Source organism: Halobacillus sp. ACCC02827 (assembly GCF_030291935.1).
Taxonomy (GTDB): Bacteria; Bacillota; Bacilli; order Bacillales; family Halobacillaceae; genus Halobacillus.
The window spans coordinates 3,500,333-3,615,675 of sequence record NZ_CP128168.1 but is presented as its reverse complement, the minus strand read 5'-3'; the positions used below and the strand labels follow the sequence as shown (position 1 = coordinate 3,615,675).

Genomic DNA, 115,343 nt, shown 5'->3' with positions numbered 1-115,343 from the left:
GGCAGGCGAAGACTATGTTTCCAAGAACAGCGTCCAGCCGATCGCGAAGATCCTCTCCTGGTCCGTCGCCGGCGTCGATCCCGAATACATGGGCATCGGACCCGCGCCCGCCATCCGTGATGCCGTCGAAAAAGCCGGTCTGAGCCTTGCCGATATGGACCTGATCGAAGTGAACGAAGCGTTCGCCTCGCAGTATCTCGCGGTCGAAAAAGAACTCGGCCTCGATCGAGACAAAACCAACGTCAACGGCGGCGCCATCGCCCTCGGCCATCCGGTCGGCGCGAGCGGAACCCGCGTCCTGTACACGATGATCAAAGAACTGAAGCGGAGCGGCAAGCGCTACGGCGTCGCTTCCTTGTGCATCGGAGGCGGCCAGGGAATCGCCATGGTCGTCGAAGCCCAATAACAGAAAGAGGAGGAACCCTCGATGCTAGGAATATTTCTCGGACTCGCTGTCCTGATGGCCCTCGCCTATATCGGCTGGTCGATCATCTGGGTAGCCCCGATCGCAGCAGGAGTCGTCGCCATCACCGGCGGCCTCGACCTGCTCGATGCCTATAAAGATACGTACATGGGAGGCTTCGTCGCCTTCGCCAAAGACTGGTTCCCCGTCTTCATGCTCGGAGCCATCTTCGGAAAACTGATGGAAGACACCGGCATGGCCCGTTCCGTCGCCGTCGCCCTTACGAAGCTGATCGGAACGAAACGCGCCATCCTCGGCGTCCTCGTCTCGGCAGCCGTCCTGACCTACGGAGGCGTCAGCCTGTTCGTCGTCGTCTTCGCCGTCTACCCGCTCGCTCTGTCCCTGTTCCGCGAAGCCAACATCAGCAGGAAGCTGATCCCGGCGACCGTCGCCCTCGGTGCCTTCACCTTCACGATGACGGCCCTGCCAGGTTCGCCGCAGATCCAGAACCTGATCCCGATGGAATACTTCCAGACGAGCGCTACCGCCGCACCAGCCATGGGAATCATCGCAGCCATCATCATGGCTGTCGGAGGCTACTTCTACTTAAGATGGCGGGAGAAGAAGCTCACCCAAAAAGGGGAAGTCTTCACAGAACCACAAGAGAAGAAAGAAACCGAGAAACAGCCGAGAATGCCGAACTTCTTCCTGTCGCTCCTGCCGTTACTGACCGTCTTACTTACTTTGAATCTGTTGGACTGGGATATCGTTATCGCCCTTATATCAGGAATCGTACTGATCATGCTCTTGAACATCACGATGTTTAAGAAATTCATCCCGTCCATCAACGGCGGCGCATCTGGCTCCGTCATCGCCATCATCAACACGAGTGCCGCCGTCGGCTTCGGTACCGTCGTCCGTGAAGTACCCGGCTTCCAGAGCCTCACCCAGGCCCTGATGAGCATCAAAGGCAATCCGCTCATCTCCGAAGCCATCGCCGTCAACGTCCTCGCAGGCGCCACCGGCTCTGCATCCGGCGGCATGGGCATCGCCCTCGAAGCCCTAGGCTCGAAATATTACGAAATCGCCATGAACACAGGCATCAGCCCGGAAGCGTTCCACCGCGTCGCTTCCCTCTCATCCGGCGGACTCGACGCCCTGCCCCACAACGGCGCGGTGCTCACCCTGTTCGCCATCACCGGCATGACCCACAAAGACAGCTACAAAGACATCTTCGTCGTCGCTGTCCTCATTCCGGTCATCTCCGTCGCCGCCGTCATCCTTTTGAACACGATCGGCATTTTATAAAAACAATTCCCGCAGGCATACTGCGGGGGTTATCAGCTTGTTGAAGAAGTACTTTTCATAAGAAGCGAGCGGGCTCCGGGGAATCGAGCGCTTTCCGTGGGGTGGCCGGTGAGCCTCCTCATCGCTGCGCTCTTCCGGGGTCTCACCTGTGCCACTATTCCCACAGGAGTCTGCTCCATTCCCCTCCGCCCTAAGCCATACATGTCTTTCTTTTGTTTTTTCTATCATCTATAGTTATCGCTGGTTGATCGGAATGTTTACCCTTTTCGTCCATAGCACAGGGTTTCTCGACATCCATGACAATCCCCGCAGATATGAGCTGCGGGGATTGTTTGTGTGATGGCCCGGACTCTGCCCATACACCTCTCCCCGCAGAATGACGAGGATTCGTGATACACTAAAGGCAGAAATACGAGGAGACGGAGGAACACCAATGAAACTAACGATCGTAACAGTCGGAAAACTGAAAGAAAAATACTTGAAGCAGGGCATCGCCGAATACACGAAACGCCTCGGCCCCTACGCCAAAGTCGACGTCATCGAAGTCCCCGACGAAAAGGCACCCGAAAACCTGAGCGAAGCCCAAATGCTCGAAGTGAAGCAGAAGGAAGGCGAACGCATCCTTGCGAAGATCTCCCCGGACACCTACGTCATCACCCTGGAGATCGAAGGTAAACAGCTCACCTCCGAGAAGCTGGCGAAGAAAATGGACGAGCTTGCGACTTACGGGAAAAGCAAAGTGGCCTTCGTGATCGGCGGATCGCTCGGATTGAGTGATGAGGTGCTGGAGCGGAGTGATTTCGGGCTGTCGTTCTCGAATATGACGTTCCCGCACCAGTTGATGCGGTTGATGCTGGTGGAGCAGGTGTATCGGGCGTTTAAGATTAATCGGAATGAACCGTACCATAAGTGAAAACAGGTATTTCTATTGAATGGATGAGCTTGTATTAAACGATGAGCTCATCTTTTTTGTGCATTAAAAAAGCCATCGACTGCATCTGCAATCCATGGATGATTACCTGCTGTATTCATTTAACTTCTGACCTCTTTCAATGCCAGTAAATCCTGGATGAAGTCAGAGGCCTGACTCTTGGTTAAGTCTTTGCTTCGATCGACGTTAAAACTCATCTTCATGATTTCTTTAGCAACTTCCGTCTGCAGATTCATCTCATCGATGATGTTGAAGATCATCTGCAGCTGAGTTTTCGTCACCTTATCTGCATGTTGGTTTGACGTCTGTCTTTTTGGAAAATCTTCAATGTCCTGAGTGAAGATGCCGCTGGAACGTGTTGCGGATAAGACAGCGTCGATCAACGCCCGTTTCTTCGCCATCTTCAAAATGGTGTTGACGATAGAATAGGCATCCTGTTGTCGGAATGATGCTTCCTTGCTGTTGCAGGAACCCAGCCCCTCTGCTTCGATGATTTTGTTATCTTTGCGGATAAGAGTCATCTTCACTTCATAAGCAAAGATACCTTTCTCCCAATCTTCAATACGATTGACGACGTCTGCAGTCTTAGAGAATCCGAATACATCACATAGCTTCTCTGCACCTGGCTTCAGTAACGTAGGCTTAGAGAAACCATCAATTAAACCGTAGTCAACTCCCTTTACCATCACGTCATCCACAAACGTTTGTAGTTGCTGGATACGCTGTTGTGATTCTGAAGATGAAACGACGATATTGGGTAACGACTGTTTATCGACATTCTCTTTATCGTAAAATTTAATGATATTATCCTGATGATTCTTCATATTGATTTCACCTCCTGTCAATGGCTTAAGATTTTCTATGAACCATGTGTGCAAGAATGTTTAGACTTCTTGCGGTTTGTCGAACCATCGATCTGCCGAGTTGATGCTGAAGTTGATTACCTTTAGAAAACATGGAATGTGACCATTCAACGGTCTTTGATAACGACTGTTGTGACCCATCATTGAATTTATCCAACGCTTCACACCATTTATCGATCATCTCTTCACCTTTTGCCGATGTGAAAATAGCACTGTCTTTCAAGTACTCATGCAATCCTTTATCGTTCGACTGCGATTGATCCTCACCTTCATGCGAAGCTTCTACAGCAGTTATCAGGTTGTATAGCTTTTTACGTCTTTTGAGCAACTGAACAAGCTGAACGTAATCGTTCCTTTCAACAATGAAGAGGATTTCTTCGTCTACTTCTTCAAGCTGTTGCTTTAATGAAAGTAGAAGCTCATCCACCTCTTTTCTTGATAAATCTTTTCCGTTTGCTAAGGCATCTTCAGTTTGGTGTCTTCTGAATTTTATCTTCATAATCTCCTCCTGTCTTATTTACTTAAAGTGGTGATAACCTTTCAATGTCAGCTTCAGTACTTTTCCTTCACCTCTCCGATCACTGACTAATAGCAACCCGTCGTCTTCAAGCTGCATCAGATCAAATTCACAGATCCCATACTCCACTAGATATTTAGCAGCAACCCACTTATCTAACTTCTTGGCTTCTACTAAGACTGTTAATAGTGCCTGATTCATTTACATCACCTCCTTTCAAATGCGCTCCTCTCACCGCGCTAGTCGTCTCTGTAAAACAAAAAACCGCCATCTACCCAAGTGGATAAATAACGGTTTATATAAAAGGGGTGGGGCATGAAACGGCCATACCCCCTTGTTCATATATGGACTGTGGTGCCTAGGGGATTTTTGTATATTTTTATTTTGTCTATTGTGAAACGATAGAACTATCGATAAAATAAGAGTTGAGTATAAAAAAAGTAAAAGAGTGAGGTGGACTGGTTGGGTATAAAGCTCTTTCATAGGACACAAAGAGACTTAGCTTCATCCATCAACCAAGTTATTGACCAATATTGGAATAATGATTTAGAAGAAGCTCAAATGATAGATATGGTTCAAAATCTCTATAATAATAACGAATCTAAGTTTGTAAAGAATGGGGAATACACCTCTATCATTAACCAGCAGTGTGGAAAGCGAAGGCTAGAGGTGATAAGCAAGGTGTTAGACCTTAATAGGGTTAAATAAATTCTTGTAGGGATGGTTCATATGGAGGACACATTACTTTATAAAATTGAAAGTGAATTGAAAAGCATTCATATGAGAAGGCATCAATTACTTTTTGTTGTAAGTGAATCATTTAACAGAGACATTAGTTTTATAGCTAAGCAAATCGGCATTCCTAATATCAACCTAAACTATGAACTTAGTAAAGTATTGAAAAATCTCCCAGCCAAGAAACGACATAGAAACGTTAGTAATTCGTTAAAACAGATAGTAAGAGAGAGAAATTCTACAATTCTGGTAATCGATCATATTGAAATACTTTATGATCCTCAACTCCAACAAGATCCTGTAGCTTTACTTGAAGACATATCAAGGAATTATACACTTATCGTTAGTTGGAGGGGAAAAACGAATGGGGAAAATTTAGTTTATGCTGATCAAGACCACGTTGAATATTACAAACGTGATAAAACTGATGGAGTAATTCTTTCGCAGTGATAAATTTAGAGGAGGAACTAAAATGAGGTATGGGGACTTATTACACTTTGAACCAATAGAATCTGTTGTTCAATTAACAGATGCTAATGAGAAAGAGAGCGCTTATAAACTACTTGATACATATGTAATATCTGAGCGAATGGCAGAGGTTTTAGACGAATTGGTTATTGAACAACTTCAATTCAATCGTCCTACTGATAACAAAGGAATGCTTATCGTAGGTAACTACGGTACAGGTAAATCACATTTAATGAGTGTTATATCTACAATTGCAGAAGTAAGTGGATCTAGCGCGCGTATGCAGAATGAAAGAGTTGCTAATAAAGCAAAGGAAATTGAAGGGAAATTCAAGGTGATTCGAACTGAAATAGGTAGCGTACAAACTTCATTCAGGGATATCATCTGTGGAGCTCTTGAAGATGGTTTGGAAGATATAGGTGTATCTTACACTTTCCCGGAATCCAATGAAATTCGTAATAATAAAGAGTCCCTTATGGAAATGATGTCGGCTTTTCACGAAGTGTATCCAGATCAGGGCTTACTATTAGTTGTGGATGAGTTGCTTGATTACTTGAGAGGAAGAAAAGAGCAAGAGCTATATTTGGACCTTGGTTTTCTTCGTGAATTAGGAGAAATATGTAGTAAAACGAAGTTTAGGTTTATTGCTGGTGTACAGGAGATGCTATTCGATAATCCTAAATTCCAGTTTGTCGCCGAACAGCTTCGTCGTGTAAGGGAACGTTTTGAACAGGTTCGGATCATTAGAGAAGATATCGCTTACGTAGTATCTCAACGTCTATTGAAAAAGGACGATAGGCAAAAAGCTCTAATTAGAGAACACTTGCAGCAATTTACAAATCTATATGATCGTTTAGGCGAAGATCTAGACCAGTACGTGAATCTATTTCCTATTCACCCTGCTTACCTTTCAACTTTCGAAAGTGTAACAGTAGCAGAAAAGCGTGTTATTCTAAAAACACTAAGTAATGAAATGAAGAAAGTCATGGATAATGAGGTGCCGACAGAGGAACCTGGACTAATCTCATTTGATAGTTATTGGCCTTATATTGAAAATGATCCGTCATTAAAAAGTAACCCTGATATCAAAGAGGTCATGGCAAAAACAAAAATTCTTCAGGATAAGGTAGAAAATGCTTTTACAAAGCCTGTTTATAAACCAATGGCAAAAAGAATTGTTAAAGCATTGGCGGTGTTTAGGTTAACCACAGATGATATATACGCCCAACTTGGGTTAACTCCAGAAGAACTTAAAGATCGTCTATTTCTTCATGTTTCACTTTTAGATGACGATGATGCTGCTGATTTTCTAAAAACTACTATAGAATCTGTGTTAAGAGAAATACAAAAAACAGTTAGTTATCAATATATATCTGCAAATGAAACGAACGGCCAGTATTATCTAGATATAAAAAAAGACGTAGCTGTTGATGATTTAATAGAGCAAAAAGCAGAAGGATTGGTGGATGACCAATTAGATCGATATTACTTTGAAGTTTTAAAGTTGGCTACTCAAGTGGCCGATACCACGTATGTCACTAATTATAGAATTTGGCTCCACGAGCTACCTTGGCCAGAGAGAAAAGTAACACGGCAGGGGTATATATTCTTTGGAGCTCCAAATGAAAGATCCACTGCACAACCTCCAAGAGATTTTTATATTTATTTGCTACAACCTTTTGCACCACCTAAGTTTAAGGATGAACATAAATCAGATGAAGTCTTTTTCACTCTAGTAGATAAAGATGAGAAATTCATGAGAGCTTTAAGTCTATACGCTGGTGCAAAAGAAATGGCAGCTACGTCTTCTAGCAGTACACGTAACTTATATGAATCAAAAGCAGACAATTTCTTAAAAGAGTTAAGTCAATGGTTAAGGGAAAACCTGACTACAGCTTTTGAACTTACTTATAAAGGGAAATCAGATCGTGTGGCTGAGTACGGTATGTTTATTCCTGCGGGCGCTAGTGTAAGGGAAGTCGTGGATTCGGTATCATCTGAATGTTTGGCTCAATCATTTAATGAAGAATATCCTGATTACCCGTCATTTAGAAGCCTTCAAACTCCGATGTCAAAAGAAAGCTTACCTACTTATGTGCAGGATGCTTTCAAAAATATAAATGGAGCAAGTACTAGACAAGGACAAGCGATTTTAAACGGCTTAGTACTAATAGATGAAAAAGGGAAAGTTAATACAAGGAATTCTGGTTATGCCAAATGGGTGATTGATAAACTAGATCAAAAAGCTCAAGGACAAGTGGTAAATCGTAGTGAGTTTATTGATGAACTATACACTTCTCAAGGTACGGAGGATATTGAGCTTACAAAAGAATTCAACATGGAACCAGAACTATTTACTGTAGTTTTAGCGGCACTAGTCAAAAATGGAGATATTGTCATTACAGTTAATGGTAAATCTTTTGATGCTATGAGTTTTGAACAGTTAATAAAACTCCCTCAAAATGACTTTATTAATTTTAGCCATATCAAAAAGCCTAGTGGTTTACCTATGCCAGCGATTCGAGCAATCTTTGACCTATTAGATATAGAGCATGCTTTACTAAGAGAGCAAGCTCTTGAGCTAGGTATTGGTGAAATGAATAAGAAAGCTCGATTAATCCTTGAGGATACGGTACGTATGATGAACGATGTAAAAGAAGGCTTTCCTATATGGGAAGACAAAATACTAACACCATCTGAGGTAGAGTACGCAAGAGAAAAACTTAATGATTTCAAGGCATTCCTTGAAGGGCTCCAAATTTACAATACGAAAGCTAAAATGCAAAACTTGAAGTACAGTGTGGATGAAATAGAGAGGCAAAAAGACACATATGATCGATTACAACATTTAAAAGAGTTAAAAGAAAAGTCTATTGATTACACGAATAAACTTAATTATCTTATGACAGCACAGAGTCAGCTTCCCCGTGAACATAAATGGCATGAGGACTTAGAAGCAGTATTGAGTGATTTAATCTATGCTCTAAAAGAAGGGCACACAACAATCAGTCATGAAAAATCCCTCGACAAATTGAAAAAAGAGTATATTGATCTCTATCTGAAGCTTCATAATGAAAATCGATTGAATGCAAATGAGGATAATCGAAAAAGTGCGTTAATTAATGACCATAGACACAAGGCTTTAAAAGATTTATCGGAAATAGATATACTACCAAACCAAGCTTTAAGTGAATGGCAACAGCAAATTAACTCATTAGTAACTTGTTGGAATTTAACCAAAGCGGACTTAGAACAAAATCCTTTATGCACTAATTGTCGTTTTAGACCAAAAGATGAAGAATATTCAAGGGTTACACTATCTGAATTGGATGATGATCTAGATGTAATTCTCGACAACTGGACAGAAACACTTTTAACTAATTTAAATGATCAAAGAATTAAGGAAAGTATCACATTATTACATGATGATGAACAGCAACTAATTAATGAGTTAATCAAGTCAGGATCTCTATCACTACCTATCGACGTTAGACTAATCCAAGTCATTAAGAAGCTGTTTCAAGGAATTGAAAAAGTTGAGATTTCAATAAATGACTTAAAAGATATGTTGGCAAACGGAAGTCCCCTAACAGTAGGAGAAGTAAGAGATCGATTTGAAATAATGTTGAGGAAGCATGCGGGTGATTCCCAATCCGATCGTGTGCGGATTATGCTTAAACAGTAAATTTGGAGGTCAACAAAATGACTAGAGAAAATGAGCAATTGACAATTCTTGGTGAAGAAGAAGGGAACAAAAATCAACCAGTGACGGTACTAGGTAAAACGTTTTCTAATGACCAAGAGAGAAGAGAGTATTTCACAAAAGAATTAAAGAAGAAATTACCTGAGCTGAAAGCTATAGAGGGGTACCCGATTGGCGAGGATGAAGATATTCTTGCCTTATCTGACCCACCTTATTATACAGCTTGTCCTAACCCATGGTTAAATGATTTTATAGAGGAATGGACTTTTAATAGAAATGATACTAAGTTATTGGACTACCATAGAGAGCCTTTTGCTGCAGATGTAAGTGAAGGCAAGTTTGACCCAATCTATAAAGCTCATAGCTATCATACTAAAGTACCTCATAAGGCAATAATGAGGTTTATTCTTCACTATACTAATCCAGGTGACGTTATTGGGGATTTAGTTGCGGGCACAGGAATGACGGGGGTGGCTGCACAGGAGTGTGGAAATAGAAAGGCAGTCGAAAGTCTAGGTTATGAGGTCAAAGAAAATGGAGATATTATAGATGAAAAAGGTCAAGTGTTTTCTAAATTGGGATCTAGAAAAGTCATTTTGAATGACCTTTCTCCTGCAGCAAGTTTTATATCGCATAACTATAACTCTCCAATAAATAATAAAAAGTTTGAAAAGATAACTAAAGAAATTATTGATGAAATTGATACACAATATGGGTGGATGTACCAAACAATTCATACTATTAATGGAGTAAAGCAACATGACGATAAAGGAAATCCAATTATCGGACAAATAAAACACACTGTGTGGAGTGACATATTTATATGCTCGGAATGTTCTGAAGAAATTATATTCTGGGATGCTGCTGTAGACCTTGAAAATAGAAAAATTAAAGAAGTTTTCGAATGTCCTCATTGTAATGTCGAGTTAAAGAAAAGAAATTTAGTGAAAGCTGCAGAAACTATTTATGACTCTCACCTCGATAAAGTAATAATGAAGCCGAAGGAACTGCCTGTATTGATTCAGTATTTGGTAGGTAAAGAAAAGTTTGAGAAAAAGCCAGATGAGTTTGATTTTAATATCTTAGAAAAAGTAGAAAATATAGAGATAAAAACATGGTATCCAACTGAATTAATTATGAACAAAGGTGAAGAGTGGGGAGATACTTGGAGAAAAGGATATCACTATGGGTTAACTAGCGTACATCATTTTTATACAAAGAGAAATCTCATCGTTTTATCCAAATGGTTAGAGTTAGCTAAAACGTATCCTCAGCCTGAACAATACAGATTAATCATGACGCTTACAGGTGTTATTTTAGGAGAGTCAAAACTAAACCGTTATCTATTGAAAGATACTTCCTTTCCTTTTTATTTGCTTAGTGGAACGATGTATGTAGCAAGTCAAAGGCAAGAAAACTTTCCTTTAAGAGACTTAAGGAATAAAGCTATTCTGAGACTCACAAAAATAGGCGCGCAAGAAAAAGACTATGTGCAATCTACACAAAGTTCTACAGAACTCAATGTTAAAGACGAATCTGTTGACTACCTCTTTATAGATCCACCATTTGGTTCCAATTTAATGTATTCAGAGCTGAATTTCATTACTGAATCTTGGTTAAAAGTGATTACAAATAATGAAAGAGAAGCTATAGAGAATAAAGCACAGAAGAAAGATATATTGAAATATAAAGATTTAATGCAAAAGATCTTCACAGAATCTTTTAGAATCTTGAAAAGTGGTCGTTGGATGACTGTTGAATTTAGTAATTCTAGAGCTGTAGTCTGGAATACAATCAGGGAGGCTATTGAAAAATCAGGTTTTGTAATAGCAAATGTAGCAGCTTTGGATAAAAAAATGGGAAGTTTTAAGGCTATAACATCTACTACAGCTGTAAAGCAAGACTTGGTTATATCGGCATATAAGCCCTCAGAATCTATGAGAAAGAGTATCAAAGATAAAAGAAAGTCTGAAGAAACAGCCTGGTCATTTGTGAAGCAGCACCTGAAACAATTACCAACATTTATGGGGAGTAAGGGAGAAGCAGAATTAATAGTGGAACGAACTCCAAGGGTTTTATTTGATAGGATGATTGCATATCATGTGCAAAATGGATTAGATATACCTATATCATCATCTGACTTCCAATCAACCGTGATGCAAAAATTCCCTATGAGAGACGGAATGGCTTTCTTAGAAAGTCAGGTAGCTGAATATGATAAGCAAAGGACAATCATTAAAGAGTTTTCTCAAGTAAGTTTATTTGTTTCCGATGAGAATAGTGCTATTGAGTGGATACGCCAACAATTAATTAAGAAACCGCAAACTAGACAAGATTTGCACCCTAATTTTATGAAAGAAATTCAACATATTGATAAACACGAATTGTTACCTGAGTTAGATGATTTGTTGGAGCAAAATTTCTTGAAATTTGACGGTGAAGGAAAAATTCCAGATCAAATAGTAAGTTATTTAAGGAGAAATTATAAGGACTTACGTGATGTTAGAACAGATGACTCTTTAATGCTTACTAAAGCACTCAATCGTTGGTATGTACCTAACCCTAATAAGCAAGCTGATTTAGAAAAACTAAGAGAGAAGTCATTATTAAGAGAATTTGAATCATATTTAGAATATATAGATAACAATAGAAAGAAATTAAAACAGTTCCGAACAGAAGCAATCCGTGCTGGGTTTAAGCAAGCATGGGGCGATAAGGACTATCAAAAAATTGTTGATGTTGGAGAAAGGTTGCCGGAGAAAGTAATTCAAGAGGACGATAAATTATTAATGTACTTCGATAATGCTCAAATTCGTTTGGGGATGTAATCTTTTGAAAGTATGGTGTTTGCATGAATGATTGGAGAGAAAAGGTTTTAACACAATTTGCACGTCCTTTGTCATCTATATATATAGTGGCTGACCCTGATCATCTTATCAGCGATGAGAAGATACTCTCTTACTTAAAAGAGGAAAAAATAGGTGTAGTTGATTTGAAAAATACAATTGATTTTAGATATATCTTCGAATCAAAGTTTCGAGATAGACTACAGAATAAAACAGAACATTTAGTAATCCGCACCTCTAGTAGAGATTTCATAGGTATTCCGTATGACTTCTTGCAAATAGGTCACCAAATCAATATAAGTCTAGCGGATGTTTTTCCAAAACTATCATATCCAGTGGTGAAAAGTTTAAATTCTAATGAATTGGATGCCTTGAATGCTGTGTACACACAGTATCAAGGCTCTTCTTCTAACCAAGAAACGATAGAATTTCTCCTAAACAAGGTGTTCAAAATTAACCCTGATATGATTGAAACCAAAGCTGATTTCGTTAGATTTCTTCTTTCTTTTCATTATAAAGACCAACAACTTCCTAGTGAGATACAAACATATTTAAAACAAAAACTTACTAAAAAATCATCACTGTCTTCATTGGCAGTAGAAGAGTTACTCTCTTCTCAATCATCCTTCTATGATTACTTACAAGAAGAATGGCGAAGTTACATTAACGAATTAGTTAATGAGCAAATTACCATAAAAGATCCTCTTGCTAGTGACAGTTATTATCACACAAAGCATCCATTTTCTGATGAAGATGTCCGAAGATTATTAAATGATCTGTTTCTTGAAGGTATACTACAGCCAGTGAACAATGTTAGAAACGATCAACTTCCTTTCTGGGTAATGTCAGGTGTTATCACTGATAAAAGCTCATTTTATGAAGGGAAAATAGTTCACTTATTAGATAAGATCGAAGAAGAAATATCGGGAGAACCTAACTATAAATCATGGTTAGACATTGCTAAATATTACGGGGAACTTATGAGTTTCCAAATTAGTAATGAAATAAAGTTAGATAATAGTTTAAAGAACGACATCATTAATTCAAGTGAAAAAATTGAAGATAAATTTGAACAATGGTTGTTTCAAAATTATGGATCTCTATATAATGTCCCGTATCACCCTTCACCTGTTATGGTGCATCAGATTCCACATTACCTAGAAGAAAAAATGGATGAAAAAATTGCATTGATAGTATTAGATGGCATGAACTTTATTCAGTGGTCTCAAGTAAAAAGTTTTCTCACTGATCAAAATTTCAATGTTGAAGACCATGGAACATTTGCATGGGTGCCGACCCTTACATCAGTATCGAGACAGGCTATTTTTTCAGGGAAATTGCCGATGATGTTTGCTGACAGTATTGATTCAACAAATAAAGAAGAGAAGTTGTGGAAAACTCTATGGGAAGACAAAGGAATAAAAAAGCAAAAAATATCTTACCAACGAGCCTTAGGACAAGGGGCGTTTTATAGGGAACAAATTGAAGCATTAAATAAACCAAATATTAAGATAGCTGGCATGGTAGTGAATACCATTGATGAGTTTACCCATGGAGCCATTCAAGGGTATCAAGGCATGGATGCGGAAATAGATATATGGCTGAAGAATGGATTCCTAAAAGAATTACTCATGGAATTATCTCAAAAAGAATTTTCCATTTATATAACTTCAGATCATGGAAATGTTGAATGTGAAGGAATTGGTAGAATGTCGGATGGTGTTCTCGTCCAATCAAAAGGTGAACGTGTTAGAATATATAACGACAAGTACTTAAGAGATGAACGAGCACAAGAATATTCACTGTTAAGCTGGCCAAACATAGGGCTCCCAGAAAATATGCATGTGTTATTAGCAAATAAGAAAAAGGCTTTTATACCCAAAGGACACCAAGCTGTTAGTCATGGAAGCATTAGTCTACATGAGGTGATTGTTCCTTTTGCAAAGGTAACACCAAAACTAAATACAATAGGTGAGGGATTTTAAATGGCAAAACCAGTAGGATTTGATCAGAAAATATTATTACATCAATTAGATTATACAGCGAATGAAGCAAGGAGATCCGAGAAAAATGAAATGTACGAAAAACTCGATGACTTCTTACTTGCTGATATTAAAGGTCAAAAATCTCGGAAGAATGCCATTACTATGCTTATGAAGATATGGTACTTAGTAAAAGGAGAAGAGCGCAATCTACAGGCAAAGGCATTTAATATTATATTAGACTCTTCAGAAAAAGAACGCGTTCTGTTACATTACACTATGACCATCTTAGCTTACCCATTCGTCAAAGAATTAGTTCAAGAGATGGGAAAGCTGTTTAAACTACAAGATGAAGTTACTTCCCAACAAATAGGGCGAGTAATGAAAAACTCATACGGAGATAGAAGAAGAGTGGAAGTTGCTACGAGTGCTGTTCTTATGAGCTTAAAGTCATGGGGTATTATAACTCCGGGGGACAGTAAACAGACATATATGATGGGAGAAAAAATCAAGATTGCTTCGAGTTCAATGAAACAATGGTTAGCTGAAGCTATCATTCGTTCTTCTGAAGGTACTTCAATAACAATAGAAATGTTGAACTCACAACCTGGATTCTTTTCATTTGACTATCAGATTTCTTCTTCAGATTTATGCAAAGATACTTTTGAAGTGAATAGACAAGGTTTAGATATGATTATGGTAGAAATGGTATAGGCCCTTATTCAATCAAGAATAAGGGTATTTTAATAGTTAAATGAGGTGAATTCATGTTAGAAAGCGGTGCCATAATTCGAGGAACACAATTTCCTGAAACAGTAGAAGTAAAAAAAGCTGAAAAACTTGATGACCAATTTTTCTTATTAGAAGCTATTGGAAGGGATAGTAACCAATATTACGAACTTTTATTAGATGAGAAAGAAATTTACTCATTAGAACAGCTTAACAGTGATAGTGAAAAAGATAGTCTCACAACTGAAGACATACAACATTTTATTCAATACTATGCTCTCAGAAATGAAAAGCAATATAATCAATCTCGATCCTTAGGAAATAAAAACCTTATTCCATTACCTCATCAAATTGAAGCGGTTTATGGGAGAATGTTGCAAACTCCTCAAGTGCGTTTTTTACTTGCCGATGACCCTGGAGCAGGAAAAACAATTATGGCTGGAATGTTGATAAAAGAATTAAAGGCTAGGCTAAGCGTATCACGTATTCTAATCCTAGTTCCACCACTAGTTCTTAGGCAATGGCAAGAGGAATTAGACGAGAAATTTGATGAAAGCTTTCATATTATAAACCGTAGTGTGGTTAGGGAGTACGGAAGTAAAAATCCTTTTGTTACGAATGATAATTGTTTAGCTTCGATGTATTGGGCTTCCAGGGACGATATTAAAAGCTTAATTAATGAAGCTGATTTCGATCTAATCATAGTTGATGAAGCACATAAAATGGCAGCCTATACAAATGGAGTACTGAAGAGAAAAACAAGAAGAACTCGTTTATATCAGCTTGGAGAATCTATCTTACATAAAGCAGAACATTCGGTTTTATTAACAGCAACTCCTCATAAGGGGGATATGGAGAACTTCCGTCATTTGATGCGATTGTTAGATGATGATATTTTTTCCGATATATCTGCCAATGAAAGTTTAAAAGAAAAGAGCAACCCATTTATTATCCGTCGATTAAAAGAGAGCATGAAGAACTTTGATGGCACTCCAATTTTTCCAAAGCGTACAACAAAAACCATTCAATATAAGCTTTCAGATCAAGAGCTTAATTTATATAATCAAGTGACCGATTACGTTAGAGAGCATTTCAATAGAGCAATGAATAATGGAAGCAACAGCACAGCTTTCGCAATGATGTTATTACAACGACGATTAAGCTCTTCTATAGAAGCCATACATGTATCCTTAAAGAGGAGAAAAATGAAGTTAGAAAACTTATTGGATGAAACTATAAAGGATAGAAAAAAGTATCTTAACAAATTAAAAAAATTCAATTTGGAAGATTATGAAGAAGAATCTTTAGAGACGAAAGAACAAATAGAAAACCAGTTATTGGACTCCATTGATGATGTTGATCCAGAGGAACTTAAGATAGAAATAGCGGAAATTAACAATTTAATTGACCAATCTACGTTTATTCGTAACCACGTGGTAGAGAGAAAGTATCGTGAACTTGAAGAAACGTTATTTGGTATGAATGGATTGTTAAAAAACGATGAAAAGATTCTTATATTCACGGAATCTAAGGATACGCTGAAATATTTAGAACGAAGATTACTTGAAAGAGTTCCATCTGTAGCGAAGATAATTGGGGACTATTCGATGGATGAGCGGAGAAAGCAAGTTAGCCAATTTAAAAACGAGTCACAGATTATGCTGGCCACCGATGCCGGTGGGGAGTCTATTAACTTACAATTTTGTAATCAAATGGTTAACTATGATATTCCTTGGAACCCCAATCGTTTAGAACAAAGAATGGGGCGTATTCACAGAATCGGTCAAAATAATGAAGTGTTCTCATTTAATTTAGTTGCCGAAAATACAAGAGAAGGAAATGTAATGGTGCGTTTAATCGAAAAATTGGAGCGGATGAGAACCGACCTAGGTTCAGATCTAGTCTATGATTTTATAGGTGATGTACTAGAAGACCGTTACGATAGTTTATCCAATCTCATGCAGGATGCCATACTGAATAGAGAAAAGTTGAATGAAATTATAAATGACATGGAAAAAGCACTTTCACAAGAGCATGCTAAACTACTAAAACTTGTTCAAGATGAAAAAGTTGACGAAAATACCATCGATTTACCTCACTTAAAGAGAGAACATAATGATGTGTTAGTTCAACGATTGCCCACTAGATCCTACGTGAGTTTTATAGAAAACATATTTAAATCGCAAAACATCAAAGTATATGAGTCTAGTGAAGGATTTGTGAAACGTATTGAACGTTTTCCAAAGTATATTCGAGAGATGGCAATGAAAGAAAACATTCAGTTAGATTTCAGGGAGTCTATGAAGTTTACAGGATTTCAAAGTTATGAATCCAGTGATGTTAAAAAGATAGATATAGATTCACCATTATTACAATTAGGTATGAATCTAACGAAAAAGAAACTAGATCAAATTGCATTGAAAAGGTATAAAGTTTCTTACCCGATTAATGAGCCATTAGTTATCGAGGGCTACCAGTTAGGAATAAAGGATGGAGAAGGAAGTTTAGTTAAGAGTGAACTGATATTTCTTGCTAGAAGGGAAAATGGAGAAGTAACTGAAATTGATCCTTATTGGTTATTCCAACATACGTTCAGTGGTGAAATTAGTGTTCAAGAAGAAGAGAAATATTCAATATTAAGACCAGCAGCACTTAAAAAGTCAATTGAAATAAGAGATGAGTTAAAATATAAGCGCAAAGAACAATTAAGTAAAATGAAGTCATTCTTAGAAAAGACGTACCGCCATCAATATGATACTACCCTGCAAAAGCTAGGAGAATATCAGTTAAACAATACAGAAAACAAGAACAATGCTTTAATTAATCAAATGAATGCTAAGTTAGTAGATATCGAAAATAAAAAGGAAGACAGACTTTCATTAATAAAAAGGCAAGAAAACATTATTATGGCGCCGCCCAAACGATTAATACAGCTAGAAGTAATACCAAATGGAAGAAAAGGGAGGCTAATTTCCACTGATTATAAAGATATTATCGAAAACTTTGAACAACAAAACGGTCGGAGTACTCTGAAAGCCTATAAACCTTTAGGGTTAGTGGACTTTTATAGTGAACGTTTTAATGGAGAAGAAAGGTTTATTATTTTAACTGATACAGCGGACTATGTATTATCTGAAGAACATATTGAGGATTTAAGAGATATTCAGGATAGGACATATATTTATATGGTCAAAGGCACTGAGATTATTGATGTAATCAAATTATCCAAAGCTTTATTTATTGTTTGAAGGAGGCAATTAACTTGTATCAACCTGAACCGCAGTCTATCACATTTTCAACTTTAATTAGTGATATAGATAAGGGAATTATAAAAATTCCTCAATTTCAAAGAGACTTTGTGTGGTCGCTAGAACAGTCTGCTAAACTCATTGATAGTATTGTCAAAGGGTTTCCGATAGGCACATTTATCTTATGGGAATCTGATGAAAACTTAAGGTCTATTAGAAACATTGGTGGTGCAAACCTCCCGGCTACACCTCCAGGTTCAATGTGTCAATACGTATTAGATGGTCAACAAAGAATGACCAGTTTATATGCCAGTCTAAAAGGATTGCAGGTAAAAAGAGATAAAAAAGAAGAAGACTTTTCGGGAATTTATATAGACCTTATGGCAGATTCTGAAGAATCTATAGTGATTACTGATATAGGTGAGAGAGATCAGAGTGAATTTATATCAATACAAAAGCTATTATATGGCGGATTTGCTGAATTAGGAGCATACCCTTCATCTTTGCATGGTTCTTTACAAAAATATAAGGATATACTGACAACCTATCGTTTCTCTACTATTTTATTACGTGGTGCATCTCTGGACGTCGCCACGGAAGTGTTTACTAGATTGAATGTAGGCGGGAAAAGTCTAACTGTATTCGAAATTATGGTAGCAAAAACTTACGATGCAGAAAGAGAATTTGACTTAGCGGAAAAATTTGATGAATTTATTACTGACATAGAGCAAGTAGGCTATGAAACAATTTCTGCAAGTACAGTTTTACAAACGATCTCAGTGTTATTAAAAGGTGAATGTACCAGAAAAGACATATTAAAACTTGATAAGAAAGCGTTTATAGATATTTGGGAAGAGGCTATAGATTCTATCCAAAAAGCAATTGAGTACTTTAGGAATTCCTATAGGATCCCTGTTTCAAAAATATTACCTTACAATGCCTTAGTTGTTCCATTTGCTTATTTCTTTTATAAACACCCTAATAAACCAGTAAATGATATGAAAAAATACTTGGATGATTTCTTCTGGCGAGTATCTTTTTCAGAGAGGTATTCAAGTTCATTAGAAGGTAAGATTTCTCAGGATATAAAAAGGATTGATCGAATACTGAGAGGTGAATTCCCTAAATATGAGCATCAATTGGATATCAGTAAAGAAGCTATTATAGAAAATGGAGGTTTTAATGCAAATAGGAGCTTTATTAAAGCTATTTTATGTATTATGGCTTACCAGGAACCTAAATCTTTTAGTGATAACTCCATTGTAAGAATTAATAACGACTGGTTAAAACGAGCCAATAGCAAGAATTATCATCACTTTTTCCCTAAGGCTTATTTAAAAAAAGAAGGAGAAGAAGAGTTCTATATTAATCATATTCTTAACATCACCATAGTTGATGATTTTCTTAATAAAAACAGAATTAGAGCTAAAGCTCCTTCTAAGTACATGAATGAGTTCAAAAACGAAAATAATGAATTAGATAAAACTATGGAGACGCATTTGATCAATGATTTAGAAGGATTCGGAGTTTGGGATGATGATTATGATCTTTTCTTTGAGAAGCGAGCGGAGATTGTGAAAGAAGAGTTTAAGAAAAGAATTATTAGTACAACAAATGTAAAAAGCAAAAGTTAAAATTAGGTTGGTTTTTAATATAAGAATTGGGATTGGGAGTTTACGTAATAGAGTTAAATCCAGTGGGGTGAGGAAATGGAGGGTTATTTACTAGGGATATTGATTGTAATTTTGATATTTCTGGGTTTGTGGTTTTATAAAAGAAAATATGGAAATCTATCTAAAAGTTCTGACAAGGTAATCGGAGAGGAAAATAACAATACCTCAGTAATTGAACAAGAGCTATTTAGCATTCGGGAAATAAATAATGAGGTAGCTTTACAACCGGAACATTATAATGAATTAAGTACTTCAAAAGAGTTGAATAATAATATTTCCATGTTATTGAAAGAGTTACCGAGATCCGTTGGGGATGTTGTAAAAAAACAAGAAACATCATATTTATTAACCTTTAGTGAAAAAACTGCTAAGGCTATTAATGAAGGTAAATTAGAATTAATGCAAGTTAAAAATAATCTAGGCGGTGTTAGGGCTCAAGCTGTTAATCCAAAAGGTAGGGTTGTGGAACATGGGATACTAAAACCATCAAATATTAATAGGATTAATCCTACTCAGCTAGCTATGGGAGTCCTTACAACATTTACTGCACAAGAGCACTTGCAGCAAATAGGTAATCAATTAAGAAAGATAAATAATGATATAAATATACTGATTTCAGCTATAGATAACAAGCAAATAGGAAATGACAAAGGAAATATTGATTACTTGAAGACAATATTTACTAGTCTGAATAAAAGCGATTATTCTAATGAGAACATTAGAGACTATAGACAACAATTAGAAACTATAATTAGAAATACAATGCAGGATTTGAGTACTATAGAAGAAGGATTGCCCGATTATAATCTTCAACTGGAAAATGAAAAATTAAAAGGTTTATGGGCTGCTACTAAAGAAACTGAAAATATAACAGAAATAATTAATAACTATGAGAAACAGTGTAGTATATATTTAAGTAAGTTAGATGTAATCTTGGTATGTTTGAGTCTAAGCAAGCACCTTAATCCTAATTATTCTGCTGATAATTCGCGTTTGGATTATGTGAACATGAAACTAGATCATTTAGAAAAAAATAAAAGAATATTTTTTAAGAAAGTAGAAGAAATATTACCGGAAATAGGTGCCCGAATAAGATATAGAAGGGAGCAATATAATTCAAACATTCAAAAGCGCATTGAAAAACAGGCAACTAACTTAAGCACCTACTTTGACAATAGTAAAGAAGACTTCGCTTTACGCATAAAGAAAACAAAGAATGGTGAGTTTTTTGATGATACATTTGAGGATGGGGCTGCAAAATATAAGATTACAATAGACGAAAATGAAATAGTAAAGTCTGTAAAAAAAGTAGAACAGAAGAGTGATAAAAAATAATTACCTAATTCTGAACAAATTCACTATTTATTGTCCATACTTTTTATAAGACCTCAAATAATTTGGTACACTCGATTTATTGTTGGCACTTTTAAGTTGATATATTGCAAGTAGCAGGTATTTTAAAATGTGAATTATTTTATTACTACGATTGAGGGAGGTGGGCGAAGTGTTATCAAAAAATGAAATCCATCATTTACTAGATCAATTAGAAACGAATATTGCAGATGATCTTGAATCACAGAGATTAGACTTTAAGCAATGGAATACGCGGAGTTTGGACGACAATATTAGATTAATGCTAAAAATGGCTGTATGTATGGCAAACGGCGGTGGAGGTAGTGTTGTTTTTGGTGTAGCAGATAGAGTAAAGGGAAGGTCGAATGCCATATTAGGTATCCCAAATGAAATTGATACCACTGTGCTACAAAAAAGGATATACGAAAAAACTGATCCACACTTAACACCGGTGTTTGAAGACATTATTGTACCAGAAGGAACAAAGCGCTTGTTATTAATGAGTGTATATCCTGGGATGCCTCCTTACACGACAACAGATGGAACAGCCACAATAAGACAAGGGAAAGATTGCATTCCCTATACAGGAACTTTAAGGCGGAAAATGTTGGATACTTCCTCTCAGATGGATGTTACTGCTGAAATAGTACATGAAGATTGGGAGAATCTCTTTTCTCATTCTGCAATGGAGCGTATTCGCGAAATTATGTCGAGAGAAAGAGTTGATGAAAGGCTGTTGTCTTTATCTGATGAAGATTTATTGAGGTCAATAGGAGCATTGAAAGATGGATACTTGACAAAAGGCTCCTTACTTCTTGTTGGAAAGCCTGAGGCTATCTCTAAGATTATTCCTCAATATAAATGGTCATATAGAAAGATGATTAGTGATACAGACTATTCACAAAGAGATGATGGAACACATGCTATACCTGTTGCATTATATGAATTAGAACGATATATTGCTGTCGATAACCCAATGGTGACAGTGGAATCGGGACTTGTACATCCAGAGTTTAGCACATATCCTACTATTGCATTACGGGAAGCTTTACTCAATGCATTTGGACATCGTGATTACCGAATGAATGGAACAATCATGTTGAAGCAACATAAAGATAAGCTCATACTTACTAACCCAGGGGAATTTGTTGGTGGTATTACACCTCAAAATATTCTTCACCATCCACCAGTAGCGAGGAATAATCACTTGATGGATTTGTTAGATCGTTTAAAGTTGGTAAACCGTTCAAATTTGGGTGTGTCAAGGATTTTTCGCTCATTATTAATTGAAGGGAAAGAACCTCCAATATATAGAGAAGTGGGCAGTAACATTGAACTAACTTTTATATCTTCACCTTTGAATAAAAACTTCAAAAATATTATTGACCATATGACAGAGAAAAACAATCATATTGACGTTGACCATCTTTTAGTTTTGCAATATTTAATAAGGCATGAAGAGATTGATACTTCTATTGCTGCAGAAGTTGCACAGAGAAGTATAGAACAAGCTCGTGAATTACTTAGCAAGATGCAAAATGAATTTAGCTTGTTAGAATCAGTTGGTCGTGGTAAGGGGAGGTATTATACACTTTCCCGAAGCGCGTATGAATTGCTAAAAGGTGACATGCAATATGAAAGGCAACAAAGTTTAGACAAAGAGGCAGTAAAAATTCGTATATTATCCATACTGAAGACAGATCGAAGTTTAACTAATAAAGAAATTAGGCAATTAACTGGAATGAATCGTAAACAAGTACAACGATTAATAAGGGAGCTAGAACCTGATGGGGTAAAAGTCGTTGGAAGAGGAGCGGGCACAAAATATATTTTTTCACCAAAAAATAGGGACAAATAGGGACATTTTAAAATTTCGATTATCTGGTCACTTAAAGGTTAGAGTTATGAATAGGGACAAAATAGGGACAAAAATGGGACATATAGAAAAAACGAGGTCAAACCTTATCAATATAAAGTTTGACCTCGTTTTTAAATGAGAAGGAGTTAATCATTTTACCCTATTTAACGTTACGGTGAACCGTACCACAAATAGAAATTCAACTTTCATAAAAAAGAAGCTGGTTTCCCATACACCAGCTTCTTTTTCATTAAACCCAACCATCTAAGCAGACAATAAAACCTTCTTTTCCCCTTCTACTCTGCGATACATAAGCGCAACCAACATCGCAGGCAGACTGCACGCAAGCATTCCAATGAAAGCGAACCTCGGCTCTATTTCATATAAGAAGCCGCCGAAAACGGTGAATACAGCGGTGCTCCAGCTGAGCGCGAAAGCGGAGTAGATGCCTTGAGCTTTCGGAATATGTGTGTGTGGGATGTTTGCTGTTAAGTACTTCATAAAGGCGTAGTGCCCCATGGCAAAGGAAAAGGCATGCAGAGTCTGTGCGAAACAAAAGACTAGGACGTTCGGAAAGGCGAATACGAGTACCCACCGCAGGGAAGATCCAGCAGCGGCCAATGCCAATAAGGTTCCGGGCGAAAAGCGGTTGAAACGCTTATCTGCAATGGAAAAGAAAATGATTTCGGCCAGGACGGCAATGTTGATGATGACACCGATTAAATAAATGGGGGCATCCATCTCTTGTAAGAAAATATAGCCGTAGTTGTAATAGGTAGCATGGGCGGCCTGAAGCAGGACGACAATGATAAGTACGACTAAGAAATGTTTGGTGCGGAACAGGTCTAGGATGTTCACTCTTTTCGCCTGGTCGGCTTGAGGCTTCCGGGTTAAAATATCCGGAGCACGTGTGAAGCTGAGAGCTGTAAAGCAGCTGATCCCAAGCAAGAGCGCCCAGAAAATTACGTCATCGCCGAACATTCCTGTAAATACAGTTAACAGGATCCCTACAGAGACGAACCCGATCGATCCCCATTGGCGGCTTTTTCCGTAGTGTTTTAATTCCTTGCTTTGGACAAGGACACCGGCTACGCTGTCCAGGGCCGGCATTAACGTCGGATAAAAAATATGCAGAAAGACGGTTACTATGAGTAAGCTTGGGAATGAGTCAGCTGGTATGTAACAAAGAATCCCCAGCAGTGTCCCGATTGCCGCAATGTTCAACAGTGTTTTATTGCTCACTCGTTCTAATATATACGGGAAAGCGAATAATGTGGAAAGCCCCCTCGCCACTAAGCCGATACTCATGATCAAGCTGGCTTCTGAAACGCTGATTCCTTTCGTCTGGATCATCCAGCCTGCCCAATAGGGTAGAAAAATCCCCCATGTCAGAAAGAAGCTGAAAAAGTGTGTGCTCATCCAACGCTGTGTGTTCATACGCATCCTCCTTATTGATAATCGCATGGTATCATGGGAGTAGATACGAATAATAGGAGATATCTCATATTTTGGAGGCGCAAAGTGGAAATTTACAAAGGTGAAAAGAAGCGAATGTATATAGAGGAGCATTCCATTGCCGATCGGTTTTCTTTTCCGATGGAAGAGTTTCTTGAAGTGAGGGAGTATCAGCGGGATGAATGGATTATCAGGGAAGACAGGCGGCCGGACTTTTTATTTTATATGACAGAAGGAAAAGCGAAGATCTATGTAACGCATCAAAACGGGAAAGTTTCGCTGATCAATTTCATTAATGCGCACGATTATATCGGCGAGATGGAGCTGTTGAATGACGTGTACTATACAAAAGGGATCCAGGCCTCCACAAGAACGATTTGTTTTGCCCTGCCGTTTCTGCAGTATCGTACGAAGTTAATGGAAGACGCGAAGTTTCTTCGGGAATTGACGAAGTTCCTGAGTGTCAAAGCGACGTCCATGGCAGCTAAATATTCACAAAGCCTGGCTTTTCCTTTGGAAAACAGGCTGGCGGACTTCATTCTACAGACGGCAGACAAAGGGATATATAAAGAAAAACATGTGATCGTCTGTGATTATTTAGGCGTCTCCTATCGGCATCTCCTGCATGTTTTGGCACAGTTTTGCGAAAAAGGGTACCTTCAAAAAGAAGGGAGAAACTATCAGATTCTGAACAAGCATGCGTTGGATGAGTTGGCAGAAGCAATCAAGAATAGATGAAGGAAGACGGGCGGTAAACCCGCCTATCCCAAACTGGTCAATAACACCATCGTTCCATTCGTAAGGCCGTGAATAAGGACGGCAGGCCAAATGGAGTTGGTACGTTCATAGGCCAAGGCGAAAATGATCCCACTGAAGAAATTCACGGGCATGACATTGTAAGTCGGGATATGGACGATGGTGAAGACGAACGAACTTAGCAGGACGGCACTCCATAACCCATAACGGGTGCGGAACCACCTGTATAAAAACCCGCGGTAAAAGATTTCTTCATAGATCGGCGAGATGATGGCAGCAGAGACGAAGGCAAGGGGGACGGTAAGAAACGTAACGTCCCGCTGGAGCGCCTCGGTCTTATTATTTTCCCACGTATTCCCTATGAAACTGGTGAGTACGACAATGATGACAGCACCGACGAGCAAGGTTATAGAATATATAAAAATCAACTTCCAATCCTTTTTACGGAATGGTTTCACTCCTACTGCGCTCCAAGAGAGATTCTTAGGTCGAAGAGCAATGAAATAGACCCCCGAAATTAACGTGATGGCTAATGTAAGCCCCACTAGCGTCCCTGCATATAAATCATCCTTCAGAAAGTCTGAATAGATAGGATGAAGAACGAATTTGATGAATATGATCCCCACAAAAAACTCGATTCCTAATAAAAATAATAATTCCTTCCCGCCCCATGGATCTCTTTCTTTCCAGCTTGTGACTTGAGTGTTCATTCGACTACCCACTTTCTACAGATTGAATAATTCAACCATAGTAGATGACGCTACGTCACCTGCAAGGGTTTTTTCAGAAGGGGAGGGTGGAAATTTAACAATAAGCCACATTAATGAAAGCGAAAGTTAATCATAATCTAGTTACAAAAAACTACAATAAAGGTTATTTTTCCTTAAATGGGGTTAAATGGAACCTGGAGAGAGGAGGAAGGGAAGTGGACTGGACACTTGTCGTCATCGCTTTTATTATCATTTTCTTTGGAACATTGGCTCTGATGAGATTCAATAACAAGAAGAAATAGGAGAGTGAATGAATGAAAAAAATGCGTCGGTTCAAGTCGGTATCTTTGGTGATGGTCATGCTCGCCTTGATCTTGTCCAGCTTCTCTTTCTCCACGGTCGTGACGGCTCATTCGGGTGATTTCACTGCCAATATGGAATCCAATGTCAGCCAGAAAGAATTCAACAAAATCAGGAATGATCTGAAGCATACGAAAGCGTATAAGAAGTATAAGGCGAAAACGAAAATTAATGCGGTTTCCAAGCAGAACATCGTCATCAATAAGGTGGAGGGGGCAGGCGGGGATTATGCGTACATCGAATTCGTCTTCGATAAGAATCAGGCTGCGAAAAGCGGCAACCTCGTGTATGCGCAGTTCACGTATGACATGAAGAATAAAGAGGTCGTTGCGGACCAGGGATTATTTGCGGAATCGCTCGGGACGGACGGCAGCTTTAATATGAGTGTCCTGTACGGAGTGGGCGATGAGGAAACGGAGCTTTACAACGTGGACGTCGATAAGGACGGGAATCTGACGGATATCGACGGGCTTGCGCTTACGCAGGAGCAGGTGACGACAGACGCGAATAATAAGATCAAGGAGATGCTCGGCAAGCAGGTGGAAGGTAACGACGTACAGAGCTTGGGTTTCTGTGAGTATGCGGTCACGGCTCTCTGCGGTGCGGGCGGCAGTGTCGGGTGCTACGCCCTTGCAGGAGCGCTCGGGATCACGTCTGGTGTCGGTGGAGTAGCGCTTGCGGCAGTCTGCGGGATGATCGGAAGTCTCGGTTGCGCGGCGGCGACGGACGCGATTTGTGGATAGAGGATAAGGGAAGGTCCATAAAAGAGGAAGAGACTAAGAAACATTCATCCATGTTTTCTTAGTCTCTTCCTCTTTGTTCATCGCTTAAGAACGACGGATTTCTACTTCTTCAAGCGTTCTATCAGTTGTTCTAAGGCTGGATCGCTTAAATAGTTGCTGATCGTGATAATTTCCAATTCCGGGTGAGCTCTTCGCGCGCGTTCCTGTAAATCTTCATGGACCACCATGATATCCGAGTGTTCAGGGACATCTTCGATCCGGTAGTGTTTGACGTCCAGTCCTTCGATTTCATTCTTTTGCAGCCTCTTTCGGAACGTGGTAGCACCCATTGCGCTGCTTCCGGCTCCGGCATCACAGGCGAACGAAATTTTCTGGATAGCTTTTTCTTCTTGAGCGGGTTTTGGAGCTTTTTTACCTGCCTGTTTCATCGCTTTGGATTTTTCCATGGATTCAGAGAGGTCGCCTTCTTTACTTTTGTCCAGTTTCAAGATGACGGCAGTGACTAAGAATGTGACGGCCGCTGCTACTAGGACTCCGGCGATGATTCCCAGGAAGCTCCCCTTCGGAGTCAATCCAAGGTATGAGAAGATAGATCCCGGGCTTGGTCCTGCTACGAGACCTGCATCAAACAAGCTGAATACAGCTATACCGGACATGCCTCCGGCAATCATACCAATGATTGTAAGTGGTTTCATCAATACGTATGGGAAATACAGTTCATGGATTCCCCCGAAAAAGTGAATGATAATGGCGCCTGGAGCCGTTCTTTTCGCCGCCTTTTGACCGAATACAGTGAAGGCGAGTAATAATCCAAGGCCTGGACCAGGGTTGGAAGCTACAGTGAAGTAGATGGACTTACCTGCTTCTGCTGCCGCCTGCATTCCCAGGGGATAATAAATGCCTTGGTCGATCACGTTATTGAGAAACAACACTTTGGCTGGTTCGTTGATGACAGAGAGCAAAGGCAGTAACCCTGTAGCAACCAATGCTTCGATGGCTGCTGTCACCAAATTGTTCGCTGATTCTATGGTCGGTCCGATGACGTAAAAGGATAGAATCATCAGCAGGAAACCGATAATTCCGAGAGAGAAATTATTGATGATCATTTCAAACCCGGCAGGAATTCTGTTTTCAATCATTTGATCGAACTTCTTAATGACCCATCCGCCTAAGGGTCCGATAACCATGGCTCCAAGAAACATCGGGATATCCGATCCGACTATGAGACCGATGGCACCAATGGCACCGATGACCGCTCCCCTTTGCCCGGCGACCATCCGTCCTCCTGTGATGGCTAACAGCAAAGGAAGGAGATACGTGATGGCAGGACCGACAATTTGGGCAAGGTCCTCATTCGGGAACCAACCGGTTGGTATGAATAAAGCGGTCAGCAGTCCCCATGCAATAAAGGCACCGATGTTAGGCAGGACCATATTCGTTAAGAAACCGCCAAATGCTTGTACTCTAGCGCGGGTAGAGGGAGGGTTCAAATCTACAACATTATTCGAAGCCTGTGCTGTATTCGGCATATCCGTCATCCCTTTCTGAATTTTCAATTAGTTCAGGTTAAAAATTTTGAACCGTAGACATGGTTTACTACTCAACCATCTTCAATACTTCCAAAACTTCCTTCTCGCTGTTGGACTCTTCCAATTTGTTCTTAAGTTCATCTTCGATCAGGATCGTGGATAAATCAGAAATCAAATCCAAGTGGCCGGTGCTGTCTTCTGCGGCCAAAACGAAGAATGTCTTTACCTCTTTGTCTTTAGGGAATTTCACTGCTTCTTCCAGTTTCAAGTAAGAAACGCTGGTTTTGACCACGCTTCCTTCATTTTTAGCGTGCGGCATGGCCACTCCGGGAACAATAACGATATAAGGACCGTTCACATGTACGTTTTGTATCATGTCGTCAATATATTTGGAAGTTATGGTCCCGCTTTGAAGTAACGGGGCGGCAGCTTCTTGAATGCCTTCTTCCCAAGAATCTACGGATGACAGGAATCTTATATTTCCTTCTAAATAGTTAGCTAACATGTGTATCACCTTCCGTTATTTATTGTTTTTGTTTGACTGTTCTGCACCTTGAGATAGCAGTCTTTGATCCTCGTACGTAAAGCGCTTTCCTTTATGGAAGTGAAGTGGATGATCGCTTCTTCTATGCCGTGGTCACGAATATGATTCTGAAGTGCGACGGACTCTTCATCTTCCGGATTATCGTAGGAAAGAGCAGCCGCTGCTACGCTCAACAAGTTGTCGATTGGTAATTCCAATTGGAACAGGGAGCGCATCGGAGCAATGATCCTTTCCTGAAAGCCCAGCTTTCTGATAGGAGAACGAGCGACACGTGTGACGTCATCACGTATATTCTTATTTTTGAAGCGTTGGATGGTTCTGTCTATGAACTCATCCATCTCTGTTTTGTTAAAGTGATAAGCTTCCATAAAGTAGGCAGAGGATTCTTGAAGGGTTCTCTTAAGAATTCCTTCCACTTCCGGGTCATCCAGTGCACTTTGTATGGTGTAATGTCCTTTAAGGAAGGCGGTGTATGCCACCGCTGCATGGCCGAGGTTGACCATGAATAATTTTCTTTCTATGAATGGACCCAGAGTTTCGACATATGTGACATCTTTTATAGGAGGCAGGTCTTGGCTGCGCTTTCCTCCGGTTTCAATGATCCACTCATAGTAAGGTTCTACTAACGTAATATCGCCGTCCGGGCTGGATTCAGAAAGGGATAAACGGTCGATGGCCGAATTCGGGAAGCCGACCTTTGAAAGTATAGCACTCTTTTCATCTTCCGGGATGTGTTTGTATACTTCCTCTTGTAATTTAGTAGAGGCATTCACCATATTCTCATTGGCGATGACTTGGATCGGCTTCTTGTCCTGCTTTACTCGTTCCATTAGCCCCTTGGCAATGGCGGGAGCGATTTTAGCCAAATTATCCGGCCCTACCGATGTTGTGATGAGGTCCGTTTCCGTGATGGCTTTGCTCACATCTTCGGAGCGGCCTGAGATCGCGTGAATGGGCTCTATCCAATACTTCGAGTGTTGGTCATCCAAAATTTTGACGGCGTATCCCTTTTGGCGGTTGAGCTGTTCCACGGTCTCTTCGTTTACATCGACAAAGCAGACATCCAATCCGGTCTTGTTCAACAGGCAGCCGATCAATCCTCTTCCGATATTCCCGGCACCGAAATGCAGCGCTTTCATAAGAAGGCCTCCTTTCTTCTGGCTATTCCAGGTTTGCGTGATATTCCCAAAGGGAGTTCAATTCGATGTTCTTTTCGTCGACCATCATCAAGGCTAACGTATCCCCAAGCAATAATAGGCTTTGTTCAAACAGGCTTTTCATTGGTTGTTCCGATACGACAGCTCCTTCATCTTCGGTGTTTGAAGTGATTGGGATTCTTATGAAAAGGTCCGCGTATTTGCTCATCGAGCTTTCCGGGTTTGTTCCGATATGAGCGACTTTTGCATGGAACTCCTTGGCTTTGCCGGCTATGATCAGCGGGAACTGTGTCTCTCCACTTCCTGAACCGACGATCAATAGATCTTTATCTGTAATGGCGGGCTCTGTAATCTGCCCGACGACATACGTTTGGATTCCGATATGGGACAAACGCTTTGCTATGGACTTCAGGGATAAAAGCACGCGCCCGACTCCTACAAAAAATACTTTCTCCGCTTTATTTATTTCTGCAATCAGACGATCGACATCTTCGCTGTTTACGTTGGTCAACGTGGTTGTGATCTCTTCAGTGATTTTTCTTTGTGCTGCCGTATAGCTGCTCATAATTGTTTGACCTCCTCTTTCAATCCTTCTGCAATCAACTGTTCCATCAATTTCTTGTTATGCGCTGTAGAATGGTCGGATTGGAACAAGCTCGTGCTCCCTGCGACTAAGATATCTGCGCCTGCGGTAACCAGTTCTGGTATCGTATCGAAAGAGACACGCCCGTCTACTTCTATTTTTGTATCAAGTCCTTTGTCTGAGATCATCCGTGCCAATGCTTCTACTTTTTCGACGGCATACGAGACTTGTTTTTCATTCTTGTCCGTAGCAAAACCTGGATTGATAAGCATCAAAAGAACGGTATCGCATTGTGGCAGTACATACTCCAGAACCGACAGCGGCGTGGCAGGGTTTAATGCAATACCGACTTTTGCGCCCTGCTGTTTGATCAGCTTGATGTAGCGGTCGATGTGGGAGCTGGTTTCGATGTGGAAGGTGATCTGTTCCGCTCCGATTTTCAGCATTTCATTGATGAAGAATTCGTTGTCTTCGGACATGATATGGACATCGAAATTCATGTCGGTTTTCTTTCGCAATTGTTCAACCGTGGATAAACCGAGCGGCATGCTTGGGCTGAACGATCCATCGATGATATCGATGTGTAAGGTATCCAACCCTTCCTTTTCCAGCTCCTTTACTCCACTTTCTAAATTGAGAAGATCCGCGCACATGATAGATGGGGCAATGATTACTTCTTTTTGCATGTTTGTGCCTCCTTCAGTAATTGTTAATGCCTTTTTTATCATGTTAATGCAGGTTATCAGAAAAGTAAAGCGTTTTCTTTGCTTGGATTTGCATGTTTGTGCGTGGGATGTGCTATAATTTAAGAAATGATAATAAGGAGTATTTCACATATGCTGAAGCAGGAACGCCAACAAAAAATTGTTGATATTCTTAATGAAGAACACAAGGTGATCGCCAGTGATTTGAGTAAACGGCTTTCGGTCTCGGAAGACACGATAAGGAGAGATTTGAAAGAACTGCATAATCAAGGGGTGATCAAGAGGGTTCACAGCGGAGCACTGAGGAAGGGACCTCCCGTTGAAGACTTCTCAACGAGACAGGGGATCTATAACGAATCTAAATTGAGCCTGGCATCCAAGGCGCTGGAGTTTATCCATGACGACATGGTTTTGTTGATTGACGGTGGAACGACGAACCTGCAGTTGGTCCATCAACTTCCCATGTCATTAAAGGCCACGGTCATTACGAACAGTCCTCCGATAGCGACGGCTCTTACTAATCATGAATCGGTAGAGGTTATTATGGTTGGTGGGACGCTGTTCAAGCAGTCGATGGTCAACTTAGGCATTGATACGTTCGAATCTTTGAATGCCATGAGAGCCGATTTGTATATCATGGGGATTTATAAAATCGATGCTCAGAATGGAATCAGCGTCCCCAGTATGGCGGAAGCGCTCGTCAAACGGAAAATGGCCGCCGTATCGACGGAAATTCTCGGCATGGTCACCAGTGATAAGCTGGACACCATTTCCAATCATATCGTATGTCCTACGGAAGAGTTGACTTATCTGATAACCGAGAAGGTCAATCCTGATATAAAGAAACTGTATGAACAACAAAGTGTTACCATCCTGGACTGAAGTTATTGATAGGTATTTTCTATCTGTTAAGGGGTAGAGAGCTAGGAAGAGATGGGAACAGCAAAAAATGTGAGTCTTCCAACACCATGGAAGGCTTTTTTCTTTTTCAATAAAAAAAGGAGAGCCGCGACGGCCCTCCTCTCTTCATCACTCTATGCCATTACTTAACCGAAAACCCTTCTGCTTCCTCCACGCCGTCTCCTGCTGCGAATTCATCCAAGAGCGCGCGCACTTCGTCGGTCGAGTTCGTGCTCATCAGCTGGTTCCGCAGCTCACTTGCGCCACGGAAGCCGCGGACGTAGATTTTGAAGAAGCGGCGGAGCGGTTTGAAGAGACGCGGCTCCAGTTCTTCGGAATATTTGTCGTGCAGGTCGAGCTGCAGGCGGAGCAGGTCGAGCAGTTCGGCGCTCGTGTGCTCTTTCTTCTCTGTTTCGAAGGCGAACGGGTTGTGGAAGATGCCGCGCCCGATCATGATGCCGTCGACGCCGTATTTCTCGGCGAGCTCAAGACCTTTCTGGCGGTCCGGGATGTCCCCGTTGATGGTGATCAGGGTATCCGGAGCCACTTCATCGCGGAGCTTGACGATGTCCGGGATCAGCTCCCAGTGGGCATCGTAGTTGCTCATTTCCTTCTTCGTGCGGAGGTGGATGGACAGATTGACGATGTCCTGCTCGAGAAGGTGCTTGAGCCAGTCGAACCACTCGTCGACTTTCGTGTAGCCGAGACGGGTCTTGACGCTGACGGGAAGTCCTCCCGCTTTGGCTGCTTCGATCAGCTCGGCGGCGACTTCCGGACGGCGGATCAGGCCGGAGCCTTTGCCGTTCCCGGCGACGTTCTGGACAGGACAGCCCATGTTGATGTCGATGCCCTTGAAGCCCATTTCGGCCATGCCGATGCTCATCTGGCGGAAGTATTCGGGTTTGTCGCCCCAGATGTGGGCGACGATCGGCTGTTCGTCTTCCGTGAACGTCAGGCGTCCCCGTACGCTGTCTTTCCCTTTCGGATGACAGTAGCTTTCTGTATTAGTGAATTCCGTGAAGAACACGTCCGGTCTCGCTGCTTCGGTCACGACATGACGAAAAACGACATCCGTCACAGCTTCCATCGGTGCAAGAACAAAAAACGGCCGCGGCAGCTCATGCCAAAAATTATCTTTCATCATATAGGAAACCCTTTCTTTTATGAGAATTGTTCAGTGAATGACTTCTTACTTTATCTATAACCAGTCAGACTGGATTTCAACCAGTATATACTTTAATGGTATTGGCCGAAAAGTGCAAGGGAACGGGGCTTCTCCATGTGTAGGAAATCCTTTACATCAAGGATTTTCATGTTTTATCGGCTTCTTCCGGGGTAGAAAAGTTATATTCCCATATTTGGAAGGAGTGGAGCACAGTGGACAGTGTGCTGTTGGTGAGTTTGTCCGTATTGTTCGCGATTGTCGTTTTTGTTCCGGTCGTGCTTTTGCTGCGGCTGTATATTCATGATGAGAAGCAGGAGGAGCATTCGGTCCTGCGCAATTATCCGCTGCTCGGGAAGTTCCGCTACATAATCGAGAAGATGGGTCCGGAGCTGCGGCAGTATCTGTTCCATAATGACAGGGAAGGGAAGCCGTTCAACCGCAAGGAATTCGAATTCGTCAACAAGGCGGCGAAATACAATTCCCGGCTGATGTCGTACGGTGCGGAGCGGGATTTCACGGAAGACGGGTACTATTTGGTGAACGACATGTTCCCGATCAAGGATGAGGAGCTGCGGAAAGAGGAAGCGGCACCGGTCGCGACGAAGCTGTATGACGTCGATAAGGAGAAGCTGTTCAGCCGGCGGGAGCATGCGGAGGATGGCGAGCTCGATCCGGTCTATCTTCATGAGGACGATCGTGTCGTGTTAGGGCAGGATACGGTGACACAGCCGTTCAGGCCGAAGGGATTGATCGGCCAGTCGGCGATGAGCTTCGGGTCGCTCGGCGATCATGCGATCACGGCGCTGTCGAAAGGGCTCGGCCGTGCGGGCGGTACGTGGATGAATACGGGGGAAGGCAGTGTGTCGCCCTACCACTTGAAGGGCGACGTCGATATCATCATGCAGATCAGCCCGGGCTTGTTCGGCGTGCGCACGAAAGACGGCGATTTTTCCTGGGAGGAGTTCCGTAACCATGCCGGGACCGATCAGATCAAGGCTTTCGAGCTGAAGCTCGCCCAAGGCGCGAAGACGAGGGGCGGGCACGTCGACGGCAGGAAGGTCACCGAAGAAATCGCCGAGATCCGTAAGGTGAAGGCTGGCGAAGAGATCGACAGTCCGAACCGCTTCCCCGGGATCGATACGCCGGCACAGCTGCTTCATTTTCTCGAGGAGCTGCGGACGGTCGGGGACAAGCCGGTCGGCATGAAGATCGTCGTCGGAAGCGAGAACCAGCTGGAGCGGCTGATCACAGCGATGGAGGAGGAAAACATCGTCCCGGATTTCATCACGGTCGACGGCAGCGAGGGCGGTACGGGCGCGTCCTATTATGCCCTCGCCAATTCGGTCGGACTGCCGGCGTTCTCAGCGGTTCCGATGGTCGACGACGCCTTGAAGCGGCACGGCCTGCGGGAGCGGACGAAGATCATCGCATCCGGGAAGCTGCTGACGCCGGATAAGATCGCGATGGCGCTTGCGCTCGGGGCGGATCTGACCAACATCGCCCGCGGCTTCATGATCAGTGTCGGCTGCATCATGTCGCAGGTATGCCATAAGAACACGTGCCCGGTCGGCGTCGCCACGACGGACAAGAAGCTTCAGGAGGCGTTGACGATCGAGGAGAAGGAGTACCGCGTCACCAATTACTTGATCGCGCTCCGCAAAGGGCTCTTCGACCTCGCCGCCATCGCCGGATTGAAGTCACCGGTCGAGTTCAACCGGGAGCACATCGTCTATCATTCCGACTTCCGCAAAGCGGTGACGGAGGACCGGATGGCATGAATCAGAAAAAAGGACGGAGCTTCGGCTCCGTCCTTTTTATGTTTCCGTCCGTGCGAAGGCCTGCTTCACGGCTTGGATGTATTCTTCCCGGGCGCGCTTCGATAGGGCTGCTTCCGGTGCGACTTGTTCAAAGCCGTGGTAGGCGCCGGGATAGAGATGGAATTCAACGTCCACCCCTGCCTCAGCAAGCTTCGTGACATAGGTGAGCGTTTCGCTGCGGAAGGGGTCGAGCTGGCCGATGCACGTGTACGTGTACGGCAGTCCGCTGTAGTCCTCGGCCCGGGCAGGGGCGGCGTAGGCGGGGACGTCGTCCGTGTCGTGAAGAGCACCTAAGTACATCCGCCAGCCGAAGGCGTTCGTCTTGTGGTTCCAGACCATCCCTTCGGTGATCTCGTGCGCCGACGGAGTGTCGTTGCGGTCGTCGATCATCGGATAGAGCGGCATTTGGAAACAGATCGACGGGTATTGCCGGTCACGGGCAAGCAGGGCGAGTGCCGCCGTCAAGCCGCCTCCGGCACTGACACCGGCGACGCCGATCCGGTCGCGGTCGATGTTCATCGCTTCGTGATGGTCAGCGATCCACGTCAGCGCCGCATAGCAATCCTCGAGCGCAGCGGGATACGGGTGCTCCGGGGCAAGGCGGTAGTCGACGGAAACGACGACACAGCCGGCCGTCTTGACGATGTCGCTGCACAGGCCGTCGCTTTCGTCATACGCACCGAGGATGAATCCGCCGCCATGCATCCACAACAGGACGGGCAGCGTCTCGTCGCTGTCCTTCGGCCGGTAGATTTTCCATTTCAGCGCATCGCCGTCCGGTCCTGTGATCGTCTCATCGGTCATGGAAACGGCCGGATCCGTATACGGCTCCTTCCTTTCCGCGGAATTTGCACGGATCGCAGGCAGATAGGCTTCGTTCATGTAATCGTCGAAGCCGGGAAACTGGTCGAGATGTTCCCGCAGCTCCGGGTTTATCCTTTTATTCACTGGTTACACTTCCCTATGGTTTTGTCCCTTCCATCATACGGGAAGAAAATTATGGGAGTCAAAACATCAAGAAGCCGCCGCGCCCATCGGGGGACAGGCGCGGCGGCTTCTATGATCATGCTTCCTGTTCGTTCTGGAACGTCTCCACGACGTCGGCAATCTCGTAGATCATCGCTTCATCGACGTTCTCCTCTCCTTCTTCCGGGTAGATGTCCCACGTCTTCTTCTCGCCGTCCGGGCTGTTGTAGACGCCCTGGACGTAGCCGGCACCTTCGTTATTCACGGTACCGACAGACAGGTCTTCCATCAGAAACGCATGAATGTGCGTCTCATCCGCTCCGAGGAAGAAAATCGGGTACGGGGACTGCTCGTAAAACTCGACGTACTCGTTCTCATCGGCCGTATCGAAGGCATCCTTCGATACGATCAAGCCGTCATAGTCGCGTTCATCGCTCTCAAGCTCTGCCAAATCCACAGGGACCAATTCCAGGTTCTCCACTTCCGGTGGTTCGTCTTCCCCTGCGTAAGCAAAGACGAGGGGCTTCCCGTCATAGGACGCTTCCTCTTCCGAAGCCCCGGTATCTTCCGTTTCGTTTCCGGATGCGGTGTCCTGGCTTTGGCATGCGACCAGAGCCAGGGCGGATAAACCGACAATCAAGCATTTGAATAGCTTCATGGTATGCACCTCTTTGGAGCCGTATTTATAGACACCTTAACAGATGGACCGATTTTGTTGAATAGGCGGATGCCTCTATTTGGTCGTTTTTTTAATAAATGGAATACGTGTCATAGTCGTAGATATAGGCGTAGTGGTTGGATGTGCTGCTGACAGAGGCTGTGCCGGACCAGACGAGGCCGCTCGCTGTCGCAGAGCCGGAGATCGTCATTTCCTGGTTGTTATAGAAGTCTCCGTTCACCTTCCACCAGATGGTCGTCGAACTTGTCAATTCGGCTTTGATGCTGCCACCGAAGCCTTTTGATGTTCCATTGTAGGAGCGGTTGATATCGACATCCTCGATTTCTTCAAAAGAATAGAAGGACCCGCTACCGCATGTCCAGACATAGAGGTTCAAGGTCGGCTTGTACGAAGAACTCACATCAAGGCTGACGCCGATCCGGTGCGGGTCGACGGCTCCGCAAGAGCTTCCTTCTGTCGTCGCACGTTTGGATGCGGCGTTCTGTAGTTCGTTCGATTTATCCGGGTGCTGGGCTTTCGCCTTCTCGACGGAAATACCCTCATTGGCGGCGATTTCTTCAATCATCTCATCATAGGTCAATTTTTCAATCGTAACGTTTTCGTTATCATTCAAGTTCGCAAGGTCGATCGATCCCGACTGTCCACCCGTGCCGGCGGCGAAGGATGTAATCGGGAGACTGAAACCGAAAACCAAAAGGACGACGGCCATGCCTAACAGCTGAAAGCTTTTTCTCATGCGCTCCACTCCTTTAGTTGTTTGATAACTTCCAGTTAATTCCACCGTAACATAACTGGAAAGGATTTCAACGGGTTTCGGGGGATATGTACCTATCGTTCTATGACTTTAGGGAGGGGGTTCTTGGTATAATAATAGAAAAGGGCTAGAGGAGGCGTTGGAAATGTTCCAATCTATGCAAGCTGTGCCGCTCGGGGATGTGACGGAGGCGATAAACGACGGATTCTCCGATTACGTCGTGCCGATGCAGATGACAGAAGACCAACTCGCGAACCGTATCGAGAAGCAGGGATTATCGAAGGAGCACTCGGTCGTGTACATAGAAGAAGAGGAGATCGCTGCCGTTCTGCTCTTTGGGATCGATGTGTTCCGGGAGACGAAGCAGGCGTGGATCGGCGGCATGGCCGTCCGTCCGAAGTTCCGGGGAAGGGGCATCGCCCGCAAACTGCTGGACTTCGCTGTCAAAACCGCGGAAGAAGCGGACTGTGCCGAAGTCCTGCTTGAAGTCATCACGGAAAACACACGTGCCTGGCAGATTTATGAGGCATACGGATTCGAAACCATCAACGAACTGATGGTCGCAGGGCTTGGCGCTTTGCCGTCCCCGGATGATGGTCTTCCGGACATATGCTTTGAAAAAGAGGAGGAGGATGTGACGGAACCGTACCGCACGCCGTGGCAGAACCGCCTGGAACGGACGGGGAATGCGTACCACATCTGTCTGGACGAGGAAAGGATCGGCTGGATATCCTTCATGCAGAGAGAAGCGAAGGCGATGGTCCTGCAGATGCAGGTGACCGATCAATCGCTGATGTCCCGCATCCCCGCCATCCTCCAGCAGCTGAAGGTGGACTTCGGAATTGAACAGCTTTCCGTTCATAATTTCATGATGGATACGAAGGAATATGAAGGGTTGGCGGATCTTGTGGCGGGGGATGTCATCCAACAGTATCAGATGAGAAAAAGCATCGGCTGAGTGGCGATAGTACCACGAAAAGAAGGCTGTTCTGGATAGGCAAAGAGCTCGGAGAAAGTGTATTGCATATTGTTTAATTTATCCCCATTCTTACCTGAGATCCCTCTGTTTTCTGCTGAAATTCATGTAAGAATCGTATAAAGGAGAGGGTTTCCATGTCCCGGAATAAAGTGCAGCAACAGTTGATGGTGAAGGTCATTGATTACATAACCACCCATTTAACGGAGGATTTAAGCCTTTCTCGTCTGGCTAAGTTATCCTCATATTCGCCGTATTATTTTCAACGCTTATTCAAAGAGATGATCGGGGAAACCCCTGCCGCGTTCGTAAAGCGGATGCGGCTCGAACAGGCTGCCCATCTATTAATCTATGAGCCCCACCTTGCGATTACAGAAGTAGGCATGACCTGCGGGTTCTCCTCCTTATCGTATTTCACCTATTCCTTCCAGTCATATTTCCGTACAAGTCCGAAGCTGTGGAGGAAGGGGGCTTATCTGGAGCGGTTTCCGAGGGAGTATAAAAACAGCAAGAATTCTAAACTTCTCCGCAGAAACTCGAAAGCAGATGTGGAAGATGAAGCCTATAATGAATTCAAATGGCTCGATTTGGATAAGGTCGAGGTCACCCGCCTTCCTGAATCCTTTACCGTGAACCGTTATCATATCGGGTCCTACACATCCGGAATTCCAGATGTGTGGAAGGGCGCCTATCATTGGTGTAAATCCAGGGACCTGTTGGGAGCATCGACGTTGATGATTGGTGAGCCACGGAATAATCCGTACATCACCCCGCCGGAGAAAAGTTTCTACGACTGTAGAGTGACGGTGGACCCTGCGCAGGTGGATGGGGAGAGCGTGGAGCGGTTCCCTGGTGGAAAGTATGTCGTTTATTCCTTCGACATCCCTGTTCCCTATGAGGATCGAGGGATGCTGATCGAATGCTATTCAGAGCTGTACAGCTATTGGCTGCCGCAGTCTGGATATAAATACTTGGGGAACCCTCTTGAAATGACCGAAATATTCGAGGAGAGTGGTGGACTGTCGCTCCAGGTCCGCATTCGTGCCATCGCCTTGCCGATCGAGCCGAGTTAAAGGAGGAATATAATGTTTATGGAAGTATCTCTGATTGCCGTTATTGTCGGCGCTGTTATTTACATTCTTTATGGGACAATCTATTATTCTCTTCGGTTGAAAGGGAAGGAGGGGGCGAACCATCCGGCCCACTATGCTGCTGCTGTCCTTATCGGCTTTATCAGTTCTTTCCTGATCGGCGCTCTCGTTCAGGCTTTCCATCAGCAGGGAATCCTTCCAGGTGCTTTCCTCGGGCTTATCGTCGGTTTACTCATATCGGTCGTGTATGTGAAGAATTCCCTGTTCGGCCTGCTATCTAGAAGGAATATGTATATAGCTATCGGGGATCATCTGATTATTTTTCCACTGATTGGTGCCATCCATGGTTATTTTCTGTTCTAATGAAAGAAGCAGGACTCTATGGAGCCTTGCTTTTTTTTTATGGAGAAAATAGTTAGAAAATTTGGTAAAATAAAGAAAACCGTAAAAGGAGACCTGCAGATGGAAATGACGCACACCCGCCTTCTTGTCGATAACTACAAGGAATGCTTTCACTTCTATAAGAATGTCCTCGGCTTTGCGGTCGTTTGGGGAGATGAGGATTCGAACTATGCCGACTTCCGTTTCCAAGGCTGTACGCTCGGTCTGTTCGAGCGCAGGCAGATGATGGAGGCGGTCGGGGAGATATATAAGGAGGAAATCCCCCGGGTCGATACGGCGGCGCTGATCTTCCGAGTGGATGATGTGGAAGCGGTGTATGAGGAGATGCGGGAGAAGGTGACGTTTCTTACTACGCCGACGGAACAGAAGGATTGGGGGATCAAGGTCGCCCATTTCCGGGATCCGGCCGGTACGCTTCTGGAAATCTATGAGAGTATGAAGCTGTAAAACGAATATTTATACAAAAATTCATCTTTTTATTCAAATTAATTGATTATCTCCTTGCGTTATTGATTGTTTTAATATACGATATAATGCATAAAAATTCATAGAGTTGGACGTCAAAAGCGCAGTCAGAGGGAAGCTTGGATCGGAATCATTGTCACGGCATGATGGATACATACCTACTGATGCAGCAGCGGCGGGGACGCTGCTGTTTTTCGTTTACTTCCAGCTTCACGAAAAGGAGATCAGGCAGATGGCACATAGTAATCAGCAAACGACACCACAACCGAATCAACCGAAGGAGAACAAGGGAATCAACATCAACGCCTTTGCACTCATCTTCGGGGTCATCATCCTTTCCGCGGTACTGACTTATATCCTGCCGGCGGGGGAATACCAGCGGGTCGAACAGGACGGACGTACGGTCGTCGATCCTGATTCCTTCGAGTTCACGGATCAGTCGCCGGTCGGATTCTTCGACGTGTTCGGAAGCATCCATACCGGAATGGTGAACGGAGCGGGGATCATCTTCTTCGTCCTCATCATCGGCGGTGCCTTCGGAATCCTGAAGGCGACTGGGGCGCTGGATGCGCTGATTTTCACGCTTACGAAGAAGCTTGCGGATAAGGAACTGTTGCTGATACCTGTGCTGACCCTGTTCTTCGCGATCCTCGGGTCGTTGATGGGGATGGCGGAGGAGACGATCATCTACATCGCCATCGTCGCTCCGCTTGCGATTTCACTCGGATTCGACTCGATCGTCGGCTACGCCATGGTTGCGGTCGGGGCGAACATCGGCTTCATGAGTGCGGTGATGAACCCGTTCAACGTCGCCGTCGCTCAAGGGATCGCCGAACTGCCGCTTTATTCCGGCATGGGATTCCGGATCATCCTGCTTGCGAGCTTCTATCTGGTCGCCGTCTTCTACATTTACCGCTATGCGAAAAAAGTGAAAAAGTATCCGGAGCTCCGTTATTTCGGAAATGCTCCGAAAGATAAATTCAAGACGACATCGGAAGTGAAGATGGAGACGCATCATAAATGGATCCTTCTCGTCTTCCTTGCGAACTTCGGCGTACTGATCTACGGTGTGCTGCAGTTCGGCTGGTATATTAGAGAGATCGCGGCACTCTTCCTTTTGTTCGGCGTCCTCGTCGGAATCATTGCGAGAATGTCTCCGAATAAAATCGCGGACAGCCTGATGGACGGTGCCAAACAGGTGATGGCGGGCGCCCTCATCATCGGTTTCGCCCAGGCGATCATCGTCGTCTTCCAGGACGGGAAATTGATGGATTCGATCCTGTTCTATGCAGCGAGCTTCTTAGGAGAACTGACGCCTGCCTTGAACGCGATCGGCATGTTCTTCGTCCAGCTGTTCCTGAACTTCCTCGTCCCGTCCGGAAGCGGACAGGCGGCGCTGACGATGCCGATCATCGCACCACTCGCGGACCTCGTCGGTGTGACGAGACAGACAGCCGTCCTTGCCTTCCAGCTTGGCGACGGTATTTCGAACTCAATTTTCCCGACATCGGGCGTCCTCGTCGCAGGACTTGCCATGGCGGGCATTCCATATACGAAGTGGGTGAAGTGGGTGTACCCGCTCATCCTTATCCAGATCGGCATGGCCATCGTCTTCCTGCTGATCGCCCAGGCCATCCAATTCGGCCCATTCTAAGCTTTATGACCAACGGAGGTAGCTGACATGATGACAACGATAGCGATAGATAAACAACTGACCCAATGGACGATCGACCAGCGGAGACACTTCCATAAGCACCCGGAACTGTCCGGTCAGGAGCACGAGACGTCCGCTTACGTAAAGAAACAGCTGGAGGAACTCGGCATCCCGGTTCTGCCTGGATTCTCGGAACCGAACGTCGTCGCCCTTTTCAAAGGGACGGAAGGGAAGAAAACGATCGCCCTCCGTGCCGATATGGACGCCCTTCCTATTCAGGAAGAAGGCGACAATCCCTATACCTCTACAGTGCCCGGCGTCATGCATGCCTGCGGCCACGACGGCCATACGGCGACGCTGCTCGGTGCGGCCAAATGGATGACGGAGCATCCGGATGAGATCAAGCACGACATCGTGTTGATTTTCCAAAGCTCGGAAGAGGAATCGCCGAGCGGCGCCCAGCAGCTCGTGAAAGACGGGGTGCTCGAAGGCGTCGATGCCATCTACGGCATCCATTACATGTCCAACGTCCCGAAAGGAAAAATCGGCTTCGCCGAGGGCTACGCGATGGCGTCCTGCAATGATTTCGACATCACGATCGAAGGAAACGGCGGCCACGGCGGCAACCCGCACGAAACGGTCGATCCGATCTATATCGCGACCCACCTGATCCAAAGCTTCCAGTCGATCATCAGCCGTAACCTGAACCCGATGCACCCGGGCGTCATCTCTTTCGGCAAGATGGAAGCGGGCCACTCCTACAACATCGTGCCGGATAAAGTCCATTTGAAGGGGACGATCCGCGCCCTCACGTTCGAAGGCGCTGACATGATGCACCAGAAAGCCGTAACCCTCACGGAAAAAATCAGCGACAGCTTCGGTGCCAAAGGCCACTACCAATTCATCGAAGGCACCCCGCCGCTCTATAACCATCCGGAATCCTGCAAGAAAGCGAAAGCCCTCATCGAAACGAGCTTCGGTGCGGACGCCTTCATGGAGCTGGAACCGGTGATGGGAGCGGAAGATTTCTCTTATTACTTGAAGGAGAAAGAAGGAGTGTTCATCAACGTGGGCATGCAGGGGGAGAAGAGCCGGTATCCTCACCACCATCCGAAGTTCGATTTGGATGAGGATGTGTTGGAAACGGGATTGGAGCTTGTCGTGCGGTTGGCGGTTTCTGAATGAAATAGCTTTCTATCAAAAGTGCAGCTGCCGGCTGCACTTTTTTGGTATTATTCTATATTTTCCCTTACTGTTAAGGGGAGTTGAATAATGAATTTGTGGAGGGAGAGGACAGATGAGCCATAAGCTGAAGGTCGGAGAATTGAAAGCCCTCTATCTCACCGAAGAACAAATATGGCGGACGTTCACCATCGTCCTGACAGCACGATCGAAGAAGTCTGCCACCTATAAATTCGGACTGTTAAAAGCGATGATCGAAAACCTTTACCAAGTCGATGAGCAAGGTCAGGTCACCTATGATCAGCTGGCCTATTCTTTTACGAAAATCTATTGGAATCTCGTGATTCATCATCAGCTGGAGCAGGGGACGCGGGGGTCTGCGGTCGTCAATCGATTGTTGGACATACAATCACAGGGGAATATCCCGAGAGATGTAACGTTTGATAAACTGGATCCTACTTTACAGTTGAGGGCTGTAAGACAGGTGAAGTCTGTGATGAAGACAAACGTCTTCGGAGCCCTGTACGGTGATACCCATGGGGCATTCTATGCGTTCGATCATAAGACGGAGCAGTTCCAGTTCCATAAGGCGGTCCTGACGTTCATGCGGAAATACCAGCGATTGATGGTGGATTTGATCAACTACCATATGGCGAAGATGATCGAACAGCTCAATGAAGTGCCGAACGTCCATTATCTGCTGGATAAGGTGGAGAGCATAGCCAAGCGTTCGACATTAAAGCCGTTTGAAAATGTCCTCTTGCAGTATTTTGAGCAGAGCTGTTTTTACTGTGGACGCAGCTTAGCTAAAGGGGATGTGCAGACACATGTCGATCACTTCATTCCGTGGTCATTTGTGCAGTCGGATCATCTGTGGAACCTCGTGTTAACATGCAGAAGGTGCAACACGTCGAAAAACGATAAGATTCCTGTGCGGGATTACTTGGATGATGTGGTAGAACGGAATGAATCGCTGCTTACCTATCCGGAGCTTGTCGTTCATGACAGGGATTTGCTGCACTATAAAGAAGAGAAGATGGTCCATTTATATGAGTATTCGATTCAGAATGGGTATGAGGATATTTGGCTTCCGAGTTGACGGGAATCCTCTTTTTTAAGTAAGTCAAAGCAGGTTACTTAATGGAGTGCTTACGTTCTTCTCTCTATTCAACTACTTTTCCATCCAGCACCTTTGCCCTCACCTTTCTCCCACGCAAGAATAGAATAATAGGTAACGATTATCATGATAGAGGTGGAAGAAGTGGGGTCGGAAATACCGTTTTTGAAAGGTCTGACAGGAGAGGTGGTCACTCCGAAGGACCCGGAATATGAAGAGGCGCGTCAGGAGTGGAACCTGGCGATCGATAAGTTTCCGCTCGTGATCGTGTACTGTGAGCGGAAAGAGGATGTGAAGAATGCGATCCGCTGGGCGCGCAGGCACCGGGTGAGCATCCGGATCCGGTCGGGCGGGCATCATTATGAGGGGTATTCGACGGGGGATTTCGTGCTGGTGATCGATATCAGCCGGTTGAATGCGCTGCGGTTGGATGAGCATCACCACCTCCTTTATATGGGGGCTGGGGCGAAGAATACCGAAGTGTACGATTTCGTCGGTTCGAAGGGCTACGTTTTTCCCGGGGGGACGTGTCCGACGGTCGGTGTCGCCGGGTTCACGCTCGGGGGCGGCTGGGGATTTTCCAGCCGGCTGCTCGGTCTTGGCTGCGACAGTCTGGTGGAGATGGAGCTCGTCAATTTCAAAGGGGAGCTCGTGAAAGCGAACAAGCACCGCCATGCAGATTTGTTCTGGGCGTGCCGGGGCGCCGGGGGCGGGAATTTCGGTGTCGTCGTCGAGATGACGTTCCAGCTGCCTAAGCCGGTGAACAGTCACGTGACGCTTGTCCGTTTCTACTATGTCGGCACGACGGTGGAGAAGCAGGCGGTGGTGATGGACATTTGGCAGGAGTGGCTGCCATGTCTCGACAAGCGGATGACGCTGGTGGCGAGCTTCTATCATGCGGCGGAAGAAGGGCTCGGCATCTTCGCTCAAGGGTTCTTCTACGGTCCGCCGGAAGAAGCACGGCTGCTGCTGGCGCCGTTTGCGGTAGTGGAAGGGTTCCGGGTGGAGCTGGAGGAGTCGTCGTTCCTTGAGGCGGTGCAGAAGGTGGAGGAGACGTATCCGCCGTCGGAGAAATTCAAATCGACGGGGCGGTTCGTCGATCGGCGATTTACGGATAAGGAGCTCGAGACGATAGCCGGGCTCGTCCAGAATCCGGCGGAAGGATCGGTGTATGCAGCGGTCTCGTTCTATGCGATGGGCGGACAGATCTCGAAGATCGATAAGCGTGATACGGCATTTTACTACCGGGATGCGCGCTATATCATCGGGATTCAATCCGTATGGACAGAGGATATGTTCGCTGAGAAGAACAAGGCATGGGTCCGCGAGCGCTTCGAGTATATCAAGCGGATCACGGACGGGTCGTATGTGAATTTTCCAATCAGCGGGTTGAAGGATTATGAACGGGAATATTTCGGAGCCAATGCGAAGCGGCTGGACATGGTGAATGAACGGTATGATCCGTACAACGTGTTCCGCTTTCCACAGGGGCTTTAGGTGACAGGACATGGGAGGCGCTCCCGTGTCTGTTTTTGTGCAGAAAAGCAGGTTTCAACGAATTGTCACAAACCCTCGATTCATGGAGTTCCGTCCCCGTGAAGCCTGTCCTATCAACGTTTGGAAGGGAGGGGAAGGACGCAATGGAGGCATAATGTAAGGAATCCCCCCTCCCGTATGGATTGCGCCCGTCTATCCGAGCGATTAAGATGGAGGTAGATTCTATTAACACCTTGATTAAAGGAGATTGCACATGCTGAATACAACGATTGGAAAATTGAGAGTGACGGGATTCCTGGAAGGTTTGTCGTTTCTGTTTCTTTTGTTCATCTCGATGCCGTTGAAGTATATATGGGACATTCCGGAGTTCGTGACGTATAACGGGATGATCCACGGGGCGCTGTTCGTGTTGTATGTCCTCGTCGTCGGTTATGTCACGTATCAAGTCCGTTGGTCCAAGAAATGGATGATCGGCGCCCTCGCCGCTTCCGTGATTCCGTTCGGAAACTTCGTGCTCGACCGCAAGCTGCAGGGAAGGTTCCCGGAGCATCAGACCGAACGGGCAGCAGGATAATTTCATAGACGAAAAAAAGAGTCGAACCTCAGGACGAGGTTCGGCTCTTTTTGTGCTTTTTTACAGGAATGTATCGACGATCAAATAGGCGTTCAGCAGGATGACGATGAAAGAGATCACCCAGGCGGCCGCCGTCGTCATGCGGTGGTTCTTCAATCCGCCCATGATCTCCCTGTTGCTTGTGAACATAATCAAGGGTACGAGCGCGAAGGCGATGCCGAAGGACAGCACGACCTGGCTTGTGACAAGTGCTTTCGTCGCGTTGACGCCTGAGAGGATGATCGCAAGCGGCGGGATCATCGTGATGGCACGCCTGAGGTACAGGTTGATGCTTTTTCTTATAAAGCCCTGCATGACGACGTCGCCGGACATTGTGCCGACCGATGAGCTCGAGAGTCCTGCGATCAGGAGGCCGAAGCCGAACAGGATCGCTGTGAAAGGTCCGAGCGTCGAGCCTAGTTCGTTGAACATGACGGTCAAGTCGTCGATGCGCATGTCGCGGTCGAAGAACAGGGCGGCTGCGATGACGAGCATGCTCATGTTGATGGCACCGGCGATGATCATCGCAAGGACGATATCGATGAATTCGAAGCGGAAGATCTGCTTCTTCTCCTTCTCGGTCCTGCCGACGACGCGCTTGTTCGTGAGTGCTGAATGCAGGTAGATGGCATGCGGCATCACGGTCGCGCCGAGGATGCCGGCGGCGAGGATGATGCTGTCTGTGCCTTCGAAACTCGGGACGGCGATGCCGTGGCCGACTTCGGTCCAGTCAGGGTGCGCGAAGAATGTCTGGAGCGCAAAGGCCAGAACGACCATCAGCACCATGGCGGATATCGTCGTTTCGAAGGCGCGGTACCCCCTCCGCTGCATTTCAAGGACGGCGAAGCTCGCAAGTGCCGTGATGACGGCAGATGGAACCATGCCGATGCCGAAGATCAGGTGCAGGCCGAGTGCCGCTCCGATGAATTCGGCAAGATCAGTCGCGATGATGACGAGCTCGCTCTGGATCCAGAGGAAGATCGACGTCTTTTTCGAGAAGCGGTCGCGTGCCACTTCAGGGAGATTACGACCGGTCGCGATGCCGAGCTTCGCGGACATGGACTGGATCAGGACCGCCATCAAATTCGAGAAGGCGATCACCCATAACAATTGGTAGCCGTAGGTGGAGCCTGCGGCGATGTTCGTTGCGAAGTTCCCGGGGTCGATGTAGGCCACGGCTGCGATGAACGCAGGTCCGAGGAACGGAAGGAGACGCTTCAGCCCCTTTACATCCCCGCGCAGCACCGCTTCCGCTGCGGATGTGGTTGTGCTGGTACTACTCATGTTTCTTCACCTGTTTCTGTATATTTTGCCTTTATCATAAAAAGTTGCCTGAGGTAAAAACTTAACACACGACTATTATATTCCCACTTTTTAGGTTTGTAAACAGAATCGTTTTTCGAATTTCTTCAGAAAAAAATATTTTTTTGCAAAAACGTGACACCAAAATGCGAGGTTCTTTCGATTATAGATTGAGAGGCTTTTTATAGTCCTCCAGAAAATGAAAGGAGTTGGAAGGATGAATTATTTGAAAGAGTTGAACGTGTTCCTGGACCGATTGGAGATGGAAGAGATGAGCGCAGGAGCAGCGATCCTCTGGGTGTCGCTCATGCATTTCAACAACAAAGCAGGGTGGAAGAAGGAGTTCGCGCTGCCGTCGATGGTGCTCATGACGAAGGCACGCCTGTCGGAAACGTCCTTCAAACGGGCGCGGAAGGAGCTGAAGGAGAAGGGGTATATCAAGCACACCTTCGTTGCGAGAAACCGTGCTCCGGTGTATGAGATGATCTCGCAGCTGGGTCCGGAACAGACCGCCGGTTCGGCCGGAGGAACGGCCCTTGAGCCGGACCATGGGACGGCCCGTGGGACAGCCCCTTTATATAAACAAAAGGAAAAGAAACAAAACAAGCAGGAGGAGGCGGACGCTCCTTTGATCGATCCTCATACGTTCTACGAGCAGCATATCGGCCCATTGAATCCGTTGATCATCGAACGGATCACCTACTGGTGTGAGGAGCTTTCGGACAGGCTTGTGATCGAGGCCGTCAAACGTTCCGTGGAGCAGAACAAGCATTTCTTCCGGTATTGTGAAGCGATCCTGAAACGGTGGGCGGCAGACGGGGTGAAGACGGTCGCTGATGTGGACCGCATCGAATCGATGAAGGAGAAGGCAGGCGGCGGGGAAGACCTGTTCGAAGCATTCCGAAGGGAGCGGGAGCAATGACGTATGAAGAAGCGGTGAAGGTGCTGAAGACGATCAAGGATTTCTATCCGGATAAATTCCAGCTTACTGAGAACACGATCGCCATGCTTGTCCCGGAAATCGAGAAGATGGAGTATGTACCGGTAATGAAGCGTCTCACGGCGTATGTGTGGGAGAATCCTTTTCCACCGCGGCTCGTGGACATTGCGTCGTATCCGGAAGAAGTGGAGGATCAGCTGGAAGAAGAAAGGAAATGGGCACAGGAAGCGGCGGCAGTATCCATGGAAACGAAGCGGAAGTTCGAAGAAGCGATGAAAAATCTGATGAGGAAGGTGACGCAGGATGTTTATAAATGAAGCGGCAGAACAAGTAGTGATCGGATCGATTTTGTTGGATGGGGGATTGATGGAGGATGCGCTGTTGTTTCCGGTCCACTTCTCGAATCCCGGGCACAGGCGGATTTATGAGGAGATGAAGAATATCCATGAGCGGAACGAGCCGGTCACCATCCTCACGGTCACGACAGAGCTGAAGGGAGAAATCGGCAAAGTGGGAGGCGTCGGGTATTTGGCAGAACTGGCTGGATCGATCGCGACGACCACCACGTTCCGGCACGATCAGCGGCTCGTCCTCGATGCCTATCGTCACAGGGCGTTGGGAGAGGCCTGTACCCGCTATATGAACGACCCGACAGATGACGGGATCGAAGAACTCTATCAGTTCTCGGAGAAATACCGCAAGTTGAGTCTGGACTGCACCGACAAGCAGATCGAAGAAACGCTGCTTGAAATCGTCCGTGAGATGGATGAAGCGGAGAAGGGGAAGACCGGTTATGGAACAGGTAATGAGCTGCTCGATATTAAAACCGGCGGCATTCAGCCCGGCGATTTGGTGATATTGGCGGCCCGTCCGTCGATGGGGAAGACGGCCTATGCGCTTCATCTTGCGGCCAATCATTGTGAGGGCGGAGGCAGTGTCCAGATTTTCAGCCTGGAGATGGCCGTCAAGCCGCTGCTGCAGCGGATGATTTCGGCGGATGCGTCGGTGAACGGCAGGAAATGGCGGTCGAGGATGTTCAGCGACAGCGATTATGAAGGCGTCGTGGAATCGGTCGGGCGGATTTCCGAATGGGAACTCGACATCCATACCCATGCTTCTACCTACGAGGATATCCACGCTCATACGAGAGCTTACCTTCGCAGACATAAACCTCCGCGTCCGATGATCATCATCGACTATCTCCAACTGATGTCCACGAATGACCGCCATGAACGCCGCGACCTCGAAATCGGCCACATCACCCGCTCCCTTAAGAAAATGGCGGTGAAATATAACATTCCGATCATCCTCCTATCCCAGCTTTCCCGCCAGGTCGACCAGCGCCGCGAGAAGCCTCCGCTTCTGTCTGACCTGCGCGAATCCGGCAATATCGAACAGGATGCCGATATGATCACTTTCCTCTACCAATCCCAGGACCCGCAGGATGAAGCACACAAGGATAAAATCCATCTCCATATCGGCAAGCACCGGAACGGCCCGGTTGGAGACATTCCAATGTATTTCCGCAAAGAGTTCGGTAGATTTGAAGAACGGGGAGAGGGGAGTCTGGAGGCTTTACCGGAGCAAGGAACGTTTTTACTTCAAAAAAAGAACACGCCGACTCCGACAGTCTGACCGCCTCTTCTGTGACCTTCCGCTCAGATCGTTTCCGTGATTCCCTGATTGTTAGTCTTCCTTTCCTGTTTTTTCAGTAGAGAGGTCTGTTTCATTGATTCCATTCCGGGGGAGGAGTAAAGTGTCTCGATGTGGAAAGTTTTAGCAGAAAGGATGAGGCAGATGTGGAAAGAAGACTATGTAAAAGTGAATGATGTCCATCTTCATTACGTTACCAAAGGAGAAGGAGAGCTGATGCTGTTCCTTCACGGATTCCCGTACTTCTGGTACAACTGGAACCATCAGATGGAAGCCTTCGCGGAGGATTATAAGGTCGTCGCGGTCGATATGCGCGGCTACAACCTCTCCGATAAGCCGGAGGATGTCGAGGCTTATAAGATGAAGATTCTCGTTGATGATGTGAAGAAAGTGATCGAAGCGTTCGGAGAGAAGGAATGTATCCTCGTCGCGCATGACTGGGGCGGTGCGATTGCCTGGTCGCTTGCCTATACGGACCCTTCTTATGTGAAGAAACTGATCATGTTCGATGCGCCGCATCCGCACACGTTCCGTCGGGAGCTTGCGGAGAATCCGGCCCAGCGGGAGGCGAGCAGCTATATGGGATTCTTCCAGCGTCCGGATGCGCATGAGCTCCTGCTTCAGAATGATGCGGAGCGGGTGAAGAAGATTGTGACCTATCCGGGTCTCGAGAAAGGCTACCTTACCGAGGAGGAGGCGCAGAAATACGTCGATGCCTGGACACAGCCGGGAGCGATGAACGCGATGCTGAACTATTACCGGGCGATTTCCTTCTTCCCGTTCGAGGAGCATCTGAAGAAGCCGCTCCGCCTGCCGTATGACACGTTCGAAGCGCCGACACTCCTGATCTGGGGCGATGACGATATCGCTTTTGAGAACAGTAACCTGGATGGGATTGAAGCGTATGTTCCGGATATCACGATCCACCGTATGCCGGGGGTCGGCCATGCGCCGCACCACGAGAAGCCGGCAGAGGTCAATGGTTATATGCGTGCATTCCTTGAAAGAAAATGATGGTGAAAAACGTCCTCGGATGAGGGCGTTTTTTGTTGTTTTTTTACTGAAAAAGGACGTTTTGCTGTTCGGGATGCAGGAGAGTATAGGAGAAAGGTAGAAAGTAAGAAGAAAATCTATCGGTATAGGGGAGCGGTGTATGGAGATCATCGTGCAGTTTCAAATCAATCTATTTGCCCTTGTCATTCTGGCTGTCCTGTATATGATCATGTGGGCGAAGTCCAAGGTGGAGAGCTTCGGGAAGAAGGTGCTGAAGACGATCATGGCAGCGACCGCCTGTGCGATCGTTCTCGAACCGATGACGTGGATTTTCGACAAGAAGCTGTTCCCCGGGGCATTCGTACTCGAGTATTCGACCAACTTCCTCCTGTTCCTGATCGGACCGGTCCTCGGCGGTCTGATGCTGTCGTATGTCGATTACCACCTTTTCAAAGATCCTTCCCGTGTGCAGAAACGCATGTACTACCAGCAGCTCAGCATCGTGACGCTTGCTGTCCTTCTCATCAATATCTATCATCCTATCTACTTCGACGTCGAACCGGGCATCAATAAATACAGCAGCGCCGCGTTCAAAGACGTCCATTACGTCGTCCTCGGCAGTCAATATGTCTATATGTTCGCATTCGTTATTAAGAATCGGAAGCGGCTGCCCTCGTATGTCACCGGTCTCTTCCTCCTTTTCTTTGCGCTGCCGATCGTCGGAATGGTCGTCCAGCTGTTCGAATCGCGGATCTATTTCTCATGGACGGCAATCGTAATCGGGATTCTCGTTTCCTATACGTTTCTTGAATCGGCGACGACGGAGGAGGATTTCCTGACGAAGCTCTATAACCGGCAGAGTTATGAAGTCTATGTCAATCACCTGATCGAGATCCGTCGTCCCTTCGGTGTACTGTTGATCGATCTCAACCATTTCAAGGAAGTCAACGATAAATACGGCCACCGAGAAGGCGATCAGGTTCTCGTCGGCTTTGCCCGTGTGTTGAAGAAGGTCTTCCAGCACAAAGGGCTCTGCGCCCGCCTCGGCGGGGATGAATTCATCGTCGTCGTCGAGAAGGAGATCCGGAACGTCGTGCCTGCGGTCACGGAAGTCGAGCGGAAGTTGAAGCGGCAGGAGGAGGCGCTTCTCCGCCAGACTCGTTTCAGCTACGGTTACCAAGCGTATGAGCCGGGCATGTCGACAGAGGAACTGTACACGGCAGCCGACCGGAAGATGTATGAGTTCAAGCGCATGGGCAGGCAAAAGAAGACGCTTACGTAACATCAGGGGCATTTTTCTACCTGCAAAAACGGTGACCTGAGGCGGGAAGCGTACTATACTAGGGGTTGGAAGTTCATTAAGGAAAGAAGGATTCATTGTGTCAAAAGCAGCAAAGATTCTCTTACAAATAGCCGGACTCTATCTTATTTATCTGATCGGGACGTGGATCCAGTCGGCGCTCCACCTGTTCATTCCCGGCAGCGTCATCGGCCTGCTTCTGTTATTCGTATTATTGATGCTGAAGGCGGTACCGGAGAAGTGGTTCCGGAAAGGGACGGGCTTCATGATCGCGAACCTCCCGTTCTTCTTCATCCCTGCGACCGTCGGTATCATCAGTTACGCTTACGTCTTTAAAGGAAAAGGGCTGCTTCTGATCGTGATCGGCCTTCTCAGCACCGCGCTTGTGATGGGGCTCTCCGGAGTCGTCACCCAGCGGATGGTCAGAAGGAGGGAGGAAGCATGAAGGAGATAGGTATCGGAATCTTCATGGTCGTCCTCACGGTGGCTGCCTATAAGGCGGCGACCTTCGTTTACCGGAAGCACAACCGGATGTACACGGCGCCGATCATCGTCTCGACGGTGATCATCATCGCGTTCCTCCTCGTCTTCCACCTTCCGTATGAAACGTATATGACAGGCGGGAAGTGGATCGATCACCTGCTTGGGCCGGCCGTCGTAGCGCTTGCGTATCCGTTGTATCAATACAGGGAGATTCTGAAGCGCATGCTCGTCCCGATCGTCACAGGAACGTTCATCGGCGCCATCGTCGGCATCACGTCAGGTCTGCTCCTCAGTAAGTGGGCAGGATTCAGCAGCCTGATCATCCATTCGATCGTCCCGAAATCCGTGACGACGCCTGTTGCGATGTCCATTGCCGAATCGACGGGCGGTGCGATGCCGCTCGCCGCTGTCTTCGTCATGATCGCCGGCATCGGCGGTGTGCTGATCCATCCGTTCGTCATGCGCTATACGAACCTGACGCACCGGATCGGGCGCGGCGTCGGGATGGGAAGTGCCTCCCACGCCATCGGAACAGCGACGGCGATGGAGCGCGATACGCTGGAAGGCTCGATCAGTACGATCGCCATGGTGCTGAGCGCCGTCATAGTATCGATCCTTGCCCCTGGTCTGTCCCTGTTACTACTATGAAAAATGACGAAAAACGTCGGAGACTCCGGCGTTTTTTTTCGTTTCTTGTAGATTGGGAGAATGCCCCTTGCTGAACGGGTTAATATTGGATAGTATTAGCTTAATCTAATCGGATAGGAGGCGGAAAGGATGATGATTGGGGGACCATTTCTCGTTGCGACGATTCCCGGGGTGCTGGTCGTGATACTCTCGTACTGGCTGGCGCAGAAGAATCTGCCGCTGCTGGTGAAGATGCTGCCGACGATGCTGGCGGCCCTGGCTGCCACCATCCTGTTTTTTGTCGGCTTCGTCATGATCCGAGGTTTTGAAGGAGCGGCGTACAGTCTGCTTGCCATCTTCTTGATGGGCTATGCCGTCGTCGCTTCGACCGTTGCCAGGAAGAGACGGCAGCTGCTTAAGGAGAAGGAATCCGGAGAGGCGTAATCTACGCCTCTCTTCTGCTTTTTGAAAAAATTATTTTCAGGTAAGAGGGACGGGCTCCGGGAAATGGGACGCTTTCCACGGGGCGGCCGGTGAGCCTCCTCATCGCTTCGCTCTTCCGGGGTCTCACCTGTTCCGCTAATCCCGTCGGAGTCTGCCCATTTCCCTCCGCCCTTCACGGCGAGCATCCTTTCTTCTGATACAAAAGTAAAAATGTGAGGAGATCCGGAACCTATTTTGTCATGGTTTCAGAAAGATACATAACGTCCTTTCTATGGGAAATGGTAGCACGATTCCAATTTTCGTCCCATGTGTTTTTTACATGCACGGGACATGCTTTCTTTTCTTACTATAACGGAGAACGTATTTTTCCTTGGTCATGTGCGGACAGACGCCTTTCCTGCCGTTTTCCGATATGAAAAATTGTATATAATTGTTAGATAATAGTGACTTTTCGGTGTATAAAGCGGTATCATAGAGACAGGGTCATTAAATGACAGGAGAGGTGCGATTTTGTGACCTCGGCATCTTTTCTGCAAATTTCATGATATAAGGATGGTTAATATGAGCAGCAGAGAAACGAAAACAGACGTGATCTTGATAGGTGCTGGCATTATGAGTGCGACCCTCGGTTCACTCTTGAAGGAATTAGCCCCAAATTGGAACATTACCGTTTTTGAGAAGCTCGGAACGCCCGGAGAAGAAAGCTCGAATGAATGGAATAATGCAGGGACTGGCCATGCGGCTTTGTGTGAGTTGAATTACACGAAGGAAAAGGCGGATGGTTCGATCGATATGACGAAGGCTGTCTCGATCAATGAACAGTTTCAGGTGTCCAAACAGTTCTGGTCTCATTTGGTGAAGACCGGCCAGTTGAAGGACCCGGAACAGTTCATCCGGCCACTGCCCCACATGAGTCTCGTCTTCGGAGGAGAGAATGTCGACTTCCTGAAGAAGCGCTATGATGCGATGTCACAAAATCCTCTTTTCAAAGGGATGGAGTATTCGGAAGATCCAGAGCAGTTGAAAGAGTGGATTCCGCTCATCATGAACGACCGCCATACTCACGGACCGGTCGCGGCGACGAAGATGGATAGCGGTACCGACGTCAACTTCGGTTCCTTGACAAGGAAGCTGTTTCAGAATCTGGAGGCCAAAGGGGTGGAAGTGCAGCATCATCACCACGTCAAGGATTTATATCGGACGAACGACGGCCGCTGGGAATTGAAGATGTACGATGATAAGAACGATAAGCTGGAAACCCGGAAGGCGGATTTCGTATTCCTCGGTGCGGGTGGTGGAAGTCTCCATCTTCTGCAGAAGTCCGGCATCCCGGAAGGCAAAGGAATCGGCGGTTTCCCTGTCGGGGGGCAGTTCCTTGTCTGCAAGAATCCGGAGATTGTCGAACAGCATGAAGCGAAGGTGTACGGCAAAGCTCCCGTAGGTGCACCGCCGATGTCGGTGCCGCACTTGGATACCCGCTATATCGGCGATCAGAAGACGCTGTTGTTCGGTCCGTTCGCAGGGTTCTCGCCGAAGTTCCTGAAGACAGGTTCGTTGATGGATTTGTTCACATCGATCAAACCGGGCAACATTTTGACGATGCTTGCAGCGGGAATGAAGGAAATGGCGCTGACGAAGTATTTGATTCAGCAGGTACTCCTGTCGAAGGAGCAGCGGATGGATGCTTTACGGGAGTTCATCCCGAATGCGAAGAGCTCCGATTGGGACCTCGTCGTTGCCGGCCAGCGTGTCCAGGTAATCAAGGATACGAAGGAAGGCGGCAAAGGAACGCTCCAGTTCGGGACGGAAGTCGTGAACAGTGCGGACGGTTCAATTGCTGCTTTGCTCGGGGCATCTCCGGGGGCATCGACAGCCGTGCACGTCATGATCGATGTGCTGAACCGCTGCTTCCCTGACCATATCGATCAATGGAAGCCGAAGCTCGCCAAGATGATTCCATCCTACGGCGTATCGCTCGTCGATCACCCGCGGATGATCCAGGATATCCACCGTACGACAGATGAGGCGCTTGGTCTGGCAAAAAAGGAACTGATCTTTAGTTAGGGGTGTATAGAAAGAAGAAAAAAATAAGAAGCATATCGTTTTCCAAAAGCAGTCGCCGATCGGGTCGGAGAAGGGGAAAGGTACCCCCTTTTCCCGCCGGCGGATGGAAACAAAGCTTCTTCCTGGACAAGCCTATCGCTGATAGGCTTTTTTCTTTTGTTCGTAAAAAGCGACGGCTGCGGCGGCTCCGAGTCCGGCATTCGCTTTGATGAGTTCGATGTTAGCGGCGAGGCTTCTGCCTTCGGTGGTGTGGTTGACGTGATCCAGCAGGAACGGTGTGACGTCCTTGCCTGTGATGCTCTGCTTCTTCGCTTCAACGAGCGCCGCTTCTATGACGCCCATCATGTAGGACGCATCAAGGGCGTGACCGGAAGGGATCGGGTTGGCGATGACGGCTCCTCCTTGAAGACCGAGCTCCCATTTCGTATGAAGGATGCGCCCGATTTCCTCTGCGGCATCGACGCGGAAATGGACGGCAAAGTCGGATGTGCGCGTGAAGAAGGCAGGAAGGGAGTCTGTCTGATACCCCATCACCGGTACTCCTTTCGTTTCCAGATACTCGAGGGTCAGGCCGAGGTCGAGGATCGATTTCGCACCGGCACAGATGACTGCGACGTTCGTCCTGGCGAGCTCCTCCAGGTCTGCCGATATGTCCATCGTCGTTTCGGCCCCGCGGTGGACGCCGCCGATGCCGCCGGTCACGAACAGGTGGATGCCGGCGAGGTCGGCACAAATCATCGTTGCGGCTACCGTTGTCGCACCGGAGCGGCCGGTCGCAAGCAGATACGGGAGGTCTTTACGGGAAGCTTTGGTGATATCATCCCTTGAGGCGAGCGCTGTCAATTCTTCCGCTGTCAGCCCGATTTTGATTTGGCCGTCAAGGATGGCGATCGTCGCCGGGACGGCTCCGTTATCCCGGATGATCTGCTCGACTTCCTTCGCCGTTTCGATGTTTTCAGGATACGGCATACCGTGGGAGATGATGGTGGATTCGAGGGCGACGACAGGCTTTCCTTTATCCAAAGCTTCGTTCACTTCTTGTGATAGGGAGAGATAGGGATTGAGATTCATAGGAACTCCTCCTGTTTTTTTATTAGATGGGTCGTCAAATCGGGATGGACGGTCGCTGTCGTCTGGACGCAGAGGGCGGCGCTCTTCAGTCCGGCATGGACGGCTTCGGACAGTGGACTGCCGTCGAGCCAGGCGTGCAGCACAGCAGCGGAGAATGCATCTCCGGCGCCCGTGACGTCTACGGTCGTGTCGAGGGCAGGGGCGGGATAGTGGCGGATGCTGCCACCGCTTTCCCCGACCATGACACCCCGCTTGCCCCATGTCACCGTGACATAGCGGACACCGCAGGCGAGCCAGTGTTCAACGGCGCCTTTCCACTGGTCTTCGTTTTGAATGGGAATGTCGAAGTGTGCGGCGCTTTCTTCGACGTTCGTCATCAGCCACGTCAGGCCGCTGATATCTGCGGGCAGCCGCTTCATTTTCGGTATCGAGACGGTGATGAAGGCGACCGGCGTGTGGTCGGCGGCTGCCTCCTTAAGCAGGAAGGCGAGCGTCTCCTGCGGGCAGTTCAAATCGGCGATGACGCATTCGGCCTGCTTCCATTTCTTCTCGTGACGACGGATCTCCTCCGGAAGAACAGCGTCGTAAATAGCCATATCGGCGAAGGCCATCGTCATTTCTCCGTGCTCGTCGAGGACAGCGGTGTACGTGCCTGTGTTCCGGTCCGGCAGATGGAGGACGCCGTCCATTATGATATACTCGGCAGAGGCGCGGGCGATGATCTCCCAGTCGGCATCTCTGCCGGCAGCAGTGATGAGTGTCGGCCGGTTTCCGAGACGACCGAGGTTTTCCGCGATGTTTCTGGCGACGCCGCCGGCGCTTGCGGTCGATCGCACCGGATTCGATGTCTTATAGTCGAAGCGCTCCAGGCAGTGATACTTGCGGTCGACGTTGGCGGCACCGATGCAGAGGACAGGACGGGAATGATTCAGGACATAGGCGCGGCCGAGCAGAATATTTTTCTGTACAAGCTGGGAGATGACGTTGGCGACGGTGGACCGGGACAGGGCGAGGATTTGGGAGAGGTCGTGTTGGGAAATATACGGGTTATTTGCAATCTGTTCATACACCTGACGTTCGCGGTCGGTCAGTTTGTTTGGTAACATAGACAGCCCTCCGGACAAATGTTTGATTCATGGAACATATGTCTAAAGTAGCTGAATTGGAAAAAGCTAGCAATAAAATAGAGACAGGTCGTACGTCCGACTTATCGACAAAATTTTCCGACAACAGGTTGCCAATCGTTTGGGAATTGCTGTATAGTGGGGCTAACAACTTCATAGATAAACGTTCTTATCGAGAAAGGTGGAGGGACTGGCCCTTTGAAGCCTTAGCAGCAGACTCCTGACGGGTACTGTGCTAATTCCAGAAGCGTACGTGCTTGCAGATGAGAAGAGGTTAGATACGCAGGTAATCCGCTCTTCTTATGGTGAGAAGTGTGGATTTTTTTAATTTCAACGGAAGAAGGATGATAGAGATGACGAATTCAACCATCAAACGAGCTCCATTCAAAGGCGATCATGTCGGGAGCTTCCTGAGACCCGAGCGTTTGAAGGAAGCGCGCCGGCAGAAAGCGGAGGGGACGATTTCCCAAGAAGAGCTTCGCCGGATCGAAGACGAAGAGATAACGAAGCTTGTCGCGAAACAGAAAGAGGCAGGACTTCCTGCCGTTACAGACGGGGATTTCCGTCGCAGCTGGTGGCACTTCGATTTCCTTGAAGGACTCGATGGAGTGGAAGGCTACGACAAGGAGAAGGGACTTCAGTTCGACGGGGTGGAAACGAAGGCACGCGGTGTCAAAGTGACTGGAAAGGTCGGGTTCACGGATCATCCGGCGATCAGGGACTTCCGTTTCCTGAAAGAAATCGCCGGCGATTCCGTCGCAAAGCTGACGATTCCGAGCCCCAACATGCTGCTGTTCCGTGCCGACATCGACAGGGAGATCTACCCGACGGATGAAGCGCTGCTCGCGGATTTGGTGGATGCGTACCAAGGATTCATTCAGCGGATTTACGAAGAAGGGTGCCGCTACCTGCAGCTCGATGATACCGCCTGGGCGAGCTTTTTCTCGGAAAAAGGCAGAGAAGCGATTGCTGCGGAAGGCCGCGATCCGGAACGTGCCGCTACCCTGTGTGCCCGTTCGATCAACGAATCGATTGCAGAGCGTCCGGAAGACCTGTTGATCACGATGCACATCTGCCGCGGAAACTTCCGTTCGACCTTCATGACGACAGGGAGCTATGAAGCGCTGTCGGAGACGATCTTCGACGGTTTGGACGTCGACGGCCTGTTCCTGGAATTCGATGATGAACGCTCCGGCGGCTTCGAACCGCTCCGTCACGTCAACCGCCCGGATCTGTCGGTCGTCCTCGGCCTGATTACATCGAAGACCGGCGAACTGGAAGACCCGGACCGGATCAAAGCCCGGATCTTAGAGGCATCCGACTATGTGCCGATGTCCCAGCTCTGTCTCAGCCCGCAGTGCGGGTTCGCATCGACGGAAGAGGGGAATGTGATTTCAGAGGAAGAGCAGTGGGCGAAGATCCGACACGTGCTTGAAATTGCAGAGGAAGTTTGGAGATAGATAGTATAGAAAAAGCGTCCGGCTTACGAGCCGGACGCTTTTTTGTTTGGAGAGCGGGCTCCGGTAAATAGGGACGCCTCGCCCTCTCCTAAGGGCTATTATTCAGCAGCCATCGCTTTCCTCCGCACCGCGAAAAAGGAATGGATGGCCGCTGTGACCGGGATGATGAGCGCAATGCCGATGCCGGCACAGAAGATCGCGATCATTTCTTCACTGAACACTTTGGAATTGACGATTTCGCCCAGCGAATAGTCCAAATCCTTGAACCAGATAAGCAGGGCAAGGTAGCCGCCGAAGAAGGCGAAGAACAGCGTGTTCGTATCCGTCCCGAGGATGTCGCGGCCGACGTTCATGCCGGAGACGAACAAGTCCTTCCTTGAGATCTCCGGATGGTGGTGCTGCACCTCACTCATCGATGACGTGATGGAAATCGCCACTTCCGTGATGGCGCCGATCGTCCCGATGATGATGACGGAGGCGGCGATTTTCACGAAATCGAGCCCGATGTATAACGAGTAGGGCGCGAGGCTGTCGGAATCTTCTTCACTGAACCCTTGGATCATCGACATATCTGTAATCAAATGGATGCCGACGAGCAAAATGGCGATCGTGACCATCGTAGCGAGAAACGCGGTGCCCGTCTTCAAATTCCAGTCGTTCACGTAAATCAGGTTGACGTAGCTGATGACCGCACAGGCGATGATGGTCACGATGATCGGATTGATGTGCGGATCGAGCATGAAAAACAGCGCGACGATGAGAATGACGAAGTTGAAGAATAACGATGCGAACGATCGTACTCCTTTTTTTCCTCCGACGAGGACCATCAATAGGAATAATATGGCGGTTAAGGCGACTAGTACATTCATGATCTCTTCCTCTTTGCGTTAATGATGAACAGTGTAGTGTAGACACTGATCGGGATCGTCAGGACAATGCCGATGCCGCCGACAAGCGCCCGGGCGATTTCAAGCGACAGATTCATGGACAGCGTGAAGCCGAGCGGCGATGTATTCTTCAAGTAGAGAAGAATCGACGGGATCGAGCCGGCGGCATAGACGAAGAACAAGATGCTCGTCAGGGTCCCCATGACGTCCTTTCCGATGTCCATACCGGATTTCCGCAATGCCTTTCCTGTGATGGCGGCATCCTTCTCATAGAGTCCGAACAGTGATGAAGCGATCGTGATCGATACGTCCATCACGGCACCAAGCGAGCCGATGAACAGCCCGGCCATGAATACTTCCCTGTACGGACGGGTCAAATACTGCATTTCCTCATAGCGGAGGCCGTTCCCCTGCAGGGCCTGGATGACGAAATAGGCGATCGCTAAAGAAACGGAAATGCCGATCAGCGTAGATAGAATGGCAGCATACGTCTTCTGATTGAATCCGTTTAAGAAAAGGAGTGAACCGATGCTGAACAAAATGACGAGCCCGCTGCAGATAAAGAGCAGGGTACCGTCGGAATTGGCGATATAAAGATCGAGCGCGAAGTACATCAAGGCTGCGTTGACGACGAGGCTGACGATCGAGAGTGCGCCGCGCTTTCTACCGACAATCAACAGTAGAAAAAGGAAGACCCAGGCGGCAGCGAGGACGTATTTGTCACGCTTTGCATCGATGATCGCACCGGTCAGTCCATCTTCCTGCAGCGAATTTTCATCGATGGAAACAAACACTTCATTCCCTTCCTCGTACTTTTGGTCGTATGCTTCCGAAGAAGAGTATTCGTTGCTCATGTCGATTTTTTTACCCTTATGGGGTCCGTTCAATATTTCCCCGGAAATGGTTTGTGTAGAAATGGTGTCTTTATTGTCGTGGATGTCTGTAACATTCTCCGTATCGACCGTCTGCGTATCGGTCACTTCTGCAATCGTGCGGCCGTAAAGTCCGGCGTTATGGTTGACGAATACCATCGAAGCGATGCAGGTGATGGCGAGCAGGGTGATGACGATCCATTGGCGGTGGGTGATACGGGTAAGTATCTTTCCTGCCTTCATGTTTGAATAAGCCTCCATGCCAACCGTCCGGCGGTGCGGACAGTGGAAAACTGGGCTCTTGAAAGAGTCCGCTGAATAACGCGCTTATCATAGCAGATAACTCCCTCACCGTCAAAACTCTCCGTAGGTTAACTATATTTGCTTTAGCCACTTAAGTTTCCCGACAGCCTGTTAAGTTCTGACTTCGAAAAGAGGAAGTGATTTTCAGGTAGAGAGCGGGCTCCGGGGAATAGAGCGCTTTCCGTGGGGTGCTCCTCATCGCTGCGCGCTTCCGGGGTCTCACCTATGCCACCATTCCCACAGGAGTCTGCTCTATTCCCCTCCACCCTTTACCATACACGCCTTTCCTTTGATTTATTGATGCAGCCTGATTCATATTTCAAAGGGGGGAAGGCTTTACCTGTTCCTTAGATTTTCGCGGCAGACTAAAAAAGCCCTGTCTTCGAAAAGACAGGGCTTAAATTCCATCAGTTACGGATCAGGTGGTCGAACGCACCCAAGGCTGCATTCGCTCCATCTCCCATGGAAATGATGATTTGGTTGTACGGGCTGTCGGTACAGTCGCCGGCTGCGAACAGGCCGGGTACGTTCGTTGCGCCGCGTTTATCGACGACGATTTCGCCTGTGCGTGTTCGATCGACGAAGTCACCGAGCCACTCGGTATTCGGTACGAGACCGATTTGGACGAAGACACCATCAAGCTCGACATGCTTCTCTTCTTCGGTTTCACGATCGATGTACGTGAGACCATTCACATTATCAGAGCCGGTGATTTCCGTCGTCTGTGCATTTGTAAGGACGGTTACGTTCGGAAGGCTGTGCAGGCGTTCCTGCAGCACTTCATCTGCACGCAGTTCCGCGCCGAATTCAAGGACCGTGACGTGTTTCACGATACCGGCAAGGTCGATCGCCGCCTCGACACCGGAGTTTCCGCCGCCGATGACTGCTACGTCTTTGCCTTCGAACAACGGGCCGTCACAGTGTGGACAGTAAGCGACACCTTTGTTCTTGAATTCTTCCTCTCCCGGTACGCCGAGCTGACGCCAGCGGGCACCTGTGGAGATGATGACGGTTTTACTCTTCAGTACGCCGCCGTTCTCAAGCTCAAGTTCGAATAGATCGTTCTTCTCAAGCGAGCGGGCCTGCTGAAGGTTCATGACGTCGACCTCATAGTCCTTCACGTGTTCTTCCAGACTTGCAGCCAGTTTCGGGCCTTCGGTCTTCTTCACACTGATGAAGTTCTCGATGCTCATCGTATCCTGTACCTGTCCACCGAAGCGTTCGGCAACGATTCCAGTACGGATTCCTTTACGGGCGGTATAAATCGCTGCAGATGCTCCTGCAGGGCCGCCGCCGACGACAAGGACTTCATACGGATCTTTGTTGTTGAACTCATCCGGGTCCGGACCGTCTCCGATCTGACTGACGATCTCTTCCAGGCTCATGCGTCCGCCGCCGAAGAATTCGCCGTTCAGATATACGGAAGGTACAGCCATGACGTTGTTGCTTTCTGCTTCTTCTTTAAAAGCGGCACCATCGATCATCGTGTGGGTGATGTTCGGATTGACGACACTCATCAAGTTAAGCGCTTGGACAACATCTGGACAATTATGGCATGTCAGGCTGACATACGTTTCGAAATGGTACGTTCCATTGATGTTTCTGATTTGTTCAAGGACGTTTTCGTCAGCTTTGGGAGCTCTTCCGCTCACTTGCAGCAAGGCAAGGACGAGGGAAGTGAATTCGTGTCCCAAAGGTACGCCGGCGAATGTGATGCCTGTTTCTTCGCCCGGACGGTTGACGCTGAAGCTTGGGGTGCGCTTCAGTTGTGCTGTTTCTGCAGTGATCCGAGGAGACATGGATACCAGCTCTTCTGTAAGAGCCAGCATCTCTTTCGATGTGTCATCCTCGCCTGCACTGATCTTCAGCACGACGTCCCCTTCCATCATCTGGAGGTACTGGTCTAGTTGTGCTTTGATTTGTGCATCAAGTGCCATAAGTCACTGTCACTCCTTAGATTTTACCTACTAGATCAAGGCTAGGTGTAAGTGTTTCAGATCCTTCTTCCCATTTAGCAGGGCATACTTCACCTGGGTTGTTGCGTACATATTGAGCTGCTTTGATTTTGTTTACAAGCGTGCTAGCGTCACGGCCGATTCCGCCTGCGTTCACTTCTACAGTTTGAACAACGCCGTCTGGATCGATGATGAACGTTCCGCGATCTGCAAGACCGGACTCTTCATCAAGGACGTCGAAGCCGCGGGTAATCGTCTGGGAAGGATCCCCGATCATGGTATAAGTGATTTTACCGATTTTTTCAGAGCTGTCGTGCCAGCCTTTGTGTACGAAGTGCGTATCTGTGGATACAGAGTAAACTTCTGCACCAAGTGCTTTAAGATCTTCGTATTGGTTCTGAAGGTCTTCCAATTCTGTAGGGCATACGAAAGAGAAGTCTGCAGGATAGAAGCAGACAACGCTCCATTGACCTTTGAATGTTTCGTTGCTTACGTCTACGAATTCACCGTTTTTGAATGCTTTTGCTTCGAATGGTTGTACTTCTTTACCGATTAGAGACATAGTTGAATTCCTCCTGAGTTATGGTTTTCTGCTTCAAAAAGCAGTAATTTATAATAATTCTAATACGACACCTATTATTAAATAAAACTCCATGTTTGTCAACCGCTGCGATAAATTGTCACATTTACGGATGTGTTACTAGTATATCCAATTTCATCGGATGAGAAACGGGCCGGTTAATTCTCAATCATTAGCATTCTATTGAAAAAGGGAATAGTTCGAATTGTAATTCATTTGTTAAATTATTGGAAATTGGTAAAAAAATTAGGGAAAACTGTTATGCTTAACGTATCTATACTGAATGATGCTGCAGCAATGCGTCGTTGATTACTTGGGGGTTTTGATAGTATGAAAGATTTAAGAGCGCCGGAAAAGCGGTTCCGGCCCGAAATTGAAGGTGTGCGGGCGGTCGCTGCACTTCTCGTCGCTATCTACCATATATGGCTCGGTTCCGTTTCCGGAGGGGTCGACGTCTTCTTCATCGTATCCGGATACTTGATCACCACTTCGCTGTTATCACGGATGGTAAGGGAAGGGAGCCTGAACGTCAAGGAATATGTCCTTGGTCTTGCAAGGCGGCTGTTCCCGGTTGCCTTCACGGTTCTGTTCACGGTGATCGTGCTTTCGTTCATCGTGATGCCGCAGGCGCAGTGGAAGCAGATCATTGCGGAAGGGTTCTCGTCCGCTTTCTACTTCCAGAACTGGCAGCTTGCCTTCAGTTCGGTTGATTATTTGGCTCAGAACAACCTTGCCAGCCCGTTCCAGCATTTCTGGGCGCTGTCGCTGCAAGGGCAGTTCTATATTACGTGGCCGTTTGTCATTATGCTCGCCTATTATTTAGCACGTAAAGTATTAAAGACGCCGGTGAGAAAGACGCTTCTCGGCGTGCTGCTCGTCTTGTTCACCTGTTCCATCGCGTATTCGATTTACAAGACGGCAGTCAATCAGCCGTGGGCCTATTTTGATACGTTTGCGAGAGCGTGGGAGTTCAGCCTCGGCGGTATTCTGTCCTTGCTGCTTCCTTATTTAAAATTCAAACGAGGAATCAGCATCGTCATGGGGTGGGTCGGCCTTGCCATCGTCGTATTCACAGGGATGGTTGTTCCCGTTTCGACGATGTTCCCGGGCTACATCGCTCTCCTGCCGACAATGGGGGTCATCTTCGTCATCGTTTCTGCGGAGAACGGAGGGCGCTTCGGTGTCGACAAACTGCTCGGATCGAAGCCGTTCCTGAAATTCGGCGGGATTTCGTATGGATTTTATCTGTGGCATTTTCCGCTTCTTATTTTGTATTACTCCTACTTCAATACCGATACGATCTCCACAGGGGCTGGAATCATCGTTCTTGCCATTACGGTCGTTCTTGCCTACGTCTCTGTGAATTATATTGAAAAGCCGATCCGGAAGCTGAACGTACGGACGGCGAAACGAAGAATTGTTCTCGCACTCAGCTTCTTCATCATCCCGACGCTTGCTCTCAATACGGCTTGGGACCTTTACAGCAGTCAAGTGAAGGGATCGGCCTATGTCGTGGAAGACTACCCGGGTGCAAGAGCGGTTATGGGGGATATCGAGCCTGCTGACGATAAAGGTCCATATCCGACGCCGATCGAAGTCCAGGAGAACCTGCCGTCTTTTTATGAAGATGACAGCTGCTTCACGTACACGAATGAAGAAGGGCTTGAATATTGCTCCAAAGGGGAGACGGAAAATCCGGATTATACGGTCGCCCTTGTCGGTGGTTCCCATTCCGGACACTGGTTCCCGGCTCTTGAGGAATTGTCGAAAGACTTTAACCTGCAGATCGATGTTTATAATAAAGATGCGTGCCGGTTCTCTGCCGACGATTTCAACGGCAAGTTGAATGAGACGTGTGTGGAATGGAATGAAGATTTGCTTGCGAAACTGTTGGAAGAGCCGCCGGACCTTGTCGTCACGACAGCGACGGTCGGTGCCGGAGACAAAGTTCCGGACGGGTATAAAGAACAGTGGCGGAAACTTGAAGGTATAACGGAAGTTTTCGCCATCCGGGATAATCCTCGTATGGAAGAGGATCCGCTCATCTGCCTCGAACAGAATGATTCTGTCGATGACTGTTCGGTACCGCGCAGGGAAGCGCTGGCGGACGTCGTACCGTGGGAAAATACAGAAGACCTGCCTGGGAACGTGACCTATGCTGATTTGTCGGATTACTTCTGTGAGGAAGACAGCTGTAAGCCGGTTATCGGCAACGTGTACGTTTACCGGGATGAACACCATATCGGAACGCTTTATTCGAAGACGCTCGCTGTCGGATTGAGTGAACCGCTCGAGGAAGCACTGACGAAAGTCGATGAAAACCAAGCTTCCTGAGAACAAATAAAAGCCAGGCACGGGAGAGAGACCCGTGCCTGGCTTTTTTTCGGCTATAAGTTGAGCCGTTTATTGATCGTTTCATTGTATTTCTTCAATAGTCTTCCGAACGTTTCCTGTTCTTCGTCCGTCCAGTCAGAAAGCACGCGGGACAAGCGCTCAAACCGGCGCTGTTTATTGCCCTCCAGTTCTTCGGAACCGAGCTTCGTAATCCGGTAGAAGTAGGCGCGTCCATCGTTCGGATTCGGTATCTTCTCTACATACCCTTTAGCGACAAGAGCCGCCGCCTGCCTGCTGATCGTCGAAACGTCCAGATGCAGATCTTCCGAAAGGGCTTTCACTCCGGCCGGACCATAAGTAGTCAGCTGACGGAGCAGAATATATGCCGAACGTTCCAGACTGTCGTCCTGTTTCTCTGTCAATACGATCCGGCGGATGAAGTCTGTGACTTGTCGTTCGATCACTTCTACGGATCTGTCACTCAATCCTGCCACCTCCATTAATCCTTTTCCTCCTTTTATCATAACATAGTTGAACGCATTGTCTTGACATAAGAACTTTTATAGTTGTATTATACAAGTAATTGTTTGTATTATGCAACTAAATGGGAGAGGGAGATACCATGCAGGCACAAGATATGATGATGCATGACGTGCATCGCGTAAATCACACGGATTCGATTCGGACCGTTCTTGCCAAGTTGATTCATGAGGAGATCAGCGGGATGCCGGTGACGGATCAAGCTGGAAACATCGTCGCTTATATCAGTGAGGAAGACATCATGCGTTATATAGGGAAGCACAAAGACTTCTTCGTCGATTCTTTGTACACAGTAGCGGTCATACCCGGAGATCGTGATCCGTTCGATGAGCGGATTGAAGAGGTCCTCGACTTGAACGTCATGGAGCTTGCGGATGATTCCGTTCTTACGGCGTCGGTGGAGACAGCAGGGGAGGAAGTCGCCGCCCTGCTCGGGAAAGACGAGGTCAAAAAGCTTCCGGTGGAAAAGGACGGCAGACTCGTCGGAATCATCAGCCGCGGTGATGTGATCCGCCACATCTTCCATTCGAAATTATAAGGAAAGGGGACATGTTATTTATGTCTACACAAACAAACCAGGTCCCACCGGTGACTATTGCCGAAGAACCTGGAATTTTACATCAGCCGAAATCGGTGTGGGCGGTCTTTTTCGCCTGTATCATCGCTTTCATGGGGCTGGGTCTTGTTGATCCAATCCTGCCTGCCATAGCCGAGCAGCTGGATGCAGAACCAAGTCAGGTTACGCTCTTATTCACTAGTTATAATGCCGTCATGGCCGTTGCGATGCTCGTCACGGGGTTCATCACTTCGAGAATCGGAATGAAGAAGACGCTTCTTGCAGGGATCGTCATTATCGCGATCTTCTCCGCCCTTGGTGGTCTTTCCAACGGAATCTGGGAGCTTGTCTTCCTGCGCGGAGGCTGGGGACTCGGTAACGCCCTGTTCGTTGCCACAGCTCTTACAGCGATCGTTACGTTGTCCAACAGCGGAAACGCAAAAGCGATCATCCTGTATGAAGCAGCCATCGGTCTCGGCATTTCCGTCGGTCCACTCCTTGGAGGCTGGCTTGGAGCGATGTCATGGAGAGGACCGTTCCTTGGGGTTGCGACGCTTATGGTCATTGCTTTCATCGGTCTGACGACGCTCATGCCGAAAGCGAAGCCTTCAGCAGGCGTTGCTAAGAAAAAAACATCGCTCGGCGATCCGTTCCGTGCATTGAAGCACCGTTCTCTCTTGGTGCTCGGAATTACGGCCGCCTTGTACAACTTCGGGTTCTTTACGCTGCTCGCCTATTCCCCGTTCGTACTCGGACTGGATGAACACGGACTCGGATTCGTCTTCCTCGGTTGGGGAATTCTGCTTGCCGTCACATCCGTCTTCACTGCTCCGAAGCTGCAAAAATGGTTTGGAACCGTGAAGTCGATGTGCCTGATGCTCGTTGTCTTCGGTCTTGTTCTCCTTGCTATGGGAGCTTGGACATCTACACAATGGGTCGTCATCGCTGCGGTCATCTTCGCTGGTGCGCTGCTCGGTAATAACAATACGCTCATTACGACAGCGGTCATGAACGCAAGCCCTGTCGAACGCTCGACGGCTTCTGCCGCCTACAGCTTCCTGCGCTTTTTGGGTGGTGCGCTGGCACCGTTCCTTGCGGGTAAACTGGCGGAAGTATATAACTCAAGCGTACCGTTTTATGTAGCGGGGGTTGTCGTGTTGGTATCTGTGCTGTTTGTCGCTGTAAACGCGAAGCACGTCCATCACGTCGATGAAGCAGAAGGCCATTAATCACATGCGAAAAGAGGCACCGGATCCGGTGCCTCTTTTTTATTTGTAAATACTGAAATGGTTAAGATGATAATCTTCCTCACCACATAGCTGATGGGTGGATACGTACGTAGGCTATATTCCAGTTAAGCGGATGGAAAGTACATAAGGTAAAGGGCGGAGGGGAAGGGGGCAGACTCCTGCGGGAGATGCGGCACAGGTGAGACCCCGGAAGAGCGCAGCGATGAGGAGGCTCACCGGCCGCCCCGCGGAAAGCGCCCCCTTCCCCGCAGCCCGCTCTATCATCTGATCTATCTTTATAGGTGTTAACTACTCTCAGTATATAAAAAAAGGCACTGGGAACGATCCCAGTGCCTTTTCTGTAATCCTTATACGTTTTGGTAAGCGACGTTTTTCGCAGCTTGTGCGACTTTCTCAAGACCTTCGTTAACGATCGTTTCCGCTTGATCCGGGTTCGCATTGTGGCCTTCGATGATTACTTCTTCTGTAATCTTCATGCCGAATAGTCCACCAAGAACGTTACGCATGTAGTTCAAGGACATTTCCATCGGTGCCATGGACGGATCGGAATAGTTGCCGCCGCGGGCGTTCAGAAGGATCGCCTGTTTGTCTGTCATAAGCGGCTTCAGACCTTCCGGCGTGTACTTGAATGTGAAGCCTGCTTCGGCTACATAGTCGATGAACGTCTGCAGTTTCGCAGGGATCGTCAAGTTCCATAGTGGGAACGCGACAACGACGACGTCTGCTTTGCTCAACGCGTCTTTCGCTTTCTGCTTCGCATCCATCAAGCGCTGCTCGTCTTCGTTCATAGCGGCACCTTCCTGGATTTTACCGATCGCAGTGAATAGATCCTGGCTCAAATATGGTGTATCTTCGGCGAACAGATCATACGTTTCGACGTTGACGTCTTGATTCTGCTCAATATTTTCCAAAAACGCGTCGTACATCTTCGTTGAAATACCGTCTGGACGGTTGTTTGCTTTTATAACTAATACGTTCACTTGTAAAACCTCCTAAGTTGTTGTCCTCACAAGTTTATTAACACACGTATTATAATATCTTGAAGTTGAGAGTTCAACCGATATGCTTCGAGTTTTGTCCGTATTTGTCGGCTGGTTCGGCAGCAAACAGCCTGTTCTTATGGTGCTCCGAACGGTTTCTGTTCAGTAATCCTTTTTCTGCAAAAAAAACGAAAGACCGTCATCGGCCTTTCGTTTTTTACTGCAGGGGGGAGGGCTCCGGGAAGAGGGGCGCTTTCCGCGGGGCGGCCGGTGAGCCTCCTCATCGCGCTGCTCTTCCGGGGTCTCACCTGTGCCGCATCTCCCGCAGGAGTCTGCCCCTCTTCCCTCCGCCCTCTGCTGCTATTTACTTCCTTAAGCTTGTAGGGAATAAGGCTTTGAGGGCATAATCCCTTCCTTTTAATGGTTCTAAAAAATTTTCTTCTATGATAAAAATTAAACGGCTTTTGCTTCCAGATCGACTTCGATATTTCCGCGCGTAGCGTTGGAGTAAGGGCAGACTTGGTGGGCTTTCTTGACGAGTTCGTCTGCTTCGTCCTGGCTTACGCCTTCGATTTCGACGAACAGTTTAACTGCAAGTCCGAAGCCTTCGCCTTGTTTGCCGATGCTCACTTCCGCTGTCACTTTCGATGTGATTTTCTTTTTCGCCTGGGATGCGACTAGTTGGAGAGCACTGTCGAAGCACGCAGAATAACCTGCTGCGAATAGCTGTTCCGGGTTTGTTGCGCCTTCTTTTCCGTTGCCGCCGAGCGCTTTCGGCATCGTAAGATCCAGTTCCAATGTTCCGTCTGAAGATTTGACGACGCCTTGACGTCCACCTTCTGCTGTCGCTTTCGCTGTGTATAGAGGTTTAACCATGTTCAACAACTCCTTCATGTTTATTTAGATTGTGCACAATTAAATAGTACACAATTGAATTGTGTTTGGCAAGGCATTTGCTATAATGGAACCAGGAGGGTTGCCGAATGGCCGATGAAAAAATGAAGTTGGAAAATCAGATTTGCTTTTCTTTGTATGCGGCGACGCGCGAGATGACGAAGATGTACCGTCCGCTTTTAGCCGATTTGAATATTACGTATCCACAGTATTTGGTGCTGCTCGCTTTATGGGAGGAGAGTCCGCTGACGGTGAAGGAGCTTGGCCGCCGGCTTTATTTGGATTCCGGGACGCTGACGCCGATGCTGAAGCGGATGGAGTCGGAAGGTCTGATCAGGAGAGAGCGTTCGACACGCGATGAACGGAGCGTCGACGTCGTTTTGACGGATAAAGGGAAGGAAGCGGAAGAGAAAGCGGAGTGCATTCCGGACCTGCTGCTCGAACGTCTGCATATGGAAGAAGCGGACATCCTTCAGTTGAAGGAAACGCTGCAGCAGCTGCTTCCCGGAAATCAGAAATAATTGGAAAATAAATGAATCTTCTCTGCTCGACTTCCCGTATGAATAAGGAAAGAGAGGGGAGAAGTTCATTGAAACAAAGAATTGGTGTGATAGATGCGCTGAGAGGATTCAGCTTGTTCGGAATCCTGCTTGCCAACCTATTGATATTCCAGTACGGGATTTACGGAAAGGATGAATGGGACTTCGGTACGGCAGATGCTGTCGGTCACGATATCTTGAAGGTGTTCGTCGAAACGAGCTTCATGCCGATTTTCGCCTTCCTGTTCGGATATGGAATCATCCTTATGTACAGCAGCTGGAAGGAGAAGGGTTTCCGTGTGAAGCGGCAATTCACCCGCCGGTTCCTGGCGCTGATTGTCCTTGGTCTCCTGCACGGAATCCTTCTGTGGGAAGGGGATATCCTCTTCGCCTACGGTATGATGGGTTTCTTCCTGCTTTTGTTCGTGAAAAGGAAGCCGAAGACGCTGCTCATCTGGGGAATCGTCGTCCTTATTCTGACGTCGGCGTTCTCCTACGGCAGCGGGGGACTTGCAATGACATCAGAAGAGCAGACGAGGATGGATGCGTATGTGGAAGATACGGTCGATATCTATGGGAGCGGGACGTTTGTTGAAATCATGACCCACCGTTCGCAGGAAGACCCGTTGATGCTCGGGCCGGGTCTGATGTTCCTCATTCTTGCACTCTCGCCGTTTCTGATCCTGCCGATGTTCCTCTTCGGGATGTATGCGGCAAAACGTCAGCTGTTCAACAGAGTGGAAGCTGACATAGCGGTATGGAAGCGCGGGGCGCTGTGGCTTACCCTTGCCGGGCTTGGGCTGAAGAGCATGATTGTCTGGATGCCGGATTCGGGCTGGTCGGGAATCGGGTACGCGCTCGGCGGACCTCTGCTCGCTCTCGGTTACATCTGTCTTTTCACCGCAGCGTTCCACGGCCGCTCTTCACTATTCGTCCGGGGGATGGAGGCGGTCGGGCGTCTGTCGTTGACCAATTACCTGCTCCAGACGGTCTGCTGTATTTTCATCTTTTACGGCTTCGGTCTGGGGTTGTTCGCTTCCCTCGGAATCTGGGCGGGAATCGCGATCGGCGTGCTGGTGTTCAGCCTGCAGGCGGCACTCAGCCTGTGGTACAGCCGTTATTTCCGCCAGGGACCGATGGAGAAAATCATCCGGATGTTTACGTATTGGTCGTTCAAGGGTAAAAATAAGCGCCCGCAGCCGTCTACGGATCTTCCGAAAGCGCAATGAGAAAAAAAACAGCCGGACAACGACTGCCGGCTGTTTTCTTATTTTCTTGCGATCGTGTAGTCGCCTCTTGCCGTCTTTAGAAAGAAGCGGTCGTCGTTCCATTCGTAATGGGTCGTCTCCTCCAGCGGAATTTCGTAATAAGGGGTGGGGAGGGGCTCTGTCCCTTGCATGTCCGTGCTGACATATCCCTTTCCGTGCAGGTAGAGCGTATAGGGACCCATATAGCCGTCGATACTCATCGGGTTCACAGAATAGGAAACGTCGTGCAGCTGCATGGAGACGGCATCTTGATCGCGCAATTCGTGTTTCGTGATGCAGATGTCTGTACCGATCCACGTCTGCAGATGCTGGTGGAAATCTTCCATCGTGTTTGAAATCGTCATAACTATTCCTCCTGTCTATTATAATCTTGTACATAAAGACACATCTCATAGGTGGAAAATTATCCTTGTGGAGGGGATGTAAATGAAAAGAAAATGGTGGATTGCTCCGGCACTTGTCCTCATCCTGATTCTTTCCGGATGTGTGCAGGGGAATGTCGGGGTGAAAATCAATAAGGACGGAAGCGGCGAAACGTCGTTCCGGATCGGCGTGGATGAGAATGCGTCCGGGCGCTTCTCCGGCCGGACGGATGGCCTTGTCGAAACGGCAAAAGCCGAGCTGACCCAGCGAGGCTATGAGGTCAGTGATTATACGTCCGGCGGATACACAGGCTTTGAAGCATCCAAGTCGTTCGAAGACATTCAAGAGATGGACGTGCTGCCGGCATCGGGCGTCGTTTCGGACGGGGCGCAGGATATTCCGGTCGACACGACAGTCGAGGAGGGATTTTTCACGCGCACCTATGCGATCGTCGCCGATGTCGATCTCGGTGAATCCGTCTCGATCCCCGGAGCCGCGCGTTTGATCGGCGACCGGATCGACTTGACCTTCACGCTTGACCTGCCGGTGAAGCCCAAATCCCACAACGCCGATGACGTCGACGGCAACGTTCTCACGTGGAATTTGGATGCTCTGGAAGAAAACCGGATCATGGTCGAGATCACCGTACCGAACATCAAAAACATTGCGATTACCGCTGGGGCCGCCATCGTGCTGATCGTTCTGTTCTTCGTCTTCCTGCGACGCAGAAAAAGACTTTCCCGATGAAGCACCTGGGAAAGTCTTTTTTTATTAAAACTGCAGGCCACAGTCGCCGATGGACGTCGACTTGCTCATCCGGCCGCGGAAAACGGTGGAGAAGGACTGGCCCATTCCGTTATCGGCATTGATGATCCATGTCCCGATGTTGTTATCATCGATGGTCACTTCAATGGATACGTCGAAGACGCCCCGGAAGTAGCCCTTGGCAATCGCCGTCCCACGTAAGCGGATGGAACGATCCCCGTCACAAGAGAAATCGATACGTCTTCCTTGGAAAAACCGCAGCTCTACCTTTTTTCCTTCAAAGGAAATGTTGAAGTCATCGACATCCGGGTTACATCCAGGCTCCGTCTGGAAGCACTGGATGGCACTCACATTGATTTCACCGGAAACAGAAAAACTCTTTCCTCTATCGGTGATGTCTGCCTGCGCCTTCGCTTCATCTCTCAAGCCGACCCGGAATTTACAAGGACATTCGACCGGCGGACACTCGATCTGTGTGCCCGCGAATCCCATTTGTACCTCCCCGAAAACGATGGCCGATGCCTCGATGGTAATGGATACAAGCGGTGTCCCCACGGGCACGGTGACCGTCGTGGTGAAGTCCCCGTTCACATCGGTGACGGCGGGGTTCGGATCATACGTGACCGTATCCTCTGGAAAATCACTGAAAAAAACTTCTATATCTTCGACCGGTGTCCCTTCCGCACATGTCAGCGTCCCTGTTATGACGGCCTGACAGGTGATGATCTCCGGTACATTCAAAGTCAACATTACGTTTCACACTCCATAAAAAAAGTTAGAATTGAACATCACACTCGCCGATGGAAGTGATCGGGTTCATCAAGGCGGTGAAGACGGTCGAGAACGAATGGTTCATATCGTCGAAGGCATCAATCGTCCATGTCCCGACATTATTTTCATCGACGACAACCTCGATGTTCACGTCGAACAGGCCGCTGTAAAGGTTTCCTCTGCCGATGGCGGTACCGCGGATTCGTGCGACGTTGTTCCCTTCACAGCCTATTTCGATACGCCGTCCTTGAACGAAGTTGATTGTCGTCCCTCCGGCATTAAAGGTGATGTTGAAATTATCTACGTTCGGATTACACATCGTGCTCGCTGTAAAGCATTGGACAGCGGTAATATTAATGATTCCAGTGAGATCAAACGGTGCCCCGTTATCGACGACTGTAGCCGTCGCTGTGGCCCGGTTTCTGGCCACTCCAAGTCTGAATTTACATGGGCATTCGACCGGTGGAGGCGGAGGGTCCGGGGAGCAGATGATCTGCGTCCCGGCGCTCCCCTGCTGTACTTCTCCGAAAACGACGCTGCTGGCGTTGACGACTAAAGAAAGCAGTTCGGTATCAGGGTTGACGGTTACTGTAGTGGAGAAGTTGCCGTTCGCATCCGTGATGGCAGGGTTGGGATTATAGGTCACGTTATCTTGCGGAAAGTCCAGGAAGGCTACTTCGCCGTTGTCGACCGGAGTCCCTTCGGCGCATGTGAGTGTCCCGGTAATGACGGTCTGGCATGTGATGAGGTCTGGAACATTCAAGCTTAACATCGTTGTTACACTCCATTTCGAACAATATTAATCGTCGATTAAGGGCAAGGCGTTTCATTACATTCGACCGTGATATCTACACTAGCAGTAAGCGTCTCTCCATCGATCGTTGTCGTAGCGGTGATGGTGACCTCTTGTACAGGGGTATTTTCCGGAATGGATATTCCGGCGAAATAGTTACCGTTGGAACCGGTCGTCGCCGGTGTACTTTCGAACATGATGATCGCCGGATTGCTGCTTTCCAGGTCGACCGTCGCTCCCTCGATGACCGTGTTACCACAGCGCACGCGGCCGCTCAGGAAGCTGCTGCAGCTGATTAAATCCTCCTGTCCTTCAATAAACAAGTCGATGGAACATGGCGGCTCCGGACAGAAAGCCATCGTGTTCAAGGATTTGGAAGCCAAGCCTTCTGGAAGTTCCGCGAAGGCTGTGACCGTCACCATCGTGTCATCGGTTCCGGATGCCACGGAAGCCAACACTTCGAAGTTTCCAAACTCATCGGTGATTACAGGGTCAGGATCAATCTCCAGAATAGGAGGATCGGCGGTGATATTGACCGCTGCTCCAGCAACCGGGTCTTCTCCACAAAGCAATTTACCGGAATAGATCCGTTCACAAAGGGTGACGGCTGGAACGAACAACCGCATTTCACACGGCGTACAGTTGAAAATAAGATCGTCGGCCAGACGATTGATTTCAAAATCGTTCGTCAGCACGATCCAGTCATATACTTTGCTGGTGTTGACGCAAATGGTCTCCAGCTCTGCCTGATTCACGACCGGTTCCGGGGCGGGAAGCGAGATGGCCGGGGGTTCCGGAACAGACGTTGCTGGCATATCCCCTGCATCCGGGAACAACACAGGGCATTGCGGCGGGATGGCAGCGTTTCTCGGACAAAGCGGGACATCGAACGCCTGCCGCGGCTGGCAGAGACGTGTCGTCAGTTCCACTGTCACATCGGCCACGACCTGGACATTCTGGCAGATGCGGAAGAAAATATCGATGGACTGGACGAACCCTTCTGTATTACAGCTGACGCAAGGACTGCAGGAGAAATCCGTCACTTCGCACACGATGTCCGTTCCATCCGGTGCGCATAGGATGATATTCTCTACAGAGCAGAAGGAGATCGGTTCAGACAGGCAGGTCGTTTCACCGTCGGTCACTTCCAGGACGACGAAACCGGACTTCCGGAGAGTCACTTGCTGAAGGTCTGCGACGACTCCGTTCGGAAGCGTGACCGGGATCGTCACCCGGCGAACCGCTTCACACAAATCCAGCGGCGCATCCGTATCAACAGGGACGCCGTCTGCGTCTGTCAGAAAGCAGGTGATCGTCCCTCCATTACTTAAAATTTCACATATTTCAGGGAACATGGGTATCCATAACTCCTTTTCCTAGCAAATAGTCCATACAGTATATGAACGTTCCGCTTTTGTGGATAGGCTTTCGTGGATAGGGACAGGAAGAATGGAAAAAAACAGGATCTATGGAATGTATCCGACTCGTTATCGTAATCAGGGATGGGGGGATTTGAATGTTCGGTGTCATTCTGCTTTTGTTATACGCAGCATATGGAGGGTGGAAGTATAGAGAAGAAATCAGAAGGTACACATGGCAGCAGAAAGGAGCGGCTGTCTTCGTCTTTATCGGGCTGATCGCTATCGGTACGTTCCTCATCTACGTCGTCGGGAATCGTCTTGTCGCCTTCCTGCCGTGGCAGTGGCTGCAGCTGGTTGTGTTTTTTGTGATCGTCGTGCTTGTCCTGTATCCGATACGGTTCGTGCTGGCGAAGACGATGGTAAGGATCTTTCATCTATCAGAGGAATGAAAAAGCCCGGAGGATAACCTCCGGGCTTCTTCTATAAGGATCAGCGGTCGGCAGCGGCAAAGGCTTCTTTCCGTTTCCTCATCGATTCGTATAAGTCGACCACGGGAAGGGGATAGTGCTCGCCGAGAACGATGCCGTACTGCTGTTGTTCGATCATTCCCATCTCCCGCGGCTGGTGAATCCAGTCTGCTGGGAGAGCGGCCAGTTCCGGAAGCCAGTGACGCAGGTAACTGCCGTCCGGGTCATAGTCTTTCGCCTGTTTCTCGACGTTGAAGGCGCGGAACGGGACGGCGTCATTCCCGACTCCGGCGATGTAGAGCCAGTTGCCGTAGTTGCTGCTGACGTCATAATCGACGAGCTGGGATTCGAACCAGCGGGCGCCGATCCTCCAGTCGAGTCCGAGGTTCTTCGTGAAGAAGCTGGCCACATTCTGCCTGCTACGGTTAGACAAAAAGCCTGTCTCCTTCAGTTCACGCATGCCGGCATCGACGAGCGGGTACCCCGTCTTTCCATCGATCCACGCCTGAAGGAGCTTCTCGTCGCGCTCCCATGGAATCGCCTTGCCGGAGAGGCCGGACCGATAGAAGATCCTGTCCCCGTATTTGCGGTGGACGAGGTGGAAATAGTCCCGCCACAACAGCTCGAAGTAGAGCATATACGTCGACTCATTGGCGCCGTTTGTCCGTTCATAGGCCTGGATCTGTTCATAGACGACCCGGGGAGAGAGGCAGCCGTTGGCGAGATAAGGGGAGAACTTCGAAGAATCATCCTCCTTCAGCATGCCGTTCCGCGTCTGTTTATATATTTTCAGCCGGTCTTTCGTAAAGATATAATCGATCAGCCGTTTCCTCGCTTCGGAAGAGCCCCCGGGGTAGCGCGGTGCTTCGTCTGCCGAATCGAAACCGAGCGTTTCCAATGTGGGTATGTCACCTTCTGGAACAGGCAGCTCTGCTTGATCCTCCGGCGCGGGCGGAGCGATCGCTTTTCTTACCGATGTCCCTGACTTCTCAAGCCGTTTTCGAAACTGGGAGAACGTATCGGGAAGCTCCTGGATGGAGAAGGGGAGATCATCAGGCAGGTAAAGGTTATGCCCGTGTTCCACGTGAAAAGCAGTGTCCGGCAGCGCCTGCCGCACGTTTTCCTCTACCGTCTGCTCCTCCCTTCCGATCTCTTCGTGGACATAGACAGCGTCTATCTTTATTTTTTCCTTTATTTCATGAATGGCCTCTGTCGTCCTCCGGCAGCGGACAATCAGTGGAATGCCGAGAGCCCCTAGATTTTTCCGCAGGTCGTGGATGCTTTCGATCAGGAAGCGGGCGCGGTGCCGGTCGGTCTTCCTGATCCCGTCTTCCCCCTGTTCGTATGCTGCCGGGTCGAACACGTACATCCCGATGACCGGCTTGCCGCTTTGGACGGCCTGATGCAAAGGGTGATGGTCGTGGACGCGGAGGTCGTTTCTGAACCAGACAAGAGCGCCGTTCTGCATGCATCATTCCTCCTCTTTTTTTCTATAGTGTACCTCCATTGCCGGAGGTTACGACACTTTCAATCGTCTAACGTAAAAAATTTCCTTTTTGATTGAAATCCAGCGGAACTTTGTCCATGATAGAAGCAAGTAGATGAAAAAGGATGGGGAGATTATGAAGAAACTCGGGGAAACGAAGGCAGAGCGTCTGGATGCAGCGTGGGAAAGGGCGGAAGGGAAACCGGAGGATGTTGCCGCTGTCGTGCAGGATGCGTATGGAATCGATTTGAAGTATGTGTCTGAAACAGGGGCCGGCAAACAGCGGAGTGCGTATAAAGAGGAGACGATGGCGTTCTTGTGTGAGCATTCGGAGTATGAGAAAGAAGAATTGGAGGAGCTTCCGAAAATGGAGGTTCTTGCGATTTATATTCATGCCTTCGACCGCAAACTGACCGGTGGAGAAGTCCGCCGGGCCGTCAATACGATCTTCGGCATCAACTTGGACGGGATCTCCAAATTGGAAGGAACCGGTCTCGCGATTTTCTCCAAAGAGCAGTGGATCACCCGTTCAGAGGACGATGTATTCGTTCTTCATACAGGCCAGACCGATGCCGACGTCTGGGTGACACCGACGGATTATTTCACGGAGCAGACCGGAGAGACCGAGATTCCTCAAGCCCTCAAGTACACGCTCGCGACGCTCGGTTTCGTCTATGAAGAAGCGGTCGATACCTATTACTACTGGAATCCCGACGGCGCCTCGATTCCCGATGACCGGAAGACGGAAATGCTCGGTGCCATCGTCGGAGTGATCCAGTCTGAATACAAACACCTGCTGAAAGAATCGTAATTCGGGTACTCCCTGCTGGATTCCAAGAACGTTATACAGAACTCTATTTAATATAAGGGAGGAACACGGTGAAGCGTGTTCCTTTTCCTACTGTGCTGGTGAAGTGGATCTCTCCCGACAAAATGGTGAGGATCCTTTTTGTAATGGCAAGTCCGAGCCCGTTGCCCTGGTCCATCCTGGAGGTTTCTCCCTGATAGAACCGCTCGTAAATGCGCTGCTGGATGGACGTCGGCATACCGATTCCTTCGTCTGCTACGACTACTTCCACACCTTCGGCTTTGGAGGCGAGGAGAATAGTGATGGTGGAAGAATCCGGGGAGAACTTGATGGCGTTTGCAATCAGATTCATCCAGATCTGCTGGATCAACGGCTCATCCCCTTCGTACGAAATCGGGGGGAGGTCGAGGTCGAAGGCTATGTCTTTCTTCGCCCACGAGTCCTCCAGCAGCATGAGGACGCGGCGGATCTGTTCATCCAGCCGGAAAGTCGTCTGTTTATCGGGCAGCACTTGCCGGTCCAGTCGGGAGAGACGCAGCATATTCTCCGACAAGCTGTGCAGACGCTTGGATTCGTCAATGATGATGCCGAGGTATTCGCTGCGCTCCTCCTGGGACAACGACTGTTCCTGCATCAGTTCGGCAAACCCTTGGATCGATGCAATCGGTGTCTTGAACTCATGGGATACGTTGCTGATGAAATCTTTCCGCATGTAGGCCATGTTATCGAGCTCCTGCGCCATCTTGTTGAGGCTGTCGGCCAAGGATCCGATTTCATCGCTGCTCTTGTAGGAAGTCCGGCTCGTGAACTCCCCTTTCGCAATATCCTGGGCCATCTCTGCCATCTTCTTGATCGGTTTCGTGATGAACAGGGAAGCGAAGCTCATGAAAATTGTGTCCAGAATGGCACATATTCCGACGGTGGCTAGAATCAGGGTGAACACTCTCATCTGATTGGACTCCGGAAGAAGCTGTGGAAGCTGTTCGGCTGCAACGGCTACGATCCAAATGGAAGCACCTGCGGAGAGGAGCAGGATCAGGACGACGATGGTCGTCAACTTGACGGTGATGGAGGAAAGCAGCCTTCTCATTTCCGGCACTCCACTTTGTACCCGATCCCTCGGATGGTGGTGATGTCAAAAGCATCGACCTCCGCAAGCTTCCTGCGCAGTTTCTTAATGTGCGTATCGACGGTGCGCTCATCCACTTCGACATCAAGCCCCCATATTTCCTCCATCAGCTGCTGCCTTGAGAAAATACGATTCGGGTAGCTGAGCAGCTTGTATAATAGATAGAATTCCTTTTTCGGAAAAGCATAGGTGCTTCCGTCATCCTCAGCGGTAAGGCTGTCATAGTGGATGACGAAGGAGCCGATAGTGATCTTCCTCTCCTGGGAGATCTTCGCCCTTCGCAATAACGCGGAAACGCGGAGGGACAGCTCTTTCAATTGGATCGGCTTCACCATATAATCGTCGGTTCCCGATAAAAATCCCTGCTCCATATCCTCCAGACGGTCTTTCGCTGTAACAAGCAGGATCGGCATCCCCATGTCCGCGTCCCGGAGGCTCTTCGTCAATGCATATCCATCCAGGCGGGGCATCATGATGTCACTGATCATCAAGTCGATATGGAAGGTATCCAATACCTTCAATGCCTCTTCCCCGTCTGCCGCCTGATGGATGCTGTATCCCTGCTTCTCCAGGTAAACCCCCATCATTTTTCTTAGATTCCGATCATCTTCTACGACTAATAACTGGACCATTCCCATCCCACCCTGTCTGCGATGGTTTCATTATACCGCAGCGGCTTTTCTTTTCGCGTAGGAATAATAATATCCCAAGGCAAGGCCTACACCTCCGCACCAGAGGATCCAGGCAGCTCCGTAGTGGGAAACTTCGAAGTCGCTGTGATACAGCTGACGGAAGAAGGTGAGGAAGATTCCGTCGAACAGGACAGCAGATGTCGTCATGATGGCGACCGCTTCAAAAATTTTCTCCCGTGCAATCGGAATGAAGGCTGTTGCCGTTTTAATGAAGAAGTAGCCTGCGGGTAAACCGAGGAAGAAGGCGAAAAAGAGCCAGGGATTCCCCGAGGTGAAAAAGGTATCGCCGATCAGACGGACGCTCATGGCGCCTACGAACCAGAATAAAATCCCGAATAACACAAATCCTCCTGCCTGCCGTTTCGTCAATGGTTTTGTCATGGAAACATCATCCCTTTCTATACGTTTCCTCTATCCTACCGCCTCTTTGTGATCTCTCTGTGAACAAAAAAAAGAACCCTCGGCTTCAGGGTTCTCTCCATCATTCCTCTGCTTGTTTTTTAAGGACATCGACGAAATGGGCGATGATTCTGGCGGTCAACCCCCAGATCACTTTGTCTCCGTAGATATAGAAGTATTCCTCCATCTGCCGTGCCCGCCAGTCGTAATCCTCGCCGCCCGGGATCAGTTCGTACGGGAAGTCTTTCTCCGGCTTCGCCACAAAGGAGACGTAGTGGATGCGAGGCTTCTCGTTCAGGAAGAAGGAAAGCGGGACGGTGAACACTTCCTGGACTTCTGCCGGGTTGTGCACAAGGTCCTCTTCTGTCGTATCGAGGTAGCCGGCATACGCATAGACGATCATGCCGAACGGGGAAATCAAATAGTCGAGCGGGTGGACATCCGACAAGCGTCCGGCATCGATGCCGAGCTCTTCTTCCGTTTCCCGGATCGCCGCCGCTTTCGCACCAGCATCGCCTGGGTCGATTTTCCCGCCGGGAAAGCAGATCTCTCCGGGTTGGCGCCTCATTTCACTCGACCGGACTTCGAACAGGACGTGCGGCTCGCCGTTTTTCTCCATCACCGGCAGCAGGACAGCGAATTTACGCAGATGCTCGCTTCCGAGAACGGTCGGTTCATGGTCTTTGATTTTATGGAAAATGTTGTGTATCTCCATCATGTCACCTCATTAGTATTCTATCTATACTATAACAGGGAACGAAATAGAATAAAAAAGAGAAACACCGGCACTCCTTTTATCCCTTTTTGTGGATGTATTTGGAAATGAAAGGATTGCAGGTTACAAGCTTAATGAAGAGAGACGGTAACTTTATGCTTATAACTTTATACCCCTAAGAGAGCCTTCATCTGCAAAATACTTTTCAAAAATGAGTAAAAAGTTTGTCGTAATCTAGTTCAAAAATAACAGGATTATTCACAGAATCTATAAACATCAACCTTTATACCTCCCCTGTCTTTATGATATTCTTGTAATATAGTGTAAAGCTTCTGAAATTTGTATTTCTTTTTTTGTAAAATAGATTGCACTGTCATTTTTTTCATGTATAATGGGGGTTATGTTGATGGATATTGTCACGAAATTTTACCAGGCTTTAAATAAATTGGATATTAAATATGATGAGGAGACGGGACGTTTGTCGAAACCGATCAATTTCGTCGTCTATGACGCACATAGAAAGGTGTCGGCCAAACGACTGTTCATTTTCAAAAACTATTTTCTGATTTTAAGAGAAGAAGAGAACGATACGAGGAAAATACAGTTCAAGCACATTAAAGGCTTCCAGTATGCGGATAAAGGCGATATCTTCCTATAATATCGTAAGACTTTGAGGTGATCAGGTGAGGAGAAAACGGCTTTCACATGTGGATCTTTCATGTAAAGCGAAATCTGTCAAAACGTTTGATAATGAGGTATATGAACTGAAGGGCTCCCTTGCCGTCAATCAAGACAACGGAAAGATCCAGCCGGTAGCGGATATTTACTACCGGGTGAGAACGGCGGTGAACAGCGACCGCCGCATCGTTGCCAAGCGGAAACATTCGGATGATGAATTGTACACCTATGTCGAGAAGCGAAAGATGAAGTGAGGAGATCCTTGCTTTTGATAGATGGGTAAGCTTGAAAATGGAAGAAGCGTCAAACGTCAGGGGGATGAATCGATGAAACGATGGATGATGGTTATGCTCTTCGCCATAGTCGCAGGGATGCTTGCGGCCTGTGGGAGCGGAGAGCCTGTCGAGGAGAAGGAATATAATGCGTTCAAAGAGGAGATTGCCAAGGAGGACTTCACCGGCTTCGCTTATATACTGAGTGATTATGAAGCGGAGGATAACGGATACCTCCCTGTACTGGAAGAAGTGTTCGAAGAAGAGGGGCAGACGCTCGTCTACTTCAACGATCAACAGGCGTCGGACGACGTACACGAAGTTTTCAACGAAGACAGCAAGAAGAAGGATCTGTTCCTGCCGATCGATACGATTGCATACATAGAGAACGGTCAGCCGGCAGCAGAGCTGGAAGTGACCGAAGAGTTGATTCAGGAGAAGGATCAGGAGACATTGCGTACATTCGTAGCGGACCATTCATAAGGGGCCGTACGATGGAAATAGACAATTGAATAGAGGTGCGGCCGCTTATTCAGCGCGTAGGCGTCCGTCCACACAGAATGGTTTGCAGGGTTCGATTCCAAAAACCTGCCACGACATGTGCAGCGCTGTTCTACTGGTTCTTCGTACACAGCCAAAAACGATGTGCATTGGCAAGCGGCATTCGGATGCTGTCACGTTGCCACAGGGTTCTTACTTCCAGCCAGAAAGTAAAAGGTATTATCATGGACCATGTCTGCCAAGGTGCCCGTCACCGGTTTAAAGACAGCAGGCCCATACCTGAATTTCCGAATGGTTGGCACACGTATGATTTAGAGGTAAGTCGATAGTAATCGGCATGACAATATAATAAAAGCGAGAGGAAGATTTCTATGAATCTGTTAAACACGTTGATGCTGGGAGCCGCTGATGGGATGGATGGTCTCGTTCAGACGGGACAGTCGATTCTGCAATGGGCTCAGCGCCTTGGTTTGATCGGAGCTGCTTTGGCTTTCTGTGTCGGGGGATATTTCCTGATGTTCGGGGGCGACCGCGGACGCGGACGTTCTGTCGGCTGGTTCCTTGGAGGAGCGGTCGGACTGATCGTCGTTATGGGAGCGTACGGTATCGCAAGCGGAATCGACAACAATATCAAGTTTTAATAGAACGCTTATATATTAATGCAAAGCCACACTGCTGTTTCCGGTGTGGCTTTCGTATGTTTGGAGGTCGGAATCAATGTTATATGTAGTGTTTACTCAAGTGGAACACTCCAAAATTGCCAAGTTCGAGAAAATCCCGTTTCCGGAAGCTGTCCGCTTGTCTCAGGAAATCGAGAAGGAAATGCGGGAGAAGAAGGAAGAGGTCGATGGAGAGTTCTACCTTTTGGAAGAAGATAATAACGGAGACGCGATTTACTCCGGTACATTCCGGTTCGGTTCCTATTACGCGCCGAATTTATACATGCATATCAAGAAAAAGCTTCCGGTAATCCGGACGAGCAAGGAGAAAGAAAAGAAACGCCTTGCGTTGATGGCAGAGATGGAAGAGCTGGTCAGTGAGGAGTTCAAACAGGAGGAGAATGTGGAAGAGGAAGCGTTCCGCAGGCTCGATCGATCCCGGATTTCCCGCCTGAAGAAGTGGCAGCGCCGGACGATTTACGGTCTTGCCGCCTTTTTCACGCTGGCAACAGTCGGAACCGTCGCGTTCTTCCTGCTCCAAATCGCTTCGTTCCAGGCACAATATGAAGCGGTCGCGGCAGATAAGAAAGCCGAGGAAGAAGCCATCTCCCGCTATGAGGCTGCCCTTCTCGGGGAAGACACGTCCTTGAAAGAATACTTGGCCAAGCAGGATCTGGACGAGTTGGACGGGGAAGAGCAGAAGATCTACGCCGGCTACCTTGTAGAGGAAGAGGCGTTCGATAAACTCGTGTCGTTGTATGAGGAGGACGCGAAGATGGCGGCGACGTTCATTGCTAACAATCAAGGAATCGATGCGCTGAAAGCCTTCAATGAAGCTTACCCGACGAATGAAGCGAAGTTCGAAATCGCCTATGCCGAAGAGGAATACGACAAGGTGCTTTCCATTGAGAATATCGAAACGACGAAAGACCGAAGCGAGAAGAAAACGTACGCCTACTTGAAAACCGGGGATATCGAAAAAGCGAAGGCGGAGCTTGAGAACAACAACAGCGAAGAGCTGTCTGAGAAAATTGCCCGCTATGAAGAGATTGATCAGTCGCTTGCCGATATCGACGGAGATTTGAAAGGCGCGAAGGAGAAGGAAGAAAAGAGCCTGAAAGCAGAGAAGAAAGAACTTGAGGCGGAGAAAGAAAGTCTTTAAGACACCTGGAACAGGGTGTCTTTTCATTTTACATAGAGGTGATCATTATGCGAAAGAAGAGTGTCCATATCGTTATGGCTTCACTCGGGGCCGTGTTTGTCTTTTTTCTATTAAATACGGTGATCAATCTAATAACCATCACGGTCCAGGACGTCTGGAACAGTGATTCATTCCTGCAGCTGTCCGATCTCGACGTCTCGATCCAGTCCCTGGTGCTGGCGTTCGATCATATTCCGTCCCAGGTGTATATCGGTATGGCCGTCCTCACCCTTGTCGTGTTCGGGATTCTGTACTACAAACTGCGGACGAACTTCAAAGACTTGGAGAAAAGCGGGGATAAGGGGACGAGCCGTTTTACGACATTGAAAGAATTGAAGGCGCAGTATAAGGCTGTTCCGGAGAAGAAGGTATCCTTTCCGGGGACCGGCGGCGCGCCGATCTCGAGGTATAAGAATAACATCTTCATTGACGATTCGCCGGTCAACAACCTATGGATCGGTACGACCCGTTCCGGTAAAGGGGAGATGGGGATCTTCCCGATGATCGACATTTATTCAAGAGCGGAGGAGCAGGCATCGATGGTGCTGAACGATCCGAAGGGCGAGCTGTTCGCCGCCTCGAAGGAAACGCTTGAGAAGCGGGGCTACCATGTGGAGGTCCTGAACCTCGACAACCCGCTCCAGTCGATGTCCTACCAACTGCTGCAGCTGGTCATCGACGCCTATGAAGATGGGGATATGGCGAAAGCCGAGCAATATACGAAGACGATCAGCACGATGCTGTACAGCGATCCATCCGCTAAGGATAAGTTCTGGCAGGATAGTGCCGCCGCTCTATGTTCGGCACTGATCCTCGGGCTTTGCGAGAAGAACATCCCGCATCAGAAAGAGAAGGTGACGATGTACACGGTCGCCAATACCTTGAACACGCTGGCGAGCGAACAGTACATGGATGAAATCACCGGAGATACGGAAACCGGGCTCGACCGCTTTTTCGACAGCTTACCGGAACAGCATCCGGCAAGGCTGCAGTATGCCACGATCCGATTCGCGAGTGGAGCCAGCCAGACGGTCGCCGGCATTTTCTCTTACACCTTCGACAAGCTGAGCATTTTCACCCTGACACCGATTGCGAAGATGACGTCGATGAACAGTTTCGATATGAAGAAAATCGGTTTCGGGAAAACGATGACCGGATTCACGAAGCCGCTCAGCCGGGTCTATGTCCATTTTCCTGAAGGGCAGGTATCGGTACGGACGAATGAAAAAGGCCGCTTCGCTATCGATCATGACGAAAAGCTGACAGCCGGAGATCACGTGCGGATCGAAGTCGAGGACAGCGACATTTCTATGACGGTTGCCATCGAGGCCATTGATGAAAACGGGGACGTGCGTTACAGCGTTCAGGAGAAAAGCGGAGAAGCGGTCCGTATCAAACGGTTCGAACAGTTCGAGAAGCCGACCGCTTTGTTCATGATCACCCCCGATTACGATACGTCGCTGCACGTCATTGCTTCCTTGTATGTGAAACAGCTGTACACAGAGCTTGCCAGGACGGCGAGCCATACGAAGGGCGGCAAGTGCATCAGGGAGGTCGTCTTCATTCTCGATGAGTTTGGAAATATGCCGGTCATTGACGATATGGGGTCGATGATCACCGTCTGTCTCGGCAGGAATATCAAGTTCAATCTTGTCATTCAGGCTTACGCGCAGTTGAAACAGAAGTACGAACAGGATTGGGAGACGATCGATGGCAACTGTGCCAACACAATCTACATCCTGACGACGAACAACGATACAGCCGAAGAAGTATCGAAGAAACTCGGCGAGAAAACGATCACCTCCCACAGCCGGAGCGGCAGCACATTGTCGTTTGATAAAAGCAAGACAGAAGGAACGGACGGCCGCAGTCTTCTGAATGCGACGGAATTGTTCCAGCTGAAAGAAGGCGAAACGGTCGTGATCCGCGGCATCAAGCGCCAGGATAAGAAGCGGAAGACGATCAAGGCCTACCCGATCTTCAACACGGGAGAAACACGGATGAAATACCGCTATGAATACTTGGCAGATGACTTCGATACATCGACCTCCATTCATGAACTCGATATCCGCTGCCAGCACGAAACGTTGGACTTGAAGCAGGTCACGTACCGGTTCGGTGAGGAAAAGGAACATGCCGGTGCCGGCTCTATCGGTGAGCTGCTGGGAGAGGACAACATCCTCGTTTTTATCGAGCAGACGGTAGACAGGGCGACGGATCACCACGTAGAGGAGCTTCGCGACATGCCGGCGGATGATTTTCTTGAACTGCTTGAAAGCCTTCAGGAAGAGGGGCGGATAGCCGGTCATACGTATCAGCTCATCGTCGACAAAATAGAGGATGCGAGACAAAGGGAAGGAGCGGGAGACAATGAAAGACGGTTGGTATAAGCGGGCGAAAGAGGACGATCCTCTTTCCCTTGTCGAGGTGCTTGAGAAGCATAAAGACCATTTGGAAGATCATGAACTCGTCGTCCAGCTGCAGGACGGATTATGTAAAATCCATATGGATCCGGACACGTCGAAATACCGCATTCTCGTCGATCATTACGACGAGTCGGTCGATTCGACGGTCGAACGTTTCCTATTTACGAATGGATAGGGGGGAGCAGGAATGAGTGATGAGGAAATACTCCAGAAACTGTTGGAATTCGGAGACTACCTGACGAAAGGGACGATCATTCAGGATACCTTCCGCTGGGTGCTGTGGATGTTCGTCAAGGGGCTCGCGTGGATCGTCGATGCGCTGGAAGATGTAGCGGATACGATTCTCGGCTTGAAATCCTTCTATAACAATCAGGATTTCGTCGATTTCGTCGATCAATTCCAGCCTGTGTTCGTCATCCTGCTGGCCTTCAACCTGTTATATATCGGCTACCTGCTGATTTTTCAGAAGAAGTTCAACAGGGAGGGCGTCTTCACGAACCTGATCATGGCACTGATGATCATCGTCGTGCTCGGAACAGGAATGCAGAAGGCGGACCGCTTTACGGATGACGCGATCCAGGCAATCAACTATTCCGGCGAAGGCGGGAAGATCGCCTCACAGGTCGTGAAAAGCAATATTACAGATATCGGACTTTATGATATCAACGGTTGGGATAATCCGGAGCTGGAGGAAAAGAACAACATCGATCCCGAATTCGCTACAGACATCAATATCAACTCCTACTTACAAAAGGACAGCGATATAACGGAAGAAGAGAACCTTAGTAATGACGGAGAAAAAATATTAAGCCATAAAGTCGAGACCCTCGGTGACGGATCGCGGAAAATTATCGACCTCGAGGACGGCAGCTGGATCACGGATATTACGAAGGAGTATTACTACCGCTATACGGTGGACTGGATCAATATGATCGGGACACTTCTGATTATGGCTTTTGTGCTGATCACCATTTCCGTGAAGCTTGCCAAGCTGTTCTTCGAGCTCGCCTTCAACTACGTTCTGGCGGGCATCATTGCGCCGACGGATATTCACAACGGACAGAAGATGAAGCAGGTCGTACAGAACATCCTGAACATCTTCCTCGTTACGATCATGATTTTTCTCAGTATGAAAGTGTACATGATCGGGACCGGCTGGATCGGAGAGAACTTCGACGGCATCGTCTATTTGATCGCCATGATCGGCTTTGCCGCAGCGGTGATAGAAGGACCGAATATCGTCGAGCGGCTGTTCGGCATCGACGCCGGATTGAAGTCCGGATGGGGTGCGTTGGCAGGTACATATGCGGCGGCAAGAGGAGCCCAGGGACTTGCTAAAAGTGCAGGACGGACAGGCGGCGCAATGGTCAATAAATCGGCAGGCGCTGTCGGTGGACTTGTCGGCGTCGCCGGTGGTTTAGCCGGAAAACAGCAGGGCTCGGGGGAATCCTCCGCCGGACAAAAGGGTGGAGCTCCTAAGTCGGCACCGAGTCACGAGCAGAAAAATAATCAAACGGCCGAATCAGAAGCAGAGAGTGGCGGACGTGAAGCGGCAGCCGGTGTCGAGGAAACGACCACCGCCAACGAGCAGGCTCCCGGTTCGATCCATGATGAGATGGAAAAGCAGGACGGGGAAGAATCTGCTTCGGGAGCTGCGGGTCCGCCGTCCCTTCATGATGAAATGGCGAAGAAAGGCTATACAGGTGCAGGAACGCCTCCTACAAAACAAGGGAAGAAGGCGAACGACGCCGGAAAACCGGGGCAAGGCGGCGCAGCTGGACAAGGAGAGAAATCCGGAACCGGCTCCGCCGCTCCGACCGGCGGAGCTTCTGGAGCACAAACGTCCGGAGCACCGGCTTCGGGACCTAAGCAGGGTGTGCAGCGGATGCCGAATGCTCCTGGAGGGGCGGAGGACCGTGGCAGCACGGGAACATCCGCGGAGCACTCCACAGAGAGCGGAGCTCCTGCTGCAGGAGTCTCCGGGGGCAACCGTCCGGGAACCGCATCTTCCGGTTCCTCTTCCGCAGCATCAAGATCCGGAGGGACCGAAACGGCCCCGGGCACATCAGAAAAAGGAGCATCGAGCTCTAGCGGCACCGTTTCTCCCGGATCGTCTCCACGCGGGGCGGGCTCTGCCTCCAGCGGTTCTTCCGGCAGTAGACCGGCGGCATCCGGATCGAGCGGGTCTGCACCTGTCGAGCGGGTGACGACAACGACGAAGACGACGACTGCCGGTCCGGCAGCGCCTTCTTCCGGCGCTTCACCGGCTCCGGCAAGACAGGAAAGACGGACGACGACGAGAACAACGTCAAGCGGCGGCAGTTCACGCCCTGTCTCCGGCGGCTCTTCCGGATCCGGAACGCGGGAGGTCATCCATGAACAGGAGCAGGTGGTGGAAGAGCGCCACGTCGGCCACGTGCTCCGCGATACTTTCCAGAACAACCGGACCGTCCAGCATACGCGGACAGGCTATCAAGTCGGCCGGAACACCGGCAAAGCAATGAAGCGCAACGTCAAGAAACAAGTGAAGAAATTTAAAGGATAGAAGGAAGGGAAACCATGGCGAATTACCGCATACCCAAGAACGTGACGAGTGAGCTGAAGATCAATAAGGCGTTGTACCTGACCGATCTCGGCATCCTCGTCGGACTGCTTTTGTTTACGTTTGTGATGAGCAATGTCGTTCACGCTTCCTTCACGTGGCTTTTCTATATATTCATGATCATCGTCGCGGGCCTGACGATCATCCGGCCTGCGACGAATCCGAAGAAGCGGATGTATGAAGCGATCTACCTTTCCCTGCGAAGAAGGAAGGACACATATATCGCCATTGATTATGAGGTGGACGAGAGCGATGAGAATAATGAAGTGGTAGGTGACACAGATGGCTTTATTCGATGAAAAACAAATGAAACGGCAATCCGTGCCGGAGCAGAAGCAGCGGTCGGTTTTCGACGAAGCGAACATCCAGGAGCAGAAGGAACGGAAGTCGAAGAAAATCAAAGTGAAATCCAGTTTCGCTGAGATTTCTCCTGTCATCGATATGACGGCGAACGGGTATTTTCAGCTGAACCATGAAGAAGGCTATTTCGAAATTGTCCAGCTGACATCGAAGGATATTTATTCCCTCAATCAATCGGATAAGGATAAGAACATCTATACGCTGGCTTATTTCTACCAGTGGTACTTGAACGATATCAAGATCATCCCGCTGAACTTCCCTGTAGACACGAGCACCCAGCAGCGCCATATTCTGCGCAGGCTCGAGAAGACGACGAAGCGGGAATACCGCTTTTTCCTCGAGCAGAAGCTGAAGGAGCTGCAGTTCATCGAGAAGGAACGGACGAACCGGGAATATTACCTCTTCATCTATGCCGATGATGAGTATTCCCTGCACTCGCGGATAAAGAATATCGACCGGCTTATCAGCGTGTCGCTGCCGGTCGTGAGGCTGAGTGAAGAGAAGAAGATCAACATTTTGTATAAACTGTTCAATCTGAATTCCAAGAACAAAACAGCGAGAGGGGACATGTGACGTGCTGCAAGCGATATTAAGCCGATTCAAGCCATCGGACACGGAGAAGAAAGATGACAAAGAAGTCTATGGTTACAACCCTTATCTGCTGTCTGAGATTCAGAGTCAGGGCGGCATCAAGTTCGACGAAGCCTTCATCCGTAAAGGGGACGGCTATGAAACAAGCATCCACATCTACGATTTCCAAACGATCGTTTCCGACTTCTGGCTCGAGCAGATCATGAACATGCCGAACGTCGTGGCAAGCCTGGATATCAGCACCCCGAACCGGAAGGAAGTCATGGATAATATCAACAAGAGTATGGCCGAGCAGAAAGTCCGCGGAGAGAATGCCAAGGATACCTCGGACTTGATCGAAGCATCCCAGAGCTATGAAGAGCTTCAGGACATCTACAATGAAATCCGTCAGGGAGAAGTGCTGAAGCGGATCATCCTCCGTCTGTTCGTCAGTGCGAAGACGATCGATGAGCTGGAGCGTACCGTCAAAGAAGTCATCGATACGCTCGAATCTCTCAACTTCCGGGGAAGTGTGTTTCTCAATGAGCAGGAATACGAATGGGAAGGGCTGTTCAGCAGCTACTCGACCCAGCAGAAATATCCGAACAAACGGAAAGGGGTCGAGATTCCGTCCTTGTCGCTTGCGGGCGGCTTTCCGTTCCACTTCACCGCTCTGAACGATCCGTTCGGTACCCATTACGGAACGACGGACACCAACGGCAACGTCATTTTCGATTTGTTCCATAAAGACCAGAAGCGTAAGTTCTACAACGCCCTCATGATCGGAAAAATGGGATCAGGGAAGTCGACGCTTCTGAAGAAGGTGGCGCTTGATAATGCGGTGAAGGGGCACAAAGTCCGGATTCTTGATATTACCGGAGAGTTTGAGGATCTGACCCATGCTCTTGGTGGAAAAATCATCGCCCTCGACGGATCGAACGGGATCATCAATCCGCTGCACGTCTATAAGACAGCATCGAACGATGACGGCACGGCGAACGAGCAGCTCTCGTTCACCCAGCACCTTAGTAAAATGAGCGTCTTCTACCGCTTTTTGAACCCGGATACGACCAATGCGGAAATCAAAGAATACGAGAATCTCCTGCGCAACCTGTACGTCGAACACGGCTTATGGGTCGAAGGGGAGGAAGAGAACCGCATCACCGACCGGAAGGCAGAGGAATATCCGACGTTCAGTGACTTCCTCTACTACCTGCGGAAAGAGCTGTATGAAGACATTGATGCCCAGCGAGTCTATGAAAATATCGGCGTCGTCCGCCGCGAGCGTCTGGAACATATCGAACTGAACATATCCAACCTCGTCCAGAACTATGCGCACTTATTTGACGGACCGTCGAGCATCGATAACTTCGACCACGAGTACTTTGTATCGTTTCCGCTCCGTAATCTATCCGAGCTGAAGCCGGAAATTTTCCAGGCCCAGCTGTTCAACGTCATGAACATGCTGTGGGACGGCATGTTGAATAACGGACAGCCGCAATTCCAGGCGTTCAACAAGCACCGCCTCGAATTTGAGGATGCTATCCGTTATTTGATCCTGATCGATGAAGCCCACCATATCATCAATACGAGAAAAGGTTCGGAACACGGCGTCCAGTATTTGCAGCGCTTCATGCGGGAGGCACGGAAATATTTCGGCGGCATTTTCTTCGCCAGCCACCTGATCACCGACTTCGTACCGGAGAACGCTGATCAGAACAGCGCCGAAGAAGTGAAGAAGCTGTTCAGTCTGACGCAGTACAAATTCATCGCCGAACAGGACAGCGAATCGTTGAGCAGGCTGAAAGAGGTTTTCGTCGGGCAATTAAATGACAGTGAATTGAATCAGATTCCATTCCTCCAGACTGGACAGGTGCTGTTGTCGATCTCGTCTGTGAAGAACATCAAGATGAACGTCGATGTGTCGAAGGAGGAGCTGGACTTATTCGGTGGAGGTGCTTGATCCATTGAGCAATCTAGCGAAGAACGCAGTCAAACTGGGAGCAGGCTTCCTCTCGCTCAAAGCGAAATTGATTATCCTGCTCGTCGTTGTCGTCGGTTTTTTCCTTTTTGTCCTCGGTGTCGGCATCTTCCAGAGCTTCATCGGCGGATCGGATAGTAACAGTGGGACATCCGGGGAAATCATCAGCCTTCCCCCGGGTACCTTTCCTCTTAATGATACGGTGGAAGGCTACCGGAGCGATGTTGAAATGTATGCCAGGGAATTCGGGATCGAGAGCCACGTCGACGTCCTGCTTGCGATGATGATGCAGGAGTCGGGCGGCGGGGGGGATGATCCGTTCCAGGCAAGTGAGAGCAAGTGCGGCTACATTGGCTGCATCACCGACCCGAAGGCATCGATCGAACAAGGCGTCAAACATTACAAGAGCGTCCTCGAGAAGGCGAACGGGGATATTAAACTGGCCCTCCAGTCGTATAACTTCGGCGGCGGGTTCATCGATTATGTGAATGACCGCGGCGGTGCTTATACCGAGGACCTCGCTGTTTCCTTTTCGCAAATGATGTATGAGAAGCTGAAGCATACAGGCCTGTACAGCTGTATCCGCGGGGATTCCGTTCCAAGCGGCGCCTGTTACGGAGATGTGATGTATGTCGATGCCGTCCTGAAGTATTACCATCCTGTGTCGAGTGACGCGATTGCGGGCATCTCCCCAAGCTTCAACGGTGATTTCGTCCGGCCGATCCAGGGCAGTGCGGAAATCACCAGTGATTACGGCTACCGGACCCACCCGGTGACAGGAGAGGAAAAATCGATGCACAACGGCATCGACTTCGCCTGTATGGGCGGCGTAACACCGATCCACTCGGTCGGAGACGGAGTGGTCGTGTACAGCCAGGGTGCGGGAACTTATGGGAATTCCGTCGTCATCCAGCATGAAGATCAGCTGTACACCCACTATGCCCATTTGTCGAGCATCGACGTATCGGAAGGTTCGCGAATTCAGGCGGGCGATAAACTCGGCGTCTGCGGAACGACAGGAAGATCGACGGGACCTCACCTGCATTTGGAAACGAAAAAAGAAATGTGGAGCGGACATATGGATCCGAAAGAGGTTCTCGGATTTTAACAGCAAGGAGAAAGCGATATGAACAGTATAAAACTATTCAAACACGTGTCGTTGATCATTCTCGTCCTTTTGCTGGCGGTCAATGCGTACTTCTTCTATGCCAATGGCAAGAAAGGAGACGAGTACGAGGCGGTCGCCAAAGCGAATCAGGAGCTTCAGGACGAGAACCGGGTGCTCGAGGATAAGGAGAAGAACATCTCCAACACCGCACGCGAGCAGCGGTTCGATGACTTGCAGAGTCAGGCGAAGCTGTTCGTGAACCTCGTCTTCGTCCAGAAGATCGAAGGCTACCAGCAGCGGAAGGACCAAGCGGCGGGCGTCATGAGTGAAGCCCTGCAGGAGCGGTACTTCCCGGCGGATGAATTCAATCAGAACAACGTGGAGTCGAAGCTTTTGAGCGAAGAGTATTACATTCAGAACATGGATGCGAATCAGAAGGAAGTCGATGTGCTGATCGAAGTCGAGCATGAAATCGACTACTTGGAAACCGGAAAGAAAGACAAGTCCAAGATGTTTCTGCGCGTTCACTTCGTCTATGAAGAGGATGCTTGGATTGCGACAGACATCGAGGATTTGTTCGCAGATACAGAAGAAGTGAAAGAGGAAGATCCGGAAGCGAACGACGTGTGACAAAAGGGGTGAAGCTATGTTCAACAAAGATAAAGTGAATCTGAGGAGGAAGTCGAACCGGATGTATATGACCATCCTGGGCGGCGTCTTTCTTGGGCTCGCGTTTTTCCTGACGTCCGGGTTTGTTTTCGAGGAGAAGGTGGAGGTGCTGTCTTCTCCTGTCAACGAAGATATCAAGGTTTCCTCCACGGAGAATGTCGTCATCAACCGGTGGATCTATGATCCGAAGACGGGGCAGATGGAGGTCATCATCGATACCGGACATCTGAAGAATGAATACGACACGATCGATTTTGAAGCCTTCCAGAGAAGCGACGGCAGCGAGGTCGATACCGAGGTCGTTTTCCAGTACGAAGACCACTACGTCGTCCGTTTGGAAGGACTGTCGCCTGATTATACTCAGGTCGCTCTCGATTTGATCGGAACGAAAGAAGTCCCCGAGGAGGAAGAGGCGGAAGAGGAGCAGTCCGGCCGCTCCATCCTGAGGACGTTGTATGCCGACTACAGGGAAGTGGAAGAAGCATCGATTGAGGAACGGGAGAGCGGCGAGTACATTTCCTACACGACCGACCTCATCATTGAAGGCATCAGAGAGAATATCCAAACCGTAGAAGAAGACATCAAGGATCTGAAGGCAGATTCCGAGGATGCAGAGGAACGGATCGCTTCCCTGCGCGAGGATAAAGTCTACCAGACCGATGAAGAGAAACTTCAGACAGACAATGACATCAATGCACTGGAAGTTAAAAAGAACGAGACAGCGAAAGAAATAGAGCGCTTGAAGATGGACTTGGAGCGATTCGACGATAAGATTCAAAAGACAGAACAGCGGGAGCGCGAGCAGCTCCTTGAGACAACCGATTGAAGAAGGGCGGCCCTGCAGGAAGCCGGGGCTGCTTTTAACAGAAAGGATGAGATAGGATGGAACGAGAAGAGAATCTGATGGGTACGATCGTATTCGAGCCGTCAGATAAAAGCCAGCAGTATATGATGCTGCGGGATATGAATACCGATCATACACAGGAATATGCCATCGAGCCGGGTGGCATCATTGAGAACGGAGAAAGAAGGGTGCACCTATCCGATCTGCTCACGAAAGAGAACGCAGCGGAATTGAGAGAAGCGCAGATGCAGGGGCGGCAGACGTCGTTCATGCTGTCCGCGAAGGAACTCGAGCATGCCAAAGGGCTTGATCTGGTCAATCCGGAGGCGAGCGCGAAAGCAGAATCGATGAAGGATTTGAAAGCCCAGTATCAGAACTTGTGGGATATGGTGAAGAAAGAAAACAGCGGCGAATTGACGGAAGAAAATCTCGTCAACCGCCTGTCCGCGGAGCAGACGTACCGGACCAGCAAGCAGGAGGTCATGGAGACGTTTAATGTCCCGCAGCAGACGATTACGAAGATGGAAAGCAGTGTCAGGCAGGAGACGAAAACAAAATCTGCAGAAAATCAGCTGTAATAAAAGCCCCCTTAACAAAGGGGGCTTTCTCTGCTTGTGGTAGGCATCAGGAAAGGGATCCTGATTTCTGGACGCTTTTTCTCAGCTGGATATCCATCCGGTTGCAGGCGACCGATTTCCGCATGACGTCAAGCATTTGAGCCGTGGAGATCTCGCCTGACTTTTCGAGGTGTCCGATTTCTTCTCTGCTCATGGAAAAATAGTTATCGGACGTGCAGAGGACGGCGGAATCCTTCTTCAGTTTATTGACGTCGTCTTTCTCGACGAGGACGCCGTGTTTGTTCGCTGGATATGTTTTGATCTGCGAGGTCAACGTCCGCAGGTGGACTTGATCGTCTTCCACCTTCATGACGACACAGGGACGGGCGCCTTTATTGCTCATTTCCCCTGTTTTTTTGTCATAAAAGTCGATGTCCACCCAGACGACGTCCTTCATTTGGGGTGTGTAGATATCGCTCATTGATTACTCCACATCCCACAGCTTGCGAAGTTCTTTGTCGTCCTTGTCGATGATCACTTTGCCTTTCCCGTCTGTGCGCAGGCGGTCGGCCGGCTTTTCTCCGGGTTGTTTGTCGAGAATGTCCCGCTGCTGCTCCTCGATCTTCTGAAGTCGTTCGATTTCTTTCAGCATCTCTGCTTCTGTCTGTTTGTCTGCGCTCATGGAAGCACCTCCGATGGTTTTGTTTTTTCCATTATATCACAATGGAAACGCACAGAAATCACGGGTTGGATAACAAAAACATACATACTTAGAAAAGGAGGGGATACGATGAAGGGAGAGAAATCGAACCTATTCAAGAATATAGGCCTGTGGGCGATGAGGATTCTGCTGCTGGCCGTAGCTGCCTTTGCCGCTTATTTCCTGATCGTACATACGAAGGATATGCTGCAGCTGTTTCTGCTGCTGATTATCCTGCTTATGGCCGCCGTGGTGGCCTTTCACATCCTTGCCGTCCTGTTTTATATCTTCCTTGTCATCCTGGCGATCGTGCTCCTCTTCTCCGGTGCAGGCTGGCTGCTTCATTTATTCGGCTGATGAGGTTTTCCTCTTTTACTGTTTGTTAAAGAAGTACTTTTCATAAGGAGCGGAGAGGGCTCCGGGGAATCGAGCGCTTTCCGTGGGGTGGCCGGTGAGCCTCCTCATCGCTCTGCTCTTCCGGGGTCTCACCTGTGCCACTATTCCCACAGGAGTCTGCTCGATTCCCCTCCACCCTTTGTCCAAATTTCTTTCTTTGTTCCCTTTCTGTCTTTGATAGCCATTAATGATTGATCGGAAAGTTTGTCCCTCCCGTCCATAGTACAGGGTTTCTCGACAGCCTGAAAAAAGAGGCACTCATCAGAGTGCCTCTTTTATAATGCGTTTGTAATACAGGACCGACAATAATCCGAAGACGGAATAGAGCAGGGTGTAGACGCCCATGACGACGAACATCGGTGTCCACAGCTCCGTTCCGAAGAAGAACCAGCCGGATTGGACGGCGAAGTAGCTGTGCAGCAGACCGACGACGAGCGGGATGCCGAAATTGAACAACTGCTTCCCTTGAATTCCCCGCAGGAGATCGCCGCGGCTGAAGCCGAGCTTTCTCAGAATCGTGTAGTTCGGTTTCTCTTCATCCCCTTCGTCCATCTGCTTGAAGTATAGAACACAGCCGGATGTGACGAGGAAGGTAAGTCCAAGGAAACCGACAATGAACATACTCAGTCCCATTGTTTTTTTCTGTGACTCCGTCTGCGCATAGAGGGACAGGTTTTCGTTCTCCTTCGCAAATGTCATCGATTGGAAGATATCATCCGCCGTTTCGATGTCCGCTCTGTCTTCCACGTTTACCCCTGTGTACGTGTCGTAGGTGGTCTGAATATCGTCCAGCTGCTGCTGTTTCAGCTTTTGGAAGGTGTTCTCACTGACGACGGCCGCTGGTGCGCCGAACGTGAAGGCTCTGGAGAGGACGTTTTCTTTCGTGCTGCCGATGTAATCTGCGTCCATCTTCCCTTCTGATGTGATCAACTGCACCTTGCCCTCGTCCTTCAACTGCGACATCTGCATGTACGCATCGTTGTAGCCGGCGAACAGGACTTGATCATCCTCAAGCACCGTGTCCTCCAGAGCCGTATCAGCGACGACCGGCATATCCATTTGATTGTTCTCTATTTGCATTTCCTCTAAATTCGTACCAAAAATGTCTTTGACCATCACCCGCGCATCTGTAACGTCGACCTTTTCTTCGCTGTAGGCGATGCCGGTCTGATCAAGCGCCTCCGTGTAGGCGACCGCATCTTCTTCGGACACGAAACTGAAATCGTCCGGAGAAGAAATGCTTCCGACATCATAGACCGAATAGTACGAAATGTAGGTGAGCGACAGCAGACCGATAGCGAGGGCGGAGACGGTCGTGATGATCGTCAGGAGCATCGCATTCGATTTCATCCGGAACATCATCGATGATAAGGACAACACTTCATTGATGTTCAAATATCCCTGCTTATTTTTGCGAAGCAGGTTCGATACGAAGCGTACCGATCCCTTATAGAAGAAGTACGTTCCGATGATGACCGCTGCCAGAATAAAGACCATTGCCGCAAACAGCTGGTTCATGGAATTGAAATCCCCGCTGAACAGCTTCGAGGAGACGTAGTAGCCTGCGATGATCAGGGTCAGTCCGAAGATACCCATCAGAATCTCCCAGACGGATATGTTCCCGACTCTCGTCTCCGTCTTCGATTTCGTCCGGAACAGCGACAGGATACTCTGTCTGCGGATGAAAAAGTAGTTGAGCAGCATGATGAACAGATAGATTGCCATGAAGACAAGGATCGTTTGGAGCAAGGCCTTCCCGGAAAAGGACAACGTGGCGACTTCCTCGATGTCTGTAATCCGGAAGAGCGCCATCATCATCAGCTTCGAGACGGCGAAACCGGCGAACGTCCCGACGATCAAGGAGCCGAAATAAACGATCAGGTTCTCCAGGCTGATGAGCCGGAAAATCCGGTTCTTCGTCATTCCGATCAGCTGGAACAATCCGATTTCCTTCCCGCGCCGCTTGATGAAGATATTGTTCGCATAGATGAGGAAGATGGCTACGATCGCAATCAAGAGAACGGAAGCGACCCGCAGCGCAGCCTCGCCCTTGATCGATCCATCCATGCTCATAGCCGGATCATACTGCAGCGTCACGAACGAGAAGTAAAGGGCGACACTGAAAATGAGAGCGAAAGAGTACAGGTAATAGTTCTTCACATTCTTTTTCAAATTGCGGATAATCAGTTGATTAATATTCATAGTGCACCCCGCTGAGGACGCCCTGGGTTTTCATGATGTCTTTCAGGAATTCCTGCCGCTGCTGGTCTCCTTTATTCAGCTGTGTGTAGATCTGTCCGTCTTTGATGAAGATGACGCGGGTACTGTAGCTTGCTGCGACTGGGTCGTGGGTGACCATAGCGATCGTCGCCTCTTTCCGCTCGTTCAAACGACCGAGCTTACTAAGGAGATCAGACGCTGATTTCGAATCGAGCGCGCCTGTCGGTTCATCGGCGAAAATGATGCTCGGATCATGGATGAACGCTCTCGCTGCGGAAGTCCGCTGCTTTTGACCGCCGGAGATTTCATTCGGGTATTTGTTTTCGATTTCTTTGATCCCGAGCTCTTCCGCTACCTCCTGGAACCGCTCATTCGCCTGCTTCTTTTTAACGTTGGCGATGGACAGGGGCAGAAGAATGTTTTCCTTCACTGTGAGCGTATCGAGCAGGTTGTAATCTTGAAAAATGAATCCGAGGTGATGCTTCCGGAACTCAGCCAGCTTTTTGTCTTTCTGGCCGGTGATGACCTGTCCGTCGATTTTGATGGTTCCGTGGCTCACCCGGTCGATGGAGGAAAGGACGTTCAGCAGTGTCGTCTTTCCGGAACCGGATGCTCCCATGATCGTGACGAATTCACCTTTTTCGATGGTCAGGTTGATGCCTTCTAATACGTGCTGCTTCGTGAATTTATTGCCGTAGCTTTTATGGATTTTCGTAGCTTCTAATATACTCATGGTATGACCTCCCTTGTTCTATGACTTTATTCTATTAGCTTTTTCCGATGTTTTCCTGTCATTCACCTAACAAAATCGGGGATGGAAGTGACAGTTTCGTCACATGGGCAGATGAGAGGAGCGGGAAGTCTCCTCGACCCTTTGGCCTTGATCCTTCCCACCCTAAAGGAGTTCCCCCTGCTGCGTGCAGGTAAAAGAAAAGAAGCATAGGACAGGGTCACATGCTTCGGATGGTTGTGAAGGCGTCTTTCTTCGGGAAGTGGAGGGTGAAGGTGGACCCTTGTCCAACTTCGGAAGTGACGGAGATCTTCATCTTCAACGTTTTCCTGATGCGGTCGGTCAAATAGAGACCCATTCCCGTCGCGGCGCCGTTCTGGTGATCGGATGTCGACGTGAAGCCTTTATCGAAGATGCGGGGGAGGTCTTTCGCCTCTATGCCCCGGCCTTCATCACGGATCGCTATGTGCACCCGCTCGTCTTCCCGCCGGCTTGTGATGGTAATGTCACTCGATTCGCTGTATTTGATGGCATTCGTCAGCAGCTGGCGCAGGATGAAGGCGAGCCATTTCGCATCACTCAACACGTGTGTCGCTTCCAAATCGATATCGAAGCCGATTCCCTTCTGCATGCACCAGGACTTAAGGGTACGGATTTCCTGGAATAACAGCGGCTCTAACTCTATTTCTTCTATATAAAGGTCGTTCTCGATGAAGGGGATCCGTTTCTGATAGAGCTGCTGGTCTAGAAGCAGGTGGATCCGCATCCATTCATACGTCAGCTGGGACTTCAGCTTGTAATCTTCGATCTTATCAAACAGGAGGTGCATCGCACTCATCGGCGTCTTCACTTCGTGGATCCAGGAGAGCAGCTGGTCCTTCTCCTCTTCCAATCGGTGCTGGTTATCGGCAAGCTCCTGTTTCAGGCGTTCCATATGGTCTGTGACGTTGTCGTCGATGATTCGTTCAAACGGACTGTCCCCTTCCGGAAAAGTCGAAAGATCCAAGTCCCGGTCCCGTTCCTGCATTTGACGGTAGAAGCGGGTTTCCTTCTGGTACCGGATGAATAAAAACAGCGCAATTAATAGGAAGGACAGAAAGTTGTAGTACAGAACGGAGGTGACCGGGATTGTCGGATCGATGGCACCAACGAGAGCTGCCAGCACCTGCAGACCGAAAAGAAAGGCGATCCAAGCAAGGCGTTCTTTCAGAAATGCCCCGATCATTGCGAAGCCTCCTTCGCCACATAGCCTTGTCCGACCTTCGTCTCAATCGCATCTCCCAAGTCGATTTCAGCGAGTTTCTTGCGCAGCCTGTTGACGTTGACGGTCAGGGTATTGTCGCTGACGAACCGTTCATCCTCCCACAAACGCTGGATCAGCTCTTCCCGGCTGACAATCTTGCTTTTTTTATCCACCAGCTGCTTCAAAATAAGGATTTCGTTCTTCGTCAAATCGATCGATCCTTTTTCATTGGACACGCGGTTGCGGTCATAGTCAATGGTGGCTCCCTGCCAAGTCTTCCACTCATTCGTTTCCGTATTGTAGTTGTAGACGCGGCGCAGAATCGCCTGGATCTTCGCAATCAGCACATCGAAGTGAAACGGCTTCTGGACGAAATCGTCGGCACCCAGGTTCATCGACATCACCATGTCCGTCGGATGGTCTCTCGAGGACAGGAAGATGATCGGTACGTTCGAGTGGGCACGGATCATCCGGCACCAATGGAAGCCGTCGAACTTCGGCAGCTGGATATCAATGAGCACAAGATCGGGATTTACATCGGTGAACCGGTTCATCACCTGTTGGAAGTCATCGATCCCATATACTTCATACGACCATTGCGACAGTCGTTCCTCCATTTCCTGGAACAACGTCCGGTCGTCTTCAATCAACAATAATTTAAACAAAAAAGACACCACGCTTTCCGTATATTCCCTTTTTCCAGTATACCATGATGCTCCATGCATCGTATTTCGATTATTCAAGCAAATTCTCTTTAAAATTGTCGGAAGTGGGCGTACAATGGATAGTATTATTTGAAAAACGGCCCCGGCCGGCGATTACATAAATAAAGGAGTCCTGACAATGGCATTGAGCATCATTCAAAGCGAAACGAAGAAGAAGAAACCGGAATCGAAAGAGATCCCTTTCGGCAGAACGTTCACAGACCATATGTTTGTGATGGATTATGAAGCGGATAAAGGCTGGCACGAGCCGCGCATCGTCCCTTATGAGCCGCTGACACTCGACCCGGCAGCGATGATTTTCCATTACGGGCAGACAGTTTTCGAAGGGATGAAGGCTTATCGTACGGATGATGACCGTGTCCTGCTTTTCCGTCCGGAGAAGAATTTCGAACGTTTGAACTTGTCCAGTGAGCGCTTGAGCATTCCGGCGATTGATGAAGACGAAGTGCTGGGTTATCTGAAGGAGCTTGTGGAGCTGGAGAAAGACTGGGTTCCATCCTTTGAAGGGACGTCGCTGTACATCCGTCCGTTTATCATTTCGACAGAAGCGAACCTCGCCGTTGCGCCGTCGAAATCCTACAAGCTGATGATCATCCTCTCTCCAGTCGGCCCGTATTTCTCCGGCGGTTTGAAGCCTGTCACGATCAACGTCGAGAATGAATTCACCCGTGCGGTCAAAGGCGGCACCGGCATGGCGAAGACAGCAGGGAACTATTCCTCCGGCTATCAGGCCCAGGCGAAGGCGGTCGAGGAAGGCAACAACGATGTGCTTTGGCTTGATGGTGTGGAGAAACGCTACATCGAAGAAGTCGGCAGCATGAACATTTTCTTCAAAGTGGACGGAGAAGTCGTCACACCTGCCTTGAGCGGCAGTATCCTGAAGGGGATCACGCGCGCATCGATCCTGGAGCTTTTGGAGAAGTGGGGCATCCCGGTCACCGAGCGCCGAATTGCGATCGAAGAGCTGTATGAATGGTACGAACAGGGGAAAGTGGAGGAAGCGTTCGGAACAGGAACGGCTGCCGTCATCTCTCCTGTCGGGGAATTGAACTGGCTCGGTAAGAAAATGGTCATCAATGATCATGAAATCGGCGAGCTGTCCCAGAAGCTGTATGACACGATCACCGGAATCCAGCGCGGCCGCAAGGAAGATACGGAAGGCTGGACGGTCACGATCGACTGAAAAGACTTTCCAGCTTCGTTTGAATAGTATGCATAGAAGAGAGCCTCCCAATGGTGTGGAAGGCTCTCTTTTTGTTGGAGGAGGGACAGGAAGGGGAAAGCTGCTCTTCCGGCGACTCACCTGTGGCTATGTTTCTCTTTTCTTTTGGATTGGACTAGTATCTTACTCTGTAACCCCAGCCATAAAAGCACAGAAGGCAGCAAGGTAACGAATAAAGGGTAGTTCGGTCCTTGCCAGCCTAAGATGTACAAAAAAGGTAATTTAAAAATAAAAGAAGCAACATCCATGAAAGACTGCATCTCATTGTGGAAGGACTGACTACACTCAATGGTCCTATCCACCCCGCTCTGATCATTCTTAATTTTTATCCCGTACGCTGCTAAACGGACCATCACCTATTTTAACGGGTTAAAAAAGAGGAAGGCGTGCTCCTATCCAGAGAGCACGCCTTCCTTTATTCTTTATGATGCCATTCGTTCGTCTTGTCTGATCGTGCTTACTATATCCAAAACACGCTTGCTTTCTTCCTGCGTCAAAGGCAGCAGAGGCAGGCGGACGCCTCCGACCTGGACGCCGAGAGCGTTCAGGGCTGCTTTCACCGGTGATGGACTCGGTGCGGAGAAGATGGCGTGCATGACCGGGAGCAGCTTCTGGTGAAGCGTTGCTGCGAAGGCGCCGTCTCCTTCACGGTAGCTTTGGATCATCTGCTGCATTTCTTTTCCGATGACGTGGGAGGAGACGGAGACGATACCTGTCCCACCGATGGCAACGAACGGCAGCGTGTTGCCGTCTTCTCCGCTGTAGACGGAGAAGTCCTCCGGCGTTTCGCGGATGATGGTCGTCGCCGCATCGAGATCGCCGCTCGCTTCTTTAACGGAAACGATGTTGTCGATCTTAGATAAGCGGATGATCGTTTCCGGTTCCATGTTGACGACGCTTCTTCCCGGAATGTTATAAAGCATGACCGGGAGGGAAGTCGCTTCAGCGATGGTGCGGAAATGCTGATACATCCCCTCCTGAGACGGTTTGTTGTAGTAAGGGACGACGAGCATGACGGCATCCACGCCGGTCTGTTCTGCTTCCTTCGTCAGCTCTATAGATGCTCGTGTGTTGTTGGATCCTGTTCCTGCGATGACCGGAACACGTCCGTCGACGACTTCCACAGTGAAGCGGAACAGGGACAGCTTCTCCTCTTTCGTAAGCGTCGGAGATTCTCCGGTCGTTCCTGCGATGACCAACGCATCCGAACCGTTGTCGATCAAATGGTCGATCAAAGCACGTGTCGCTTCATAATCAATATTCTCATCGTTGTCGAACGGGGTTACCATTGCTGTTAATACTTGGCCGAAATTCATAACCTCACACCCTTTAGTAAGTTTTTTTAAATACAGACCGAGGCATCAGGACCATTCAGCGCAGTAAATAAACAAAAACGGCAGCAACGAGGGAATCGCTGCTGCCGTAGAAACTTTGTATCCGTTCCTGCGTAAGATAGCCCTCCATATAGTCTCCTATATGACAGTCCTGCACTTCTTCAGTATCAGAACCAGCTTCAGGAAGATGAGATTCGAGAAGCTTCGGCAATTTCCCCTTTCCGCATCGATCGTCAGAGCTCATTCTCCTCCGTATGCGTACTGATGTCATTGCACCTCTATCCTTACTCCAAATAAAATTTGAAATAAGAAAATATTTAGTTAGCTTGATCGTAACAAAAATTGTCCTCAAATACAACACGAACGATGAAAATTCCAAATCTTCGACAATGTTTTTGCACATTGGCTTATGCCGACCTGCGCATGGGATAGGAGGAACTACATAAAAAGGTCCATCAACCCGATATAAAAGATAGATAACTATAATAAAAAAGGGGACCTGGTTTCAACGATGAAAAGTATAAGAGGAAAGATTTTGACGGCCTTCTCAGTGGTCATTTTATTGACGGTTTTGCTCGCGAGTTTCAACTATTTCGCTACTTCAAGGACGAACGAGAATACGAAGGGGATCGTCGACCGTGAACTGCCGCTGTTGATCCTCGATGAGAAGCTCGCCTATAACTTATCACAGAAGGTAGCTGCAGCCCGTGGGTATGTACTCTTTAACGATGACGCATACAGGGAAACCTTTGAAGCGTATTCGGAAGACAGCATGAAGATGCAGAAGGATCTCCTGGACCGGACGGACTCCGATGACATCAGGAAGCTTGTCACGGACAGTATTGAATGGGAAGGGACTGTGCGGACAGAGGTGTTTGAACGGTTTGACGACGGTCGGGAAGAGGAAGCCCTGAAAGCGCTCGAAGATACGGTTACTCCGGTAAGTAATGAATTGATAACCATCTATGAAGAAGCCTCTATTCGTAGAGAAGGAGAAATCCAGGAGATGGGATCTAACGTGTTGGAAAGCGGCGCGGCTATGATGTTCTGGGGATTGATTATCTCTGCGGCAGTCATCCTGGTCGGACTCCTTTTCGCATGGATGATGGCGAATAACCTCTCCAGGCCGATCAAACGTGTGGCAGAACGGATGCGTCACCTTGCGGGCGGCGACATCAGTAAAGGGGATCTGGAAGTGAAGAGCAAGGATGAGATCGGGGCGCTTGCCGGTGCGATGAATACGATGCAGGCGGCCTTGAAGGAAGTGATCGAATCGGTTTCCCTGACCTCCGACCGTGTCACGGTGCAAAGCAGAGAGCTTGATCAGGCATCGGAAGAAGTGAGGGAAGGAAGCGTGCAGATCGCCTCGACGATGCAGGAAATGTCTTCCGGAGCAGAGTCCCAGGCGGACGGTGCTTCCAGTCTGGCGGAACAGATGCGCACCTTCACAGATAAAATTGCGGTTGCGGATGCGAACGGCGGGCACGTGTCGCATTCGTCTTCTCAAGTACTCGAGCTTGCAGAAGGAGGTCGGGAGCAGATGAAGGCAGCGATCGGCCAGATGCACAGGATCGATACGATTGTGAAGGATTCGGTCGAGAAAGTGAAAGGCCTCGATAGGCAGTCTCGGGAAATTTCCAAGCTTGTCCAGGTCATTGAAGCGATTGCGTCTCAGACGAACCTGCTGTCGTTGAATGCGGCGATTGAAGCCGCCCGTGCGGGTGAGCACGGCAGAGGCTTTGCCGTCGTTGCGGATGAGGTGAGGAAACTTGCAGAGCAGGTCACTGCTTCTGTCGGTGATATTACCGATATCGTGGAAGGCATTCAGACGGAATCCGGGCAGGTCGTCCAATCCTTGGAAGAAGGATATACCGAAGTGGGCCGGGGGTCTGTCGAGATGGAGGCAAGTGGAGAGACGTTCGATACGATCCATCATTCCGTTTCGGACATGGTAGCTAAAATCCAGGAGATTTCTGCCCACCTTCGCGAAATTGCCGGCGCAGGACAAGATATGAACCGTTCCATCGAAGAAATCGCTTCGATTACAGAAGAGTCGGCGGCGGGGGTCGAACAGGCAGCTGCTTCGGCCCAGCAGTCGAGCGGATCGATGGAGGAAGTGTCTCGAAGTGCCGCCGAATTGTCGGAGCTGGCAGGAGAACTGAATCGTCATGTCCGCCGTTTCAAACTATAAGAAAACACCAAAGAACAGCCGGTCCTGCGAGTATAAGCAGGACCGGCTGTTTTTTTTAGGGGAATCATTTCGACCGTTTGTACCAGCCCTTTTCTTTAAAACGAGAGATCGCTTCGATTCGGTTGGTTACTTCCAGCTTTTCCAGAATGACAGATATGTAGTTGCGGACAGTCCCTGGTGTGATGAACAGCTCTTTAGAGATATCCTTCGTATTTTTTCCATCTGCCATCAGCTGTATGACTTCCTGTTCCCGTTCGGTGAGCGGATTGGGTTCGGTGAAGGCAAGATCAACCAGCTCCGGGTCGAAGATGCGCTGGCCGTTCATGATCTTACGGATGGCCGTTGCCAGTTCCTCACTCGGACTGTCTTTGAGCAGATACCCGCTGACTCCCGCTTTTCTTGCCCGTTCGAAGTAACCGGGGCGGGCGAAAGTCGTCAGGATGATGACTTTGCATGTTTCCTCTTGAATTTCTTCGGCGGCATCCAGGCCGTCTTTCACCGGCATTTCAATATCCATGATGCAGATGTCCGGCTTTTCTTCACGGACAAGGTTGACTGCTTCCTGACCATTTCCCGCCTGACCGACGACTTCCATCCCTTCTTCTAAATCCAGCAGGGCGCCCAGCGCGCCCAGCAGCATACGCTGGTCTTCTGCAATGACGATCCGTATCATGCCGGACCCTCCTTTTTCTTGTTTTTTATCACATTCGGTACGTGAAAGAGCAGCTTGGTTCCTTCTTCGGAACGGATTTCCAGCCTTCCGTTAACGAATTCCAGCCGTTCGCGCATTCCCTGTAAGCCGTGTCCCTGGAAAGGTTCCAGCGTCTCCGGAATCCCTTTCCCATCGTCGGCAATCGTGACGAGAATTTCATTTGGTGAGGGATGGATCGTAATATGGCAGGTGGAAGCTTCGCTGTGCTTGACTACATTCGTCGCTGCTTCCTTCAGGCACATACTGAGTACGTTCTCAACAAGCAGCGGGGTGTTCTTAAGCACCGGATCTCCTTCGTAGGAAAACGTCATTTCCGCTGCCTCGATAATCTGCCGGACGCGGACGAGTTCATCCTCAAGCTTCGTCCCTCTCATATTCGATACCATTTCCCTTACTTCCTTCAACGCATTGCGTGAGGTCATCCGGATATCATCGATTTCCTGCTTGGCTCGATTCGGCTGCATGTCCATCAGCTTCCGGGCGAGGTCGCTTTTCAAGCCGATCATCGACAGCTTCTGTCCGAGGGTATCATGAAGGTCCCGCGCAATCCGCTCTCTTTCTTCGATGACCATCAGCTGGGAAATCCGTTCATTGGCATCCTGCAGTTCGCCTTCCAGCTTCTGCTGCTGGTTCCGGTAGCGGACAGTGAAGGGGAGCAGGATCACACCGATGACGGTGATGATAATGAACGGCAGGTTCGGAAATACCGAATCAAGCTGATGGATGAAAGTGACGGTGATGGCGATCAACGTCGTTGCCAGGTGGACAATATAGAGAGAAAGAAACCCACCCAGGCTCTTAATGTTCCCGATGAAGAAAGCGAGGAACAGGGCGAAATAGATGTATCCGAACGAAATGGTCATCAAAAGACTGATCACCATTTCGATACTCACCCACAGATATACGAATCCGCTCTTGGAGATGAAGGACAGACGATACGCAAGGAAGAAGAGCAGCGTCATCAAAATGCCGAACATCATTTCATACATCGAAGAGGAGCGGAAAATGAAGAAGAACGGCAGGACGCAGAAGATAATCCAGACATAAATGCTGAGTCCTGTGTTCTTCGGAATGATATGGTACCAGTTCTGCATGGCGGCGGCCTCCTTGTTTCTCTCACTTAAGCATAAAGGAAAATAAAGAAAAAACCCATTCAAAGGAATGGGTTTTGGTGGAATTACTGGTCTTCCTGGAACCTTGGACGGCTTTGGACACGTCGCTGCTTTTTCTCCAGTAACGGTTTCACTTCTTTGAAGGAAATGAATGTCTTGTTTTCCGTGTCATACAGGCGGAAGCGGATCGATTCAAGGCTCGTCTTCAGCGTGATGGTCGTTGCGTGCTGAAGGGGAGGCGTCTCTTCGTGTGCCTTCTCCAGTGCGTAGTTCGGTACCCGCGGGCTCAAGTGATGGACGTGGTGGAAACCGATGTTTCCGGACACCCATTGAAGCAACTTCGGAAGCTTATAATAAGAGCTTCCATCGACTGCTGCTTTAACGAAGTCCCACTCCGATTCATCTTCAAAATAGGAATCCTCGAACTGGTGCTGGACGTAAAACAACCAGATTCCGAGAACACCGGATACGTAAAGGATCGGCAGCTGGATGATCAGGAATGCCTGCCAGCCGATCGCCCAGATTAGAAGGGAGTAGATGGCGACGACCGCCACGTTGGTAATGTACGTATTCCAACGTTCTCTGCGCTTTGCACCTTTGCGGTTGAAGCGGTTGGAGATAAGGAACAAGTAAATCGGTCCGAGTCCGAACATGACGATCGGGTTGCGGTACAGACGGTAAGCGAGACGCTCTTTGAAACTCGCGTTCACATACTCATCGACCGTCATCACCCAGATGTCACCGGTACCACGTTTATCAAGATTACCGCTCGTCGCATGGTGGATCGAGTGGCTCCGTTTCCATTTTTCGAAAGGGAAGAGCGTCAAAATACCCGAGATCGTTCCAATGACACGGTTGGCCTTCTGACTTTTCAGGAAGGATTGGTGCGTGCAGTCATGGAAAATGATGAAGACCCGGATCACGAAACCTCCGGCGATCATGGCGATTGGAATGGCGAGCCATACAGATAAAGCCATGCTGGCGTAAGCCAAATACCACAGCAGGATAAATGGAATCAGTGTATTGATCAGCTGGCGGACGCCGGCGGCTGTATCCGGTTTCGCATATGCGGAAACACTTTTCTTCAACTCTCTTTGTTTGGCGCTGTTCATAGGTTTTTCTCCTCTTTGATTGGTCGTTATCCCCATCATAAGAGATAAGAGGACCGACGATAAGACACAAACGTCAGGACTTACCCATGACACTTATCATGGGTCGGTAAGAGAAAGCGGATATTCCCATTATATGGGTGGTGAAAACACCTTTCGACACTTTTGTGCTGAAACAATAAAAAGGCGGGGGTATCTTTGTGTTTCGACCACGTTGTCAAATGTAAGCGTTATTCGTTACAATTTTCTTAACAATTAAACATTTCCGAGTTACACCGGATAAAGCTTGTATGGATCGATAGAGAATGATGAAAGGGTGTGGGGATCTTGGAAGCCATCAGTAAGAATTTCTTCTTATACCTTTCCAACAATAAGATGTTAGATCGGATGGCCAAGCGCTTCGGCACAAGATTCGGAGCGGACAAGATAGTCGGGGGAGAAACATTCCCTCAGGCAATACCGCTGATCAAGCAATTGAATGAGGAGGGACTCGTGGTAACCGTCGATCACCTTGGTGAATTCGTCGACTGTGAGTCTGAATCGAGGGACCGGGCCGGAGAATGCATCCGCAGTATTCAGCAGATCGCTGCCCATCAACTTCAATCGGAAGTGTCCTTGAAGCTGACCTCCCTCGGGCTTGATATCAGCCATGAGCTTGTGATGGAGAATATGGAACTGATCCTGAAGGAAGCGGAGAAGCACGGTATCACCGTGACGATTGATATGGAGGATTCCTCCAGGTGCGGAGCGACGCTGGACATATACAAAGCGCTGAAGAAAGACTACCCGAACCTCGGAACTGTCGTTCAATCCTATCTGTACCGCTCCGATCAGGACTTGGATGATCTCAATGAATACGATCCATACCTGCGCCTCGTCAAAGGGGCTTACAAGGAATCCGGCAAAGTAGCTTTCCCGGAGAAGAAGCTCGTCGATGATAACCTCAAGCATCTGATCAGAAAGAACTTGTTAAACGGCAACTATACGGCCATTGCAAGCCATGACGATGCGATTGTCGCTTATACGAAGCAGCTCGTGAAGGAGCATGATATTCCGAACGACCGTTTCGAATTCCAAATGCTTTACGGCATGCGGACACAAATGCAGGCAGACCTTCTGAAAGAGGGATATAAAGTCCGTGTGTATATGCCGTACGGGGAAGATTGGTACGGCTACTTCATGAGACGCCTGGCGGAGAGACCGGCTAACATCGCCTTCGCCATGAAAGGGATTTTCAGCAAATAAACTATTTATTATACAGAGAGGGGAATTTACCTATGGTCCAGCCATATAAGCACGAACCATTCACAGATTTTACAGTAGAAGAGAACAAGAAAGCTTTCGAAGAAGCACTGAAGCAGGTGAAGGAAGAGCTTGGTCAGCATCATGACCTTCTCATCAATGGAGAACGCGTGCACACGGATCAGCATATTACGTCCATCAACCCGGCGGATACGAAGCAGGTTGTCGGAACGGTATCGAAAGCGAATGCGGAACTTGCAGAGAAAGCAGTGCAGGCAGCAGCGGACGCTTTTGAAGATTGGCGCAAATGGGATCCACGTGCCCGTGCAGAGCTGCTTTTCCGCGCTGCGCACATCATCCGCCGCCGCAAGCATGAATTCTCCGCTTACCTTGTGTACGAAGTAGGGAAGCCTTGGAAAGAGGCGGATGCGGATACAGCGGAAGCTATCGACTTTCTTGAATATTATGCTCGTCAGATGATTGAACTGAAAGAAGGGAAACCGGTGGAAAGCCGTCCGGGTGAACAGAACCGTTATGTGTACACACCGACAGGCGTAGCCGTCGTCATCCCACCATGGAACCTGGCATTCGCTATCATGGCCGGTACCGCTGTCGCACCGCTTGTGACAGGAAGCACGGTTGTCATGAAGCCGGCCAGCAACAGTCCGGTCGTTGCAGCCAAATTCGTTGAAGTGCTGGAAGAAGCCGGTCTTCCGAAAGGCGTCTTGAACTTCGTCCCTGGAAGCGGCGGCGAAGTAGGCGATTACCTCGTCGATCATCCGAAAACAGCCCTTATTTCCTTCACCGGCTCCCGTGATGTCGGTCTTCGCATCATCAAACGCGCGGCCGAGGTGAAGGAAGGGCAGAATCATATCAAACAGGTGATCGCGGAAATGGGCGGGAAGGATACCGTCGTTGTCGATGAATCAGCGAACATTGAAACAGCCGTCGATGCGATCATCACTTCTGCTTTCGGTTTCTCCGGTCAGAAATGCTCCTCCGGTTCCCGTGTCGTGGCACACGAAGCGGTTTACGATGAAGTGTTGGAGAAAGTGAAAGAGCGTGCCGAACAGTTGACCGTCGGAAATGCCTCCGAAGAGAACGTGTATATGGGGCCTGTCGTCGACAAGGGGGCTTATGACAAGATCATGAGCTACATGGAAATCGGGAAAGAAGAAGGCCGCCTTGTCACTGGTGGAAAAGGTGATGACTCCAAAGGGTATTTCATCAAGCCGACGGTATTTGCAGACCTTGCGCCGGATTCCCGTATGCAGCAGGAGGAAATCTTCGGGCCGGTCGTTTGTTTCACGAAGGCGAAGAACTTCGATGAAGCGATCGATATCGCCAACAATACGGAATATGGACTGACTGGTGCAGTCATTTCCGATGACCGTGATCACCTGGAAAAAGCGAAGTATGATTTCCATGTCGGAAACCTTTACTTCAACCGCAGCTGTACAGGAGCCATTGTCGGCTACCAGCCGTTCGGCGGCTTCAAAATGTCCGGAACCGACTCTAAAGCCGGCGGACCGGATTATCTGGCGCTGCACATGCAGGCGAAGACGATCTCGGAAACGTTCTAAAAACGTATTCGAAAATGTCATCTACTCCTTACAACAAACCAAAGCTCTCCCGGAATGGGGGAGCTTTTTTCATAACCGGCGGGTTTTCTCCGGTACAATTGCTTTTTCTTTCCAACCACAACGGATATAATGGAGGGTAACGCATGACATTCAACCTACTTGGAAAGGTAAGGATTCCTATGGAAGTGAAAGAGTTGATCCTTCAGGCAGAAGATATCCATAAAGCGACGGAATTAATCAGTTCGAAACTGAAGAAACCGGTCATCATTGAAAATAAGAATTTTGAACTCGTGTCCTACAGCTCTGCTTTCGATGACTTCGATCAAACCCAGCAGAAAACGATTTTGTCCAAGAAATGTCCGATCTTCATCATCGACCGCTTGAAGAAAGAAGGGATCGTCCAGCGTCTCGATCAACAGCCGGATGCGATCCGTATTTCTCCAATCGAGGACCTCGGCTTCCAGCAGCGGGTCGTCATCGCTGCCAAGCATCTAGGCCATACGCTCGGCTATGTGTGGATCCAGGAGTCGGATCATTCTCTGGAGGAAACGGATTTACATTTCTTGGAGGAAATTACGCCCCATTTAGGGAAATTAATATATGATCAGTTCATGAAGGTGAATGCCAAGGAAGGACGGAAGGAGGAACTGCTCTGGCAGCTGCTACAGCATGAGTACGGCAGCGAGCGTCAGTTCCGTCACGATGCTTCCTTAGCGATGCTTCAGGTTCCTGACAGGTTTTCGGTGGTTGTCTTCTCTGTGACCGCTCCCCAGTACAAATACATGCTGGATGAGCTGGAGACAACAGTCAACCGTTTCCGTGCCGATAAACAGCTCTACTATTTGAAGACGGAATTCCAGATCATTATTATGATCGAAGGCCGTGTGAAGGACCGCTTCTCTTCTCGTAACATCGCGCGGGATCTGATCGAAGAAGTGAAGCGCGAGACGGGCGAAGAGGAATTTTACCATTTCCTCATCGGAGTCGGTAAAGAATACACGACGCTGATTCATATGCGAAAGAGCTTCCTGGAGGCATTGGAAGTGATCGAGACGGCAAGTTTCATCAACCCCCGTCCTGAATCCATGCCGAGGGAATTCGCACGTCTGGGGATTTACCGCTACCTTGCCGCTTTATATGAGAAAAACAGTTCGGAAGACTATTATAGTGAAGATCTGCTTCTTCTCATCAAGAATGATACCGAGAAACAGACGGAACTCCTGCTTACTTTGGAAGCGTACCTTGCGAATAACGGGAAGGGTAAACAGACCGCGCAGGAACTGTTCATTCACCCGAACACGCTCAATTACCGAATCAAACAAATCCAGGAATTGACGAACATCGATTTTTCAGATTTTAACAGTAAAGCCTATTTGTATACGGAGTTATTGCTATTAAATAACGTAGATAATTACTACCAGCGCTACAAATCAGCCCTTCAGAAGGGATAGGAGGAAGTCGATGATCACAGAGGCGGTCATGCTGCACGTGGAAAAAGGAAGAGAACAGGAATATGAAGAAGCGTTCCGGGAAGCATCGACGTACATTTCATCCATGGACGGGTACATATCCCACGAGCTTAAGCGGTGCTTGGAAGTCGATGGTAAGTATTTAATGCTGATCTATTGGCAGACGCTCGAAGACCATACCATCGGTTTCCGCGAATCGGACGAATATAAAGAATGGTCGAGGCTGCTCCATCCTTTCTATGATCCACATCCGACTGTCGAACATTTTGAGAAAGTCGATCTCGGTTAAGCTTCTATGCAAAAAAAATCCGAACGAATTCCCT

At 48.4% G+C, this 115,343-nt stretch carries 109 protein-coding genes and 2 riboswitches (1 of these 111 cut by a window edge); of the genes, 66 read left to right on the top strand and 43 right to left on the bottom strand.

The window, feature by feature from the left end; genetic code table 11:
* The 3 genes from QRD89_RS18900 to rlmH form a co-directional block, all read left to right on the top strand.
* On the top strand, positions 1-406 hold the 3' portion of the coding sequence (locus tag QRD89_RS18900) for a thiolase family protein (protein WP_286096057.1). The gene continues 773 nt to the left of window position 1, outside the view; the window shows 406 of its 1,179 coding nt (coding positions 774-1,179); the start codon falls outside the window, past its left edge; it ends in the stop codon at positions 404-406.
* A gap of 21 nt (positions 407-427) precedes the next feature.
* Positions 428-1,711, top strand: a complete 1,284-nt coding sequence (locus tag QRD89_RS18895; protein ID WP_286096056.1) for a GntP family permease — start codon at positions 428-430, stop codon at positions 1,709-1,711.
* Between the two features lie 433 nt (positions 1,712-2,144).
* Positions 2,145-2,624 (top strand): 23S rRNA (pseudouridine(1915)-N(3))-methyltransferase RlmH, encoded by a 480-nt coding sequence (gene rlmH / locus QRD89_RS18890; protein WP_008639985.1) that lies wholly within the window; start codon positions 2,145-2,147, stop codon positions 2,622-2,624.
* A gap of 119 nt (positions 2,625-2,743) precedes the next feature.
* Here rlmH and QRD89_RS18885 read toward each other — a convergent pair whose 3' ends face one another.
* Genes QRD89_RS18885 through QRD89_RS18875 form a run of 3 tightly spaced genes read right to left on the bottom strand, consistent with a single transcriptional unit; the run spans position 2,744 to position 4,223 of the window.
* On the bottom strand, positions 2,744-3,466 hold the full coding sequence (locus tag QRD89_RS18885) for a hypothetical protein (protein WP_286096055.1): 723 nt from the start codon (positions 3,464-3,466) through the stop codon (positions 2,744-2,746).
* A 25-nt stretch (positions 3,467-3,491) separates the two neighbouring features.
* Complete coding sequence (locus tag QRD89_RS18880; RefSeq protein WP_286096054.1) at positions 3,492-4,004, bottom strand: hypothetical protein; 513 nt, start codon at positions 4,002-4,004, stop codon at positions 3,492-3,494.
* Positions 4,005-4,022: 18 nt separating this feature from the next.
* On the bottom strand, positions 4,023-4,223 hold the full coding sequence (locus QRD89_RS18875; protein WP_286096053.1) for a hypothetical protein: 201 nt from the start codon (positions 4,221-4,223) through the stop codon (positions 4,023-4,025).
* A gap of 252 nt (positions 4,224-4,475) precedes the next feature.
* On the opposite strand from QRD89_RS18875, the gene QRD89_RS18870 reads away from it, so the two are divergent.
* From QRD89_RS18870 to QRD89_RS18825, 10 genes are all read left to right on the top strand, one after another.
* A complete protein-coding gene (locus tag QRD89_RS18870; RefSeq protein WP_286096052.1) occupies positions 4,476-4,730 on the top strand; it encodes a TIGR04540 family protein in 255 nt (84 codons plus the stop codon).
* Positions 4,731-4,751: 21 nt separating this feature from the next.
* Complete coding sequence (brxF, locus tag QRD89_RS18865) at positions 4,752-5,207, top strand: BREX-3 system P-loop-containing protein BrxF (protein WP_286096051.1); 456 nt, start codon at positions 4,752-4,754, stop codon at positions 5,205-5,207.
* A 22-nt stretch (positions 5,208-5,229) separates the two neighbouring features.
* The gene (locus QRD89_RS18860; RefSeq protein ID WP_286096050.1) at positions 5,230-8,910 is read left to right on the top strand and encodes a DUF6079 family protein; all 3,681 of its coding nucleotides are present in this window, start codon (positions 5,230-5,232) and stop codon (positions 8,908-8,910) included.
* Between the two features lie 17 nt (positions 8,911-8,927).
* Positions 8,928-11,756 (top strand): DNA methyltransferase, encoded by a 2,829-nt coding sequence (locus QRD89_RS18855; RefSeq protein ID WP_286096049.1) that lies wholly within the window; start codon positions 8,928-8,930, stop codon positions 11,754-11,756.
* 23 nt (positions 11,757-11,779) lie between these two features.
* On the top strand, positions 11,780-13,759 hold the full coding sequence (gene pglZ / locus QRD89_RS18850) for a BREX-3 system phosphatase PglZ (RefSeq protein WP_286096048.1): 1,980 nt from the start codon (positions 11,780-11,782) through the stop codon (positions 13,757-13,759).
* Complete coding sequence (locus tag QRD89_RS18845; RefSeq protein WP_286096047.1) at positions 13,760-14,470, top strand: hypothetical protein; 711 nt, start codon at positions 13,760-13,762, stop codon at positions 14,468-14,470. It begins immediately after the preceding gene.
* 53 nt (positions 14,471-14,523) lie between these two features.
* Positions 14,524-17,733, top strand: a complete 3,210-nt coding sequence (locus tag QRD89_RS18840) for a DEAD/DEAH box helicase (RefSeq protein ID WP_286096046.1) — start codon at positions 14,524-14,526, stop codon at positions 17,731-17,733.
* A gap of 14 nt (positions 17,734-17,747) precedes the next feature.
* Positions 17,748-19,367 carry a DUF262 domain-containing protein gene (locus QRD89_RS18835; protein ID WP_286096045.1) on the top strand — a complete coding sequence of 540 codons (1,620 nt, stop codon included), beginning with the start codon at positions 17,748-17,750 and terminating at the stop codon, positions 19,365-19,367.
* 75 nt (positions 19,368-19,442) lie between these two features.
* Complete coding sequence (locus QRD89_RS18830; protein ID WP_286096044.1) at positions 19,443-20,741, top strand: hypothetical protein; 1,299 nt, start codon at positions 19,443-19,445, stop codon at positions 20,739-20,741.
* Between the two features lie 169 nt (positions 20,742-20,910).
* Positions 20,911-22,617: an RNA-binding domain-containing protein gene (locus tag QRD89_RS18825; RefSeq protein ID WP_286096043.1), complete on the top strand. Its 1,707-nt coding sequence runs from the start codon at positions 20,911-20,913 to the stop codon at positions 22,615-22,617.
* Between the two features lie 264 nt (positions 22,618-22,881).
* Here QRD89_RS18825 and QRD89_RS18820 read toward each other — a convergent pair whose 3' ends face one another.
* A complete protein-coding gene (locus QRD89_RS18820; protein WP_286096041.1) occupies positions 22,882-24,054 on the bottom strand; it encodes an MFS transporter in 1,173 nt (390 codons plus the stop codon).
* Positions 24,055-24,138: 84 nt separating this feature from the next.
* Here QRD89_RS18820 and yeiL point away from each other — a divergent pair, with 84 nt between their 5' ends.
* Positions 24,139-24,810, top strand: coding sequence for a transcriptional regulator YeiL (gene yeiL / locus QRD89_RS18815; protein WP_286096040.1), 672 nt, complete (start codon positions 24,139-24,141; stop codon positions 24,808-24,810).
* 23 nt (positions 24,811-24,833) lie between these two features.
* Here the strand turns inward: yeiL and QRD89_RS18810 are convergent, their stop codons facing one another.
* Positions 24,834-25,538 carry a CPBP family intramembrane glutamic endopeptidase MrtD gene (locus tag QRD89_RS18810; protein ID WP_286096039.1) on the bottom strand — a complete coding sequence of 235 codons (705 nt, stop codon included), beginning with the start codon at positions 25,536-25,538 and terminating at the stop codon, positions 24,834-24,836.
* Positions 25,539-25,852: 314 nt separating this feature from the next.
* Between QRD89_RS18810 and QRD89_RS18805 the strand changes: the two genes are divergently transcribed.
* The gene (locus tag QRD89_RS18805; protein ID WP_286096038.1) at positions 25,853-26,641 is read left to right on the top strand and encodes a halocin C8 precursor-like protein; all 789 of its coding nucleotides are present in this window, start codon (positions 25,853-25,855) and stop codon (positions 26,639-26,641) included.
* 101 nt (positions 26,642-26,742) lie between these two features.
* Here QRD89_RS18805 and QRD89_RS18800 read toward each other — a convergent pair whose 3' ends face one another.
* The 5 genes from QRD89_RS18800 to QRD89_RS18780 all read right to left on the bottom strand — a co-directional run bounded on the left by QRD89_RS18800 (position 26,743) and on the right by QRD89_RS18780 (position 31,140).
* Complete coding sequence (locus QRD89_RS18800) at positions 26,743-28,170, bottom strand: PTS mannitol transporter subunit IIBC (RefSeq protein WP_286096037.1); 1,428 nt, start codon at positions 28,168-28,170, stop codon at positions 26,743-26,745.
* A gap of 67 nt (positions 28,171-28,237) precedes the next feature.
* The gene (locus QRD89_RS18795; RefSeq protein ID WP_286096036.1) at positions 28,238-28,675 is read right to left on the bottom strand and encodes a PTS sugar transporter subunit IIA; all 438 of its coding nucleotides are present in this window, start codon (positions 28,673-28,675) and stop codon (positions 28,238-28,240) included.
* A gap of 5 nt (positions 28,676-28,680) precedes the next feature.
* Entirely contained in the window at positions 28,681-29,853 is a 1,173-nt protein-coding gene (locus QRD89_RS18790) for a mannitol-1-phosphate 5-dehydrogenase (RefSeq protein WP_286096035.1), read from the bottom strand.
* Positions 29,854-29,875: 22 nt separating this feature from the next.
* Complete coding sequence (gene hxlB, locus QRD89_RS18785) at positions 29,876-30,436, bottom strand: 6-phospho-3-hexuloisomerase (protein ID WP_286096034.1); 561 nt, start codon at positions 30,434-30,436, stop codon at positions 29,876-29,878.
* The gene (locus QRD89_RS18780; RefSeq protein WP_286096033.1) at positions 30,433-31,140 is read right to left on the bottom strand and encodes a ribulose-phosphate 3-epimerase; all 708 of its coding nucleotides are present in this window, start codon (positions 31,138-31,140) and stop codon (positions 30,433-30,435) included. Before QRD89_RS18780 ends, hxlB begins: the two co-directional genes overlap by 4 nt.
* A gap of 150 nt (positions 31,141-31,290) precedes the next feature.
* Here QRD89_RS18780 and QRD89_RS18775 point away from each other — a divergent pair, with 150 nt between their 5' ends.
* Positions 31,291-32,040 carry a DeoR/GlpR family DNA-binding transcription regulator gene (locus QRD89_RS18775; RefSeq protein WP_008634352.1) on the top strand — a complete coding sequence of 250 codons (750 nt, stop codon included), beginning with the start codon at positions 31,291-31,293 and terminating at the stop codon, positions 32,038-32,040.
* A gap of 160 nt (positions 32,041-32,200) precedes the next feature.
* On the opposite strand, the gene QRD89_RS18770 is transcribed toward QRD89_RS18775, so the two are convergent.
* The gene (locus QRD89_RS18770; RefSeq protein ID WP_008634350.1) at positions 32,201-33,199 is read right to left on the bottom strand and encodes a tRNA dihydrouridine synthase; all 999 of its coding nucleotides are present in this window, start codon (positions 33,197-33,199) and stop codon (positions 32,201-32,203) included.
* Between the two features lie 236 nt (positions 33,200-33,435).
* Between QRD89_RS18770 and QRD89_RS18765 the strand changes: the two genes are divergently transcribed.
* The gene (locus tag QRD89_RS18765; protein WP_286096031.1) at positions 33,436-35,001 is read left to right on the top strand and encodes an FMN-binding glutamate synthase family protein; all 1,566 of its coding nucleotides are present in this window, start codon (positions 33,436-33,438) and stop codon (positions 34,999-35,001) included.
* Between the two features lie 36 nt (positions 35,002-35,037).
* On the opposite strand, the gene QRD89_RS18760 is transcribed toward QRD89_RS18765, so the two are convergent.
* The 3 genes from QRD89_RS18760 to QRD89_RS18750 all read right to left on the bottom strand — a co-directional run bounded on the left by QRD89_RS18760 (position 35,038) and on the right by QRD89_RS18750 (position 37,421).
* Positions 35,038-35,988 carry an alpha/beta hydrolase fold domain-containing protein gene (locus QRD89_RS18760; protein WP_286096030.1) on the bottom strand — a complete coding sequence of 317 codons (951 nt, stop codon included), beginning with the start codon at positions 35,986-35,988 and terminating at the stop codon, positions 35,038-35,040.
* A 115-nt stretch (positions 35,989-36,103) separates the two neighbouring features.
* The gene (locus QRD89_RS18755; protein ID WP_286096029.1) at positions 36,104-36,664 is read right to left on the bottom strand and encodes a hypothetical protein; all 561 of its coding nucleotides are present in this window, start codon (positions 36,662-36,664) and stop codon (positions 36,104-36,106) included.
* A 91-nt stretch (positions 36,665-36,755) separates the two neighbouring features.
* Complete coding sequence (locus tag QRD89_RS18750; RefSeq protein WP_026577655.1) at positions 36,756-37,421, bottom strand: hypothetical protein; 666 nt, start codon at positions 37,419-37,421, stop codon at positions 36,756-36,758.
* 163 nt (positions 37,422-37,584) lie between these two features.
* Between QRD89_RS18750 and QRD89_RS18745 the strand changes: the two genes are divergently transcribed.
* The 9 genes from QRD89_RS18745 (at position 37,585) to QRD89_RS18705 (ending at position 46,397) form a co-directional block, all read left to right on the top strand.
* Positions 37,585-38,397 (top strand): GNAT family N-acetyltransferase, encoded by an 813-nt coding sequence (locus QRD89_RS18745; protein WP_286096028.1) that lies wholly within the window; start codon positions 37,585-37,587, stop codon positions 38,395-38,397.
* 155 nt (positions 38,398-38,552) lie between these two features.
* Positions 38,553-39,488 (top strand): AraC family transcriptional regulator, encoded by a 936-nt coding sequence (locus QRD89_RS18740; RefSeq protein WP_286096027.1) that lies wholly within the window; start codon positions 38,553-38,555, stop codon positions 39,486-39,488.
* Positions 39,489-39,500: 12 nt separating this feature from the next.
* Positions 39,501-39,869, top strand: a complete 369-nt coding sequence (locus QRD89_RS18735) for a DUF1761 domain-containing protein (RefSeq protein ID WP_193743868.1) — start codon at positions 39,501-39,503, stop codon at positions 39,867-39,869.
* Between the two features lie 99 nt (positions 39,870-39,968).
* Entirely contained in the window at positions 39,969-40,355 is a 387-nt protein-coding gene (locus QRD89_RS18730; RefSeq protein ID WP_008634334.1) for a VOC family protein, read from the top strand.
* Positions 40,356-40,605: 250 nt separating this feature from the next.
* Positions 40,606-42,027: a YfcC family protein gene (locus QRD89_RS18725; RefSeq protein WP_286096026.1), complete on the top strand. Its 1,422-nt coding sequence runs from the start codon at positions 40,606-40,608 to the stop codon at positions 42,025-42,027.
* A gap of 27 nt (positions 42,028-42,054) precedes the next feature.
* Positions 42,055-43,212, top strand: coding sequence for a M20 metallopeptidase family protein (locus QRD89_RS18720; protein WP_286096025.1), 1,158 nt, complete (start codon positions 42,055-42,057; stop codon positions 43,210-43,212).
* 112 nt (positions 43,213-43,324) lie between these two features.
* Positions 43,325-44,308: an HNH endonuclease domain-containing protein gene (locus tag QRD89_RS18715; RefSeq protein WP_286096024.1), complete on the top strand. Its 984-nt coding sequence runs from the start codon at positions 43,325-43,327 to the stop codon at positions 44,306-44,308.
* 144 nt (positions 44,309-44,452) lie between these two features.
* A complete protein-coding gene (locus QRD89_RS18710) occupies positions 44,453-45,823 on the top strand; it encodes an FAD-binding oxidoreductase (protein ID WP_286096023.1) in 1,371 nt (456 codons plus the stop codon).
* A gap of 253 nt (positions 45,824-46,076) precedes the next feature.
* A complete protein-coding gene (locus QRD89_RS18705) occupies positions 46,077-46,397 on the top strand; it encodes a DUF3817 domain-containing protein (protein WP_062515100.1) in 321 nt (106 codons plus the stop codon).
* 60 nt (positions 46,398-46,457) lie between these two features.
* Here the strand turns inward: QRD89_RS18705 and QRD89_RS18700 are convergent, their stop codons facing one another.
* Positions 46,458-47,720, bottom strand: coding sequence for an Nramp family divalent metal transporter (locus tag QRD89_RS18700; protein WP_008634323.1), 1,263 nt, complete (start codon positions 47,718-47,720; stop codon positions 46,458-46,460).
* 235 nt (positions 47,721-47,955) lie between these two features.
* Here QRD89_RS18700 and QRD89_RS18695 point away from each other — a divergent pair, with 235 nt between their 5' ends.
* The 9 genes from QRD89_RS18695 to QRD89_RS18655 all read left to right on the top strand — a co-directional run bounded on the left by QRD89_RS18695 (position 47,956) and on the right by QRD89_RS18655 (position 56,242).
* Positions 47,956-48,660 carry a DnaD domain protein gene (locus tag QRD89_RS18695; RefSeq protein ID WP_286096022.1) on the top strand — a complete coding sequence of 235 codons (705 nt, stop codon included), beginning with the start codon at positions 47,956-47,958 and terminating at the stop codon, positions 48,658-48,660.
* Complete coding sequence (locus tag QRD89_RS18690) at positions 48,657-48,995, top strand: replicative helicase loader/inhibitor (protein WP_008634321.1); 339 nt, start codon at positions 48,657-48,659, stop codon at positions 48,993-48,995. The genes QRD89_RS18695 and QRD89_RS18690 overlap by 4 nt, the downstream gene beginning before the upstream one ends.
* Positions 48,982-50,313 (top strand): replicative DNA helicase, encoded by a 1,332-nt coding sequence (locus QRD89_RS18685; protein ID WP_286096021.1) that lies wholly within the window; start codon positions 48,982-48,984, stop codon positions 50,311-50,313. The genes QRD89_RS18690 and QRD89_RS18685 overlap by 14 nt, the downstream gene beginning before the upstream one ends.
* Before the next feature lie 129 nt (positions 50,314-50,442).
* Positions 50,443-51,345 carry an alpha/beta fold hydrolase gene (locus QRD89_RS18680; protein WP_008634319.1) on the top strand — a complete coding sequence of 301 codons (903 nt, stop codon included), beginning with the start codon at positions 50,443-50,445 and terminating at the stop codon, positions 51,343-51,345.
* A 139-nt stretch (positions 51,346-51,484) separates the two neighbouring features.
* Positions 51,485-52,606, top strand: a complete 1,122-nt coding sequence (locus QRD89_RS18675) for a GGDEF domain-containing protein (protein ID WP_286096020.1) — start codon at positions 51,485-51,487, stop codon at positions 52,604-52,606.
* A 97-nt stretch (positions 52,607-52,703) separates the two neighbouring features.
* Positions 52,704-53,069, top strand: coding sequence for a CidA/LrgA family protein (locus QRD89_RS18670; RefSeq protein WP_008634316.1), 366 nt, complete (start codon positions 52,704-52,706; stop codon positions 53,067-53,069).
* The gene (locus QRD89_RS18665) at positions 53,066-53,755 is read left to right on the top strand and encodes an LrgB family protein (protein WP_008634309.1); all 690 of its coding nucleotides are present in this window, start codon (positions 53,066-53,068) and stop codon (positions 53,753-53,755) included. Before QRD89_RS18670 ends, QRD89_RS18665 begins: the two co-directional genes overlap by 4 nt.
* Positions 53,756-53,884: 129 nt before the next feature.
* Positions 53,885-54,178: a YesK family protein gene (locus tag QRD89_RS18660; RefSeq protein WP_008634307.1), complete on the top strand. Its 294-nt coding sequence runs from the start codon at positions 53,885-53,887 to the stop codon at positions 54,176-54,178.
* Between the two features lie 561 nt (positions 54,179-54,739).
* Positions 54,740-56,242, top strand: a complete 1,503-nt coding sequence (locus tag QRD89_RS18655) for a malate:quinone oxidoreductase (protein WP_008634305.1) — start codon at positions 54,740-54,742, stop codon at positions 56,240-56,242.
* Between the two features lie 132 nt (positions 56,243-56,374).
* On the opposite strand, the gene QRD89_RS18650 is transcribed toward QRD89_RS18655, so the two are convergent.
* Positions 56,375-57,313: a pseudouridine-5'-phosphate glycosidase gene (locus QRD89_RS18650; RefSeq protein WP_286096018.1), complete on the bottom strand. Its 939-nt coding sequence runs from the start codon at positions 57,311-57,313 to the stop codon at positions 56,375-56,377.
* The gene (locus tag QRD89_RS18645) at positions 57,310-58,419 is read right to left on the bottom strand and encodes a carbohydrate kinase (protein WP_286096017.1); all 1,110 of its coding nucleotides are present in this window, start codon (positions 58,417-58,419) and stop codon (positions 57,310-57,312) included. The genes QRD89_RS18650 and QRD89_RS18645 overlap by 4 nt, the downstream gene beginning before the upstream one ends.
* Positions 58,420-58,603: 184 nt before the next feature.
* Positions 58,604-58,707: riboswitch (SAM riboswitch) on the top strand.
* An 83-nt stretch (positions 58,708-58,790) separates the two neighbouring features.
* Between QRD89_RS18645 and QRD89_RS18640 the strand changes: the two genes are divergently transcribed.
* A complete protein-coding gene (locus QRD89_RS18640) occupies positions 58,791-59,897 on the top strand; it encodes a 5-methyltetrahydropteroyltriglutamate--homocysteine S-methyltransferase (protein WP_286096016.1) in 1,107 nt (368 codons plus the stop codon).
* A 98-nt stretch (positions 59,898-59,995) separates the two neighbouring features.
* Here QRD89_RS18640 and QRD89_RS18635 read toward each other — a convergent pair whose 3' ends face one another.
* The 4 genes from QRD89_RS18635 to ahpC all read right to left on the bottom strand — a co-directional run bounded on the left by QRD89_RS18635 (position 59,996) and on the right by ahpC (position 64,476).
* The gene (locus QRD89_RS18635; RefSeq protein ID WP_286096015.1) at positions 59,996-60,766 is read right to left on the bottom strand and encodes a YibE/F family protein; all 771 of its coding nucleotides are present in this window, start codon (positions 60,764-60,766) and stop codon (positions 59,996-59,998) included.
* On the bottom strand, positions 60,763-61,899 hold the full coding sequence (locus tag QRD89_RS18630) for a YibE/F family protein (protein ID WP_286096014.1): 1,137 nt from the start codon (positions 61,897-61,899) through the stop codon (positions 60,763-60,765). The genes QRD89_RS18635 and QRD89_RS18630 overlap by 4 nt, the downstream gene beginning before the upstream one ends.
* 467 nt (positions 61,900-62,366) lie before the next feature.
* A complete protein-coding gene (gene ahpF, locus QRD89_RS18625; protein WP_286096013.1) occupies positions 62,367-63,896 on the bottom strand; it encodes an alkyl hydroperoxide reductase subunit F in 1,530 nt (509 codons plus the stop codon).
* 16 nt (positions 63,897-63,912) lie between these two features.
* The gene (gene ahpC / locus QRD89_RS18620) at positions 63,913-64,476 is read right to left on the bottom strand and encodes an alkyl hydroperoxide reductase subunit C (RefSeq protein WP_008634293.1); all 564 of its coding nucleotides are present in this window, start codon (positions 64,474-64,476) and stop codon (positions 63,913-63,915) included.
* Positions 64,477-64,824: 348 nt separating this feature from the next.
* Between ahpC and QRD89_RS18615 the strand changes: the two genes are divergently transcribed.
* Positions 64,825-66,828, top strand: a complete 2,004-nt coding sequence (locus tag QRD89_RS18615) for an acyltransferase family protein (RefSeq protein WP_286096012.1) — start codon at positions 64,825-64,827, stop codon at positions 66,826-66,828.
* A 53-nt stretch (positions 66,829-66,881) separates the two neighbouring features.
* Here the strand turns inward: QRD89_RS18615 and QRD89_RS18610 are convergent, their stop codons facing one another.
* Positions 66,882-67,328 carry a MarR family winged helix-turn-helix transcriptional regulator gene (locus QRD89_RS18610; protein WP_008634291.1) on the bottom strand — a complete coding sequence of 149 codons (447 nt, stop codon included), beginning with the start codon at positions 67,326-67,328 and terminating at the stop codon, positions 66,882-66,884.
* Positions 67,329-67,450: 122 nt separating this feature from the next.
* Here QRD89_RS18610 and QRD89_RS18605 point away from each other — a divergent pair, with 122 nt between their 5' ends.
* Positions 67,451-67,906, top strand: a complete 456-nt coding sequence (locus QRD89_RS18605) for a CBS domain-containing protein (protein ID WP_286096011.1) — start codon at positions 67,451-67,453, stop codon at positions 67,904-67,906.
* 20 nt (positions 67,907-67,926) lie between these two features.
* A complete protein-coding gene (locus QRD89_RS18600; RefSeq protein WP_008634289.1) occupies positions 67,927-69,153 on the top strand; it encodes an MFS transporter in 1,227 nt (408 codons plus the stop codon).
* 368 nt (positions 69,154-69,521) lie between these two features.
* Here QRD89_RS18600 and QRD89_RS18595 read toward each other — a convergent pair whose 3' ends face one another.
* Positions 69,522-70,154, bottom strand: a complete 633-nt coding sequence (locus QRD89_RS18595) for an FMN-dependent NADH-azoreductase (RefSeq protein WP_008636217.1) — start codon at positions 70,152-70,154, stop codon at positions 69,522-69,524.
* A 453-nt stretch (positions 70,155-70,607) separates the two neighbouring features.
* Positions 70,608-71,030, bottom strand: a complete 423-nt coding sequence (locus QRD89_RS18590) for an organic hydroperoxide resistance protein (RefSeq protein ID WP_008636215.1) — start codon at positions 71,028-71,030, stop codon at positions 70,608-70,610.
* 107 nt (positions 71,031-71,137) lie between these two features.
* Between QRD89_RS18590 and QRD89_RS18585 the strand changes: the two genes are divergently transcribed.
* Both QRD89_RS18585 and QRD89_RS18580 read left to right on the top strand, forming a co-directional pair.
* On the top strand, positions 71,138-71,569 hold the full coding sequence (locus tag QRD89_RS18585; protein ID WP_008636211.1) for a MarR family winged helix-turn-helix transcriptional regulator: 432 nt from the start codon (positions 71,138-71,140) through the stop codon (positions 71,567-71,569).
* Between the two features lie 68 nt (positions 71,570-71,637).
* Positions 71,638-72,816 carry a DUF418 domain-containing protein gene (locus QRD89_RS18580; protein WP_286096010.1) on the top strand — a complete coding sequence of 393 codons (1,179 nt, stop codon included), beginning with the start codon at positions 71,638-71,640 and terminating at the stop codon, positions 72,814-72,816.
* Positions 72,817-72,854: 38 nt separating this feature from the next.
* On the opposite strand, the gene ymzB is transcribed toward QRD89_RS18580, so the two are convergent.
* A complete protein-coding gene (ymzB, locus tag QRD89_RS18575) occupies positions 72,855-73,199 on the bottom strand; it encodes a protein YmzB (RefSeq protein ID WP_008636206.1) in 345 nt (114 codons plus the stop codon).
* Positions 73,200-73,281: 82 nt separating this feature from the next.
* Here ymzB and QRD89_RS18570 point away from each other — a divergent pair, with 82 nt between their 5' ends.
* On the top strand, positions 73,282-73,965 hold the full coding sequence (locus tag QRD89_RS18570; RefSeq protein WP_062515083.1) for an LppM family (lipo)protein: 684 nt from the start codon (positions 73,282-73,284) through the stop codon (positions 73,963-73,965).
* A 24-nt stretch (positions 73,966-73,989) separates the two neighbouring features.
* Here the strand turns inward: QRD89_RS18570 and QRD89_RS18565 are convergent, their stop codons facing one another.
* From QRD89_RS18565 to QRD89_RS18555, 3 genes are read right to left on the bottom strand one after another with little or no spacing between them, the layout of a single operon-like run.
* On the bottom strand, positions 73,990-74,733 hold the full coding sequence (locus QRD89_RS18565) for a hypothetical protein (RefSeq protein WP_286096008.1): 744 nt from the start codon (positions 74,731-74,733) through the stop codon (positions 73,990-73,992).
* 25 nt (positions 74,734-74,758) lie between these two features.
* Entirely contained in the window at positions 74,759-75,526 is a 768-nt protein-coding gene (locus tag QRD89_RS18560; RefSeq protein WP_286096007.1) for a hypothetical protein, read from the bottom strand.
* Positions 75,527-75,564: 38 nt separating this feature from the next.
* A complete protein-coding gene (locus QRD89_RS18555) occupies positions 75,565-76,902 on the bottom strand; it encodes a BMQ_0737 family morphogenetic spore coat protein (protein WP_286096006.1) in 1,338 nt (445 codons plus the stop codon).
* 161 nt (positions 76,903-77,063) lie between these two features.
* Between QRD89_RS18555 and QRD89_RS18550 the strand changes: the two genes are divergently transcribed.
* On the top strand, positions 77,064-77,357 hold the full coding sequence (locus QRD89_RS18550; protein WP_286096005.1) for a hypothetical protein: 294 nt from the start codon (positions 77,064-77,066) through the stop codon (positions 77,355-77,357).
* Positions 77,358-77,397: 40 nt separating this feature from the next.
* Here QRD89_RS18550 and QRD89_RS18545 read toward each other — a convergent pair whose 3' ends face one another.
* Entirely contained in the window at positions 77,398-78,843 is a 1,446-nt protein-coding gene (locus QRD89_RS18545) for a DASH family cryptochrome (protein WP_286096004.1), read from the bottom strand.
* Positions 78,844-78,997: 154 nt separating this feature from the next.
* On the opposite strand from QRD89_RS18545, the gene QRD89_RS18540 reads away from it, so the two are divergent.
* Complete coding sequence (locus tag QRD89_RS18540; RefSeq protein WP_153017432.1) at positions 78,998-79,672, top strand: hypothetical protein; 675 nt, start codon at positions 78,998-79,000, stop codon at positions 79,670-79,672.
* Between the two features lie 43 nt (positions 79,673-79,715).
* On the opposite strand, the gene QRD89_RS18535 is transcribed toward QRD89_RS18540, so the two are convergent.
* From QRD89_RS18535 to QRD89_RS18520, 4 genes are all read right to left on the bottom strand, one after another.
* On the bottom strand, positions 79,716-80,759 hold the full coding sequence (locus tag QRD89_RS18535) for a HAMP domain-containing sensor histidine kinase (RefSeq protein ID WP_286096003.1): 1,044 nt from the start codon (positions 80,757-80,759) through the stop codon (positions 79,716-79,718).
* A complete protein-coding gene (locus QRD89_RS18530; protein ID WP_008640528.1) occupies positions 80,756-81,430 on the bottom strand; it encodes a response regulator transcription factor in 675 nt (224 codons plus the stop codon). Before QRD89_RS18530 ends, QRD89_RS18535 begins: the two co-directional genes overlap by 4 nt.
* 30 nt (positions 81,431-81,460) lie before the next feature.
* A complete protein-coding gene (locus QRD89_RS18525; protein ID WP_008640529.1) occupies positions 81,461-81,871 on the bottom strand; it encodes a DUF5367 family protein in 411 nt (136 codons plus the stop codon).
* A gap of 100 nt (positions 81,872-81,971) precedes the next feature.
* A complete protein-coding gene (locus QRD89_RS18520; protein WP_286096898.1) occupies positions 81,972-82,604 on the bottom strand; it encodes an NUDIX hydrolase in 633 nt (210 codons plus the stop codon).
* A gap of 406 nt (positions 82,605-83,010) precedes the next feature.
* Between QRD89_RS18520 and QRD89_RS18515 the strand changes: the two genes are divergently transcribed.
* The 15 genes from QRD89_RS18515 to QRD89_RS18445 all read left to right on the top strand — a co-directional run bounded on the left by QRD89_RS18515 (position 83,011) and on the right by QRD89_RS18445 (position 97,053).
* Positions 83,011-83,262 (top strand): hypothetical protein, encoded by a 252-nt coding sequence (locus QRD89_RS18515; RefSeq protein WP_008640531.1) that lies wholly within the window; start codon positions 83,011-83,013, stop codon positions 83,260-83,262.
* Positions 83,263-83,287: 25 nt separating this feature from the next.
* Positions 83,288-83,536 carry a hypothetical protein gene (locus QRD89_RS18510; RefSeq protein ID WP_286096002.1) on the top strand — a complete coding sequence of 83 codons (249 nt, stop codon included), beginning with the start codon at positions 83,288-83,290 and terminating at the stop codon, positions 83,534-83,536.
* A gap of 72 nt (positions 83,537-83,608) precedes the next feature.
* Positions 83,609-84,037, top strand: coding sequence for a hypothetical protein (locus QRD89_RS18505; RefSeq protein WP_286096001.1), 429 nt, complete (start codon positions 83,609-83,611; stop codon positions 84,035-84,037).
* A 389-nt stretch (positions 84,038-84,426) separates the two neighbouring features.
* Positions 84,427-84,696, top strand: a complete 270-nt coding sequence (locus QRD89_RS18500) for a hypothetical protein (protein ID WP_008634546.1) — start codon at positions 84,427-84,429, stop codon at positions 84,694-84,696.
* Between the two features lie 76 nt (positions 84,697-84,772).
* A complete protein-coding gene (locus tag QRD89_RS18495; protein WP_008634543.1) occupies positions 84,773-85,876 on the top strand; it encodes a hypothetical protein in 1,104 nt (367 codons plus the stop codon).
* A gap of 47 nt (positions 85,877-85,923) precedes the next feature.
* Positions 85,924-88,305: a VirD4-like conjugal transfer protein, CD1115 family gene (locus QRD89_RS18490; RefSeq protein WP_286096000.1), complete on the top strand. Its 2,382-nt coding sequence runs from the start codon at positions 85,924-85,926 to the stop codon at positions 88,303-88,305.
* Positions 88,286-88,516, top strand: a complete 231-nt coding sequence (locus QRD89_RS18485) for a hypothetical protein (RefSeq protein ID WP_008634535.1) — start codon at positions 88,286-88,288, stop codon at positions 88,514-88,516. The genes QRD89_RS18490 and QRD89_RS18485 overlap by 20 nt, the downstream gene beginning before the upstream one ends.
* Before the next feature lie 12 nt (positions 88,517-88,528).
* The gene (locus QRD89_RS18480) at positions 88,529-90,886 is read left to right on the top strand and encodes a pLS20_p028 family conjugation system transmembrane protein (protein WP_286095999.1); all 2,358 of its coding nucleotides are present in this window, start codon (positions 88,529-88,531) and stop codon (positions 90,884-90,886) included.
* Positions 90,887-90,900: 14 nt separating this feature from the next.
* Positions 90,901-91,242: a DUF5592 family protein gene (locus QRD89_RS18475; protein WP_008634529.1), complete on the top strand. Its 342-nt coding sequence runs from the start codon at positions 90,901-90,903 to the stop codon at positions 91,240-91,242.
* Positions 91,226-91,876, top strand: coding sequence for a TraC-like domain-containing protein (locus QRD89_RS18470; RefSeq protein ID WP_008634526.1), 651 nt, complete (start codon positions 91,226-91,228; stop codon positions 91,874-91,876). The genes QRD89_RS18475 and QRD89_RS18470 overlap by 17 nt, the downstream gene beginning before the upstream one ends.
* A gap of 4 nt (positions 91,877-91,880) precedes the next feature.
* Positions 91,881-93,836: a VirB4 family type IV secretion system protein gene (locus tag QRD89_RS18465; protein WP_369815274.1), complete on the top strand. Its 1,956-nt coding sequence runs from the start codon at positions 91,881-91,883 to the stop codon at positions 93,834-93,836.
* Positions 93,837-93,840: 4 nt separating this feature from the next.
* Positions 93,841-94,962: a lysozyme family protein gene (locus tag QRD89_RS18460; protein WP_235601506.1), complete on the top strand. Its 1,122-nt coding sequence runs from the start codon at positions 93,841-93,843 to the stop codon at positions 94,960-94,962.
* A gap of 18 nt (positions 94,963-94,980) precedes the next feature.
* Positions 94,981-95,592: a YddI family membrane protein gene (locus QRD89_RS18455; protein ID WP_286095998.1), complete on the top strand. Its 612-nt coding sequence runs from the start codon at positions 94,981-94,983 to the stop codon at positions 95,590-95,592.
* 16 nt (positions 95,593-95,608) lie between these two features.
* The gene (locus QRD89_RS18450) at positions 95,609-96,457 is read left to right on the top strand and encodes a coiled-coil domain-containing protein (RefSeq protein ID WP_286095997.1); all 849 of its coding nucleotides are present in this window, start codon (positions 95,609-95,611) and stop codon (positions 96,455-96,457) included.
* Positions 96,458-96,513: 56 nt separating this feature from the next.
* A complete protein-coding gene (locus QRD89_RS18445) occupies positions 96,514-97,053 on the top strand; it encodes a hypothetical protein (RefSeq protein WP_286095996.1) in 540 nt (179 codons plus the stop codon).
* 46 nt (positions 97,054-97,099) lie between these two features.
* On the opposite strand, the gene QRD89_RS18440 is transcribed toward QRD89_RS18445, so the two are convergent.
* Complete coding sequence (locus QRD89_RS18440; protein WP_026577706.1) at positions 97,100-97,513, bottom strand: type II toxin-antitoxin system PemK/MazF family toxin; 414 nt, start codon at positions 97,511-97,513, stop codon at positions 97,100-97,102.
* A 3-nt stretch (positions 97,514-97,516) separates the two neighbouring features.
* The gene (locus tag QRD89_RS18435) at positions 97,517-97,714 is read right to left on the bottom strand and encodes a hypothetical protein (RefSeq protein WP_008638973.1); all 198 of its coding nucleotides are present in this window, start codon (positions 97,712-97,714) and stop codon (positions 97,517-97,519) included.
* A gap of 108 nt (positions 97,715-97,822) precedes the next feature.
* Here QRD89_RS18435 and QRD89_RS18430 point away from each other — a divergent pair, with 108 nt between their 5' ends.
* Entirely contained in the window at positions 97,823-98,089 is a 267-nt protein-coding gene (locus QRD89_RS18430) for a hypothetical protein (protein ID WP_026577707.1), read from the top strand.
* Positions 98,090-98,389: 300 nt separating this feature from the next.
* On the opposite strand, the gene QRD89_RS18425 is transcribed toward QRD89_RS18430, so the two are convergent.
* The 4 genes from QRD89_RS18425 to QRD89_RS18410 form a co-directional block, all read right to left on the bottom strand.
* Positions 98,390-100,330: an ABC transporter permease gene (locus QRD89_RS18425; protein ID WP_286095995.1), complete on the bottom strand. Its 1,941-nt coding sequence runs from the start codon at positions 100,328-100,330 to the stop codon at positions 98,390-98,392.
* Entirely contained in the window at positions 100,320-101,081 is a 762-nt protein-coding gene (locus QRD89_RS18420) for an ABC transporter ATP-binding protein (protein WP_026577709.1), read from the bottom strand. Before QRD89_RS18420 ends, QRD89_RS18425 begins: the two co-directional genes overlap by 11 nt.
* 217 nt (positions 101,082-101,298) lie before the next feature.
* The gene (locus QRD89_RS18415; RefSeq protein WP_062515048.1) at positions 101,299-102,303 is read right to left on the bottom strand and encodes a sensor histidine kinase; all 1,005 of its coding nucleotides are present in this window, start codon (positions 102,301-102,303) and stop codon (positions 101,299-101,301) included.
* Positions 102,300-102,986, bottom strand: coding sequence for a response regulator transcription factor (locus QRD89_RS18410; RefSeq protein ID WP_026577711.1), 687 nt, complete (start codon positions 102,984-102,986; stop codon positions 102,300-102,302). The genes QRD89_RS18415 and QRD89_RS18410 overlap by 4 nt, the downstream gene beginning before the upstream one ends.
* 178 nt (positions 102,987-103,164) lie before the next feature.
* Between QRD89_RS18410 and QRD89_RS18405 the strand changes: the two genes are divergently transcribed.
* Entirely contained in the window at positions 103,165-104,229 is a 1,065-nt protein-coding gene (locus QRD89_RS18405) for a branched-chain amino acid aminotransferase (RefSeq protein WP_026577712.1), read from the top strand.
* A gap of 461 nt (positions 104,230-104,690) precedes the next feature.
* Here the strand turns inward: QRD89_RS18405 and dapA are convergent, their stop codons facing one another.
* On the bottom strand, positions 104,691-105,584 hold the full coding sequence (gene dapA / locus QRD89_RS18400; protein ID WP_062515046.1) for a 4-hydroxy-tetrahydrodipicolinate synthase: 894 nt from the start codon (positions 105,582-105,584) through the stop codon (positions 104,691-104,693).
* 129 nt (positions 105,585-105,713) lie between these two features.
* Positions 105,714-105,891: riboswitch (Lysine riboswitch) on the bottom strand.
* Positions 105,892-106,137: 246 nt separating this feature from the next.
* Between dapA and QRD89_RS18395 the strand changes: the two genes are divergently transcribed.
* Positions 106,138-107,793, top strand: a complete 1,656-nt coding sequence (locus QRD89_RS18395) for a methyl-accepting chemotaxis protein (RefSeq protein ID WP_286095993.1) — start codon at positions 106,138-106,140, stop codon at positions 107,791-107,793.
* Between the two features lie 64 nt (positions 107,794-107,857).
* Here QRD89_RS18395 and QRD89_RS18390 read toward each other — a convergent pair whose 3' ends face one another.
* From QRD89_RS18390 to desA, 3 genes are all read right to left on the bottom strand, one after another.
* Positions 107,858-108,466: a response regulator transcription factor gene (locus QRD89_RS18390; RefSeq protein WP_062515042.1), complete on the bottom strand. Its 609-nt coding sequence runs from the start codon at positions 108,464-108,466 to the stop codon at positions 107,858-107,860.
* The gene (locus tag QRD89_RS18385; protein ID WP_008633791.1) at positions 108,463-109,599 is read right to left on the bottom strand and encodes a sensor histidine kinase; all 1,137 of its coding nucleotides are present in this window, start codon (positions 109,597-109,599) and stop codon (positions 108,463-108,465) included. The genes QRD89_RS18390 and QRD89_RS18385 overlap by 4 nt, the downstream gene beginning before the upstream one ends.
* Before the next feature lie 83 nt (positions 109,600-109,682).
* Positions 109,683-110,729 (bottom strand): Delta(5) desaturase DesA, encoded by a 1,047-nt coding sequence (gene desA, locus QRD89_RS18380; protein ID WP_008633792.1) that lies wholly within the window; start codon positions 110,727-110,729, stop codon positions 109,683-109,685.
* A gap of 324 nt (positions 110,730-111,053) precedes the next feature.
* Between desA and QRD89_RS18375 the strand changes: the two genes are divergently transcribed.
* From QRD89_RS18375 to QRD89_RS18360, 4 genes are all read left to right on the top strand, one after another.
* Complete coding sequence (locus tag QRD89_RS18375) at positions 111,054-111,971, top strand: proline dehydrogenase family protein (protein ID WP_008633793.1); 918 nt, start codon at positions 111,054-111,056, stop codon at positions 111,969-111,971.
* Between the two features lie 32 nt (positions 111,972-112,003).
* Entirely contained in the window at positions 112,004-113,551 is a 1,548-nt protein-coding gene (gene pruA / locus QRD89_RS18370) for an L-glutamate gamma-semialdehyde dehydrogenase (protein ID WP_008633794.1), read from the top strand.
* Positions 113,552-113,694: 143 nt separating this feature from the next.
* Entirely contained in the window at positions 113,695-115,002 is a 1,308-nt protein-coding gene (locus QRD89_RS18365; protein ID WP_235601505.1) for a PucR family transcriptional regulator, read from the top strand.
* Between the two features lie 10 nt (positions 115,003-115,012).
* Positions 115,013-115,309: an antibiotic biosynthesis monooxygenase family protein gene (locus tag QRD89_RS18360; protein ID WP_026577718.1), complete on the top strand. Its 297-nt coding sequence runs from the start codon at positions 115,013-115,015 to the stop codon at positions 115,307-115,309.
* Positions 115,310-115,343 lie beyond the last annotated feature (34 nt).

What these genes read in the sequence shown, in the direction of transcription:
- rlmH (WP_008639985.1), top strand. Translation starts at nt 2,145, where the DNA reads ATGAAACTAACGATCGTAACAGTCGGAAAACTGAAAGAAAAATACTTG.
- brxF (WP_286096051.1), top strand. Translation starts at nt 4,752, where the DNA reads ATGGAGGACACATTACTTTATAAAATTGAAAGTGAATTGAAAAGCATT.
- ahpC (WP_008634293.1), bottom strand. Translation starts at nt 64,476, where the DNA reads ATGTCTCTAATCGGTAAAGAAGTACAACCATTCGAAGCAAAAGCATTC.
- QRD89_RS18555 (WP_286096006.1), bottom strand. Translation starts at nt 76,902, where the DNA reads ATGTTCCCTGAAATATGTGAAATTTTAAGTAATGGAGGGACGATCACC.
- QRD89_RS18360 (WP_026577718.1), top strand. Translation starts at nt 115,013, where the DNA reads ATGATCACAGAGGCGGTCATGCTGCACGTGGAAAAAGGAAGAGAACAG.
- QRD89_RS18665 (WP_008634309.1), top strand. Translation starts at nt 53,066, where the DNA reads ATGAAGGAGATAGGTATCGGAATCTTCATGGTCGTCCTCACGGTGGCT.
- QRD89_RS18500 (WP_008634546.1), top strand. Translation starts at nt 84,427, where the DNA reads ATGAATCTGTTAAACACGTTGATGCTGGGAGCCGCTGATGGGATGGAT.
- QRD89_RS18475 (WP_008634529.1), top strand. Translation starts at nt 90,901, where the DNA reads ATGGCGAATTACCGCATACCCAAGAACGTGACGAGTGAGCTGAAGATC.
- QRD89_RS18505 (WP_286096001.1), top strand. Translation starts at nt 83,609, where the DNA reads ATGAAACGATGGATGATGGTTATGCTCTTCGCCATAGTCGCAGGGATG.
- QRD89_RS18795 (WP_286096036.1), bottom strand. Translation starts at nt 28,675, where the DNA reads ATGTTAGCTAACTATTTAGAAGGAAATATAAGATTCCTGTCATCCGTA.
- QRD89_RS18720 (WP_286096025.1), top strand. Translation starts at nt 42,055, where the DNA reads ATGATGACAACGATAGCGATAGATAAACAACTGACCCAATGGACGATC.
- QRD89_RS18755 (WP_286096029.1), bottom strand. Translation starts at nt 36,664, where the DNA reads ATGAAGCTATTCAAATGCTTGATTGTCGGTTTATCCGCCCTGGCTCTG.
- QRD89_RS18550 (WP_286096005.1), top strand. Translation starts at nt 77,064, where the DNA reads ATGTTCGGTGTCATTCTGCTTTTGTTATACGCAGCATATGGAGGGTGG.
- QRD89_RS18745 (WP_286096028.1), top strand. Translation starts at nt 37,585, where the DNA reads ATGTTCCAATCTATGCAAGCTGTGCCGCTCGGGGATGTGACGGAGGCG.
- QRD89_RS18470 (WP_008634526.1), top strand. Translation starts at nt 91,226, where the DNA reads ATGGCTTTATTCGATGAAAAACAAATGAAACGGCAATCCGTGCCGGAG.
- QRD89_RS18790 (WP_286096035.1), bottom strand. Translation starts at nt 29,853, where the DNA reads ATGAAAGCGCTGCATTTCGGTGCCGGGAATATCGGAAGAGGATTGATC.
- ymzB (WP_008636206.1), bottom strand. Translation starts at nt 73,199, where the DNA reads ATGACGATTTCAAACACGATGGAAGATTTCCACCAGCATCTGCAGACG.
- QRD89_RS18405 (WP_026577712.1), top strand. Translation starts at nt 103,165, where the DNA reads ATGGCATTGAGCATCATTCAAAGCGAAACGAAGAAGAAGAAACCGGAA.
- QRD89_RS18385 (WP_008633791.1), bottom strand. Translation starts at nt 109,599, where the DNA reads ATGCAGAACTGGTACCATATCATTCCGAAGAACACAGGACTCAGCATT.
- QRD89_RS18705 (WP_062515100.1), top strand. Translation starts at nt 46,077, where the DNA reads ATGCTGAATACAACGATTGGAAAATTGAGAGTGACGGGATTCCTGGAA.
- QRD89_RS18560 (WP_286096007.1), bottom strand. Translation starts at nt 75,526, where the DNA reads ATGTTAAGCTTGAATGTTCCAGACCTCATCACATGCCAGACCGTCATT.
- QRD89_RS18525 (WP_008640529.1), bottom strand. Translation starts at nt 81,871, where the DNA reads ATGACAAAACCATTGACGAAACGGCAGGCAGGAGGATTTGTGTTATTC.
- QRD89_RS18830 (WP_286096044.1), top strand. Translation starts at nt 19,443, where the DNA reads ATGGAGGGTTATTTACTAGGGATATTGATTGTAATTTTGATATTTCTG.
- QRD89_RS18860 (WP_286096050.1), top strand. Translation starts at nt 5,230, where the DNA reads ATGAGGTATGGGGACTTATTACACTTTGAACCAATAGAATCTGTTGTT.
- QRD89_RS18820 (WP_286096041.1), bottom strand. Translation starts at nt 24,054, where the DNA reads ATGAACACACAGCGTTGGATGAGCACACACTTTTTCAGCTTCTTTCTG.
- QRD89_RS18880 (WP_286096054.1), bottom strand. Translation starts at nt 4,004, where the DNA reads ATGAAGATAAAATTCAGAAGACACCAAACTGAAGATGCCTTAGCAAAC.
- QRD89_RS18675 (WP_286096020.1), top strand. Translation starts at nt 51,485, where the DNA reads ATGGAGATCATCGTGCAGTTTCAAATCAATCTATTTGCCCTTGTCATT.
- QRD89_RS18805 (WP_286096038.1), top strand. Translation starts at nt 25,853, where the DNA reads ATGAAAAAAATGCGTCGGTTCAAGTCGGTATCTTTGGTGATGGTCATG.
- pglZ (WP_286096048.1), top strand. Translation starts at nt 11,780, where the DNA reads ATGAATGATTGGAGAGAAAAGGTTTTAACACAATTTGCACGTCCTTTG.
- QRD89_RS18610 (WP_008634291.1), bottom strand. Translation starts at nt 67,328, where the DNA reads ATGGAGGTGGCAGGATTGAGTGACAGATCCGTAGAAGTGATCGAACGA.
- pruA (WP_008633794.1), top strand. Translation starts at nt 112,004, where the DNA reads ATGGTCCAGCCATATAAGCACGAACCATTCACAGATTTTACAGTAGAA.
- QRD89_RS18605 (WP_286096011.1), top strand. Translation starts at nt 67,451, where the DNA reads ATGCAGGCACAAGATATGATGATGCATGACGTGCATCGCGTAAATCAC.
- QRD89_RS18435 (WP_008638973.1), bottom strand. Translation starts at nt 97,714, where the DNA reads ATGAGCGCAGACAAACAGACAGAAGCAGAGATGCTGAAAGAAATCGAA.
- QRD89_RS18565 (WP_286096008.1), bottom strand. Translation starts at nt 74,733, where the DNA reads ATGTTGACTTTGAATGTACCGGAGATCATCACCTGTCAGGCCGTCATA.
- QRD89_RS18545 (WP_286096004.1), bottom strand. Translation starts at nt 78,843, where the DNA reads ATGCAGAACGGCGCTCTTGTCTGGTTCAGAAACGACCTCCGCGTCCAC.
- QRD89_RS18480 (WP_286095999.1), top strand. Translation starts at nt 88,529, where the DNA reads ATGAGTGATGAGGAAATACTCCAGAAACTGTTGGAATTCGGAGACTAC.
- QRD89_RS18445 (WP_286095996.1), top strand. Translation starts at nt 96,514, where the DNA reads ATGGAACGAGAAGAGAATCTGATGGGTACGATCGTATTCGAGCCGTCA.
- QRD89_RS18430 (WP_026577707.1), top strand. Translation starts at nt 97,823, where the DNA reads ATGAAGGGAGAGAAATCGAACCTATTCAAGAATATAGGCCTGTGGGCG.
- dapA (WP_062515046.1), bottom strand. Translation starts at nt 105,584, where the DNA reads ATGAATTTCGGCCAAGTATTAACAGCAATGGTAACCCCGTTCGACAAC.
- desA (WP_008633792.1), bottom strand. Translation starts at nt 110,729, where the DNA reads ATGAACAGCGCCAAACAAAGAGAGTTGAAGAAAAGTGTTTCCGCATAT.
- QRD89_RS18535 (WP_286096003.1), bottom strand. Translation starts at nt 80,759, where the DNA reads ATGAGAAGGCTGCTTTCCTCCATCACCGTCAAGTTGACGACCATCGTC.
- QRD89_RS18640 (WP_286096016.1), top strand. Translation starts at nt 58,791, where the DNA reads ATGACGAATTCAACCATCAAACGAGCTCCATTCAAAGGCGATCATGTC.
- QRD89_RS18520 (WP_286096898.1), bottom strand. Translation starts at nt 82,604, where the DNA reads ATGGAGATACACAACATTTTCCATAAAATCAAAGACCATGAACCGACC.
- QRD89_RS18485 (WP_008634535.1), top strand. Translation starts at nt 88,286, where the DNA reads ATGAAAGACGGTTGGTATAAGCGGGCGAAAGAGGACGATCCTCTTTCC.
- QRD89_RS18770 (WP_008634350.1), bottom strand. Translation starts at nt 33,199, where the DNA reads ATGAAAGATAATTTTTGGCATGAGCTGCCGCGGCCGTTTTTTGTTCTT.
- QRD89_RS18440 (WP_026577706.1), bottom strand. Translation starts at nt 97,513, where the DNA reads ATGAGCGATATCTACACACCCCAAATGAAGGACGTCGTCTGGGTGGAC.
- QRD89_RS18495 (WP_008634543.1), top strand. Translation starts at nt 84,773, where the DNA reads ATGTTATATGTAGTGTTTACTCAAGTGGAACACTCCAAAATTGCCAAG.
- QRD89_RS18635 (WP_286096015.1), bottom strand. Translation starts at nt 60,766, where the DNA reads ATGAATGTACTAGTCGCCTTAACCGCCATATTATTCCTATTGATGGTC.
- QRD89_RS18810 (WP_286096039.1), bottom strand. Translation starts at nt 25,538, where the DNA reads ATGAACACTCAAGTCACAAGCTGGAAAGAAAGAGATCCATGGGGCGGG.
- QRD89_RS18585 (WP_008636211.1), top strand. Translation starts at nt 71,138, where the DNA reads ATGGCCGATGAAAAAATGAAGTTGGAAAATCAGATTTGCTTTTCTTTG.
- QRD89_RS18775 (WP_008634352.1), top strand. Translation starts at nt 31,291, where the DNA reads ATGCTGAAGCAGGAACGCCAACAAAAAATTGTTGATATTCTTAATGAA.
- QRD89_RS18390 (WP_062515042.1), bottom strand. Translation starts at nt 108,466, where the DNA reads ATGATACGGATCGTCATTGCAGAAGACCAGCGTATGCTGCTGGGCGCG.
- QRD89_RS18895 (WP_286096056.1), top strand. Translation starts at nt 428, where the DNA reads ATGCTAGGAATATTTCTCGGACTCGCTGTCCTGATGGCCCTCGCCTAT.
- hxlB (WP_286096034.1), bottom strand. Translation starts at nt 30,436, where the DNA reads ATGAGCAGCTATACGGCAGCACAAAGAAAAATCACTGAAGAGATCACA.
- QRD89_RS18695 (WP_286096022.1), top strand. Translation starts at nt 47,956, where the DNA reads ATGAATTATTTGAAAGAGTTGAACGTGTTCCTGGACCGATTGGAGATG.
- QRD89_RS18680 (WP_008634319.1), top strand. Translation starts at nt 50,443, where the DNA reads ATGTGGAAAGTTTTAGCAGAAAGGATGAGGCAGATGTGGAAAGAAGAC.
- QRD89_RS18725 (WP_286096026.1), top strand. Translation starts at nt 40,606, where the DNA reads ATGGCACATAGTAATCAGCAAACGACACCACAACCGAATCAACCGAAG.
- QRD89_RS18800 (WP_286096037.1), bottom strand. Translation starts at nt 28,170, where the DNA reads ATGCCGAATACAGCACAGGCTTCGAATAATGTTGTAGATTTGAACCCT.
- QRD89_RS18710 (WP_286096023.1), top strand. Translation starts at nt 44,453, where the DNA reads ATGATAGAGGTGGAAGAAGTGGGGTCGGAAATACCGTTTTTGAAAGGT.
- QRD89_RS18515 (WP_008640531.1), top strand. Translation starts at nt 83,011, where the DNA reads ATGGATATTGTCACGAAATTTTACCAGGCTTTAAATAAATTGGATATT.
- QRD89_RS18690 (WP_008634321.1), top strand. Translation starts at nt 48,657, where the DNA reads ATGACGTATGAAGAAGCGGTGAAGGTGCTGAAGACGATCAAGGATTTC.
- QRD89_RS18875 (WP_286096053.1), bottom strand. Translation starts at nt 4,223, where the DNA reads ATGAATCAGGCACTATTAACAGTCTTAGTAGAAGCCAAGAAGTTAGAT.
- QRD89_RS18750 (WP_026577655.1), bottom strand. Translation starts at nt 37,421, where the DNA reads ATGAGAAAAAGCTTTCAGCTGTTAGGCATGGCCGTCGTCCTTTTGGTT.
- QRD89_RS18615 (WP_286096012.1), top strand. Translation starts at nt 64,825, where the DNA reads ATGAAAGATTTAAGAGCGCCGGAAAAGCGGTTCCGGCCCGAAATTGAA.
- ahpF (WP_286096013.1), bottom strand. Translation starts at nt 63,896, where the DNA reads ATGGCACTTGATGCACAAATCAAAGCACAACTAGACCAGTACCTCCAG.
- QRD89_RS18845 (WP_286096047.1), top strand. Translation starts at nt 13,760, where the DNA reads ATGGCAAAACCAGTAGGATTTGATCAGAAAATATTATTACATCAATTA.
- QRD89_RS18415 (WP_062515048.1), bottom strand. Translation starts at nt 102,303, where the DNA reads ATGATCGGGGCATTTCTGAAAGAACGCCTTGCTTGGATCGCCTTTCTT.
- QRD89_RS18450 (WP_286095997.1), top strand. Translation starts at nt 95,609, where the DNA reads ATGTTCAACAAAGATAAAGTGAATCTGAGGAGGAAGTCGAACCGGATG.
- QRD89_RS18540 (WP_153017432.1), top strand. Translation starts at nt 78,998, where the DNA reads ATGAAGAAACTCGGGGAAACGAAGGCAGAGCGTCTGGATGCAGCGTGG.
- QRD89_RS18630 (WP_286096014.1), bottom strand. Translation starts at nt 61,899, where the DNA reads ATGAAGGCAGGAAAGATACTTACCCGTATCACCCACCGCCAATGGATC.
- QRD89_RS18420 (WP_026577709.1), bottom strand. Translation starts at nt 101,081, where the DNA reads ATGAGTATATTAGAAGCTACGAAAATCCATAAAAGCTACGGCAATAAA.
- QRD89_RS18650 (WP_286096018.1), bottom strand. Translation starts at nt 57,313, where the DNA reads ATGAATCTCAATCCCTATCTCTCCCTATCACAAGAAGTGAACGAAGCT.
- QRD89_RS18730 (WP_008634334.1), top strand. Translation starts at nt 39,969, where the DNA reads ATGGAAATGACGCACACCCGCCTTCTTGTCGATAACTACAAGGAATGC.
- QRD89_RS18840 (WP_286096046.1), top strand. Translation starts at nt 14,524, where the DNA reads ATGTTAGAAAGCGGTGCCATAATTCGAGGAACACAATTTCCTGAAACA.
- QRD89_RS18780 (WP_286096033.1), bottom strand. Translation starts at nt 31,140, where the DNA reads ATGCAAAAAGAAGTAATCATTGCCCCATCTATCATGTGCGCGGATCTT.
- QRD89_RS18700 (WP_008634323.1), bottom strand. Translation starts at nt 47,720, where the DNA reads ATGAGTAGTACCAGCACAACCACATCCGCAGCGGAAGCGGTGCTGCGC.
- QRD89_RS18735 (WP_193743868.1), top strand. Translation starts at nt 39,501, where the DNA reads ATGTTTATGGAAGTATCTCTGATTGCCGTTATTGTCGGCGCTGTTATT.
- QRD89_RS18855 (WP_286096049.1), top strand. Translation starts at nt 8,928, where the DNA reads ATGACTAGAGAAAATGAGCAATTGACAATTCTTGGTGAAGAAGAAGGG.
- QRD89_RS18365 (WP_235601505.1), top strand. Translation starts at nt 113,695, where the DNA reads ATGACATTCAACCTACTTGGAAAGGTAAGGATTCCTATGGAAGTGAAA.
- QRD89_RS18590 (WP_008636215.1), bottom strand. Translation starts at nt 71,030, where the DNA reads ATGGTTAAACCTCTATACACAGCGAAAGCGACAGCAGAAGGTGGACGT.
- QRD89_RS18740 (WP_286096027.1), top strand. Translation starts at nt 38,553, where the DNA reads ATGTCCCGGAATAAAGTGCAGCAACAGTTGATGGTGAAGGTCATTGAT.
- QRD89_RS18455 (WP_286095998.1), top strand. Translation starts at nt 94,981, where the DNA reads ATGAACAGTATAAAACTATTCAAACACGTGTCGTTGATCATTCTCGTC.
- QRD89_RS18685 (WP_286096021.1), top strand. Translation starts at nt 48,982, where the DNA reads ATGTTTATAAATGAAGCGGCAGAACAAGTAGTGATCGGATCGATTTTG.
- QRD89_RS18600 (WP_008634289.1), top strand. Translation starts at nt 67,927, where the DNA reads ATGTCTACACAAACAAACCAGGTCCCACCGGTGACTATTGCCGAAGAA.
- QRD89_RS18570 (WP_062515083.1), top strand. Translation starts at nt 73,282, where the DNA reads ATGAAAAGAAAATGGTGGATTGCTCCGGCACTTGTCCTCATCCTGATT.
- QRD89_RS18885 (WP_286096055.1), bottom strand. Translation starts at nt 3,466, where the DNA reads ATGAAGAATCATCAGGATAATATCATTAAATTTTACGATAAAGAGAAT.
- QRD89_RS18425 (WP_286095995.1), bottom strand. Translation starts at nt 100,330, where the DNA reads ATGAATATTAATCAACTGATTATCCGCAATTTGAAAAAGAATGTGAAG.
- QRD89_RS18660 (WP_008634307.1), top strand. Translation starts at nt 53,885, where the DNA reads ATGATGATTGGGGGACCATTTCTCGTTGCGACGATTCCCGGGGTGCTG.
- QRD89_RS18530 (WP_008640528.1), bottom strand. Translation starts at nt 81,430, where the DNA reads ATGGTCCAGTTATTAGTCGTAGAAGATGATCGGAATCTAAGAAAAATG.
- QRD89_RS18655 (WP_008634305.1), top strand. Translation starts at nt 54,740, where the DNA reads ATGAGCAGCAGAGAAACGAAAACAGACGTGATCTTGATAGGTGCTGGC.
- QRD89_RS18645 (WP_286096017.1), bottom strand. Translation starts at nt 58,419, where the DNA reads ATGTTACCAAACAAACTGACCGACCGCGAACGTCAGGTGTATGAACAG.
- QRD89_RS18490 (WP_286096000.1), top strand. Translation starts at nt 85,924, where the DNA reads ATGCGAAAGAAGAGTGTCCATATCGTTATGGCTTCACTCGGGGCCGTG.
- QRD89_RS18715 (WP_286096024.1), top strand. Translation starts at nt 43,325, where the DNA reads ATGAGCCATAAGCTGAAGGTCGGAGAATTGAAAGCCCTCTATCTCACC.